The sequence below is a fragment of the Flavobacterium endoglycinae genome (genome assembly GCF_017352115.1).
GTDB lineage: Bacteria > Bacteroidota > Bacteroidia > Flavobacteriales > Flavobacteriaceae > Flavobacterium > Flavobacterium endoglycinae.
Window position 1 is genome coordinate 1555685 of sequence record NZ_CP071448.1, and the last position, 115343, is coordinate 1671027.

Here is a 115343-nt window from a genome sequence, read left to right on the forward strand (position 1 = left end):
TCTTAATTTTATGCTCTTAACGCTCTATTCCTGCTTGTTTCTGTTAGACAAAGCCACTTTTACTTCCTGAAAATTTTTGTTGACTTTCGTAATTACTTTTTCTCTAAACGAAAGTTCTAATTCGCCATCGACCTGATTCAATAAATCGGCCGCATTTATTTTTACTTTGGCTTTTTTAGTTTTGCTTGCATTGTCTGCTATAACTTTATTTTCGGCAGTTTCAAGCAATTGATCTATGTTTTCTTTTTTGGGATTTTCGGCAATTACAGTTTGATTGTTATTCGTTGATTGTTGTTCTTGATTGTTTTTGATGATGACTGAAGACTCCGCGATTTGATTTGATTTATTTTGAAGAAGTATATTCGTTTGCTGATTAGGCTTTTTTTCTTCTTGATAGGTTTCTTTTGAAGGATTCTCTGAAATCGCTATTTCTGTTTTAATGGAATCACCGGTATTTATAAGCGGTTTTTCGACAGAATCTTTTCTGATTCCTTTTTCTACTACAACATTTTTAGGCGATTCGATTGTATTTCCTTTTTGATTGAAAAAGAAAGTCCCAACAAGTATAAATCCAATAAAACTCGCTGCGATATACAGCCATTTTCTGCTTTTCTCCGGTTTCTTTTCTTCGGCTACACTCAACATTGCATCCAATCGATCCCAAGCTTTGCTGCTTGGCTCAATTTTGCGTTGATTTAGTTTTTCACGGAAATCCTCTTCAAAATTATTCGGTTCCATTATCTTGTTTTTTTAAAATAGTAATTTGTGTTTGCAGCATTTTTCTAGCGTGCGATAATTGCGACTTCGATGTTCCTTCATTAATTCCTAACATCTTGGCAATTTCATTGTGTTTGTAACCTTCAATCGCATATAAATTGAAAACCATTTTGTAACCGTCGGGCAAAGCATCAATTAAATATTGAATTTGTTCTACCGTAAATTGGCTATCGATTTCATTGAAACTTTCTTCTGTAAAAAATTCATCTTCGGCAAATTGTACTTTTTTCTGAACTCTTAAATACGAAATGCATTCGTTTACCATTATTCGGCGGATCCAGCCTTCAAAACTTCCTTTGTGTTCAAATTTGTTTAGATTGGTAAACACTTTCATGAAAGCCGTTATCATTACATCTTCTGCCAGCTGAATGTCCTTTATATATTGTCGGCACACGCTTAACATTTTCGAAGAATATTTACCGTAAATCTGCTGCTGAGCCTGACGATTGTTTTCGACAGCCAACTTTATGATTTTGGTTTCTTCTTGATGTAACGAAATAATTTTCATTAATAAGCTTTTTGGTTTTGGTTTTAGAAATAGACTTCTATTAGCATAGACGATTGTCGATTTGAAATGGTTGCATGAGGGTGGGAGAAATTTCAATAAAAAAATTCCAAAATCCAAAATTGCACAAAAAAACAGCTGATTTACAACAATGTAAACCAAATTATTTAGTGGATAAATTTTCTAATTATTTAATCGAAGAAATTACTTCTTCCTTTCAATAACATAATTCACCATCAAAGTGAGTGCTGCTTTGAAATCAGAATCTGGGTAATTTTCTAAAAGAGAAAGTGCTTCTTGTTGGAATTCGACCATTTTGTTTTCGGCGTAAGCCAAACCATTATTATTTTTTACAAAGGCAATTACTTCTTTTACGCGCTTTTTGTCTTTGTTGTGGTTTTTGATAGAGTTTATCAGCCACTTTTTTTCCTGCGGAGTACAGGTATTTAAAACGTGAATTAAAGGCAAAGTCATTTTCTGCTCTTTAATATCGATTCCGGTTGGTTTGCCAATGGCTTCTTCGCTGTAATCAAATAAATCATCTTTGATTTGAAACGCCATTCCAATCAATTCACCAAATTTACGCATGTTTTCAACTTGCGCATCATCTTCAATTACGGCTTTTGCACCAAGCGCACAACAAGCGGCAATAAGCGTTGCTGTTTTCTTTCTGATGATTTCGTAGTAAACGTCTTCGGTAATATCGAGTCGGCGGGCTTTTTCAATTTGAAGTAATTCTCCTTCGCTCATTTCACGAACCGCTACCGAAATGATTCTTAAAAGATCAAAATCGCCATTATCGATTGACAAAAGCAATCCTTTTGAGAGTAAATAATCCCCCACTAAAACGGCAATCTTATTTTTCCAAAGTGCATTGATTGAGAAAAATCCGCGGCGGCGGTTACTATCGTCCACAACATCATCGTGAACCAAAGTGGCCGTATGAATTAACTCAATAACCGAAGCACCACGATACGTTCTTTCGTTTACAGTACCGCCAGAAACCATTTTTGCTGTAAGAAAAACAAACATCGGACGCATTTGTTTTCCTTTTCGGTTTACAATATAATAGGTAATTCTGTTCAGTAGCGCAACCTTCGAAGTCATCGATTCATGGAACTTTTTTTCGAAAAGTTCCATCTCGGTAATGATCGGCTGTTTTATTTGTGAAGTAATATTCATTTCGATTCCAAATATACTATTTTAAATAAAAAAACGTTGTCTATTTTATGTTAGTATATCAACAATTTCAATACTAATTAAAAAAACCAATCCAAAAACATCTCAATCTAATACTAATTTGAATTCACTAATTAAAAGTAAAACCAAAAAAGCTATTTATTATGAAAACAAAATTTTTATTAATGGGAACATGCATCGCTTTATCATTCTTTACAAGCTGTAATTCTGATGAAAGCACAAATGACGGATCTAGTAAAGTAATTACAAATGATGAAATAGCAGCAAACGCTAAAATTGATGCTTCTATAGATGATGTTACAAATATTGCCGAAGACCAATTTAATTCACAATTAAACATAAACAGTAAAGCCAGCGGTCCTGTAAAAAACTTTTTGCCAAGCTGCGCGGTTATCACAACTGTTCTTACGAATAATACTTTTACAAAAACGGTAGATTTTGGCGTTGACGGCTGTACGCTTGACAACGGAAATACTGTAAAAGGAAAAATGGTTATTTCGTTTTCTAATGATTTTTCGGCTTCAACACAAACCATCAGTTATACATTTGAAGGATTTTATCATAATGGTAAAAAACTTCAAGGAAGCAAAAGCATCGTGAGAACTGTTAGATCAACTGATTTACAAGCAGAAGCTCACCCAGTTCTAACCGCTGAAATTGATTTGACCATTACTTTTGATGACGGAAAAGTGTATTCTAGAAAAGGTTCTTTGGTAAAAGAAATGACTGCAGGATACAATACTTGGTTTAACTGGGAAGATAATGTTTTTGTGGTAACAGGAAGCGGCACTACGACATTTCCTAACGGGGATACTTTTTCGGCAGAAATTACAACTCCTTTAGAGTTTAAAGCTTCATGCAGAAAATCATTTGCTGTGAAAGGTGTTGTATCGATAACTAAAAACGGAGCTTCGGCTACTATTAACTACGGTAATGGAGATTGCGATACTCTTGCTGCTGTAACCAAAGATGGTGTTACAGAAGAAATAGATTTGAAAAAATAGAATCCCTTTTTGCCCAGAAAAAAAGCATTAAGAACAAGATTTCACCCTTGTTTTTAATGCTTTTTTATGTTATTAATAATATAGTCGCTACGGGACATCTATACCTAAAATCGTTTTTCAACCCATTTGTAACTCCTAACGGAGTTTTTATAAATGATGGAATCCCGGAGAGATAAAAAAAATTGAAAGCAATAATAATGTTCTATAAGAACTAGTTCTTGTTTTATCCTTCTTTGTTGGCCAATTGTCCGCAGGCCGCATCAATATCTTTTCCTCGACTTCTGCGTACTTTAACCACTACTCCAATATTTTCCAATGCTTTTATATAAGCATTAATCGATTCTTCTGAAGCTTGTTGAAACTCACCATCATCAATTGGGTTGTATTCAATTAAATTGACTTTACATGGCACATATTTACAGAATTTCACCAATGCATCAACCGAAGCTTTATCGTCATTAATTCCTTTCCAAACTACATATTCGTATGAAATTTTGCTTTTGGTTTTTCTGTACCAATATTCTAATGCTTCTCTCAAATCTTTTAAAGGAAAGTTTTTGCTGAAAGGCATAATCTTCGCACGAGTTTCATCAATTGCCGAATGCAGAGAAACCGCCAATTTGAATTTTACTTCATCATCGGCCATTTTTTTAATCATTTTCGGGATTCCCGATGTTGAAAGTGTAATACGTTTTGGAGACATTCCTAAACCTTCAGAAGAAGTAATCATATCTATTGCTTTAATGACATTGTTATAGTTCATTAAAGGTTCTCCCATTCCCATAAATACAATATTCGAAAGCGGATGATTGTAATACAAACGGCTTTCTTTATCGATTGCCATAATCTGATCGTAGATTTCTCCTGGCTCTAGATTTCGCATACGTTTTAACCTTGCTGTAGCACAGAAATTACAATCTAAGCTGCAACCTACCTGACTCGAAACACAGGCAGTTGTTCTGGTTTCTGTTGGAATTAAAACCGATTCTACCACTAAACCATCGTGCAGACGTACGGCATTTTTTACCGTTCCGTCATTACTGCGCTGCATGGTGTCTACCTTAATATGGTTAATTACAAAATTTTCTTCCAGCATAGACCTAGTTGATTTGGCAACATTGGTCATATCATCAAAACTATGCGCTCCTTTATTCCATAGCCATTCATACACTTGATTTCCACGAAATGCTTTGTCGTTATTCGCAACAAAAAAATCACGTAATTGATCTTTTGAAAGGGCTCTTATATCTTTTTTCTCAATTTGCATGGTGCAAAGTTAATCACTTTTGTCATTTTTTCTGTCATTTAGATGTTTTCTTAATTTTTAAGCAGAAATATTTCTTCCAAAAAAGGTAAACTACTCAAACAACTAATAAAAAAACACTTACTGGTTTGTTTCATTCTCTGCAAAACAAAAATCAGGTTTGGTCAACTTCTTTATCCTTTACTATAATAATTTAATAAAATTTCTGCCATGATTTTTATCATTTCTTGTCTTATTGATCTGCAATACATTTGATCCAAGAAATAAGGATAATTTTTAATTCCATCCACTAATCGAATTACGATTTCCTTATTTAAGATTAACCAAAAACATTCCTAAGATGAAAACAATTAAATCTATTGTAATGGCTGTTATTTTTACAACAATATCATTACACACAAACGCACAACAAATGTATACCGTAAATACCAACTCTACTTTTGAAGTAGCCGGAACTTCTACCGTACACGACTGGGTAATGAAATCAACTGAAGGAAACGGGACTGCTGTACTAATCGTTAAAGATTCTAAACTGGCTGGGATAAACAGTTTATCCATTACATTATTAGCAGAAAGTTTAAAAAGTTACAAATCAAGCATGGATCAAGTAGCCTACGAAGCTTTAGACACCGAAACTCATAAAAATATCGAATACGTTTTAAAATCTGCAGAGAGGATAGACGACAACACTTGGACGCTTACAGGAGTTTATACTATTGCTGGCGTAAGTAAAGAATACAAAACTCAGGTAAAAGTAACGGCAAGCAAAGGAACTTTTATTTTACAGGGTTCTAATCAGATTACTTTTGGTGATTTTGAAATGACACCCCCAAAAGCTGCTCTTGGAGTTGTAAAAGCAGGAAAAGATTTAACCGTTATCTTTAATATTATCCTGAGCTAGATTCTAACATAAAACCATTTCTCGGAGGGACTTTTAGTCCCTCTTTTTTTATTCAAGAAAAAACAGTAATACATCAATTTGACAAAAAAACATATTCCTTTTTATCAAATAGATTGATTCCAGCAAAAATGAAAACGTTGTAGTTATTAAATACCTATTTAATAAAATTTTAACAATGACTTTTATCATGTATTATCCTGATTTATAGGCTGACCTTTGACTCAAGTTAAAATAATACTCTTAGTAGTAATAAAAACTTGACCTACTTATTAACTTATTTTTTATACTAAAAACATGACAAAAATGAAAACTAATGTAAAATTCTTCGCGTTTGTAATTACCTTCTTAGGAATGACTTCATTCGCCACAGCACAAAAATCATACACTTTAGACAACAAATCTAATTTTACGGTTGCAGGCACATCCACATTACATGACTGGGAAATGAAATCAACTTCAGGAACTGGAACAGCAAGCTTAACCATTACTAATTCTAAGCTGATTGACATCGAATCATTATCAGTAACACTTTTAGCCGAAAGCATAAAAAGCGAGAAAAAAAGCATGGATAAAGTGGCTTACGAAGCTCTAAAAACAGACAAAAACAAAACTATTAAGTATGTTCTAAAATCTGCTGAAAAAGTAAACGAAAGCACTTGGGAACTTACTGGAACTTACACGATTGCCGGCGTAAGCAAAGTGTACAAAACAACGGTAAAAACAACAGTTACTAAAGACGGCTTAAACCTTCAAGGTTCTAACAAAATCACTTTTACAGAATTTGGAATGAAATCTCCAACAGCAATGCTTGGAACCATCAAAACAGGTCAAGACCTAACTATCAAATTTAATTTAAACTTTAATCTATAACAGCCATGAAGAAAATTTATATTCTATTCGTAACCTTAATCAGTACGTTTGCTGTCAATGCACAAGTTAGCTTTGGGCATATTCAAAATCAAATTCCAAGAAGCCAGAAAGGTATCAATCAGTTTGATGTAAAAAAAGATACTGTTGCTTTTAAAGGACTAAGTGTCGACATGGGTGCTGCATTTGCACTTCAATTTCAGGCAGTAAATTCGTTTAACGATCAAAAAAACTTAGCTACTGCTCCTAATTACAGATTAAATAATCTAACAAATAATTTTAACCTCCCAAATGCCAACTTTACAATTGGCGCTCAGTTATACGATGGTGTACGTGTGAACTTAGATGTGTACTTAGCATCTAGACACCACAACGAAACATGGGTAAAAGGCGGTTATTTACAAATCGACAAGTTAGACTTCATCAAAAAAGATTTCCTTGCTGATTTCATGAAATACACAACCATTAAAATTGGTCAGATGGAAAACAACTATGGTGATGCTCACTTTAGAAGATCTGATAACGGTAATGCGTTTATGAATCCGTTTGTGGGAAACAATATCATGGATGCTTTTATTACGGAAATGGGTGCTGAAATTTACTATAACAGATCAGGTTTTGTAAGTATGATTGGAGTTACTAACTCTAAATTAAACCAAAATGTTCAAGAGGTTGTACCATCAGCGGCTACACCAACAAAACCAGACAATAACACAACAATCAGCCCTTCCATACTTGCAAAATTAGGTTGGGACAAACAAATCAACGACGATTTGAGAATTAGAGTAACAGGTTCTTATTATCATACAGCCAACTCAAGCGGTAATTTATACGCTTCTGATAGAGCAGGAAGCCGTTTTTACGGAGTAATGAGCCACTCAGACTATAACATTATCGATCCAGCAACTGGTGCAACTTTGAGCAGCGTTGCCAATAACTTTGACCCAACTGCAAACAAAGATACAGGAAGATTTAATCCTAATTATGGGAACTGGGCCACATCATACATGGTAAACCCTTTTATCAAATATAGAGGTTTAGAATTCTTTGGAACATTAGAATTTACTTCTGGCGGTGATTATAAAGGAACAGATGATACTCGTAAAGTAAACCAATATGTGGGTGATCTTATATATCGTTTTGGAGAAAATGAAAGATTTTATGTAGGCGGAAAATACAATTTAGTGGATGGAAAATTAGCAAATGCTAACGCTCAAAATATTCAGATCAACAGATTTGAAGCTGCAGCCGGATGGTTCATGACCAGAAACGTTTTAGCAAAACTTGAATATGTAGATCAAAATTATAAAAACTTCGGTCAATTTAATGGAACCACTCCAAACGACCTTTTTGGCGGCAGTTTTAAAGGACTGATGTTTGAAGCAGTAATTTCATTCTAATAAAATGTTTAAAAGATTTCAAATAATAATGATGGGTTTAGCAATGTTCTTTTTACTAGAAAGTGCTAAACCCACTTTTTTAGCAGAAGATACAGCTCTAGTAATAAATAAAATAAAAATAGAAATTACGGGAGCATCTACTGTTGGCAAATACAATTGCTCAAATACCTTTTTTACAACAGATACGCTATACATAAATTCAACTAAAAAGAATGCTTTTAATACCGAAATTAAAATGTCTAACTTTGATTGCGGTAATAAAATTATGACCAAAGATTTACAAGGTACGGTCAAGGTGAAAAAATTCCCCAACAGCACAGTTTGTATTTCTGATGTAAAACCAAGCGGTAAAAATTACAAATGCAGACTCAACTTTTGCATCACAGACAAAACACTCAAATACAAAGATTTCATTTTATACAATTCAGATGATAAAATTCAGGGAACACTTAATCTTAAATTCTCTGATATAGACCTGGAACCACCAGTAAAAATGGCTGGCCTTATTAAAGTTAAAGACGACATTGTTATTAATTTTAGTTTATATAAAAATTAAAAGTCTTTTCTAAAAAATATTTCATTTCATATTTCAAAATTGATTTTTTTGGCATGAGAATTGTCTTACTGTCAGAAGAAAAATAATCTTACAGATCGCGCGTAATTTTAAAAATTTGTATTTTTATTATTCCACTTTATAACCTTTTAAATTTTTGATAACCTAAAAAGACAATTCATTATGAAAAAACAAATTTTAAGCTTAGCTGTGGTTGCTTTATTAGCATTTGGGGTACAATCTTGCGACAAGAAAGAAACAAAACCAGCTGATGAAGAATTAACTCTTGGAAACAAAGTTGACTCGTTGACTACAGATATTCAAGAAGCAAAAGACAGTGCTGTTAGTAAAGCTGAAGGCGCGGCCGCAAAAGCAAAAGCTGCATCAGAAGGAGCAGTTCAAGATGTAAAGGACGCTACTAAAAAAGCAGCTGCTGATGTAAAAGATGCTACTAAAAAAGGAGCAGAAAAAGTAGAAAATGCTGCTAAAGCCGCTAAAGACGGAACTGTAAAAACAGCAAAAGAAGTTAATGAAGCATTGAAAAAATAATTTTCATTTTAATTAAAAAGCAGGAACCATTCGCAAAACGAATGGTTTTTTTATGCCTAAAAACGAGTTTATATTTTTGTATTTTTGCCTTCATAATTACAAGATACTACACCATGCATTTTATATCACAAGAACTAGAAGATTACATCGAACAGCATTCTGAAAACGAACCAGAATTACTCGCAAAACTTAATAAAGAAACCTATCAAAAGATTTTGCTTCCGCGAATGCTCAGCGGACATTTTCAAGGGCGTGTATTAAGCATGTTATCTAAACTTATTCGACCGGTGAATATTCTTGAAATCGGGACTTATACTGGTTATGCCGCTTTATGTTTATGTGAAGGAATGCAGGAAAATGGACAATTACACACCATTGACATAAAAGAAGAATTAGTAGATTTTCAGAGAAAATATTTTGATGCTTCTCCTTGGGGAAATCAAATTTTTCAGCATCTCGGAGAAGCTGTAAACATCATTCCAGATTTAGATTTAAAATTTGATCTGGTTTTTATTGATGCTGATAAAGAAAACTATCTCAATTACTGGGAAATGATTGTTCCGAAAATGAATAAAGGCGGAATTATTTTATCAGATAATGTGTTATGGAGTGGTAAAATTCTGGAACCAGTTCATCCAAATGACGTAAGCACACAAGTACTTCTGGAGTACAATAAACTTTTAAAAGAAGATCCAAGAGTAGAAACGGTCTTATTGCCTATTCGTGATGGGCTTACTGTAAGCAGAGTGCTTTAGTTTTTTAAGATACTAAATTCTAACCTACTTAATTGCTAAGATTTTTCTTTTACTACTTACCTAATTAAAAATGAATTATTCAACCCAGATAGACAGCGAAGGTTTTTCAATACTAAACAATGTTTTTACTGAAAATGAAATTCAAAATATAATTTCATTGATTGAAAATAAAACCGCAGACAATCCAGAAAATAATACTTTCAGAAAATCTCAGGATTTATTCGCTATCAGACAATTTCACAAAGAAATCCCTGAAACTTTACCTTATATTTTTAATCAAAAATTACAGGATATTATTGAAACTAATTTTGGAAAAGGTTATTTCATAACAAAATCAATTTATTTTGACAAACCCGAAAAATCAAATTGGTTTGTAGCTTATCATCAGGATTTGACGATTTCTGTTGAGAAAAAAATTCAAACAGAGAATTTCGAAAACTGGACTGTAAAACAAAATCAATTTGCAGTTCAGCCTCCTACGGAGATTTTACAAAACAATTTCACGATCAGAATTCATATCGACAAAACCACAAAAGAAAACGGAGCTTTAAAAGTGATCAACAATTCTCATTCTAAAGGGATTTTAAGAATTGAAAAACTTAATTTTGAAAGCGAGAAAGAAACAATTTGTGAAGTTGAAAAAGGTGGTATTATGATTATGAAACCGCTGTTATTTCATGCATCCAATAAAACCACGAATAATGAACGAAGACGAGTTATTCATATTGAATTCAGCAGACAAAATCTTCCAAACGGGCTAGAATGGAGTGAAAAAACGATCCTTCAGAATTAAGAAAAAAAACTTAGAACCTAAGCTCCTTAGCACCTTAAAAAAAGAACCTATCCCGGGAAATAAAGTGGTTTCAACTTTCGATACACTAAATAAATAAGGAAACCAAAAAGAGCTCCGAAGAAATATCCAGCAAGAATATCTCCAGGAAAATGCAACCCTAAATAAATTCGGCTGTAAGCGAAGATTAAAGGCCACAAAAATAAGAATCCTAAATATTTGAAATGACGTTTTAAAACCAAGAATAAAAACGTCGCAACCGCCATAGTATTAGCAGCGTGTCCAGAGAAAAAGCTAAACGATTTTCTAACCTGAACCACTCGGATAATGGAATTCAAATTTGGATCATTACATGGTCGTAATCGCTGAAAAGTGTGTTTGAATAAATTACAAGTCTGATCTGTAAATGCGATTAAAACAGCTATAAAAAGCAATAAATACAAGGTCTGCTTTCCTCCTATTTTTTTATAGATAAGGTAGAACAGTAATAAGAAAAACGGAGTCCAATACAACTGATTGGTAATAATCAGCCATACTTTATCATATGTTTCAGAACCCAGACCATTTAGATATACCAGTAAACTAGCATCTAATTCTTGTATTTTTTCAAGCATATTATCTCTGGCGTTTTATAGGTCCTGTAAGAGAATCGATATCTTCTTTTACTTTATCAATTTCAGTTGCAGTATCGCCCAGCAAATTATTAGTGTCACCCAATAAGTTTGATTTTGCACTTTCGATTTCGGCGTTGATATTGCCCGTTAAGCTGTTCAAAGATTTTGTATCAAGACCATTAGCCTCAGCTCCTTTTTGAATTTCGCTTTTAATATCGTTAGTCGCATTTTTTAACTGAGCCATAGCTTTACCCATTGTACGTGCAATCTCCGGCACTTTATCAGAACCAAAAAGCATAAGCACTATAAATAGTATGAAAACTAATTCTCCTCCTCCTATACCGAACATATCTTTTATTTTTGTGTGGTCACAAAGATATTAAATTTTGATGCTTACAGTTTTAAAATTTCCTTAAAAAAAAAAGACTCTTTTCAGAGTCTTTTAGTTTGTTCCTAGTCAAATTTTGATTTTTGTTCAACTTTTGGCCATGAATTATTCGTTACATCAATATCAGCTGTCATCAATTTTGGATCGATCTGAATACTTTTTATAGCTTTTGTAGTAGCGTATACTTTCTTAGCAGATTCGTTTCCTTTTCTCCATATTTGTGCTGGATATTGGTAATTATCTTTTGTACCATCTTCATACGTGATTTCAACTAAAATCGGCATAATCATTCCGCCTGGTTTGTCAAATTCAACTTCGTAGAAATATTTAGGCGATTTTATACTTGCTTTTTCTTCAGCTGTAAAAGTCTGGTCTACATAATCAGCCAACGGCTTAATGTCTTCAACTTTTAATGCTTTTTTCTTAGAAGCATTTACTTCTGGATTATCCCCAGAAACCAAGTAAACAAAAGGTCCTTTTTCAAAACCGAATCTTCCTTTTCTCACTTTAACATCTTTAATATCTGCTGTAGGAGATTCAGAAACATAATATTGTTTTACATCTTTAATTCCAATATCTACAAAATCTGTTGAATAAAACCAACCTCTAAAAAACCAATCTAAATCAACTGCAGAAGCATCTTCCATGGTTCTGAAGAAATCCTCAGGCGTTGGGTGTTTGAATTTCCATCTGTTTGCATACGTTCTAAATGCATAATCAAACAATTCTCTTCCCATTACTACTTCTCTTAAAATATTAAGTCCTGTAGCTGGTTTTCCGTAAGCATTATTACCAAATTGGTGAATGGTTTCAGAGTTGGACATAATTGGCTCTAAGAATTTTTGATCACCACTCATATAAGGAACAATGTTTTTCGCTGGTCCGCGTCTTGATGGAAAAGTTGGATCTAATTCTTGTTCAGCAAGATATTCTAAAAATGAATTCAAACCTTCATCCATCCAAGTCCACTGACGCTCATCAGAGTTTACAATCATTGGGAAGAAAGTATGCCCAACTTCGTGAATAATTACTCCAATCATTCCATTTTTAACTTCTTTGCTAGTTACACCGTTTTCATCTGGGCGACCATAATTCCAGCAAATCATTGGATATTCCATTCCCTGATCTTCAGCAGAAACAGAAACGGCTTTTGGATAAGGATAATCAAAAGTATGTGCGGAATAACTTTTTAAAGTATGCGCTACAACCATAGTAGAAGTTTCTCCCCAAAGCGGATTTGCTTCTTTTGGATATACAGATTCTGCCATAACAGTTCTGTTTCCAATTTTCACAGCCATTGCATCGTAAATGAATTTTCTTGAAGAAGCAATTCCGAAATCACGAACATTTTTAGCACTAAACTTCCATGTTTTTTTCTTTTCAGAAAAACCTTTTTCAGCAGCTTCAGCTTCAGCTTGTGTTACAATTACAACGGGTTTGTCAAATGATTTCTGAGCTTGTTCGTAACGTTTTACCTGTTCTGCTGTAAACACTTCGCTTCTATTCGTTAATTCTCCCGTAGCATCAATAACGTGATCTGCAGGAACTGTAATATTTACATCGAAGTTTCCAAAAGGAAGTGCAAACTCACCGCTTCCCCAGAATTGCATATTCTGCCATCCTTCAACATCGTTATAAACTGCCATTCTTGGATAAAACTGGGCAATTACATATAATTTATTACCGTCTTTTTCGAACAATTCATAACCTGAACGTCCGCCTTCTTTTCTGTAATTATTGATGTTGTACCACCATTTGATAGAAAATGAAATCTTTTCTCCCGGTTTTAAAGGTGAAGCAAGATTAATACGCATCATCGTTTCGTTGATGGTATACGATAATGGATTTCCTTTAGCATCTTTAACCTGCTCAATATTAAATCCTCTTTCTAAATCTTTTTTTAAGTATTTAGTTGAAAAACCTTCAAGAGGCAGTACCTGACTTATTTTTTCTCCTTCAGCAAGAGAAGTCTGTCCATTTGCTCGCGCTTGATTCTGATCTAATTGAACCCATAAATACTCTAAACTATCTGGTGAATTATTAGAATACGTAATCGTTTCAGAACCACTTAATTTTGAATTTTTATCATCTAATTCAACATCAATTTTATAATCTGCTTGTTGTTGATAATATGCTGGTCCTGGTGCTCCAGAAGCAGTACGAAACATGTTTGGAGTTGCCAGCAAATCATACATCTGGCTGAATTTGTTTGTATCGTATTTGCCCTGCTGTCTTGGTGCAGTAGTTTTTTCCTGAGCAATTAGTATTGCAGGAAAAAGTAATAATAATGAAAGTTTTTTCATAAAATATAAATGGTAATTTTAGTCGGGTGTGAAAATAACAATTAAAATATTAATTTGACTTATTAATTAATACTTTAACAATTCTTTCCTTGAAGATTCCGTAAAGAGAACCGTCTTTTTGGTACCGAATGCTGAAATATGTGTAATATTTTGCTGATCATTATTCCAGTCCAAAAGTATCGAATTTGAGATTTCAATGTTCTTGAATTTATCAATATCCTTAATTCGAGAATAACAGATCAGCACATCACCTTCTACTTCTTTAGAAAGAAATGTAATTGGTTTTGCCTGACCGTTTATTTTTATAGAAAAATTTTCTGAAAGGTATTTTTTCAGCAAATCAGCATCGGCCGTAGTTTCTCTTTCTGTACCTACGAAAGTTTTTTTATGATACTTTTTTTCCAGTCCGTTATTCAAATCATCGATAAAAATACGGGAGGTTATCTGAACCATCTTTTTTTCGGCCGCATATTCAACCTGAAAAACTGCAACATAAAACTTATGAAATGCAAAAGCTGAAAGTGACAAAAACAATATCCCTATGAAAGGATAAATCAATATTTTTTTCATTACTGCTGGGCATTCACTAATTTAAATTCTTTGTTTTTATTGATTAAGAAATCAATCAATTCAAACTTCTGATCTGGATTAACATGTCTTTTAGATTCTGGATCATTTGAACAGTACATTAAAAACAAATCAATTTCATCTTCTTTCAAACCAAGAGTTTTGGTATAAAAATCAGTTTTGAAATTTGCTTTTGAATACTCTACAAAAGCCATATCTGTAATCACTTCTTCCTTGACATTATCATTTTTAGAAAGCAGCTTTTTCAAATCTTTAAACAGTCGCACGAAATCAGTTCCATATTTAATGGTTTGATCAGAATACATTACTGTATTTTTAGCTGTAGACTGCTTATCATCTTCAAACTGCATGTCTACATATTTCTGTGTATTTTTATCAAGCGATTTTACTTTCAGGTCTTTTTTAACCAAAACCTCTTTCAGCTCATTGCTAACCAAATCCAAAGTAACTGAGAACAAAATCTGAGAACAGTCCTTCTCTGTTAAAACAATCTTTTTTGATTGAAACGCTAAACCTGTAAACAACAATGTGTCTTTTGGCTTAGCCAATATATCAAACAGTCCGCCGGGACCAATAAAAGTTCTTGATTTGGCATTTATATTCATTACATAACCACTTTCTATCGCAAGTGATTGATTAGTAACCTGACCGTGCAGAGGCTTTCTTAATTCATTTTGTCCGAACATTATTTGACAAAACAGGCAAACAATGAATACTCCTAGTTTATTTTTCATTTTCGAGAATAATTAGATATTTTCTGGCTAAATCTGTGATCAAAAACATACTCATTGTTTTGTTCTTTGTATTCAAAGATACGGCAAATTCGGCATCATCCACACAATATAACTGAAATCCTTTGATATCATCTGCAGGAATTTTCAATCTTTCGGTGTAATAATTCTCATCAAAGAGATATTCAAGTTTCTTAAACAACATCTCTTTTTTCTCTACATTTATTTCTTTTTTCAACATTGATGTTCTGCCGGAAATAGCATTTAAAACCTTATCTACCGATGTAGAAGTAGCGGTATAGACTTTTCGTTCTGCGGGCGTATACGTTTTTTGTCCGCGAGGCACTATTCCTAAGTTTTCGGCTGTAATTCCCATATTATCATTTACAACCACTTCTTTTAATTCAATTTCTTTGGCTGTCATTTTTATCACTAAAACTGTTGTATTAAGATCTTCAACAGAAATTCTGCGTTTAAGAGGCTCTAGATTTACTGCAGAAAACACCAGAACATCTCCTTCATTTGCAGCTATAGTAAATTTACCTTCAGAATCAGAAATCGTAGAAACTTGTGTTGTATTATTAATAATATTTACTCCGTCGACAGAAGTAGATTTTTCATAAATCTGCCCAGTTATCTGCTTGGGAACAGCATTCTGCCCAAAAAACATTTGAACAAAAAACAGGAATAAGATTATATAGAGCGTATTATTTTGCCTCACTTGCTATTATTTCTTTGTATTTTACAGCCAGTTCTCCCAGCAAAAATTCGGTTGAAGTTTTATTTTTAGAATTTAAAATCGTGGTAAATTTATCATTTTCGACTGCATAATACTCAAAGCCTTTTACATATTCCTCAGGAATTTTTAACCGCTCAACAAAATGTTCCCAGCTAAACATTTTTTCCAACAGCTTCATAAAAAACTCTTTTTTCTCTACTTCTACTTCTTTTTTCAACATAGCTGTACGTCCAGAAAAAAAGTTAAAAAGCGGATCTGCAGAAATAGAACCTCCCACCATTCCGTTTGCATTTGCTTCTGCATTTAATGCCGTTGCAGTGTGCAATTTTCTTTCAGCCTCGGTATATGTTTTTTGTCCCGCAGGAACTATTCCTAATGAAACTGCATTTATATTATCATACCTTCTCACCACTACTTCCTGCAACTGATGCATTACAAGATTTAAGCGTACCGTGAAATTCAAATCGGTAAAATTTTCAGATGTCAGCACAATTCGGCTTTCTTTAAACTGGATCGATGAAAAAACCAGTGTATCATTTGGTTTTGCCTGAATAGAAAAAGCTCCGGCAGCATCTGTAGTGACCATAACTTCCGTTTGGGCATTTACCACATAAACTCCTTCGAGATCATTGGTATTTGCTTTTATTTTCCCATTGATAACAGAACGTTCTTGATTTTGCGACCAGGAATTCTGACTGATAACAGCCACCAAAAAAAATACTATATTCTTTGTCAAAATGAAAAAATTAGAAAATTATTGAAAAAGTAAAAATATCCTAATGTGTTCCAAATTTAATATTAAGGAGTTGGTAAAAATATGTTAATTAAACTCTGGCTAAGAGATTTCAAAAGAGAGTTTTTTCATACCTTTAACCCACAGAATATGAGTTAAAAAATTATGAAAAGCATTATCATCGCCAGCACATCTACACTGCATGGCGGCAACTATTTAGAGTATTTACTACCTGTACTTGAAACACATTTTAAAAACCGCAAAAACGTTATATTTATTCCTTATGCACGTCCAGGCGGGATTTCACATGATGAATACACTAAAAAAGCAGCAGAAGCTTTTGATTCTATCAATATTAATCTTCGCGGCCTTCACGAATTCGAAAATCCCGAAGAAGCCATACAAAATGCAGAAGGCTTTTTTACTGGAGGAGGAAACACTTTTTTGCTTGTAACGCAATTATACAAGCATAAAATTATGCAGGCACTTGCCGAAAAAGTAAAAAGCGGAACTCCGTATTTAGGAACCAGCGCGGGAAGCAACATCTGTGGTTTGTCTATGCAGACTACCAACGATATGCCTATTATCTACCCGCCAAGTTTTCAGACTTTAGGATTAATTTCATTTAATTTAAATCCGCATTATTTAGATCCTGACACTAATTCTCAGCACATGGGCGAAACACGCGAAACTAGAATCAAAGAATTTCATGCTTTTAATTCTATTCCGGTTTTAGGCTTAAGAGAAGGAAGCTGGCTTGAGGTAAAGGGCGAAAAAATTACCTTGAAAGGAAATCTGAAAGCTCGTTTGTTCAAACAAAACGAAACGCCGGTTGAATTAGAAAGTGAGAGCGACCTGAGCAATCTAAAGTAATTTTTATCACCATATAAGTAATATAAAGTTCATTTCAAACCAAGTTTAGCTAAAAACTTCCTTACATTACTTATATGATTAAAAAAACAATAAACACAAAAAAGCCTCAAACAATGTTTGAGGCTTTTGAAGAGCGAAAGACGAGGCTCGAACTCGCGACAACCAGCTTGGAAGGCTGGAGCTCTACCAACTGAGCTACTTTCGCATTAACAGGGTGCAAATATAAATATTTTTTTTAAATCTAAAAACAAAAATAAAAAAATATTTAAGTTTGATAAAAAAACCGAAACACTTTAAAGTTCCGGTTTTTTAGAGCGAAAGACGAGGCTCGAACTCGCGACAACCAGCTTGGAAGGCTGGAGCTCTACCAACTGAGCTACTTTCGCATTGCTGGTGCAAATATAAAAAGAAAGTTAAGTTCAAAACAAGCTTTTGGGCAAAAAAAATGAATTAAAAACAACATTATTTTATAACCTATTTAAAATTAAAAAGTTATAAAAGCAATTATTTTTCAAAAATCATGACTATTATCAAAGAAATACCTTCAAAAGAAACTCATATTGTCCGTCATCCTGTTCTTAGAAAAGGAAAACCTATCGAATCTTGCCTCTTTGAAGGTGATGATTTGGACTCTACACACCATTTTGGATTGTACGTTGACAAAAATTTAACAGGAATTATTTCGTTATTCAAACAAACGAACGCTATATTTGCCGAAAAAAATCAAGCTCAGATTCGCGGTATGGCTATTTTAGAGAATAATCAGAAAAAAGGATACGGCGAAGCATTAGTAAGGCATTGTGAAAATTACTGCAAAGAACACTTTACCGATCTTATTTGGTTCAATGCCAGAACAGCAGCAGTTGGATTTTACAAAAAAATGGATTACCAAATTCTAGGAGAACCTTTTGATATCAAAGATGTTGGCGAACATTATTTAATGTATAAAAAATTATAGAATGAAGAAACTTTACTTTTTTTTATTGGTATGCAGTTTAATTGGCTGTAAAAAAGAGGAACCAAAAAAAATCCCTGCTGCCATTGGAAAAGCTCCAGAAATCATACTTACTGATGAAAGAAAAGTAGAGATTGACACTGCAATTTTAAGTACTTTTAAAAGTGAGACATTAAAACAATTCTATGCTTCATCTGATAATAAAACCGTTTGGGGAAATCTCGAAAAGCGCAAGTATGTTTTGTCCCAACTAAAAAACGCAGACAAATTAGGTCTTGAACCTGAGGATTATAAAGCTTCTCAATTATTAAAATTCGAGAGCAGAATAAGCAGTTTAAACGATGCAAATCTGGCCACTTATGACATTCTGCTTACTTATAATTTTGAAAAATTCTTAAATCATTTATACAAAGGAAAATTAAATCCTAAAACCTTATACAGCGATTGGGATCTTGACGAAAAAACTTTTGATGTAAACAATGTCTTGATTAAAGCTTTCAATAAAAATAAGCTAGATAGTATTGTAGATAACATTCAGCCGAAATCATTAACCTATAAGGAATTGATAAAATCATTGGAAATCATCAATTCGTTTCCAGATGAAGACATCAAAACTATTGAAAGTTTAAAAAAAATTACGGTAAAAGACACCAATTCGGCGCTTATAGCAATCAAACAAAAGCTTTTATTCTGGAAAGATATGTCAGGAAAAGACAGTCTTACCAATATATATGACGCAAAAACTTTTGAATCAGTTAAAAAATTTCAGGCGCGACATGGTTTAGCCGATGATGGTGTAATTGGTCCGGGAACAATCAGCGCTTTAAATTATTCTAAAGAAAGAAGAAAACAGCAGATTATTGCCAACTTAGAAAGATGGAGATGGTACCCAAATGAATTGGCCGAAAATTATTTTATTATCAATATTCCTGATTACAGCTTAAATGTAGTGGAAAATCAAGATACGACTCTGGTTAGAAATGTAGTGGTGGGAACTAGTAAAAGAAGAACTCCTGTTATTACTTCTATTCTAAAAACAGTAGTATTTAATCCAACTTGGACAGTTCCGCCTACTATTTTAAAAGAAGATGTAGTTCCAGCCATGAAACGAAACCGAAATTATCTGGCTAAAAAGAATATTACAATTTATGATACCTCAGGCAATGTAGTAGATCCGCAGGCATGGAACGAAAACAAGCCAGGAAATTACCGCTATATACAAAGTCCAGGTTACAACAATTCTTTAGGATTAATGAAAATTTTATTTCCAAACCATCACAGTGTATACCTGCATGACACAAATCACCGAAATTATTTCGTTAGAAGCAATCGTTCTTTAAGTTCTGGATGCGTTCGAGTAGAAAACCCTTTAGAACTGGCCAAACATATATTAAATGATTCTGTACGATTTTCAAAAGACAGAATCGACACGATAATTGCTTCCAAAAAGACAATGAGTTTTAAAATCAACAAAAAATATGCTTTGTATCAATGGTATTGGACAGCATGGTGCAAAAAAAATCAGCTCATTTTCAGAGCTGATATTTATAATTTAGATTCGGATTTGTATAGTAAATTAAGACATTAATTTTTGCTCCATCGTGAAACTTCTTGACGGATGATAGATATACAAACACGATTTATCTTTGATTACTTGAATTATTTCATCTGTTAATTCTACAGGAACTGCAGGACAACCTTGGCTTCTGCCTAATCTTTTGTGATCTCTTATAAAAGATTCTGAAACATAATCCGCTCCATGCATAACCACTCCTCTTCCGCGGGCGTTATCATTAACTCCTCTTTCTAAACCATCTAGGCGTAAAGAAGCTCCGTGTTTTCCTTGATAGATTTCACCAGTGGCATAAAAACCTAAACTACTTTTGAAAGATGAATTGATATTAGAAAAAGCAGCTGCGAATTCCTCTCCGCTGTTTCTTCCGTGCGCCACTAACGAATTAAACAAAATAGTGTTAGTAGTCATATCAATCACCCAAAGACGCTTTGTGTTTGATGAAAGACTAAAGTCAATTAGAGTAAGGATGTTTTTTTGAATAATTCCTCTTTCTTTCAAAAGGTAAAACCCTTTTAAGGCTTCTGAAAAAGTTTTAAGTTCAGGAAGCTTATAATTACTGCTAGAATGCAATGTATTATAAGCGGTTTCAATTTTTGCCTCAACACTTAGGTTTGTTTCAACCTTTGCAATAGATTTTGCTGCTGATACTTTTAAGTCGGTTGTGTTTTTTGAATCTTTACCAAAAGACAATAATAAAAACACCAATAAAGGATAAATTTTGTAAATCATTGAATTTCTTTAGGTTAATAATAAATTTGGGTAAGGCAAAAGTATAAAAATTTCGACCCTTGCAAAATACAAGCCTGAAAATCAGGCATTTTTTGTTGAAAATTTAACATTATTAACATAATTCTGTTATTTATGTAAGATTTTATCTCACGCTAAAAATCATAACGATTTAGTCTTTTTTCTTAAAAAAAGTAAAACAAAATGGGAAATTTGAAACTTAAAGTGTAACAAGTAGAAGAATTTTATGTCTATTATCCTTATATTAAGACTACATTTGCAATCATTTTGTATTAAAAATCCAATGAAAAAACTAGTTTTTTACAGTTTTATTTTACTCAATATCTGGTGTTATGGCCAGAAAAAAGTGTTACAAGCACAGCTTGTTTCGCAAAATATCATTATCGATGGAAAACTAAATGAAACTGCTTGGGAAAGTGCTCCTATAGCTTCAGATTTTATCACTTTAGAACCTGATAATGGAAAACCCGCTCCAGATGGTAAAAAAACAGAAGTCAAAATTTTATATGACAATGACGCTATATATATAGGTGCCAAAATGTATGATGACGAACCTTCAAAGATTTTAAAAGAAATCTCACAGCGTGATAATTTTGGAACTGCAGATCTTTTTGGCGTTTTTATAAATGGTTTCAATGATGGGCAACAGGATTTCATGTTCTATGTTTCGGCAGCAGACGTTCAGGGCGATTGTATTATGACTGATGCAAATGGAGAAGATTATTCTTGGGATGCCGTTTGGATAAGCAAAGCATCATTGACCGAGAACGGCTGGATTGTCGAAATTAAGATTCCGTACTCGGCGCTTCGTTTTTCTGCAGAAAATAAACAAACTTGGGGAATTAATTTCTTTAGAGAAATCAAGAGAACACGTTATAAATACACTTGGAATTTTGTCGACAGAAAAGTGGGAACGTTTACACAGCAGGCTGGAATATTATCTGGAATTGAAAATATCAAACCTCCTACCCGATTGTTCTTTATGCCTTATGCTTCATATTATTTAAATGCTGGAGAAGGTCAGAAAACTTATGGAACCATAAAAGGAGGTATGGATATTAAGTACGGAATCAACGATGCTTTTACTGTAGATGCCATTTTAATTCCTGATTTTGGCCAAACGAAATACGATGATCAGATTTTGAATTTAGGTCCGTTTGAACAGCAGTTCAATGAAAATAGAGCTTTCTTTACCGAAGGAACAGATTTATTCAACAAAGGCAATATGTTCTATTCCAGAAGAATTGGCGGAAAACCTTCTGTTGAACCAGAACTAAATGATAATGAAGAAATAGCAGAAACGGTACAAAACGTAAATCTTATTAATGCTTTAAAACTTTCCGGAAGAACTAAAAATGGTTTGGGAGTTGGAATTTTAAATGCCGTAACCGAAAAAACTTTTGCCACCATAAAAGATACTATAACAGGAGAAACCAGACGCACCATAGTAGAACCGCTTACCAATTATAATGTGATTGTACTTGACCAGCGTTTTAGAAAAAATTCTTCGGTAACTTTCATCAATACTAATGTAATCAGAAACGGTCATTTTAGAGATGCTAACGTAACAGGATTAGTTTGGGATTTAAACACAAAAGCCAATACCTACAATTTATCTGGTAATGTAAAATACAGCACCATTAATGCCAGCGAAGACAAAAGAGGTTTGTTTAGTACTATCAATTTTGCAGAAACCAGTGGAAAATACCGTTACAGCGTTGGCTCTGATTTTGTTACCAAAGATTTTAACCCAAATGATTTGGGAATTAATTTCTACACCAACTATTACAGCTTTTATGGAAATGCCAATTACAGAATCTTAAATCCAACAAAACTTTTCAATAGCTTTAGGCTTAATTATAATATGTATTCGGAATTCAATAAAGATTCTGGAAAAGTTCAAGAATTTAATATTGATGCCAATGTGAATCTTTCTACGGTAAAAAACAATTATTACGGAATGGGAGTAACTATTTTCCCCGTTGAAATGTATGATTATTATGAACCCAGAGCTGATGGCCGATATATTATTACTCCTAAAAAAATAAATTTATGGGGAAGTATATCTACCAATTACAATCACAAATTTGCATTGGATTTAAATCCTACTCTTTCTATTGCAGATGAGCCTGGAAGAGCTGCATTTGGAGTCGATATTGGGCCAAGATATCGATTCAATGACAAACTTTTACTCACTTATACTTTTAGTCTTTTAAAGAAAAACAATAACAAAGGTTATATCGACAGCTATGACGACGATGATAACGAAGCAACTCCTGAAATCATTGTTTTTGCCAACAGAGATGTGATAACATATGCCAATACACTTAGCGGAAAATACGCCATAAACAGCGCCATGACATTTAATTTAGCGGTTCGACAATATTGGTCTTCTGCCGAAAATAAAAATATTCTTCAGCTGGATTCTGATGGACGTTTAGATCCTTATCCTCAATATACTGAAAATAAAAATTCAAGCTTCTACTCTTGGAACGCCGATTTATCATATTCGTGGTGGTTTGCACCTGGAAGCCAGCTTTCGGCATTATACAGAAACAATGCTTCTAATTTCGAACGTGTTATTGACAAAGATTTCAAGCGAAATGTTACAAATCTGCTCACAAACGATGCATTAAAACATATCTTTTCTGTGAGTGTAAAATACTTTATAGACTACAACGCTGTCAAAAATAAGATTAGAAAGAGAGCTTAGCGTGAATTAATTTTAAAAAATAAAGACTTCTATAATTAAATTAATATTTTTTCTCAGACTTCATTTTATTAAATATAAATGTAAACATTGCTTTCTTCTAAACTTTAGAAATGACTTATCTTTGTAGAAAACAAAAAAGAAATGAACAAAAAAGTTATCCTTATGATTTTAGATGGTTGGGGAAAATCTCCTGACCCTAAAGTATCTGCAATAGACAATGCAAATGTTCCATTTATAAATAGTCTTTACAAAAACTACCCAAATGCACAACTTCGTACTGACGGTTTAAACGTTGGTTTACCAGAAGGACAAATGGGAAACAGCGAGGTTGGACACATGAACCTTGGTGCTGGAAGAATTGTATATCAAGATTTAGCAAAAATTAATTTAGCAGTAGCCCACAAAACTCTAGCGAAAGAACAAGTATTAGTTGATGCTTTTACCTATGCGAAAGAAAACAATAAAAAAGTACACTTTTTAGGATTAGTTTCTGACGGAGGTGTTCACTCTCATACTTCTCATTTACGTGGTTTAATCGATGCATCTCAAGAATACGGTTTAGATCAAGTGTATGTTCACGCTTTTACAGACGGGCGTGATGTTGACCCAAAATCGGGTGCAAAATACATTCACGATTTAGAAGATTATATTAAAGATACTCCTGTAAAAATCGCTTCAATCGTGGGGCGTTACTATGCAATGGACCGTGATAAAAGATGGGAACGTGTAAAATTAGCTTATGATTTATTAGTGAACGGAGTTGGAACTCCTTCTAAAAATGCCGTTTCTAGTGTTTTAGCAAGCTATGAAAAAGACGTAACTGACGAATTTATCGAACCGGTTGTTATAGTTGATGAAAACGAAAAACCACTTGCTACGATTATTGAAGGCGACGTTGTGATCTTCTTTAACTTTAGAACAGATAGAGGACGCGAACTTACGGAAGCACTTTCTCAGCATGATTTCCACGAGCAAAACATGCACAAATTAAACTTGTATTATGTAACGCTTACCAACTACGACGAAACATACCAAAATGTAAAAGTAGTTTACAACAAAGATAATATTACAGAAACTCTTGGTGAGGTTTTAGAAAAAGCAGGTAAGAAACAAATCCGTATTGCAGAAACTGAGAAATATCCTCACGTAACTTTCTTCTTCTCAGGAGGAAGAGAAACTCCTTTTGAAGGTGAATCAAGAATTTTAAGAAACTCTCCAAAAGTAGCGACTTACGATTTACAGCCAGAAATGAGCGCTTACGAATTAGCAGATGCCCTTGTTCCTGAATTAAACAAAGGCGAAGTTGATTTCGTATGTTTAAACTTTGCAAATGGCGACATGGTAGGTCATACCGGAATCATGAGTGCTGCAATTAGAGCTTGTGAAGCTGTTGATGCCTGCGCAAAACAAGTTATCGATGCAGCTCTTGCAAACGATTATACAACAATCGTAATTGCTGACCACGGTAACTGCGAAACCATGATTAATCCTGACGGAAGTCCAAATACAGCACACACTACTAATCCGGTGCCGATTATTTTAGTTGACAAACAATTAAAAAGCATCCAAGATGGTGTGTTAGGTGATGTTGCTCCTACTATCTTAGAATTAATGGGAGTACAGCAGCCAAATGCAATGACTTGTCATTCATTGTTATAGAAAATTACCCAATAAATATTTAAAACCATATAAGTGATATAAGTTCATTTATATGGTTTTTATTTTTACAATGATGTCATCTTGAGCGAAGTCGAAGCCTTATGAAACAAAGAAGGCTTCGACTTCGCTCAGCCTGAACTTGTGCTTTTATTTTTTTGCAATCAAAATATAAAATGATACAACTGTTCAACACCATAAATAACCAGTCCAATACAACCTCCTACTAAAGTTCCATTGATGCGAATGTATTGAAGATCTTTTCCTATTTCAAGTTCCAATTTTTCTGAAACTTCTTTTCCGTCCCAACTTTTTACAGTTGAGGAAATCAAATCGCCGATTACCTTTTTATTATTCAAAAGAACCGACAACAAATCATTTTTAATAAAATTATTGATCTTGTCAATCATAATTTGATCTTCTTTAATTCCATTTCCAAAAGTCTGAATTAGTCCAGAAATACTATTCTTAATAGAAGAATCATCACCTTTATTTAAATCATTGGTTATCGAAAGTTTTATCTCATCCCAAATTCCGTTGATATAATCCTGAACTTCTTTTTTCCCAACAAAACCCAAAATCATTTCATTGATTTTCAATCTCATTTCTTCTGAGTTTTTTACTTTATCAAGGAAATTATAAACGTACTCGTCAATTTTAATTCTCACAGCACTTTGAGGATTTTTGGCTTCTTCCAGAAAATCCTGAAGACCATTAAAAATCCCTTCTGAAATGCTTTTATCAGCCAAACCAAAACTCAAAAACGGAGTTGACGCTTTTACTTTTTTTCGAATTAGATCTTTGTTATTTGTCAATTCGGCACTCATTACTTGCAAAAGATTCGTCAATAACTCGTCCTTTACATTTCCTTTTTGCAAAGGTTCTAATGCAAGTGCCACCCAATTCCCAAAATTGATCCCTTCTAATTTTTCTTTAAACTGAACCTGAATAAACCTTCGTACCTCTTCGTCTTTTATGGTTTTTAAAATCCCTGGAATTAAATTTACCGCTACGACATTGGCAATTTTATTCGCATTTTCTTCCTGCGAAAGCCAATCAGAAGCTTTAACAGCAAAATTGAATTCTTCGAGTTTAATCTCCATTTTTTCACGATTCAGAAATTCTTCTGAAACAAAATTTCCAAGATTTTCTCCAATTTCATTTTTCTTGGTCGGAATAATTGCCGTATGCCAAATCGGAATTCCCATAGGATGACGAAATAACGCCACAACTGCAAACCAGTCGGCAATACCTCCTACCATTGCAGCTTCGCTAAAAGCCTGTAACATTGGAATTTTAAAATAAATGGCAATTATAAACAGAAGCACCGCAACACCCAAAAGAGCCAAAGCATTTCGCTTCATTTTTCTGAGCGCTTTTACTTTGGTTATATCGTGATCTAGAGTAGTTTTCATGATTACAAATCTTTTTACTACTAATTTATGGCTTTTTTCTGAGAAACTTTTGTGTTATTAGCCACGAATTCACGAATTTTCTTTTTTAGTCTCTAAAATTGAAATTGGTAAAATTGAATTTCACCAATTTCAATTTGTATAGATTCGAGAATTGCTTCGCCTGTCATTTCGTTCGAGTCTAAGCGAAAAAATTTACATAAAAAAATGAGATAAAAATTGTACTTTTGCCAACTGAAAATCTGAAAAATATGATTATCCAAAAAACCAGAGAGGAAATCGAATTAATGCGCGAAAGTGCTTTGATCGTATCGAAAACATTAGGAATGATTGCTTCTGAAATTAAAGAAGGAGTTACTACATTATATCTAGATAAATTAGCCGAAGAATTCATTCGTGACCACGGTGCCGTTCCTAGCTTTTTAGGATTGTATGGTTTCCCGAATTCACTTTGCATGAGTCCAAATTCTCAAGTCGTTCATGGAATCCCAAATAATACACCTTTACAAAGTGGTGATGTGATATCTGTAGATTGTGGTGCTTTTAAAAACGGTTACCACGGAGATCACGCTTATAGTTTCGAAATTGGAGAAGTAGCACCTGAAGTTAAAAAACTTTTGCAGGTAACGAAAGAATCTCTTTATGTTGGAATTAGAGAATTTAAGGCTGGAAACCGAGTTGAAGATGTTGGAAATGCGATTCAAAAATATACTGAAGCCCACGGTTACGGAGTAGTTCGTGAATTGGTTGGACATGGTGTTGGACAGAAAATGCACGAAGAACCGGAAATGCCAAACTATGGAAAACGCGGCCGCGGAAAACTTTTTGTGGAAGGAATGGTTGTCGCAATCGAGCCAATGATTAACCTTGGAACAAGAAACATCAAACAACACAAAGATGGCTGGACAATTACAACTGCCGACGGAAAAGCCAGCGCTCATTTCGAACACGATGTGGCACTTGTAGACGGTAAACCAGAATTATTATCGACTTTTCAATACATCTACAAAGCTTTAGGAATTGAAAGCAACGAAGAAGATGAATTTAGAAAAGTCCCTTTAGTATTGTAGTTATTAGCCTAGATTCTAAAATTTTAAAAAACATTCGAACTCCTGCAAGGTTTTCAAAACCTTGTAGGTGTCTTTTTTCAAACATAAATACCTACTAGGTTTTGAAAACCTTGCAGGAAAACAAAAATATTTTGGAATAACCCCATGAAAAAACTTTTCAAATTAGTTTTAAATACAATACCTCGCCCATTATTAATTCGTTTGAGTTATGTGGCTCGTCCTATTTTAGCCTTTTCATTAAAAGGAGATAAATTTACAGATCCGATTGATGGAAAAAGCTTTAAATCATTTTTGCCTTACGGATACGGAAAACAACGTAACAATGTGCTTTCGCCAAGTACACTTTCTTTAGAAAGACACCGTTTGCTTTGGTTGTATTTAAATGACCAGACTGATTTTTTTACAGCACCCAAAAAAGTATTGCATTTTGCTCCGGAGCAGGCTTTTTATAAAAGATTCCGCAAGCAGAAAAACTTAGATTATACGACGACGGATTTGCTTTCGCCTTTGGCAGATGTAAAAGCAGATATCTGTAATTTACCTTTCAAAGACAACGAGTACGATGTTATTTTATGCAATCACGTTTTAGAACACATTCCAGACGATACTAAAGCAATGCAGGAATTATATCGTGTTTTAAAACCAGGCGGAATGGCAATTTTACAGATCCCGCAGGATTTATCTCGCGAAGTTACTTTTGCAGATGATTCGATTACAGATCAAAAAGAACGTGCTAAAATCTTCGGACAATACGATCACGTACGTGTTTACGGCCGCGATTATTTCGACAAATTAAGAAGTATTGGTTTTATTGTGATCGAAGAAGATTACACTAACAAAATTGCACCAGAATTGGTTGAAAAATACTGTTTGGCAAAAGGAGAAATTATTCCGCTTTGCTTTAAACAGGAAAACTAATTTTTCATCCTATAAGTGATATAAGTTCATTTAAAAAGAGTTTTCAAATTATTGATATTTTGAAAACTCTTTCTTTTTATAAGCCTCCCAAATCAAAACCAAACAAAAAACCTAAACCTTGGACTTTACAAATTTATTTCAGTTCTGCTTTGACATCAGTTTTGAAAAAAATCTAAACACTTACCTCCCAACAGCCTATATTGTTGAGAATACTGATGACATTAAATATTTAGACAAAAAAGCGAGTAAAGATGTGCTCGAAAGTTTTGGAATCGTTTTTGAAAATTTAGATTCTAATACCAAAAGAATACTAACGGCATGCGAATCGCTAAGACCTGAATACATCTTCAAAAAATTCAGTGCCAAAATCAAATCAGCCAAAACAATTGCAGATCTTCAAAAAGATTCAAAAATTGATTTTGCTATTCGCCAGCATTTAAAACTGTATTTAGGCTCTTTTTACAGTTTGATTGTACAAGAACAATTTCCTTTATCCTTAAACATTGGACCTGAAAAAGACTTTTACCGTTCGAGAGTCAGCATTGATCCGCTGGAGTTTGAACCGCAGATTCAATTCGACAAACATCCGGAAGGTATTACCTATACGCTTTCTTTAAAGGAAAATGAAACTACATTTCTGCCAATGAACAGTACTGTAGATATTCTTTTAGACGAACCAGGCTGGTTAATTATCAATAAAAAACTGGGACAATTAAAAGAGTTGAACTCAAAAAAACTGATGCCTTTTTTAAAGAAACAATCCATTGAAATTCCATCAAAGTTAGTCGATGATTATTTCAAGAGTTTTATTCCTCAGATCGCTAAGAAATTAGATATCGAAGCCACAGGTTTTGAAATCGAGCTTCGCGATACAATTGTTTCCTGCACGATTCAGCCTGTTTTTGATTTCTTTAAAAACTGTTATTATCTCAATCTTTATTTTGATTACAACGGATATTCTTTTGACTCGAGCAAAACTAAAAAAACACATTCCTTCGTTGATTTCAGCGTAGCCAACGAACCTAAAATCATTCAGTTTAAACGAAGTGCTGCTGAAAGTTTATACATTAAAAAACTATCCGAAATTGGTTTAGAAAAAATCAAAAATGAATTGTTTGGATTAAATGCTGATGTTGAAAATTCAGATCCTTACATCAACATTCAATTGATTATTGACCATAAAGAGAAGCTGAAAGATTTAGGTTTTGATATTCAAAATCTAAAACTGGAAAGCAAAGAAATCATTACTGAAAGCCATACTATTTCTGCCTCAAAAGATACAAACGGAGATTGGTTTGATATTAAAATTATCATTACTGTTGGTCATTATAAAATCAATTTCAGCGAAATTATTCCAAACATTAAGAGTAAAGAAAGACTTTTCCCTTTGCCTGACGGGAATTTTTTCCTGATTCCGCTGGAATGGTTCAGTAAATATGGTTCTTTGGCAAAATTAGCCAAAACAGAAAATGGCGCTTTACTTCTTAGAAAAAGCAATTTTACTGCTTTAGACGGAATTTCGGAAATTGACAATGATTTAGACCAAATTCACCAAGCCGAATTTACTGGTTCAGATTTAATAAAAGCGACTTTAAGACCGTATCAAATTGATGGTGTAAAATGGCTTTTAGGTCATTTTAATTCCAATATGGGCGCTTGTTTAGCCGATGATATGGGACTTGGAAAAACGCTGCAGACTTTATCGGTTTTGGTTTCTGTTCAAGAACAATTAGGCTTCACCACCAAAACCACCAATTTTGATTTGTTTGCCAACGAAACAACAATCGAAAGAGAACCTTTAAAAGCTTTGATTGTTCTTCCTTCATCATTGGTTTTTAACTGGTTTAATGAAGCTGGAAAATTCACACCGCACTTTTCGAAAATGCAATATGTGGGTAACGATAGAAAATCATTGGCAAGCAGAATAAATTCTACCGACTTAATTTTTACGAGTTACAGCATTGTACATCGTGATATTTCAATTTTAGAAAAATACGATTTTCGTTATTTGATTTTAGATGAAAGTCAGTACATCAAAAATAAAAATTCTAAGATTTTTAAAGCCATCAATAAAATCAGCACAGGACATAAAATTGCTTTAAGTGGAACGCCGATCGAAAATTCGCTTGACGATTTATGGTCGCAAATGCAGTTTATCAATCCAGATATTTTGGGCAGTTATGCTTTCTTTATGGAGAATTTTAAAAATCCGATTGAGAAAAAGCAGAGCGAAGAAGTTTTAACCGAATTAAAAAACCTCATCCAGCCGTATATTTTAAGAAGAACCAAAGAACAGGTTTTAAAAGATTTACCAGAGTTAACGGAGCAGATTTATTACTGCGATATGGATCCGGAACAGGAAAAATTATACGAGAAAGAAAAATCAAAAGCTCGTAATTTCCTGCTGAAAACAGATTCAAATCCAGATAAAATAAGCATTATCAATACTTTAATGAAGTTGCGACAATTGAGTAATCATCCAAAAATGGTTGACGCAGATTCAGAAATTGATTCGGGAAAATATATTGCAGTGACCAATTATCTGGAAAATTTAGTCAAAGCAAAACAAAAAGTAATCATTTTTAGTTCGTTTGTTACCAATTTAAATTTTTACACTGATTGGTGTAAAGAGAACAAAATAGAGTTTTGCGAAATTACTGGAGAAACGCCTTCAGACAAGAGAGAACAGCAGGTTAAAATGTTTCAGGAAAAAGAAAATCCATTGTTGTTTTTTATTTCGCTAAAAGCTGGAGGTGTTGGATTGAACATTACCAAAGCCTCTTATGTATTGTTTTTAGATCCTTGGTGGAATCCTTTTGCTGAAAAACAAGGAGTGGCGCGAGCTCACCGAATTGGTCAGCTGAATAAAGTAAATGTGATTCGTTTTATTTCTAAAAACACGGTTGAAGAAAAAATTATCAAGCTGCAAGAAAACAAAAAACTATTATCGGATTCGCTTTTAGAGGAAAGCTACATCAATGACGAAATTGAAGCGAATTTAGAATACATTTTAAATTCTTAACAAAACCCAATAATTCGGCATCGCAATACGTTTAATAAAATTCTTATATTTACAATCTTACAACGTAATGCGATGCCGAAATTTTTATATACAAGCTTAATTTTTCTTTTTGTTTTTACTTTAGCAAAAGCGCAGGAAAAAGAAATCGATCCTCCTTACAATATCAAAACTGTCACTTTTGTACAGAATGGCAATAATGTTGTTCCTATATTTGAATTAGGTTCTACAATTGAACTTCAGTTTGATGATTTATTTGGAAATGAAGCCAATTATTATTTTGAATTAGTTCACTGCGATTACAACTGGAAACCTTCTGATATTCCAAAAAATGATTATATCCGTGGTTTCGACGGCCAGAGAATTATGGATTATTCGAATTCTTTCAATACCCTTCAGATCTATTCGCATTACCGTCTTACCTTTCCAAATCAGTTTACAACACAAATCAGATTATCTGGAAATTATATGCTGAAAATCTTAAATGAAGATAAAGAGGTTGTTTTTTCAAGACGGTTTATTGTTTACGAAAATCATTCTACCGTTGCTGTGCAGGTAAAACGAAGCCGAAACCTCAGCAATATTGATCAAAAACAAAATTTGGATTTCACTATTGCTTCAAATGACATTACTTTTCAAACGCCAGCACAAAACGTAAAAGTGCTTTTACTGCAAAACGGAAACTTCAATACTGCTATTAAAAATGTCGTGCCACAATATACAATAGGAAATCAACTCGTTTATAAATACGATGCCGAAACACAGTTTTGGGCTGGAAATGAATTTTTATATTTTGAGAATAAAGACATTCGTGCCGCGAATAATAATGTAGGCCGAATTGGTTCTAACAATGATATTTACAATGCCTATTTGTATACCAATGCCGCAAGAGGAAATCAGATTTACACCAATTATCAGGATGTAAACGGTAATTTTGTGGTAAAAAATATAAATGCTTCCGACAACAGTATCGAAGCCGATTATGCTTGGGTATATTTTACACTTTCGGCTCCCGCTTTCAGACTAAACAAAGACATTTACATTACCGGAATGTTCAATAATTACAGCCTTTCGCCAGAATACAAAATGGATTATAATACGGATAAAGCAGTATTTGAAAAAGCCGTAATGATTAAACAAGGTTTCACCAATTTTCAATATACAGTAGCCGATAAAAAGGGAAATATTGATAATGAAAATGCTATAGATGGAAATTTCTATCAAACAGAAAACGAATATACTATTCTCGTTTATTACAAAGAAAGTACAGATCGTTATCAAAGAGTGATAGGAAAAGGCAATGCAAACTCGATAAATATCGTTAATTAAAACATTGTTAAGGTTTTAGGTTTCCTAATTTTTTTTCGTAGCTTTGTACCTATAACACACAGATTTACTAGGCTAGTATGGTTTCTCAAATTACTCGAGGCATAAAAATATCGGTTTTAACTAGTTTTGAAGGAACTTACTTCAAGAACTACAAGATTCACTTTGCATTCAGCTATGTGGTTACAATCGAAAATCATAGTAAAGATTCTGTTCAATTGACTTCTCGCCACTGGGAAATTTTCGACTCACTAAACGATTTAGATATTGTTGACGGTGAAGGTGTTATTGGTAAAAAACCTGTTTTAAAACCAGGCGAAAACCACACTTACAGCTCTGGCTGTTTATTATCATCTCCTTATGGTGCTATGAAAGGTCATTTCAATATGATCAATTTCACCACAACTAAAACATTCAAAGTAATTGTTCCTACTTTTAGAATGTGTGCTCCTTTTGCATTAAACTAATCAACGTTTTATTTCGATTACCTCATCTTTTGCAAGTACATATACTTTGTCATTTTCTTCGGGAACCAGATAAAAATTGCCTGTGAATTCTCCAAATGCCGGAAAAATCATTTGATCTGGTTTTCTAAAAAAACACGACAAACTCAAAAACTGTCTTCCTAATCCTTTAAGTTTTATTCCGGGATGAATGTGTCCGCATAAATTGAAAAAATTTTCTCGTGTTGACGGATGATGTGTCAGCAGAAAATCATGTATTGTAATTTCTGAATAGATTTCGATATTCAAATCGGTATAATATTTTTTAGAAATAATATCATGATTGCCTTCTACTAAAATAAGCTGCTGTGTCACGGTTTTAGTCCAATCTTCAAAAAAATCCCATTCGTTATTAATTTTACTGTGGAATAAATCTCCTAGAAAAATAATTGTTTCAACATCAAATAATTGCAGAATAGCATTCAACCTATTAAAATTTTCATGAACCGCTTTTTCAGGAATTGCCATTCCGTGTTTCCTGAAATGCGCTATTTTTCCCAGATGCAGATCAGAGATTAAGAGTATTTTCTTTTCTTCCCAAAAAGCCGCACCGCAGGGATGTAATATAAAATTTTGATTGTTGATTGTAATATTCATGTTTTTATTATTTCATGTAACTCGCCGTCATCTTTTTAATTCTTTCTTGTAAAGTTTCGCTCGATAATTTTTCTCTCAGACGGTCGGTAATTATTGGAAAACTAAAAGGTGTTGGTTTTAAACATTGTTTCCAAACGATTTTCTGATTGTTGATTCTTTCCAATGCCTGAATCAAACGTCCTTCTTCGAGCTGATGTTCGAATGTTTCTGTAAAAGCCTGCTGCAATAATAAATTATCAGGTTCGTAATCTCTGAAAACCTCAAAAATCAATTGAGAACCACTTTGCAGATGTTTTGTTTTAACGGGTTTTCCAGGCATTCCGGTAAATACTAAGCCGGCAATAACTGCAATATCGCGAAATTTTCTTCGCGCCATTTCGGTTGAGTTTAAACTTTTCTGTAAATCATAATGTACATATGCAGTTGTAAATAAGTCATTATCAAAAACAGCTTCCATATCAATTTCCTGATCCGAAAGCAGTTCAAATCCATAATCATTATACGCCAGCGAAAAAGTAATTGGCGACAGCAGACTGATTCTGTACGAAATTAAACTGGCCAAAGCTTCGTGTACATAACGACCTTCAAAAGGATAAAAAATAGCATGAAAACCTTCTCTGGTTTTAAAAGTTTCAATTAGAAATTCGTCATTATTAGGAACGATACTTTCTTTGCGCTGTCTGTCAAAAATGGGTTTTAATGCTTTTAATTCCGGAGATAAGTTTTCGGTGTTAGCTGCATATAATTCTTCCCGAAGCAACTTACTCATTTGTGCCGATAATGTCATGCGTCCGCCCATCCAGCTGACGGTTTTTGATGTTTTCTTAGGATCGGCTTTTCGAACTAGAACCTGCATATTTTTAATCTGAAACAATTCCAGTCTTCTTCCTGCAAAAGTAAAAACGTCGCCGCGCTGTAATTTCGAAGCAAACCATTCTTCGATAGTTCCAATAAACCCGCCGCTTAAAAACTTTACATTCAAAACGGCATCACCCACAATAGTTCCAATCTGCATTCGATGATGCATCGCAATAAAACGATTGTTGATTTTAAAACGTCCGTCTTCTTCAATTTCTACTTTTTTAAATTCATCGTAAGCTTGCAAACTCTGGCTTCCGTTTGTAATAAAGTTGAGAATCCAATTCCAGTTTTCTTTAGTTATATTTTGATAACAGAAAGTCGTTTTTACTTCTTCAAAAATTTCATTTGGAAAAAATCCGTCAGAAACCGCCAGTGTATTTAAGTATTGCACCAAAACATCCCAGCTGTTTAAATACGGCATTCGATCTTCGACAACGGTTTTGGCAACTGCTTTTTTTAATGCCGAAGCTTCAATTAATTCCATAGCATGAGTAGCGAGAAAATAAATGACACTTTCTTTTCCCGGCTGGTGTCCGCTTCGTCCTGCTCTCTGCAAAAAACGCGCAACACCTTTTGGTCCGCCAACCTGAATAATAGTTTCTACGGGCGCAAAATCGACGCCGAGATCGAGACTCGAAGTACAAACCACGACTTTTAATTCTTCATGACGAATAGCGCTTTCGACCCATAACCGAATTTCTCTGCTGATACTGCCGTGATGCATGGCCATTTCTCCTGCAAATTCAGGATATTTTTCTAAAATTGCCTGATACCAGATTTCGCAGGCAGAACGAACATTGGTGAAAATTAAAGTAGTTTTGCTTTTTCTGATAATTTTAGCCACCTCATCGATTAAATGTAATCCCATGTGTCCGCGCCACGGGTAACTTTCCATTTTCTCTGGAAGAATCGATTCTATTTTTATTTTTTTGTTGATATGAGCTTTTATTAAAACTGAATTTTGATACGCCTCAGAATCTGGACCTAACAAAACCTGCTGCGCTAATTCGAGATTACCAATGGTTGCCGAAATTCCCCAGATACGCATTTTAGGCGCAATAGTTTTAAGTCGGGAAAGAGCCAATTCCATTTGCACACCGCGCTTCGTTCCTAACAATTCATGCCATTCATCTACTACAATTGAACCGCAATTGGCAAACGTTTTTTCGTATTGTTTTGCCGCCAGCAGAAGTTGTAAACTTTCGGGTGTTGTAATTAACAAATCCGGCATTTTATTTTTCTGCTTCGCCCTTTCGCTTTGTGAAGTATCTCCCGACCGGATTCCGACAGTTAATTGCAAATCCAAATCATCGATAATTCGTTCAGCTGCTTGTTTAATTTCTACCGAAAGTGCACGCAGAGGCGTTATCCAGATTGCTTTTAATCCAGATTTGTGCTTCGTTTTATAATCGGGATTTTTTTTGATGTAATCGAGAACTACCGGAAACCATAAAGCATAGGTTTTTCCGCTCCCTGTTGGTGCATTTAACAACCCGTTTTTGCCCTGCAGAAAAGCAGTCCAAGTCTGGGTTTGAAACGGAAATGCTTTCCAGCCCTGATCTCTAAACCAATTTTCGGCGATTATGTATAGTTCTTCTCGGTTCATTTAAATAATTTATTTTAACACATAGAAACATAGATTTTCTTTGTGGTTAAAGGCGCTTCACTTTCATCAATACGCATAGCTATGTGTGGAAACTTGTTTCTTTTATATTCTTTTACAAACATTTTAGTCTATGTTTCTATGTGTTTAAAAATTACGAAATCATATTTTTTAAATCTTCAATAGAATTGGCGTCTTCTATTTTCTTGTCGTGTCGCCATCTTAAAATCCTTGGAAATCGTGTTGCTACACCGCTTTTGTGTCTTTTAGAAAGTGAAATTCCTTCGAAACCAATTTCAAAAACCAATTGAGGCGTTACACTTCGAACGGGACCAAAACGCTCTAAAGTATTCTTTTTAATGAAATCATCAACACGTCGAAATTCAGCATCGGTTAAACCGGAATACGCTTTTGCGAAAGTTACGAGTTCTTTTTCACCGTTTTCATTTGTCTGCCAGAGTGCAAAAGTATAATCGGTAAAGAGGTTTGATCTTCGTCCGTGTCCGCGCATGGCATAGGTTAAAACGGCATCTATGGTTAAAGGTTCTATTTTCCATTTCCACCAATCACCTTTTTTTCTCCCCACCTGATACGGCGATGTATTTCGTTTTAGCATCAAACCTTCGCTTCTCATTTCTCGGGCACGCATTCTCTCATTGGTAACATCTTCCCAAGTTTTTAACGAAACTCTTTCGGATAACCTAAATGGCGTATTTAAATCTTTAATATCATCATATAAATTTTCCAGTAAAGCTCTTCTTTCGCTGTAAGCCAGATTTCGAACATCTTGACCTTCCCATTCTAAAATATCGTATGCTTTTAAAATAACCGGCACTTTTTCGAGCAGATTGGCCGAAATGGTTTTGCGTCCAATTCTAGCTTGAAGATCATTAAATGTACCTATTTGATTGGATGGAAAAGCTAATATTTCGGCATCAATTACGGTTCCGTTTGGTATCAATCCAATGAAAGCCTGAAATTCTGGATATTTATCGGTTACCAGCTCCTCGCCTCTTGACCAGACATAAATTTCATTGTCGCGAATAATAGTTTGCGAACGAATGCCGTCCCATTTATGTTCTATTGACCAATCTTCTGGACTCCCTAAATCTTCAATTTCTCCTTCAATGGGATAAGCGAGATAAAACGGATAAGGTTTTGAGAGATAATCTGAACTTTTTTCATCCAAAATCAATTCCTGAAAAGTGATTGTATTAGGATTCCAGTTTCCCATTAATTTATAAGCCAAAGCATCTTCATCTACATCTTCTGCTTTTGATAAAGCTCGTGTCATTAATTTTTGGCTTACGCCGATTCTGAAACTTCCGGTTATTAGTTTCGTAAAAACAAAACGTTCATAATAATTCAGAGCTTTCCAGTTTTCATGCAGATATTCTTTTTTCTCCGAATCGGGCTTCTTTTTCAAAGCGATTATTTCCTGTAAAAATTCGGTTAAACTTTTGTCAGAATGTTCGTTTGTAGTGGGAATTATCAATGCGATAGTTTCGGCCAAATCGCCTACAATATGATAACTTTCTTCAAACAGCCACAACGGAATATTCGCTAATTCGTTTGCCCAAAGACGCAGCAAAGTGGTATTAACAGGTCGTGCCGGACGACGATGCGAAAGAATCGCAATGGTCCAGACTTTATCCTCAGGCGATGCATTTTTAAAATACATCGTAAGGGCATCGACTTTTACATTCGTCTTATTGGAGCTGTCCAGCGTTTTTATGAGTTGGGCAAAGTTTTTCATTTTTACATCCTATCGTTGAGCATAATTAGTAAACCCATAGAATCATTGGTTTTCTTTGTCGTTAAAGGCATTTCATTTATTTAAAAAAACATAGCTATGTGTGAAAACTAGTTTTTTTCTTTACCTTCTTTTGATTTCAATTTTAACCTATGTTTCTAAGTGTTTAATTTTTTCGTAATTATTATTTTTCTGAAATAATCGAAGTCTGGACTTGATCTATTTCTACTTCTTTTTCATCTTTTTCCATTTCTGCACTTTCGCCTTCATATTGCGTTTTCTCGGTTCTGGCATCGTAACCTAATTCTCTTAAATATTTAGCAAAAATATCCGTATAACCATGTGTACAGATTACCTTTTCGGCACCGGTTGCTTTTATACTTCCTAATAAAGAATGCCAGTCGCAGTGATCACTTAATACGAAACCTTTATCAATAGCTCTTCTTCTTCTTGCTCCGCGAAAGGCCATCCATCCGCTGGCTGCTCCAGTCACAAAAGGTGTCATTTTTCTAATCCAGATACTTCCGTGTGCGCTTGGCGGCGCCAAAACTATATTTCCTAAAAGAGCTTCTCGTTTGGTTTCTCTTGTTATTAATTCGGTTGGAGGAAAATAAACCATTGGCCGTAAAACATTCGTCATATTTTCGATGGCACCGTGAGTGTAGATTTTGCCAATATCGGTATCAAGATATTTTAAAAGTCTTTGTGCTTTTCCTAAAGAATAACCAAATAGAATTGAAGTTCTGCCTTCGGCTTTATTTTCTGCCCACCAATTATTAATTTCCGAAATTACTTCGGCCTGTGGTGTCCAATTGAAAGCCGGAAGACCAAAAGTACATTCGGTTATAAAAGTGTGGCATTTTATGCTTTCGTAAGGGGTAGAAATTCCATCATCTTCGGTTTTGTAATCGCCTGTAAAAACCCAGACTTCGCCTTTATGTTCTACCCTGATCTGAGAACTTCCAATAATATGTCCGGCAGGATGAAGCGAAAATTTTACATTATTGATTACAAAGGTTTCGCCCCATTCTTTTCCCGTCACATTTATTTCCCCCAATCGATGGCGGATAATAGGAATATTGGTATGATGTGTAATGTAATTTTGATGTCCCCAGCGAGCATGATCTGAATGTCCGTGTGTAATAATGGCATTTTTTACAGGTCTCCACGGATCAAGATAAACATCGGCCTGCTGGCAGTAAATACCTTTGTCGTTAAAAGCTAAAAGCGGTATTTTCATAGTAATCAAATTAAGACATTCTTTTTAGAAGTAACTCAAATTTAAAGCTTTATAAAATGAGTTATTTTACAACTTCACTAGATTAGTTTATTAAATTACAACTTTTTAATATTGTATTGTGATATAATCAAATTATCATTTGTACTTTTGTAAAAAATTAAACAATTCGTAAATTTTAAAATAATTTATCCCATGTTAAAAGGATTCTTTCATGTACCAAAAGCGGTAAACGAGCCTGTAAAAAGCTACGCACCGAACTCACCAGAAAAAGCAGCTGTTCAGGCAGCGTACACCACAATGTGGAATTCTCAAATTGACGTTCCTTTATATATTGGAAGCGAAGAAATCAGAACTGGAAACACAAAAAACATTACAGCTCCTCATGATCACCAGCACGTAGTTGGAAAATATCATTTAGCTGAAAAAAAACATATTGAAAGCGCCATTGCCAACGCTCTTGAAGCAAGAAAAGCATGGGCAAACATGGCATGGGAACAACGTGCTGCTATTTTCTTAAAAGCTGCTGAACTTATTGCTGGACCATACAGAGCTCGTATTAACGCTGCTACTATGATTGGCCAGTCTAAAAATATTCACCAAGCAGAAATCGATTCTTCTTGCGAGTTAATCGACTTCTTACGTTACAATGTTGAGTTTATGACTCAAATCTACAACGATCAGCCAAAATCAGATTCTACTGTTTGGAACCGTGTAGAGTACAGACCATTAGAAGGTTTTGTTTATGCAATTACTCCATTCAACTTTACTGCTATTGCTGCAAATCTTCCTGCAAGTGCCGCTATGATGGGTAACGTTGTGGTTTGGAAACCAAGTGACAGCCAAGTATTTTCTGCAAAAATTATTGTAGACGTTTTCAAAGAAGCTGGAGTTCCAGACGGAGTTATTAATGTAGTTTTCGGAGATGCTTTAATGATTACTGATACTGTTTTAGCCAGCCGTGATTTTGCTGGGATTCACTTTACAGGATCAACTCACGTATTTAAAGATATCTGGGCTAAAATTGGTGCAAACATCAACAACTATAAAACATATCCAAGAATCGTTGGTGAAACTGGAGGTAAAGATTTTATCATTGCTCATCCAAGTGCAAATGTAAAACAAGTAGTTACTGGAATTACTCGTGGAGCATTTGAATTCCAAGGGCAAAAATGTTCTGCAGCTTCTAGAGCTTATATTCCTCAAAGTTTATGGCCAGCTGTAAAAGAGCAGTTAATTGCTGATGTAAAATCTATGAAAATGGGTTCTCCAGAAGATTTTGGAAACTTTATTACGGCAGTTATCCACGAAGGTTCTTTTGACAAATTAGCCAGCTACATTGACCAAGCTAAAAAAGATGCCGATGCAGAAATCATCGTTGGAGGAAATTACGATAAATCTGTTGGATACTTTATTGAGCCAACGGTTATTGTAACTACAAATCCAAAATATACTACAATGGAAACTGAGTTGTTTGGACCAGTTATCACACTTTACGTTTACGAAGATGCTAAATGGGAAGAAACTCTTGAATTAGTTGATACTACTTCTGAGTATGCTTTAACAGGAGCAGTTTTCAGCCAAGATCGTTATGCAATTGAAGTGGCTACCACTAAATTACAAAATGCGGCTGGTAACTTCTATATTAATGACAAACCAACTGGAGCTGTTGTAGGAATGCAGCCATTTGGTGGAGCTAGAGCTTCTGGAACTAACGATAAAGCTGGTTCGGCATTGAACTTATTACGCTGGGCTTCTCCAAGAACTATTAAAGAAACTTTTGTAACGCCAGAAGATTACAGATACCCTTTCTTAGGATAATCTTTTGACTATCAAATATAAAAACCCCGACTCTTTACTGATTCGGGGTTTTGTTTTTATTACAAATTAGTTCGTACAAGTTTATTTTGTAATACTTTTCTTATTATATTGAAATTCAGCGTTTTAAAGCAACGAAAAAACTTATTTTATTATTTTTAAAACGTTTAGCTCCTATTTTAGAAAAACCCTCACCATACTTTTGTCTCATTATTAATACCGCTTTTAAAATAAATTAAAAAAAGAAAATATGAGAAATTTAAACAATGTTCCGAAGGTGATTTTAGAATCAAAAAGTATTGGTCATCCTATAAATTTTAAATGGACAAAAAAGAAAATTGATGAATTACTGGATCCGCTTGAAGGTAATGAAGATTTTGAAAATACTTTAATGCAGATTAATCATAAAGCTTCGGTAGGATTAGCTGCTGCTCTGCTTGAATGGATCTACTGGCGTTTTACAGGTTATACGCAACATTTTTTAGATACACAAAAACGTATTGAAGCGCTTTGGTGTTCTATTAATAACCGCGAACAAACACTTCCGTTATTATTTGATACTGATCTTGATTTACCAGCTACAGGTTCTGTAAACGGTGCCTTATGGATTGCTTTAATGAATGTTAGAATGATTGATGTTCGTTATAGAAAAGGATCTTACTTTTTACAGACTGAACTTATTGGACTTATATTATTAGCACGTCATATTACTCCAAAAAAGAAAAAATTTGACATTTGGTTTAATGAAGTTTTAACGAAATTAATTCTTCAATATCCTTGTCAATATAGAGCGCAAGATTTGGATGAAACCGATGAAGCTGTTTATGATTCATCACATGAGCCAGCAATTTCACGTGAATTCTTCTTTGATGCGGAATTTGTATGCTCAGCAGAAGCTTCTGAAACTGCACTTCATAATTTTATAGACAACCTAGATCTTAAAGCAAATCCGTTTTTAAATTTTTCTAGAAAAGCATCTTAATTTTAATTTGATTCTACACAAAAACAACCCGTTTAGAGTTTTCTAAACGGGTTGTTTCTTTTATATAGAATTTAAGGTTTAAATTTTAAAGGAAGATGAACCACTTTTTTAGTTTCGAAAAATTCATCTTCAAAAAAATCTGCCAGATCATATAAAGTGGCATTTGGAAAATCTTTTAATTCTTCGGCTAAATCCCCTCCTTTTAAATACAGAATTCCATTTTTTAAAAGATGTTTGTGCTGTTTTTTGATTTTATCTTTAATCCAGGAAACAAAATCCGGCATATTCGTAACGGCACGGCTCACAATAAAATCGAAGTCGCCTTTTACTAATTCTGCACGTTTTTGTTCTGCTTTTACATTCTTTAATTCTAATGCATCAACAACGCCTTGAACTACTTTTATTTTTTTGGCGATAACATCAATTAAATAAAAACGTGTTTCAGGAAAAAGAATCGCTAACGGAATTCCTGGAAAACCTCCGCCGGTTCCAACATCTAAAACGGTTGCTCCAGGTTCGAATTTCATAACCTTGGCAATTCCTAATGAATGCAAAATATGTTTAGTATATAATGAATCAATGTCTTTACGTGAAATCACATTAATTTTCTCGTTCCAATCGTGGTATAAAAAGTCTAATTTTTGAAATTGTTCAATTTGAAGTTCGGTCAAATTGGGAAAATATTTCAATATCTCATCCATTGCTCTAAATTTTTAACAAAAGTACTACTTTACGATTGAAATATTTAACTCAATTTTGCAAATTGAAAATTTATAATAATTACCTTTGAAAACTATTTAAAATAATTATGAATAACTCTGCTCCAACTTTTGCAAGGCAAGACAATTTGAAGTTCTTTAGAACGCTTAACTCTCGAGTAAACAATTATTTCAAAGAAAATAATATTAAAAAAACCGGAAATTGGAAACTACATTTAAAAGCTGTTATTCTATTTGCTGTTTTTTTAACACCCTACTTTTTAATCCTTACGCTTAACATGCCTTTCTGGCTTATGTTATTATTATCCATCGTAATGGGCGTTGGAATGGCCGGTGTTGGAATGAACGTAATGCACGATGGTAATCATGGTTCTTATTCGACTAAAAGCTGGATTAATAAATTTATGGGCGGAACTATTTATGTTTTGGCCGGAAATGTTTACAACTGGCAGGTACAACACAATGTGCTTCATCATACTTATACTAATATTCCAGGTCACGACGAGGACTTAGATGCAGGAAGGATTATTCGTTTTACAGAACATGCTGAATGGCATCGTTTTCACCGTTTTCAACATTATTATTCTGTTTTCTTATACGGTTTATTGACATTTAACTGGGCATTAACTACCGATTTTAAGCAGATGAGAAACTACTTAAAAAGAAGATTATCGTATGGAGAACCAAAAAGTCCTAAAATTCTTTGGACAACTTTGATCATCACCAAAATGATTTATGTTTCAATTTGGATTGTTTTACCAATGGTAATTGGAATAACATGGTGGAAAGTTCTTATTGGATTTTTTGCAATGCATTACACTGCAGGGTTAATTCTAAGCATTGTATTTCAATTAGCACACGTTGTAGATCATACAACCAATCCAACTCCAAATGATTTGGGCGAAATGGACAATACTTGGGCCATTCACCAATTGTATACTACAACTAATTTTGCTCCTAAAAACGCCATCGTAAATTGGTATACAGGCGGATTAAACCATCAAATCGAACATCATATTTTTCCAAATATAAGTCATATTCATTATGGTAAAATTGCAAAAATTGTAAAGGAAACTGCAAAAGAATGCAACTTACCATATTACGAATACAAAACTATGCGAAGTGCCGTTATTGCACACTTTAAGCATTTACGTGAATTGGGAATGAAACCAAAATTAGCAGTTTAGAAACTAAAAAAAATCTATTAATAATTAACCTTCCTTAATCAACACAGCAAATTTAAGGACAATCAAAATTTTTATAATGAACCATATTCTTTCGGACAGAATCAACAATCTTGCTACTTCGCAAACATTAGCAATGGCAGCTTTGGCACGCGAATTAAAAGCACAAGGAAAAGACATTATCAGTTTAAGTCTAGGTGAACCTGATTTCAATACACCTGATTTTATTAAAGAAGCTGCTAAAAAAGCAATCGACGATAATTACAGTACCTATTCTCCAGTAGAAGGATACTTAGATCTAAGAGAGGCAATCTGTCGAAAATTTAAAAGAGACAATGATTTAGATTACAAACCATCTCAAATCGTAGTGTCTACAGGAGCAAAACAATCTTTATACAACATTGCGCAGGTAATGTTAAATGATGGCGATGAGGTTATTTTACCTGCACCGTACTGGGTATCTTATTTCGAAATTGTAAAACTTTCTGGCGGAGTTCCTGTTGAAGTTCCAACTTCTGTAGATACAGATTTTAAAATCACTCCAAAACAATTAGAGGCGGCGATTACTCCAAAAACAAAAATGATGTGGTTCTCTTCTCCTTGTAATCCTTCTGGATCTGTTTATAGCAGAGAAGAATTAACAGCTTTGGCTAAAGTGTTGGAAAAACATCCAAATATTTATGTTGTTGCCGACGAAATTTATGAGCACATCAATTTCTCAGGAACTTTCTGCAGTATCGGTTCAATCCCAGGAATGTTAGAAAAAACAATTACTGTAAATGGAGTTGCAAAAGCATTTGCAATGACAGGATACAGAATTGGATATATTGGAGCACCAGAATTTATCGCAAAAGCGTGTACAAAAATTCAAGGTCAAGTAACTTCAGGTGCAAATTCTGTTGCACAAAGAGCTACAATCACAGCTGTAGATGCAGATCCAAGCGTACTTAACGAAATGGTTCAGGCTTTCCACGGACGCAGAGATTTAGTAGTTGGATTATTAAAAGAAATTCCAGGCGTAAAAATCAACGTTCCAGAAGGTGCATTTTATGTATTCCCAGATGTTTCTTCTTTCTTCGGAAAAACTTTAAAAGGACACGAAATTAAAGATGCAAACGATGTTTCGATGTATCTTTTAGCAGAAGCAAACGTAGCTACAGTAACCGGAGACGCTTTTGGAAATCCAAACTGTATTCGTTTCTCTTACGCAACAAGCAACGATATTTTAAAAGAAGCTTTACGCAGAATCAAAGAAGCTTTGACTGCATAAAACCATATAATAAAAATTGTAAAAGGGGTGTTTTCTTTCGAAGCACCCTTTTTTATTTAATCTATTAAAAGAGCTGCAATGTCTTTAGTTATAGATGTGGGTGAGTTGCAATCGCAATTACTTAATCCAATTACATAAATCTGCTGAGAAGGTTCGTAAACTCCCATCGACTTAAAACCGAAAATACTGCCACCGTGATCATGCACCAATTTATCTTTAATTTTTTCAATATGCCATCCATAACCGTAATCTATTTGCTGTCCGTTATTTAATGAATAATTAATGAAGGCTTTTTCAGTAAAAGAAGCGCTTAGCAATTTATGATTACTTATCGCATACTGCCATTTCAGCATATCGTCAACATTAGACATTATCGAGCCCGAAGCATACGGAATAGAAAAACTAATATAATTGGTATTTACATAATTACCTTTCCCGCGATATCCTGAAACTCTATTCTTAACGATTTTCTCATGACTGGCATAAGATGTATTCTGCATACCGGCTTTTTGAAAAATATGCTGGGAAATAAATTCTTCATAAGACTGGCCTGAGATTTTTTCAATAATATATCCCAAAAGCACATAACCAGAATTGCAATATTTGTATTGTTCCCCAGGCTTAAAATCCATGGGTTCGTTCTTAAAAAAGTCGACTAGTTCTTTTGGAGATAAATCTTCTCTGGCAATATTCTTAATAGATTTCATACTAGTAAAATCTTTAATTCCCGAAGTATGCGTAAGCAGATGATGTATCGTAATCACATTTCCCTGCATTGGATAATCTGGAATAAATTTCGTGATCTGATCATCAAGTTTAAGCTTTCCCTGTTCTGCTAATATTAAAATAGAAACTGCTGTAAACTGTTTGGTCATCGATCCTATTTCAAAAATAAATTCGGGTTCCATCTTTACATTCATCTCTAAATCTGCCATTCCAAAAGCTTTTTTGTAAACAACTTTTCCTTTTTTAACAGCAAGAAACACAGCGCCAGGATTTTCAGCTTTAAACGAAGCAGGAATTAAACTGTCTATTTTCGTTTCTAAATTTTGAGCAAATCCAGTCTGAAAAATTAAAAGAAGAATTAAAAATTTGAAAATTGTTTTCATATAGTATGTGATTAATGATTGATTAACACTTTGACGACACAATCCTTATTATGGTTACAAGTTAATTATGAATGAAATTTTCTTTAAACTTTCAAAATTCCCATTTGGAAATATTATAAAAATCAGAATATAATCCTGTAAGACAGAACATCTTATAAGTTGCCATCTTTGTATTATACAAATTCCAAAAAATTATATGTCATGATACATACAGATGAAACTACAAAAGAAACAGTTAAAACTTTAGAAGGATTAATTTCAATTCTTGAAGATGGAAAACTAGGATATACAGATGCTGCTCAACATGTAGAAAATCCGGCTATGAAAACTGATTTTCTTGAATACGCACGCGAAAGAGATTTATTTATTGTAGAATTACAAGATCAGATCAATAAATTAGGAAAATCGACCGATAATTCAGGCGGAGGTCCATTAGGAGCTTTACACCGTACTTGGATTGATATCAAATCAGCTTTTACCGGAGGTGATGCAGAAGCTATTATAAATGCTTGTATTACAGGCGAAGAAGCTGCGATTGAAAAATACAAAAAAGCACTTGAAGAAAACCATTTAGAACAAGATCAGGTATATATTGTTTCTAAACAACTAAATAGTATTCAAAATACTTTATCGCAAATAAAAATGAGAGCAAACTAATCGATTGGTTCATGCTTTTTTTTGAAACTGCTCGGTCTTCGGATCGGGTGGTTTTTTTGTTTTTAATTACTATTAATTCTTACATTCGCTCCCAATTAAATCTAACAACCAAATCCATAACTAATATGAAATTAACTTTAAATCATTTTTTTATTCTTTTTATAATTCTCTTTTCAAGCCAAACACAATCCCAAACAACAGGCAATTCTATAAAAGCCTCTATAGGTTTCGCATCAAGCGCTTCTTATTACATCGAAAATTATGGAAGTCAAGAAGAAGTTGACGTTATGGGAGGCGGACTCTATCTACAAGGCGAATATATTATAGGATCAAAATCATGGTTTAGCGTAAGACCATATGCTGGTGCAATTTTTACCTCTGTTGATAAAAATCAAAATATTCAAAATCAACCTCAATACAAAGTAACCACTAATGCTTTTTTATTGGGAGGGAAAGTACGTTTTTGTGCCCCAATTCCTTGGGTGGCACCATTTATCGAAGGTGGAATTGGAACTTCAATAGGTAAATTTGAAACGTTTACACCCAATGTTAATTTTAATAAAAGTGATGTTTTATTGCATATTCCATTTAGTATTGGATTAGCTGTGGGCAGGCATAATAATTTCGAAATTGGTATTTCTGGCTATTTTCATCCAGCTGCAAAACAGTCAAATGCGGTTTTTGCTTTGGGATACACTTTCCCACTTGATTGATATAAAGAATCATGAAATCAAAATTTAAACTTAGAACCCTACTAATTCCTTTTTTGATCGTAATGTTTACATTTATTTCTATTTTTATCTTGATTAAAAGTTTACCGATAAAAATAGAGGAGCTACGATGGATTGATATTTATATGGCATTATTGGTCGTTTTTACTTGGATTTGGCTTGTATTTGGTGAATTCAGGACTAAGGTAATAGAGGTTTCATTGAACAATACTGAGATTGAAAAGAAAAATTATTTAGGACTTAAGCAAAAGTATAAGTATAAAGATTTTGATGGTTACCAAACTTCAATTTTAACATCAAAAGGGCAAAGTTTTGAATACTTATATCTAATCAAAAACAACCAAAAAATCGTAAAAATTTCTGAATACTATCACAAAAATTACTATGATTTAAAAAATGAAATTTCGATAGATTTAAAAAATTTAGGCGAAATAAAACTCAGTTATTTTGATGAACTAAAAGAAATTTTCAGGTAGATCATTTCTATTCTTTCATTATTTCAAATGATTTTTTTTAAACATTTATATTTTAGCATCATTCCATATAAAGTTAACAATTTCAAAAAAATCGCTTCATCTCTAGCAAACTCAAATAATTTATTAGACCTTTGCACACTTTTTTTCGTGAATACCACAAAAGGCTAAAGTTTTAGAAATGAAGAAGAAAATAGAAATATTAGCTCCAGCAAGAGATTTAATCGGCGGAATGGCAGCTATTAACAGCGGTGCCGATGCTGTATATATTGGTGCACCTCAATTTGGAGCACGTTCTAATGCGCACAACTCTATTGAAGATGTTGCCGCATTAGTAAAATATGCACATTTATTTAATGCTCAAGTTTTTGTGGTAATGAATACCATTTTATACGACAACGAATTAGAAACGTGCCGTGCCATGATTTGGGAATTATACGATATTGGTGTAGATGCCTTGATTATTCAAGATATGGCGATTATGGAAATGGACTTGCCTCCTATCGTACTTCACGCCAGCACACAAGCCAATAATCGTGACGCAGACAAAATCAAATTCTTGAAAGATGCCGGAATCAAACGTGTGGTTTTAGCGCGTGAACTAAACTTGCATCAAATTAAAACAATCTACGATCACGCTGATGTTGAACTAGAATTCTTCGTAACTGGTGCACTTTGTGTATCCTTCAGCGGAAACTGTTATATGAGTGTGGCAAACGGAGAACGTAGCGCTAACCGTGGTTCTTGCGCTCAAAACTGCCGTTTACCTTATAACTTAATCGACGGAAACGGAGATACTTTAATCAGAAACAGTCACTTGCTTTCGATTAAAGATTTAGACGTTTCAGATCAAATTCCGAATTTAATTGAAGCTGGAATTGTTTCTTTCAAAATCGAAGGCCGACTAAAAGATGTAGCGTACGTTAAAAACAACGTTTCTTACTTACGCCAAAAATTAGATAGTTTTTTAGAAGGAAGTGATAAATACATCAAAGCTTCTTCTGGAAAATGCACTTATACTTTTGATTCTTCTTTAAACAGAACTTTCAACCGTGGTTATACCGATTATTTCGTAAACGAAAGACACGCTAGTATTGGTTCTTGGGAAAGTCCAAAATCAAAAGGTCAATATATTGGTAAATTAATCCGAACTATCGGAGATGCTTACGAAATCGAAAACGGAGAATTATTAAATAACGGTGACGGACTTTGTTTCATCAACGAAAACAACGAAGCCGACGGAATTTACGTTAACAAAGCCGAAAACGGAAAAGTGTATCCAAACGTTTTAAAAGAAATCAAAGAAGGGACTTTCATTTATCGTAATAACGATACTGCTTTCATCAAAATTGTTGAAAGAGAAGACAGTGCGATCCGTAAAATCGGAACGACTTTATTGCTTACCGAAAACGAAAATGGTTTCGAATTAATCGCAACCGACGAAGACGGAAACGTAAGCACTGTAAAATTAGAGCACGCAAAAGAACCTACTAAAACTGGCGAATCAATAGAAGAAAATATTAAAGTTCAATTGGCAAAAACGGGTTTCACACCTTACAGCGCCGATGAAATCAATGTAATGTTTTCTCAAAACTGGTTCCTTCCTATTTCAAAAATCAACGAAATGAGAAGAAATGTCTTCGAGCAATTATCAGAAATTCGTTTGGCAAATTACAAACGTGAAGAACACCAATTGGTAAAAACGTCACATCCTTATCCAGAAACTAAACTGGATTTCATGTACAACGTTTCGAACAAAACGGCTCGTAAATTCTACGAACGCCACGGTGTTACCGAAATCGAAAAAGCATTCGAATTACAATGGGATCCAGGAAAATCTCGTGTAATGACCACAAAATATTGCATCAAATACGAATTAAAAAAATGTCCGATACACCAAAAAGATATTGTCGGTGTTAAGGTAAAAGAACCTTTGGTTTTAAAACAGGGGGAGTTAGAATACAAATTAAAATTCAACTGCAAACCCTGCGAAATGGAAATCTGGGAAAAAGATGCTGAATTTGAGATTGAAGAAGATCAATTCCATTAATTTTATTTTAACCGCAAAGAGCGCAAAGAATTACGCAAAGTTCGCAAAGATTAATTTTAAAATCTTTGCGAACTTTTTTCTTTTACTTAAAAACAAAACTTAGCGCTCTTAGCGTAATTCTTTGCGAACTTTGCGGTTAAATTAATCTGCAAAATCAAGAGACAAACTTTGCGGTTAAAAGAAGCTTTTTCTTTACTTTTACTACTCAACAATACACTACTCCAAAATGAAAATATTACTCCTAGGTTCAGGCGAATTAGGCAAAGAATTTGTCATCGCTGCACAACGAATCGGACAAACTATAATCGCAGTTGACAGTTACGAAAATGCACCAGCCATGCAAGTTGCACACAGTTTTGAGGTTATTAATATGCTTGACGGCGAAGCACTTGACCGAATCGTAGCCAAACATAAACCCGATTTCATTGTTCCCGAAATAGAAGCCATTCGCACCGAACGTTTTTACGATTACGAAAAGCAAGGCATTACCGTTGTCCCTTCTGCGAAAGCGGCCAACTTTACCATGAACCGTAAAGCAATCCGCGATTTAGCAGCAAAAGAGCTCGGATTAAGAACTGCAAAATACCAATACGCAACATCAGCACAGGAGCTTCAAAAAGCTGTTCAGGAAGTGGGAATTCCATGTGTGGTAAAGCCCTTAATGTCTTCTTCTGGAAAAGGGCAATCGACAATTAAATCTGAAGGTGATATTAAAAAAGCTTGGCAATACGCCGTTGCAGGCTCACGTGGTGATGTTATCGAAGTAATTGTAGAAGCTTTTGTAGACTTCCATTCAGAAATTACACTTTTAACAATTACTCAAAATAATAACCCAACATTATTCTGCGCTCCAATTGGCCACCGACAAGAAAGAGGCGATTATCAGGAAAGTTGGCAGCCTGCTTTGGTTTCAGAAAAAGACCTGTACGAAGCTCAGGATATGGCCGAAAAAATTACTGAAGCGCTTGGCGGTGCGGGACTTTTTGGCGTGGAGTTTTTCCTGACTAATGAAGGCGTTTATTTTTCTGAACTTTCACCACGTCCACATGATACTGGAATGGTAACTTTAGCAGGAACACAGAATTTCAACGAATTTGAATTGCATTTACGAGCGATTTTAAGCCTTCCAATTTTCGAAATCACTTTAGAAAAAACTGGAGCTAGCGCTGTAATTTTAGCATCAGAAGATTCGACAAATCCAACTTTTACTGGAATCGAAAAAGTAGCTGCTTTACCTAAAACCGATTTCAGGATTTTTGGAAAACCAACTTCAAGACCTTACCGAAGAATGGGAGTCGTTTTAAGTCACGATACGCTTTCTACTCCAATAAATGAAGTAACAGAACGTGCTAAAGAAACCGCAAAATTAATAACTGTAAATTCGTAGAATTAAATTAAAATTTTTCTTTAACACATAGATTTTAATTCTAATAAAAAAAGAGAAAAGAAAAAACAAGTTTTCACACATAGTTATATGCATTAAAACAAGTGAAAAGCCTTTATTTATAAAGCATAACTATGATTCTATGTGTTTAAAATAGTGCACACAACAGATTAATTATAAATTCTTAACCATGAAAAATATAATATTAGCGACTTTCCTTTTTATTGGAATCGCTGTACAAGCGCAAAACAAAAAGAAATTTGACAAACCAACAGTAGTTGAAGCTTCATGCGGAGAATGCCAATTCGGAATGAAAGGCAAAAGCTGTGATTTGGCTGTGCGTATTGATGGAAAAAGCTATTTTGTTGACGGAACAACGATTCACGATCACGGAGATGCTCACGCCGAAAAAGGTTTTTGCAATGCCATCAGCAAAGCCTTGGTTACAGGAGAAATTGTAAACAACAGATTCAAAGCAACATCATTCACTTTAATCGACGATAAAAAATAATGGCATTAATTCTTGAAAATATTGCCAAACACGTTTCTCTGACTCCAGAAGAACAGGCACTTTTTTTATCTAAAGTAGAAACAAATACATACAAAGCCAAAACGCTTTTGTTAAATGCGGGCGAAGTTTGCACGCACTCTTATTTTGTAAATTCAGGTATTTTAAGAAGTTTCAATATCAACGATAATATTGTCGAACATGTTCTTTCATTTGCCTGCGAAGGCTGGTGGATGAGCGATATGTACAGTTATTTTTCGCAGAAACCAGGACAGCTTTTTATTGAGGTTTTAGAAGAAGCAGAAGTAGTTTCATTATCCAAAGAAAATCAAGAGCAATTGTATCTCGAGATTCCGAAATTGGAACGTTTTTTCAGGATTTTAATTGAGAATTCATTAGTTGCAAATCAGCAGCGATTAATGGACAACTTAAGCTTACCTGCCGAAGAACGTTTTGAAAAATTCACTAAAAAATACGGAACATTAGTTCATAAAGTCCCCCAAAAACAAATCGCTTCTTTCATTGGCGTAACACCTGAATTTTTCAGCAAAATGAAAGCAAGACTTTTAAAAAAATAAAGTTTTCCGCCACAAATTCACGAATTATTTTTTGACAATCTTTGAAAATAAAAATTTGTGAATTCGTGGCGGAAAAAAAATTAAAATTGCTCAACCTCAGTAGAATGTTTCATTGCAGTTATGGATGATCTTCCTATCATAACCGTGTTTTGAACCGCATCAAAATAAGAAGTTCCCACAAAAGCTTGATGTTTTACAGCTCTGAATCCGTTTTTCTGTAAAGCGAATTCTCTTTCCTGCAATTCAGAATAGCCCGCCATTCCGCGTTCTTTGTAGGCTTTAGACAATTCGAACATACTTGTATTCAAAGCATGGAATCCTGCCAAAGTAATGAATTGGAAACTATATCCCATTGCCGCCAAATCTTCTCTAAATGTCTCCATTTCGGCAACAGATAATTTCGCTGCCCAATTGAAAGAAGGAGAACAATTGTACGCCAGCATTTTATCTGGAAACTCTTTTTTCATGGCTTTTGCAAATTTTCTAGCATACTCTAAATCAGGATTACTGGTTTCCATCCAAATCAAATCGGCATACGGAGCGTAGCTCAAACCTCTAGCGATTCCCTGATCGATTCCGTTGTTTACATAAAAGAAACCTTCGCTAGTTTTTTCTCCTGTTAAAAATTTGCGATCTCTCGGATCTGCGTCACTAGTCAGCAAATTAGCCGCATCAGCATCTGTTCGGGCTACAATTAAGGTTGAAACTCCCATAACATCTGAGGCTAAACGCGCCGCAATTAGTTTGTTAATCGCTTCTTGTGTCGGAACCAAAACTTTTCCGCCCAAATGCCCACATTTTTTAGCAGAACTTAATTGATCTTCAAAATGAACTCCTGAAGCTCCGGCTTCAATCATAGATTTCATTAATTCGAAAGCATTTAAGTTTCCTCCAAAACCTGCTTCGGCGTCAGCCACAATCGGCACTAAATAATCTTTTTTATCTTCAATATTATTTACAGTCTGAATTTGATCGGCACGTAATAAAGCATTGTTGATCTTTTTTACCACCATCGGAACGCTATTTACAGGATAAAGCGATTGGTCTGGATACATTTCGCCAGCCAGATTTGCATCAGCAGCAACCTGCCATCCACTCAAATAAATTGCTTCTAAACCAGCATCCACTTCCTGAATCGCCTGATTTCCTGTTAAAGCTCCCAAACCCGCTACATAATCCTGACTTTTTAACTTTCTCCATAATTTCTCAGCTCCCATTTTTGCAATAGAATGCTCAATTTTATACGATCCCTGAAGCGTCACTACTTCACTCGCAGTGTAAGGACGCTCCACTCCTTTCCATCTCGGGTTCGTAATCCAATCGTTAATCAATTCTTGAATTCTGTCTTCTGTTGTTTTCATAAATAGTATAGTTAAGTGGTTTGTTAGTAAGTTTTCAGTCGCAGTTTTTAGTGTTCAGTTTCTTCCTGAAACTTGAAATACTGCGCGTTAAGTTTTAACACATAGAATCATAGTTCTGCTTTGTGGTTAAAAGCGTTTCACTTGTTTCAATTCACATAGCTATGTGTGAAAACTAGTTTTTTCTTTTTCCTTTTTACTAGACCTAAATCCTATGTTTCTATGTGTTTAAAAATTAATTTCATCTGCTTGATCTGCAACCCGAGCGAGAGCGAACAGGCGAAGCTAATCTGCGAGAGAAAAGTTTTAGCTCGCAGATTACGCAGATTGAGCGGATTTTTATTTTAGTTATAAATATTTATAACACGGAATCGTTAAGAAATCAACGAAATCTGGATTTACAACTAGTCTTTCCAAAACTTTTTCGGCTAATGGAAATTGCTGTTCTTCGTATTTTTCTTCGCCTAATTCTATTTTGATTTTTTGGAATTCATCCAAAGTCAATTCGTGATAATACGCCAAATCTAATTTTCGTCCATTATCCAAAATCACTTTATTTTGAAGCCACTGCCACAATTGCGATCTTGAAATTTCGGCGGTTGCCGCATCTTCCATTAAATTATGCAAAGCGGCAGCACCTTGTCCGTTCAGCCATGAAGCCAGATATAGAACGGCAACATTGATGTTTTTTCGAACACCATTTTCAGTAATCAGTCCAATTGGCGGTTCAATTAAATCTTCTTCTTTTATTTTGCGATTTTCTCTTTTAATATGAATCTGATTGGCACTCGGCATTCCTTCATCAAAAACGGCTTTTGCCAGCGGAACCAAATCTGGATGCGCTACCCAAGTTCCATCGTGGCCATTTCGAACTTCACGTTCTTTATCGGTTTTTACTTTCGCGAAAGCGATCGCATTGGCTTCATCATTATTTCGAATTGGAATTTGCGCTGCCATTCCGCCGATTGCATGAATTCCGCGTTTATGACATCTCTGAATTACCAGATTTGAATATGCATTCATAAAAGGTGAAGTCATATTTACCTGATCGCGGTCTGGAACGATGAATTTTGGATTTTTTCGAAACTTTTTAATGTAAGAGAAAATATAATCCCAACGTCCGCAGTTTAAGCCAACGATATGTTCTTTCAATTCGTAAATGATTTCATCCAATTGAAAACTTGCTGTAATCGTTTCAATTAAAACCGTCACTTTTATCGTTCCTCTTTTCAGTTTCAAATAATCTTCTGTAAAATCAATTACGCTGTTCCACCATCTTGCTTCCAGATAATGTTCCAATTTCGGAATGTAGAAATACGGTCCAGAATTGTTTTCTAAAAGTCTTTTGTGATTGTGGAAAACATACAAACCAAAATCTACCAATGATCCCGAAACTTCATTTCCTTCAATCAAAACATGTTTTTCAGGAAGATGTAAACCTCTCGGACGTACAATTAATGTTGCAACTTTTTGATTTAAATGATACGATTTCTGCTTCGCCAAATCGGTATACGTAATAGTTTTGTTCACTGCATCGATTAAATTCACTTGTCCGTCCATCAGGTTTTTCCAGGTTGGAGAAGTGCTGTCTTCAAAATCGGCCATAAAAGTCTTCGCACCCGAATTCAAAGCGTTGATAATCATTTTGCGATCAATTGGTCCAGTAATTTCGACTCTTCTGTCTAATAAATCTTTAGGAATTTCTCCAGCTGTCCAATTACTTTCTCTGATGCTTTTTGTCTCTGGAGTAAAAACCGGAATGACGCCTTGATCAAAAGCAACTTGTTTTTGCTCTCTTTGCAAAAGCAATAATTTTCTTTGCGAATCGAATTTTTTGTGCAATTCGATGATAAACGCAGTCGCTTCTTCTGTCCAGATTTTCGGATAAGCAAGCTTTTTGTCGGCTAGAAATTCTATAGCCATTTCAGTAATCTCTAATTGGTTTTTCATAGCTGCAGATTTTAATTTTTATTGGATTAAAAAGTTATTCTTCTCAATCGTTTTTCATTTTATCAAAACCAATAAATCATAACTAACTCATAATTAATTCGTTTCGACAGTACAATGTTATAAAAAAGTTTTTTACAAAACAAGCGAACGTTCGCTAATTTTTAAAAATATTTATTTTGCGATTGTTTTTAGAATTTCTATATTTGACATTATGGATATCGAAAAAGATTATATAAAGCTGATTTTTGGGTTAAAAATGAAACAAGTTCGCACGCAAAAAAACTTGTCTCTTTTTGGTTTGGCCAAACTGACCAATCTTTCAAAATCATATTTAAACGAAATTGAAAAGGGAAAAAAATATCCCAAAGCAGATAAAATTTTGCTTTTATGCAAACATTTGGATGTCACGTATGACCAAATGGTGTCTTTAAAACTCGATAATAACCTCGCTCCAATTGGTGAAATTTTAAAATCAGGTATCTTAAAAGAAATTCCACTGGAGCTTTTCGGAATTCAAGAAGCGGATTTAATTGATATTATTGCCAATGCTCCGGCAAAAGTCAATGCCTTTATCAGTACAATTATTGAAATTGCACAGCATTATAATTTAAGCCGAGAAAGTTTTTTCCTCGCTGCGTTGCGTTCGTATCAGGAAGCACACAGCAATTATTTTGAAGATTTAGAAGATAAGGTAATCGCTTTTTCGAAATCATTTCAGATTAATCTGGATTCGAAAATCAGCGTTGAAGAACTCGAAGCGATTTTAAAAGAAGAATACGAATACACCATAAAAGAAATTGCATTTACAGATCAAGAAGCTTTGGGAGATTTACGTTCGATTTATGTTCCAAAAAGCAAAACTTTATTGCTTTCAACGGAATTAGATGATCCGCAGAAAGCATTTATTTTAGCCAAAGAAATAGCGTACAATTATCTACAGATTTCAGATCGCCTGCTGACTTTCAGCTGGATTAAATTTGAAAATTTCGATCAGGTCTTGAATAATTTTTATGCTTCTTATTTTGCTGGCGCTTTATTATTGCCAAGAAAATTGGTTGTCAATAAAATCAATGCTTTTTTGGAAAACGAAAATCCAAAACCAGAAGAATTTGTGGCTTTGATTGAGAGTTTTCAAGTTTCGCCTGAATCTTTTTATCAGCGATTGACCAATTTATTGCCGAAAGATTTTCAGCTGAAAAATCTTTTCTTCCTAAGATTATCGCACAGAATTGGTTCTGATGTTTATCAAATCAACAAGGAATTACATATTACGCATCAGCAGGAACCACACGCCAATGAGACGAACGAACATTATTGCAGAAGATGGGTTTCGGTAAAAACGATTGACGAAGCGATCAAACAAAATAAACCTCATTTTTTTGATGCACAGATTTCGAGTTATGCGAATAGCGGCAACGAATATTTGGTTTTTTCATCGGCTACAAAAGATCCTTTTGCTGAGAATTATATCCGAAGTATTTCGGTTGGAATCTTAATTAATCCGACAATGAAAAAGAAATTTAAATTCATTGACGGAAAACCTTTGGTAAAACGAATTGTAGGTGTAACTTGCGAAACCTGCGCGGTACAAGATTGTTTAGAAAGAGCTGCTCCGCCGATTGTTTTGGAGAAGAAGAAACGTAATGAGAATACAGATGCCGTGGTACAGCAGTTTATGAATCAATATAGTTAGAATAACATGAAATTTTTCACTTTATTAATAGCACTGATTTCTATTAATTTTAATCAGAAAGCGGACAAACTTAATGGACGTTATAATTATTTAATAGAAGACGAAAATCAATATATCCAAAAAGATAAAATTACTTTTAAGGATAGTGTTTTTATTTTTGACAACAAGTTTATGCCGAAAGGAAAAATTTCTTATGGAAATACCATAGTATTAGATAACTTCATAAATACTGATTTGGTTATAACCATTTCAAAAGATCAAATTCAAAAGGATACTATTGAATTTGATATGCATGATAGGAATGATACTGATTACCTAAATATAGTAACTGGAAAAGGACGATTGATTAAGATAAAATAGTTTATTACGCTCAATATCGTCATTCGCAGAGCGAGAACGAATGGCAAAGCAATCTACATTAGAAACTCGACAAAAATTGGCGATTCCCTTTACCTAGGATGGATTTAAATCCGTCCCTGCAATATCTTTTGTCCCTCCAAAACGTTTGAAACAACCTTTGAACCTTTGTCTCTCTGCACCTTTGCTTCTAAAACCTTAGTCCCTTAGAACCTAAAAAACTCAGCACCTTAAAGAACTTAACCTAGATTAAGTGCTTTTCCTTTACCATGACCGTATCTTTGTACTATAAAAATAACAAAAGGACAAAATCATGGAAAATATAGTATTGCACAAAGCAGACACAAGAGGAAATGCAAATCACGGATGGTTAAACGCTTATCACAGCTTTAGTTTTGCGAGCTGGTACAATCCAGATAGAATTCAGTTTGGGGCGCTTCGCGTTTTGAACGATGATACCATTGCTGCCGGAATGGGTTTTGGAACACACCCTCATGATAATATGGAAATTATTACGATTCCGCTTGAAGGAGATTTGGCTCACAAAGACAGCATGGGAAATACTGAAGTAATCAAAAATGGTGACATTCAGGTCATGAGTGCAGGAACTGGAATTCAGCATAGCGAGTTTAATCCGAATGCTGATCAGCAGACTAAATTATTACAGATTTGGTTGTTTCCAAACAAAAGAAACGTTACGCCACGTTATCAGCAGATTACTTTAAATGTTGCTGATAGACATAATAAATTATCTCAGGTTTTATCTCCAAATGCAGATGATGAAGGTGTTTGGATTCACCAAGATGCTTGGTTCAATATGGGAAATTTTGATGCTGGAATTTCTACAGAATATAAAATCAAAAAAGAAGGAAACGGAGTTTACGCTTTCATTTTAAAAGGAAATGTAACCATCAACGGTCAGGAATTAAATTCTCGTGACGCGGTTGGAATTTCAGGAACTGATACTTTAAATATTAAAGCCAATACAGATGCCGAATTTTTATTGATGGACATTCCGATGAATTATTAATTCAAACAAAAAACAAATAACACATGTACCTTGAAACGATAACAAATCTAAAAATCAGATTGTTATCGTTTCTTTTTTAACCTTTAATTGATAAAAAACAAAATAAGAAAGTTTAACTTTATTATTAATAGAAGTCTTCATAGGTTTAAAAAAGCCTTTTACATATAGCATTTCTTAATCTAGGTTAAGTGCTTCAGGACAACTGTCACCGTAACTTTGTCCTATCAAAATGAAACAAATTAATTATTTAAAAATAAAATTATGGCAACTACAAAATGGTCAATTGACCCAACTCACTCAGAAATTGGTTTTAAAGTAAAACATATGATGTTTACTAATGTTTCAGGAAAATTTGGAACTTACGAAGCTACAATCACTACAGACGGAGACAACTTCGAAAACGCAGCTATCGAATTTTCTGCTGATATCGCTTCTGTTGACACTGCAAATGCAGACAGAGACGGACACTTAAGAAGCGGTGACTTTTTTGATGCTGAAAATCATCCAAAATTGACTTTCAAAGCTACATCTTTCAAAAAAATCAACGAAGGAAGCTATGAAATCACTGGAGATTTAAACATTAAAGGAGTTTCAAAATCAGTAACTTTTCCAGTAGAATACAGCGGAATCTTGACTGATCCTTGGGGAAATACTAAAGTTGGTTTAAGCATAGAAGGAAAAATTAATCGTAAAGATTGGGGATTAAACTGGAACTCAGCTCTTGAAACTGGCGGTGTTTTAGTTGGCGAAGAAGTAAAATTAAACATTGAATTACAATTCGTAAAACAAGCTTAATCTTTTGGTTTAAGATTAGATTTAATTGGTTGGTTAAAAGCTCTGCATATAAATGCAGGGCTTTTTTTTCGCCACAACCCGAGCGATAGCGAATAGACGAAGTAATTCATGAATTATTTTATTTCACGCAGATTTAAATTGATTTAAGCAGATAAGCACAGATTTTATTTTAATCTGCATAAATCTGTAAAATCTGCGTGAAACCAAAATAATAGCCAAAGATTAATAAAATAATTCGTGAATTCGTGGCTATCTAACAGTATTTCTAAATTCTGTTGGTGACATTCCAGTCTGTTTTTTAAAGAATCTGGAGAAGTATGAGTAATCTTCATAACCCACTTTAAAAGCCACTTCGTTTACAGCTAATTGCTTATCAATCAACATTCTTTTGATTTCGAGAATAACGCGATCTATAATTACTTCTGTTGCTGTTTTTTGGAGGATTTCGTTGCAGATTCTGTTTAAATGTTTCAGTGTGATATTTAGTTTTTCTGCATAAAATGAAGGCAGTTTTTCGGTCCTGAAATATTCTTCCAAAAGCGATTCGAATGTATTGATTTTGATATTATAGGAATGCGTTTGATGTGAATACGTTTCGCTGTATTTTCGAGCTACTTCAATATGAATGCAGTCCAAAAGATTCAATAATTTATCCAATTGATATTTGTTGTTTTGACTGTTTTCCTGAATCAATAAATCAAAATAAGGAAGGATTTTTGGGATTTCATTCTCTTCAAAAACCATTTCCGGCCTATTATGAATCGAATGGTAAAAATTATAATCGTTGATCTTTTTTTGTCCGAAATACAGATTGTACAATTCCTGAGAAAAGATAATCACAAAACCTTCAATATCTTCAGATAAATTCCAATGGTGCATTTGTCCAGGCTGCAGCACAAAAAGACTTCCTCTTTTGATTCCGAATTGATCGAAATCGACTTCATGCAATCCTGAGCCTTTGGTAAAAAAAACCATTAAATAGGAATCGTGTCGGTGCGGCTCTTCGACAAAACTGTGGCTTTTTAAATGTTCTGTAAAAGTATTTACATAAAAATCGCGGTGAATATCGTTACAGCTAAAATTCTGAACACTATAAATTGGATACCTTTTCATAAAAAAATATTTATTGTTTTCTGATTACAGAATACTATTGCTCGATTTGAAATTTGGAATTAGATTTTGAAAATTTACCAAAAAATGTCTTTATTGTGCTATAATAAGCGAAGATATAAAAAAGACTTTTACAAACCTCTGAATTACCTTTGTATAAACAAAAATCAATACTATCATGTCAAGTGCATTAACTCATATTTTAAGAAATGAATGTCCGATTTGTCATAAAGGAAAAGTTTTTACAGACAAAAATATTTTTCTGAATTTCAGTTTTCCAAAAATGAATGAATACTGCAGTCATTGTCATTATAAATTTCAAAAAGAACCTGGTTATTTCTTTGGAGCCATGTATGTAAACTACGGATTAACAGTAGCTCAAGGAATTGCAACGTATTGTATTGCACAGTATTTTTTCGAAACCAACTTCGATTTAAGAATCCTTCCTATTATTGCTGTTGTGATTACTTTACTTACTCCTTTTAATCTTAGATTTTCAAGATTAGCATGGATTTATATGTTTAAGGGTTATACGAGCTAAAAAAATAGTACTTTTGCCTTCCAATTGAAACTAATTTTCAATTTTAAAAAAAGTAAAAATTAAATTAGACAAATGAAAGCATACGTATTTCCGGGTCAAGGCGCACAGTTCACAGGAATGGGTAAAGACCTTTATGAAAATTCGGCTTTAGCCAAAGAATTATTCGAAAAAGCTAATGAAATATTAGGTTTCAGAATTACAGATATCATGTTTGAAGGCACTGCCGAAGAACTAAAAGAAACTAAAGTAACGCAGCCAGCTGTATTTTTACACTCGGTTATTTTAGCTAAAACTTTAGAAGATTTCAAACCGGAAATGGTTGCAGGACACTCTTTAGGAGAATTCTCTGCTTTAGTAGCAAACGGAACTTTATCTTTTGAAGACGGACTTAAATTGGTTTCTCAGCGTGCTTTGGCTATGCAAAAAGCCTGCGAAATCACTCCATCTACAATGGCTGCTGTTTTAGGTTTAGCTGATAATGTTGTAGAAGAAGTTTGTGCTTCTATTGATGGTGTTGTGGTCGCAGCAAACTATAACTGCCCAGGTCAATTGGTCATCTCTGGTGAAACTACTGCTGTTGAAAAAGCTTGTGAGGCAATGAAAGCGGCTGGAGCAAAACGTGCTTTAATTTTACCTGTTGGAGGTGCTTTTCACTCGCCAATGATGGAGCCGGCAAGAGAAGAATTAGCCGCTGCAATCGAATCAACTACATTCTCTACTCCAATTTGTCCAGTGTACCAAAATGTTACTGCAAATGCAGTTTCTGATGCAAACGAAATTAAAAAGAACTTAATCATCCAATTGACTGCTCCTGTAAAATGGACTCAGTCTGTTCAGCAAATGATCGCTGACGGTGCAACTTTATTTACTGAAGTTGGCCCAGGAAAAGTATTAACTGGATTGATTAATAAAATCGATAAAGAAGCGGTTACTGCGAATGCTTAATTTTTAGTATTCAACTGCAACTCCTGCAAGGTTTCCAAAACCTTGTAGGCATCTAAGATATAAAAGACAGACCTACAAGGTTTTGAAAACCTTGCAGGAAGGCATAAAAATAAAAATCCTCATCAACTTTAATCAGTGATGAGGATTTTGTTTTTTATTACTTGTTTTCAATTTCTGGAAGCTTTTCCTTCTTTTTGTAGTTAATAATAAAAACTCCTAAAATAATAAGGATTGTTGCAATTATAAAATCAATGGTGATCTTTTCATCCAAAATCAGCCATCCAAAAAATACCGCAATTATAGTATTAATATATGCTAAAATAGAAACCTGAACCGGCGTTACGTGTTTCAATGCATAATTATAACTGAAAAAAGCAATTACAGATCCAAAAATTGACAAATACAATGCTGCGAAAATACTTGTAGCGCTCCATAAGCTCACATCGATAGTAGGCGAAAAAATAAACGCTAAAACGATCTGGATGCAGGAAGCCATTGTAAACTGATAAAATAAATTAAGCACTATATTCTTAGACTTATTCCCATGGATTTTGGTATAAATTGTTCCGGCCGCCCAAGCAGTAATTGCAAACCCCATAAACATCATTCCTATTCTGTAATCGGCATCTAAAAATGATCCCAATCCGTCTTTGAATATAAAAACGACTCCCGAAAATCCTATTATAACTCCAACAAGTCCTTTTAAACTTGGCTTTTGCAATTTAAATAAAATACTGCCCAGAAAAATAAGTATCGGAGACATTGCACTAATTACCGAAGCCAATCCGCTTGGTACAGTTTGTTCAGCAACAGTTGTAAAACCATTAGCCACCACGATCATCAAAATAGAAGGAACGAGCTGATGTTTTAAATTTTCCCAGCCAATCCATTTCAATTCTTTTTTAAACAGCAAGATAATCATCATGATTAATCCCGCAAGTCCTTGACGGATGGAAGTTACAAACCAAGGCGGAATCGTTTCTACCGCCACTCTAATTCCTAAAAATGTTGTGCCCCAGATAATTCCAACTGCTGCAAGGGCAAAAATCAATTTGTAATCTAAATTTTGTTTCATAAAAACTAAATGTCATTAAAAAAAAATCCCAAACTATATTGCTATAATCTGGGACTTTAAAATTTATAATTTTATTAAAAAAACTATTTATTCCTCACTTTTTGTTCCCATTTCCAAGCACTTGCCATTGCTTCGTCTAAGCTTAATTCTGCTTTCCATCCTAAGACATTATTTGCCTTATCTGTATTTGCGTACGCTTCAGTAATATCACCTTCACGGCGTGGCATCATCTTATACGGCAGTTTTTTACCGCTGACTTTTTCAAAACTATGAATTACTTCTAGTACAGAACTTCCTTTTCCTGTTCCTAAATTGAAAGTTTCTACTTTTGCTAAATTCTTTTTATTCAATAAACGCTGCAAAGCAATTACGTGTGCTTTTGCTAAATCGACAACGTGAATATAATCACGAACAGCAGTTCCGTCTGGTGTTGGATAATCATTTCCAAAAACCGATAATTCCTGACGCAGTCCTACTCCCGTTTGTGTAATAAAAGGAACCAGATTTTGAGGAACTCCTAATGGTAATTCTCCAATTTCTGCAGAAGGATGTGCTCCAACTGGGTTAAAATAACGCAGTAAAATTGCGCTTATATTGGTAACTTTTGCCGTATCATTTATAATTTCCTCGCCTATTTGCTTTGTGTTTCCATAAGGCGACATGGCAGCCTGAACTGGCGCATCTTCTGTAATTGGCATTTTTTCGGCTTGACCGTAAACTGTGCAAGACGAACTAAAAATAAAACTAGCTTCAGTTTTTTGCTGTAATCCTTGTAAAAGATATACTAAACTGCTGATATTATTTTCGTAATACAATAATGGATTTTCAACACTTTCACCAACAGCTTTTGAGGCCGCAAAGTGAATAACACCAGTAACATCTTCGTGTTTTTTAAAGAAATTCTGAACGTCTTTCTTTTCTCTTAAATCGATTTTTTCAAAAACAGGCTGTTTTCCTGTAATTTTCTCAATTCCTTTTAAAACATCTTCGGAAGAGTTAGAGAGATCATCAACTACTACTACTTCGAAGCCTTCATTTTGCAATTCTACTACAGTATGAGATCCTATAAATCCTAATCCTCCTGTTACTAGTACTTTCATTATTTGGTTGTTTTGTGGTTTATTTTTTGGCTGATATATAATTTTTATTTCAAAAATTCGATAACACTGTCTGTAATAAATTTAATCTGTTCATCATCAAGTTCTGTATGCATTGGCAATGCAATAACTTCCTGAACTAATTGATTGGTTACCGGAAACTGCTCTTCTTTATAGCGAGGATCTAAATATGCTTTTTGAGAGTGAAGCGGAATTGGATAATAAATTGCACATGGAATTCCTTTATCCAACAAATGCTGCATCAAAGCATTTCTGTCTGCATCAATGATTCGTAACACATATTGATGAAAAACATGATCATTTTCATTTGTATCGAAATCTGGCGTAATAATATGTTTATTTCCAGCAAAAGCTGCATTGTATTTTGTTGCGGCCAAACGACGTGCTTTATTATATTCATCCAGCAAAGGCAATTTTGCATTTAAAACCCCTGCCTGAATACTATCTAAACGTGAATTAACTCCCACAACATCGTGATGGTAACGCTCATACATTCCGTGATTTACAATTCCGCGGATTATATGTGCCAATTTATCATCATTGGTAAAAATCGCTCCTCCGTCTCCGTAGCATCCTAAATTTTTAGAAGGAAAGAAAGAAGTCGCCGCAACGTGGCCAATTGTTCCCACTTTAGCTTTTGAACCTGATTTAGAAATATAATCTGCACCAACTGCTTGCGCGTTATCTTCAATTACATATAAATTATGTTCTGCTGCAATTTCCATAATCGCATCCATATTCGCAGCACGTCCAAATAAATGAACTGGTACGATTGCTTTAGTTTTTGGAGTAATTGCTTTTTTAACAGCATCAATATCGATATTCATATTTACTAAATCAACATCAACTAAAACTGGAGTTAATTGCAATAAAGCAATAACCTCAACAGTTGCTGCAAAAGTAAAATCGGCAGTGATTACTTCGTCTCCTGGCTGAAGACCAAGTCCCATCATGGCAATCTGCAAAGCGTCGGTACCGTTTGCGCATGGAATCACGTGTTTTGCTCCTAAATAATCTTCAAGATTTTTCTGAAACTGATGAACCAAAGGTCCGTTAATGTAAGTATTGTTATCTAAAACTTCTTGAATTGAAGCATCTACAGTAGATTTTATTTTTTCGTATTGACTTTTTAAGTCAACCATTTGAATTTTTTTCATTTTTGAGTGTATTTAAAAAATTAAAGACCCTGTTTTTAAACCAAAATCTCTAAAAGGAGGAACAAAAATAGTTATTAATAGCTTCACACCAATGAAAATAGTCGAAAGAAATGTAATTTAGCTGCAAAAATTACTACATGCTTTTTTTATACAATTTAGTTATTTATATAGCAGGATTTTTCTTAAAAATCATTGCATTATTTAGTCCGAAAATTACCCTTTTTGTGGAAGGCCGAAAAAATGTTTTTAACATATTGCAAGAAAAAATAAAACCAGAAGACAAGACTATTTGGTTTCATTCGGCTTCACTTGGCGAATACGAACAAGGACTTCCTGTTATAGAAAAAATCAAAGAAAAATATCCTTCCCATAAAATTGTGGTTACTTTTTTTTCGCCGTCTGGATACGAAGTGCGTAAAAATAATACAGTAGCAGATGTGACCGTTTATCTTCCATTGGACACCAAAAGCAATGCAAAAAAATTCATCAAACTCGTTCATCCAGAAAAAGCATTTTTTATTAAATATGAATTTTGGCTGAATTACTTAAAAGAACTTGAAAACCATACAACTCCAACTTATTTAATTTCTGGGATTTTCAGAGATAGTCAAATGTTTTTTAAATGGTACGGCGGTTTTTACAGAAAAGCACTCAATGCGTTCACTTATTTTTTTGTACAAAATGAAAGCTCAAAACAAAAAATTGAGGCAATAGGTTTTAAAAATGTAATCGTTTCAGGCGACACTCGTTTTGATCGCGTAAATGCTATTTTAGAAAGAGACAATAAACTTGATTTCATTGCAAATTTCAAGAATAATCAAACCACAATAGTGATTGGAAGTTCATGGCCAAAAGATGAAGGGTTAATTGCGGAATATATTAATCAGGCACCAGATCATGTAAAATTCATTATTGCACCGCACAACATCAAACCAGATCAGATAGCAGAGCTTAAATCGCAAATCACTAAATCTGTCGTTTTATTTTCTGAGAAAGAAAACAAAGATCTAGCCTCATATCAGGTTTTTATAATTGACACGATTGGATTATTGACCAAAATTTACAGCTACGGAACCATTGCTTATGTTGGAGGAGGTTTTGGAAATCCTGGAATACACAACATTTTAGAACCTGCTACCTTCGGAATACCAATAGTAATTGGGCCTAATTATTCGAATTTTGCAGAAGCAGTTTCTTTAACTGCTCTTGGCGGCTGCATTCCAATATCGAACGCAGAAGAACTAAAAGAGATTTTAGATCGTCTTCTTAATGATAAAAGCTTTTTAAAGGAAAAAAGAGAAATCTGCAGTTTATTTATTCAAAACCATAAAGGAGCAACCAATACAATAATGGAAATAGTTTCATAGACCATATGATCTAAAAACCAGATTCTTCCCGCTTTATTTTTCTAAAAAGAGATTTATAATTCGAATTTTAGAACTTTGTAAGAAGATATAATACTCTTAAAAAACAAAATATACCGCAAGTCTAAGAATTAAAATTGGTATTTTTAATATCAATTATGCAACGAAAAATAATTTATGCAAAACATTAAACAATTTAATATATTTTTATTATTTTGGCATATTTTTTGATAACTAAGATAATCGTGAGTAAGGAAAATATTTTAAAAAAAAAGTGAAAAAATATTTTACATATTAAAAAATTTATATCTTTGCCACGAATTAATAATTAACCTTTTATAATAAAGTAAGATGAAAAAAGTATTTTTAAGTTTAGCTGTTGTTGCTGTTTTAACTGTTGTATCTTGTAAAAAAGCTGACGCTGCAGCTACTGAAACTGTAGATTCTACTGCTGTTGCTGTTGATTCTGCTGCTACTGTAGTTGATTCTGCTGCTGCAACTGTTGATTCTGCTGCTGCAAAAGTTGACTCTGCTGCTGCAAAAGTAGAAGATGCTGCTAAAGAAGTAAAAAAATAATTAGAACCTAAGTTCTAAAAATTTTAAAACCATCGAAATCGATGGTTTTTTTTTGCCCAAATCTCAGCATTTGGCTATCAAGCACAAAACAACAAAAAAAAGCGTTCGCAATTGCGAACGCTTTTTTTATATTATTTCTCACCAAAATCAATCCTCAACCTCTTCCTCCTCCAAAACTTCCTCATCTTCAAAAATCAATTCATTCGAAGAAAAATCCAAAATTTCAGACCTAGAAGCATAGGTTACAATTTCTTTTATTCCTTTTTGCAAAAGCAATTCTGTACTGTATTTTCGACTTGTTGCAAAATGAACATCTCCAAGCATCAATTTAAAAAAATACTTTCCTCCAGAGCCTTTAAATTTTAAAAATTTAGCAAGTTCAATATTCGCTTTAAATTTCTCAATATCCTCTTCACACTCAAACCTCAACTCATAACTCAAACTTGTAAAAATCACTTTACCTCTTCGCGAAGTAAAGGTAAATTTATATTCATCATTAAATCGTCTGCTAATTACAAAAGCACCCATTTAGAAATTTTAGTTTTTAGATTATTGATTTTTAGATTCCCTAATAAATTTACTTCGTAAATTTATAATCTGCAAGTTTACAGAATAAAAAAAGCCTCTTCAAAAGAAGAGGCTTTAGTACTCAGAGCGGGACTTGAACCCGCACGAACATTGCTGTTCACTGGATTTTAAGTCCAGCGTGTCTACCAATTTCACCATCCGAGCATTAAGCTTTTAAATGTTTTTTTTTAGCTAATTTTTAAAAAAAATTAATTAAAGAAAACACCATCCGAGCATTATATGGTTTTGAGCGAAAAACGGGGCTCGAACCCGCGACCTCGACCTTGGCAAGGTCGCGCTCTACCAACTGAGCTATTTTCGCATTTCAAATTTTATTTAAGAACCTGCAACACTTGATTTGTTTCGTATTGCGAGTGCAAATTTAGGACATTTATTCAATTAAACAAGTGTTTTTCTAAAAAAAATCCACATATTTTTATAACATTCTGACAACCTAATCTTTAAACTTGAAAATTTTTACAGCTTATTTCTTCACTAACATTCTTTTGATTTCATTCAGCTTCATCAATGCTTCAACCGGAGTAATTGCATTAATATCGAGACCAAGAATTTCTTCTTTTATCTCTTCCAATAATGGATCATCTAAATTAAAGAAACTCATCTGCATTTCATCATTAGCCGATTTTATTCCATTCAAAGCATCACTAGAATGATTCTTTTCTAATTTCTTTAAAAGTTTCTGAGCTTTCGAAATAACCAACTGCGGCATTCCGGCCATTTTTGCCACGTGAATTCCAAAACTGTGTGCGCTTCCTCCTTTTTCCAGTTTTCTAATAAAAAGAACAGTGTCTTTTAATTCTTTGACTGCTACATTGTAATTCTGGATTCTCGGCAGCGATTCGGTCATCTCATTTAACTCATGGTAATGTGTCGCAAACAACGTTTTTGCTTTTGACGGATGTTCGTGTAAAAATTCAGCAATTGCCCAAGCAATCGAGATTCCATCATACGTACTCGTTCCTCTTCCAATTTCATCTAAAAGGACTAAACTTCGGTCTGAAATATTATTCAAAATCGAAGCTGTTTCGTTCATCTCCACCATAAAAGTAGATTCACCCATCGAAATATTATCCGATGCTCCTACTCTTGTAAAAATTTTATCTACCACTCCCATTCTTACGCTGTCAGCAGGAACAAAACTTCCCATTTGAGCCAATAAAACAATTAAAGCTGTCTGTCTTAAAATAGCAGACTTACCCGACATGTTAGGTCCTGTAATCATGATAATCTGCTGTGTTTCTCGATCTAAGAAAACATCATTCGCTATATATGGAGTTCCAACTGGTAATTGTTTTTCGATTACAGGGTGTCTTCCGTTTTTAATCTGCAACTCAAAAGTTTCATCGATTTCAGGACACACATATTGATTTTCATTTGCAAGCTGTGTAAACGAACATAAGCAATCCAATTGCGCTACCAAAAAGGCATTCATTTGAACCGGCTTAATATAAGTTGCAATCCAAGCTACTAACTGCTCGAAAAGTTCGGTTTCTATTTTATAGATTTTTTCTTCGGCACCTAAAATTTTAGTTTCGTATTCCTTTAATTCTTCGGTGATATAACGTTCTGCGTTTACTAAAGTCTGCTTACGAATCCATTCTTCCGGAACTTTATCTTTATGCGTATTTCTTACCTCAATATAATATCCGAAAACATTATTAAATGATATTTTTAAAGATGAAATCCCAGTACGCTCAGATTCTCTTTTTTCAATTCCTTCCAAAAATTCTTTTCCCGAAGTAGAGATAGCACGAAGTTCATCTAATTCTTCATTAACTCCTTTTGCAATCGCATTTCCTTTTGCAATGGCAACCGGCGCATCTTGATTTAAAGTAGTTTGAATTTTTTCTCTTAACAAATCACAAGAATGCAGACTATCTCCAATTACTTTTACTGCTTCCTGCGGACTTTGCAGCGCAAGTGTTTTGATTGGAATAATAGCATCGAGCGATTCTTTTAAATACACAATTTCACGCGGAGAAACTTTTCCCGCTGCGATTTTAGAAATCAAACGCTCTAAATCTGAAATCTGTTTTATTTGATATTGAATGTCCTGCAGAATTTCAGGATTTCCTTTTAAATATAACACAACATCATGGCGTCCTTTGATTTTATTTTTATCTTTTAAAGGAAGCGCCAGCCAGCGTTTTAACAAGCGACCTCCCATTGGCGAAAGCGTTCTGTCGATTACGTCTAAAAGTGTTACCGCATTTGGATTGTAGCTGTGATACAGTTCTAAGTTACGAATGGTAAAACGATCCATCCATACATAAGCATCTTCTGCAATTCTTTGAATTGAGGTAATATGCTGTATTCTATTATGCTGTGTTTCTGACAAATAATACAAAATTGCTCCGGCAGCAACAATTCCTTCTTTCAATTCTTCAACTCCAAATCCTTTTAAGGAGTTGGTCTGGAAATGTTTGGTAAGCGTTTCTAAAGCGTAGTCTTCTTTATAAATCCAATCTTCCAAGAAGAAACTGTGAAAATCTTCTCCAAAAGCATCCTTGAATTCATTTTTACAGTTTTTAGGAACCAGAACCTCGCTCGGACTAAAATTCTGTAATAACTTATCTATATATTCGGCATTTCCTTGTGCTGTTAAAAATTCTCCTGTAGAAACATCCAGAAAAGCAATTCCTACATTTTTATTAGCAAAAGAAACTGATGCCAAAAAGTTGTTTGACTTGGATTGTAAAACCTCATCGTTTAAAGAAACTCCTGGAGTTACCAGTTCTGTTACACCTCTTTTTACGATAGTTTTGGTCATTTTTGGATCTTCAAGCTGATCGCAGATTGCTACACGAAGTCCGGCTTTAACCAATTTAGGCAGATAGGTATTGATAGAATGGTGCGGAAAACCAGCAAGAGCTGTTTCTGTATCAGATCCTGCTCCTCTTTTGGTTAATGTAATACCTAGAATTTTAGAAGATCTGATAGCATCTTCACCAAAGGTTTCATAAAAATCCCCTACTCTGAAAAGCAGACATGCATCAGGATATTTTCTCTTGATTTCGTTGTACTGTTTCATTAAGGGCGTTTCTTTCGCCACTTTTTCTTTAGCTGCCAAATTGATATATTTTAAATGAAAAAATTAAGACAGCGAATTTATGATATTTTGAAAGAATATCGAAGGACTACAAAAATTAAAATATTTTAAGATATTTTTAGGTTCTGATTTGAGAATTTTATATAGCTTTGTTTATCATTTAAAAAAGACCCTATAAAGATGAAAAAAATAATCTTATTCGCTATGTTAGCTGTAGCTGGTATTACAGCTTCTAACGCACAAACAACTAAAAAAGCTAAAGCAGCTAAAGTTGCTAAAGTTGAAGGAGCAGGAATGCTTTTCGAAACTGAAACTATCGATTACGGAACTGTTGCTCACAATGCTGACGGTAAACGTGAATTCGTTTTTGTTAACAATGGTACAAAACCATTAATTATTACAAACACTCAGGGATCTTGCGGATGTACTGTTCCTACTACTCCAAAAGAGCCAATCGCTCCAGGAGCTAAAGGTGTTATTGGTGTAAAATATGCTACTGATAGAGTTGGTGCATTTACAAAAACAGTTACTGTAACTTCTAACGCTGAAGGACAACCAACAAAAGTACTTACAATTAAAGGTACAGTTTTACCAGATCCAGTAAAAAGCTAATCTGAAAAAACAAGTAAATAATCAAAAAGCTTCCTTATCTTTGGAAGCTTTTTTTATGACCAGAAATTACACCAATGAGAAAACTTGAAAACAGCGAACTAGATAGAAAATCTATAGAAGACTTTAAAAAATCAGACAAAACCCCTTTAATATTAGTTTTGGATGACATTCGAAGCCTTCATAATATTGGATCTGTGTTTAGAACAGCCGATGCTTTTTTAATCGAAAAAATAATCCTCTGCGGTATTACTGCTACTCCCCCAAATAAAGAAATTCACAAAACTGCACTTGGAGCAACCGAAACTGTTGCTTGGGAACATCATGAAAATGTGCTGGAAGTAATCGAAAATCTTAAAAAAGAAAACATCTTGACACTTGCTATTGAACAAGTAGAAAGTGCCATTTTCTTGCAAGATTTTAAAGTGGAGAAAAATCAAAAATATGCTTTGGTTTTTGGCAACGAGGTATATGGTGTTGCTCAAGAAGCTGTTGCGATCTGCGATGGTTGTATCGAAATTCCGCAACTTGGAACAAAACACTCCTTGAACATTTCTGTGAGCGCAGGAATTGTGGTTTGGGATTTATTTCAGAAATTAAACTGGCCTAACAATTAAAAACTTTTTCTGCTTTAAAAATGTAGTTTTTACATTAATTTAAAACTTTATTTGACATAAATTCAAATATATTTTTTTATTATTATAAAATTAATATTTTTATAAAATGAAAAATATCTATTTCCTAAAATCATTACGATTATTTTTATTACTATCTCCTTTTGCTGGATTTGCACAAGATACCTCTGTTGTTAATCAGCATTTTGCAAATTCGACAACCAACCAAGACAAGATCTCAAAATATTCAAATGACCGCAGTAAATTTTCTGCAACAACTGCTCCTATTGTTAAAGCAACTGGAGATCAATTATATTGTCCACAAAATACCATAAAAATTGTAACTGATTTTAGTATTACGCATGACCCTGCAGAAACAGGAATTAAAGGTGTTTATATTCAAATCTCATCTGGTTATTCCAGTGGGTTAGATTTACTTTCACTTTCTAATGTAGCAGCACATCCTAATGTAACTACAAACTGGGATGCAACAGCGGGAAAATTAAGCATTACAAGCCCAACAGGTATCAATGTTTTATATTCTGATTTAGTTGCCGCCGTAAAAGATGTCGTTTTTATGAATTCTTCGGCTTCAGCTTCTGGAACCAGAACCTTTTCAATAACAATTGGTAATGCGAATTATTTACCTTCAACACAGCATTATTATTTATTTGTTCCAAATGTTGGTATTACATGGACAAGTGCAAAAGCGGCGGCTGAAACAAGCACTTATTATGGATTAAAAGGTTATCTGGCTACTATTTTATCTCAGGATGAAGCACAATTAATTGGTGAACAAGCTTCTGGAACTGGATGGATTGGCGGAAGCGATGCAGAAACTGAAGGTGTTTGGAAATGGGTTACAGGTCCTGAAGTAGGAACTGTAATGAGTTACACTTTCTGGAATACAGGAGAACCTAATAATCAAGGCGATGAAGATTATGCACATATTACACAGCCGGGAATTGGAATTAGAGGTTCTTGGAACGATCTTTCCAACACAGGTTCTTTAACACCCGGAGATGCTTATCAGCCAAAAGGTTATGTTGTGGAATATGGCGGAATGCCCGGTGAATCTCCCCTTGAAATTGCGGCGAGTACAAAAATTACAATTCCAGTTGTAACACCAGCAGCAAATCCAAGTCCTGTTTGTGATTCTGGAACGTTTACCTTTAATGCAACTGCAACTGCCGGCGCAACCATCAGCTGGTATGATGCCGCTGTTGGAGGAAATCTATTAGGAACGGGAAACAGCTATACTACTCCAATCATAAATTCAACTACAACTTATTATGTAGATGCTGGCTGCGTGTCCAACAGAAAATCGGTTACAGCTACAGTAATTGCAACTCCAACAAATCCAGTTGCAGACCAAACTACTTATACCAACTGCGGTCCGGGATCTGTAACAATTACAGCCAGTTCAAATATTGGAAGTATTAATTGGTTTACATCTGCGGTTGGTGGAACGAGTGTTTTTACCGGAACAAGTTTCACAACTCCAAATCTTTCAGCAAATACCACTTATTATGCTGAAGCTTCGAATGCAGGCTGTACTAATACAAATCGTACTGCGGTAGATATAATCATTTACACTCCACCGGTGGTTACAGATGAAAATGTTGTTTTATGCCAATCACAATCTGTAACGCTTAACGCTGGAGTTCTTGGAATGAATTATTTATGGTCAAATGGCGAAACCACACAAACTATTGTGGTCACTAAAGGCGGAACGTATACGGTTGATGTTACAAGTCCTTCTCCTGAAAACTGCACCAGCCGAAAGACCATTGTTGTTGAGGAACGAGAAACGCCAAAAATTGACCGAATCGACGTAAATGGCACAAGAGCGATTATTTATCTTAAAAAAGAAAGCAATTATTTTGAATACTCTGTTGATGGCGTAAACTTTCAGGATTCTAATATTTTTTATGATGTTCCTGGTGGACTCCAAACTGCTTATGTAAGAGAAAAAAGCGGATGTGGTGGTGTTACCCAAAACTTTGTAATACTTGTTTTTCCTCCATTTTTCACGCCAAACAACGATTCGTATAATGATTTATGGGAAGTAACTGGAATGGAAAATTATCCTCAGGCAGAAGTAACTATTTTTGACCGTTACGGTAAACTAATCACTCAGTTAAACTCATCAAAAATGAGCTGGGACGGAACTTTCGAAAAAATACCGCTTCCGGCTTCTGATTATTGGTATGCTTTAAAAATAGACGATTCGAAACCAATATTAAGAGGGCATTTTTCACTCAAAAGATAGTTTTGAGAATGTGGCAATTTGATAATTAGGCAATGAGATAATTTTAACAAAACCACATAAAATTATCTTATTGACCCATTTTCTAATTATCAAATTATCAACCCAGCTTCTTCTTAATTTCGTTTAAAATAAAGACGTAATCTTCTTGTTTCTTTACAAAATCACGATCGGAAACATCTATAATTAAAACATTCAAATCGGTTTGGGACTTTATGTATTCCAGATAACCATTGTTGATTTTATCCAGATATTCTCCTTCGATATTCTGTTCGTAGTTTCTGCCTCGTTTTTTTATATTTTGAAGCAGCCTTTCAGTATTCTGATACAAGTAAACATAAAGATCTGGTTTTGGCATTTCTTTGTAAATGATATCAAATAAGTTTCGGTACAAACGATATTCATCTTCTTGAAGCGTAATTTTAGCAAAAATCAATGATTTAAAAATATGATAATCAGCCACAATAAAATCCTTAAACAAATCAAATTGTGCCAAATCATCTGATAATTGCTGATAACGATCGGCTAAAAAAGACATTTCTAACGGAAAAGCATATCGGTTTTGATCTTTGTAAAACTTGGGTAAAAACGGATTATCAGCGAAACGTTCCAAAACGGTTTTTGCATTAAAATCAGCTGCAATTTTATGAACCAAAGTCGTTTTTCCTGCGCCAATATTTCCCTCAAAAGCAATATAATTAAACTTATCAAGCTGAATTTCGTTTAACGGACATCTTAAGTCTTGTACAACAGTACAAACGCTGTTGTCAGGAGAAATAGCAATTAGCTCCGAAATAGTTTTATGAAGAATGGGATGTTTCCAGTCTAATTTTAAATCTTGTATCGGAAGTAATACAAAATTTCGGTTCTGCATTAAAGGATGCGGAATCTGTAATTTTTCAGAATCGATAATTTCATCATCAAAAACAATCAAATCAATATCGATAGTACGGCTTTGATATCCTTCTTGATTTGAACGGATTCTGCCTAATTGTTTTTCGACTTTTAAAACCTGATTTAATATTTTGTGTGCCGATGAAGAAGTGTGAAGTAATAAAGCACAATTGTAAAAAGCATCACTTTCAAAACCCCAAGCAGGCGTTTCATAAAGCTTTGAAACCCGAATCACAGTTCCTACTTCCTGATGTATCAAATCGATACAACTTTCGATATTTTCTAACCTGTTTCCCTGATTGCTGCCTATAGATAAAACGACCTGATGCTGTGTTTTCATAATAAATGCAAATTAACTAAAACTATTTTAGAATTAACCAATATATTTGTGAAACGACATAAAGACGTAAATAAAATAATGTGCGAAATTTGTAACATATCAGCCATTCGCGCTACATATTAAAAAAAATATACTTATGAAATTTTTAGGAAATGTAATTGCCACAGTTGTTGGTATTTTTGTATTTATAATGATTTTCTTTTTTGGAGTAATTCTAATCGGAGCTATTTTTGGAGGAGATGATAAAGTTTCGGTTAAAAGCGATTCGGTAATCGAATTAGACCTTAGCCGTATTAACAATGATTATGCAGGAAAATACAAAGATCCATGGGTTACTGTTTTTTCAGATAAAAAAGGAGTTGGTTTAAGCGATGTTATCAATGCTATTGAAGCAGCAAAAACGGACGACAATATTAAAGGAATCTCAATTTTAAACGATCAATCTTCTTTAGGTCTTGCTCAATACAAAGATTTAAGAAATGCTTTGGAAAGCTTCAAAAAATCAGGAAAATTTGTTTGGGCTTATGCTAATACTTTTTCACAAAAAGAATATTATTTAAACTCTGTTGCCAATACTATTTATTTGAATCCGGCGGGAGATTTAGACTTTAAAGGACTTTCATCTGAAATAATGTTTTTCAAAGATTTTCAAGAAAAATCAGGTATTCACATGGAAGTAATTCGTCACGGAAAATACAAAAGCGCTGTTGAACCCTTTTTAGAAAATAAGATGAGCGATGCCAATAGAGAACAAGTTACGGCGCTTTTAAACTCTATTTGGTCAACAGTTTGCGGTGATATTTCAAAAAGCAGAAATATTCCGGTTGACAAACTAAATGAAATCGCGAACGGTTTATTGGCAAGAACGCCACAAATGGCAAAAAACCAGCATTTAGTGGATATTGTAGCGTATGAAGACGTTTATCATGATGCAATTAAAAAAGCACTAAAAGTAAAAGGCGACGACGATTACAACAAAATATCTATTTTAGATTACACCCAAAATAACATGACTACAGCTTTAACCAATATCGCTGACGATCAAATTGCGATTATTTACGCTCAAGGCGAAATTGCAGGCGGCGAAGGTGATGTTAATATGATTGGTGAAGGTTCAATGCGTCGTTCTCTACAAGAAGCTAGAAAAAATGAAGATGTAAAAGCCATTGTTTTAAGAATTGACAGCCCAGGCGGAAGTGCTTTAACTTCTGACTTAATCTGGAGAGAAATCGAAATTACCAAAAAAGTAAAGCCAGTCGTGGTTTCTATGGGGAATTACGCAGCTTCAGGTGGATATTATATTGCTTGCAACGCTAATAAAATTTTCGCTGAAAGCAACACTATTACAGGTTCTATAGGAGTTTTTGGAGTATTGCCAAATTTCACTCCGTTGGCTAATAAATTAGGAATCAACAGCGAACAAGTAAAAACACACGAAAACTCGGCTAATTATAGTCCGTTTGTTCCTGTTGACGAAAAATTCAAAGCATTTACACTTGAAAGTATTGAACAAGTTTACAATACTTTTGTAACTCACGTTGCTGAAGGCCGTAAAATGACTTTCGCACAAGTTGATGCAATTGCTCAGGGAAGAGTTTGGTCAGGATCTGAAGCTTTAAAAATTGGTTTAGTAGATAAAATTGGCGGCTTAAATGATGCGATTGCAGAAGCTGCCAGAATTGCTAAAATTAAAGATTACGGTACTCAGAATTATCCTGAATATGAAAAAACGGTTGGAGACTTATTAGCCAATATGCCATTTTCACGCACAAAAGAAGCTTTTATTAAAGAAGAAATAGGCGAAGAAAATTACATGCTGATTGAACAGGTAAAAAGATTTCAAAGACAAAAAGGAGTTCAGGCTATGATGCCTTTTGGAATAGATATTAAATAATTCCGCTAAAAATGAAAAAGATACTGCTGTTTTTGAGTGTTTTGTTTTTGACCAGTGTTGATGCTCAAAATGCAAAACAAGATACTTTTAAAGAAACTAATGTTACTTTAAAAATCAATGTTGATCAGCTTTTTGGTACGCTGACGGTTCCAGATAATGTAAAAAAATGCCCCGTGGCTTTACTAATTGCAGGATCTGGACCAACAGACCGAAACGGAAATAATCCGATGATGAAAAACAATTCGCTGAAAATGCTGGCAGAAGCGCTGGCCCAAAACGGAATTGCATCATTACGATACGATAAAAGAGGAATTGGTGAAAGCAAACCGGCAGCTACAGCAGAATCAAGTTTGGTTTTTGAAAATTATACGGAAGATGCAAAAAGCTGGATTAACTTTTTAAAACAAGACAAACGTTTTACTCAGCTAATCATTATAGGTCATAGTGAAGGTTCTTTAATTGGAATGATTGCCAGCGCAAAAGCAGCTAAATTTATTTCGATTGCCGGCGCAGGAGAATCAGCAGATAAACTTTTGAAAAATCAAATTTCTTCTAAATCCAATAAACAGATAGAAGACATGACTTTTCCGATTATTGACAGTCTAAAAAGCGGTAATCAGGTTAAAAAAGTTGACCCGATGCTGAATTCACTTTTCAGACCAAGTATTCAGCCTTATTTGATTTCATGGTTTAAGTATGATCCACAAATTGAGATTAAGAAATTGACGATTCCAGTTTTAATCATCCAAGGAAATAACGATTTACAGGTTGATGTTAAAGATGCCGAGAATCTTTCGAAAGCCAGCAAAAACTCTGAATTGGTCATTATCGATAAAATGAATCATATTATGAAAACCATTGAAGGCGACAAACAAGCCAATATGGAAAGTTATAAAAATGAAAATCTGCCAATTTCTGAAACCTTGATTAATAAGATCGTTTCTTTTATAAAAAAATAATAGACAATCCGTTTGAAATTCTCAAACGGATTTTTTTTATTAAACAAGAGTAATTTCTTACATTTTTAAGAAAATTTTATCTTCATACTCAATCAAAAAAAGCTATTTTTGCAAAGAGTCAATTTTCAAAAGTAAACCTCAAATCTATAAATATGCTAAAGAAAATTTTAAAAGTAACCGCCATTGTAATTGTGGTTTTTGTGGCCGCATTATTTGCCATTCCGTTTTTGTTCAAGGATCAGATCAAAGCCAAAATTGCCGATGCAATCAACGAAAGTGTTGATGCCAAAGTAAGCTTTGCCGATGCTGATTTAAGTTTGTTTAAAAACTTCCCAAATGCAGCAGTTGGAATCGAAAAACTGGTTATCATTAACAAAGCGCCTTTTGAAGGAGATACTTTGGTTTCATTGGGAGAATTAAACCTTAAAATGAGTATCAAAGAACTTTTCAAAGGAAAAGACGAACCATTAAACATTGAAGGTATTACTTCTGAAAATGGTTTAATCAATATTATTTTCAATAAAGATGGTGTTGGAAACTTTGATATTGCTTTAAAAGACAAGAAGAGCGAAGATAAAAAAGACGACAAAAGCAGTCCGCTTTCTTTAAAAATTCAAAACTATAAAATAGAGAACTTCACTTTTAGATATATCGATCAGGGTTCTAAAATTAAAATGGTTATTGATAGTCTAAATCATGAAGGAACAGGAGATTTTACCAATTCAGTTCTTGATTTAAATACCAAAACTACTGCAAACGTATCTTTGGATATGGACAAGGTTAATTATATGAAAAACATAAAATTAACTTTGGATGCGATTTTAGGAATTGACTTAGAAAAAAGTAAATACACTTTTAAAGAAAACAAAGCCTTAATCAATCAGCTTCCTTTAGAATTTGATGGATTCATTCAAATGGCTGAAAAAGCACAGATTTACGATTTGAAGTTTAAAACGCCTACTTCTTCATTTACGAATTTCTTAGGACTAATTCCTGCTGCTTACGCTTCAAGTCTTGATGGTGTAAAAACAACGGGAGATTTTACAGTAGTTGGTTTTGCAAAAGGAGAATTAACAGATACAACTGTTCCAAAATTCAACATTGCGATTGCTTCCAATAATGCTTCATTCCAATATCCGAACCTTCCAAAATCAGTTCAGAATATTGTAATCGATACGAAAATTATCAACGAAACCGGAATTCTAAACGATACTTATGTAAACCTAGACAAATTATCTTTTAGAATCGATCAAGATGTTTTTAGCGCAAAAGCGAATATCAAAAACATTACTGTTAATCCTATTGTTGATGCCGCTTTGAAAGGAACGATTAACCTAGCGAATCTTTCAAAAGCATATCCAATTAAAATGGACAAACCTCTGGCTGGTATTTTAAAAGCAGACGTTACGACTAATTTTGATATGGCTTCTGTTGAAAAAAGTCAGTATCAAAACATAAAAAATGCTGGAACAATGAGTTTATCAGGATTTAAATATACTGATGAAAATAACAAGTCAATGAACATCAGCACGGCTTTAGTAGAGTTCAATCCAAGTAAAATCAACTTGAAACAATTTGATGCGACAACAGGAAAAAGTGACATTAGCATTAATGGTGTTTTAGAAAATTTCTACGGTTTCATGTTCAAAAAACAAGAATTGAGAGGAAACTTCAATATGAGTTCAAATCAATTGGCTGTTGATGATTTCATGACTTCGGGAGAACCGGCAAAAGAAGAAACCAAAACTCCAGCAAAACCAGCTGAAGCAATGAAAATTCCGGCTTTCTTAAACTGTACTTTAAATGCAAAAGCAACTACGGTTTTATATGACAATTTAAAACTAAAAGATGTTTCTGGTAAATTGATTATTAAAGATGAAAAAGCACAGCTTGAGAACTTTAGAACCTCAATTTTTGGAGGAACAATTGGCTTAACTGGTGCTGTTTCTACTAAATCAAAAGTACCAACATTCGACATGAATTTAGGTTTCAATCAAGTGGATATTGCGCAGACTTTTACGCAATTAGACATGATGAAAAAAATTGCTCCAATTGCTGGAATCATTAATGGTAAATTAAATTCGACGATCAAATTAAACGGAAATTTAGATGCGAAAGAATTAACTCCAGATTTAAAATCTTTATCAGGGGATTTGTTAGGACAATTACTTTCGACTACTGTAAACGCTAAAAATTCTACTGTATTAAATTCATTGACTTCAAACATCAAATTCCTTGATGCAAACAAATTGAATTTAAACGACTTGAAAATGGCATTGACATTTGATGATGGAAAAGTAAATGTAAAACCATTTGACATTAAATATCAAGACATTAAAATTACAGTTGGCGGTACGCATGGTTTTGACCAAAACATGAACTACAATTTAAAATTAGATGTTCCGGCTAAATATTTGGGTACTGAAGCTAATGCTTTGATTGCAAAATTATCTCCTTCTGATGCCGCGAAATTAGACAACATTCCAATAACAGCTATGTTAACTGGTAATTTTTCTAATCCGAAAATCAGTACTGATATGAAAACAGCAGTTAATAATTTAACTACTCAGCTGGTGAATCAACAAAAAGAAAAGCTGACTCAAAAAGGTACTTCTGCGCTTACGGATTTAATCAATAAAAATACAAAAGCGAAAGACACTACTCAGGCGGCGAAAACTGAAAAAGAACAAAAGACACAAGAAGCTACAAAAAAAGCAAGTGACTTAATTAATGGTCTTTTCAAAAAGAAAAACTAATAAAAGTTTATTTCAAATAAAAACGGCTCCGAAATTTCGGAGCCGTTTCTTTTTATACAGATCCTGAATTAAGCGTTCAGGATTTTGTTTATTGCTTTTATGTAATCTGGAATTCCAAGTGTATTCGTATCAATTCCTACGCTGTTGTTTCCGTAAGGCTCATATTTCTTTAAATTTGAAATAGAAAACAATCCAACGGTCGATGTTTTGGAAGCACTTGATAAGTGCATAATACCGCTGTCAGCTCCCACAAAAACATCAACATTCGCTAAAACAGATCCAATTTCGCGGACGTCTTTGCTGTAAAAAGAAGGCGCTTGAAAGTTAATCTGCGAAACATTTTCAACTGGAAGCACTTCGAAAATATTATGATCTGGATATTCTTTTTTTAATGCCGAATAAAATTCTTCCCACCATTCAACCGAAAAACATTTTGCGCCTGTAGCAAAAGTAAAAATCGCAATTGTTTTTTTCTGATTGTCGATAATTCCGTCTAAAATATTTTTACCCTTGTTAATTTCATCCTGCGTTAATTTTAAATCAATAAGTTCTACAGGTTTTTTGTGGTCTTCAATACCAAACTGGCTCAAAAAATATCTGAAATTATAAACCGGATATTTTGCAATATGATCGTAATCGTCAAAGTTTAAGTTTACATTTTCTGGAAGATCGCCAAAAAATTTATATTTCGCAGTTGAAAACTGCACGGCAAGTCTGCCAGAGGAAGAGTTTTGATCAACATTTACTACTAAGTCGTAATTCTGTTTTCTGATCAATGTCCACACTTTTAAGTAGCGGATTAATTCTTTAAAAGGTTTTTTAGGAAGATCGATTATTTTATCGACATTCTCATATTTTTCAAATACAATGGGAGCAAGCGTTCCTTTTACAAATACATCAATTGTGCATCCAGGAAAGGTATTAGAAACTTCCTGAATAAGCGGCGTAATTAAAAGCAGGTTTCCTAATCTGCCGTTTGGTCTACAGATTAAGACCTTTTTTATTTTGCTTTTATCAATCGTTCCACTTTTTGAAGCGTTTGAAGCCCCGATGTTTTTAGTTAGAACACGCATTAAACCGCGCCTGACTACGTTAACTTTGTTTAAGTTACCCATTCAATTAAAATTGTTTTTAGAATTAAGTTTGTTTGTAAATTTGGTGGTCGTTTCTTAGAACTTACCAAATATAAGTTAAATTTTTCCTAAAATTAAATTCTTTGAATAAGCAAACATTACAAAATTGTAAAAAAATTTACCAAAACTCACATCTTTTATTTCAGAAAGCCCCTAAAATATAAAGTTAATTACATTTATTCGAGACTATTCTACAAATGCCTCAAAGTAATAGACGGAGAGTCGATACTACTAGACGTTTATATTTACAACATAGCCCTCTGAACCACGAATATTAAAAACAGTCCCGTTTTCGAAAATCAGGTACTGCCCTTTAATCCCTACTAATTTTCCTTGAAAAGTTGGGGTTTTATCTAGATTCAAGCTTGCCACTTTTGCGGGATAAGTTAGAATTGGATATTTCAATTCGTAAATATCATTTTTCTGACTGTAGAAATAGTCCTTCACTTCAAATGGAATCAAGCTTTCCACTTTTGATTTTTCTAAAACCAAATCACATGATTCTGCTGTACATTGCAGCATTTTTCGCCAATTGGTTTTATCTGCATAATGGTTTTTCAAAGCGACCTCGGTAATTCCGGCCAAATAGCGATTGGGCACCTCAACAATAGCAATGGCCTGTGTTGCACCTTGATCGATCCATCGTGTTGGAACTTGTGTTTTACGAGTTACCCCTACTTTTATTTCACTTGACAAAGCCAGATAAACAATATGAGGCTGTAATTGTGCTTTCTGCTCGTATTCTAAATCACGATCGGCAATTCCTAAATGGGCGGTGCTTAGTTCTGGTTTCATAATCCAGTCGCCAACTGCCGGGCTTGAATAAAAACACTCGTAACAGAATCCTTGTCTGTAGATTTTTTTCTTTTTCTGGCAGTTTAAACACTGAAATCCTGCAAAGCTAATTTCAATTTCTTTATCTAATAACTGATTAACATTCAAAAAGCTGTCTTCAAAAACTAGGTAATATTGAATTGGATTTCCTAATTCAGTCTGCATTTTGGTAAGTACTCCTTGATATGTCATTTTAATTTAAAATTGAAAGTTTTAGTATTGGATATAAAATCTGCTTAAAAAGCATGGCCTCTAATTCGTGAAATCTTTTTCTATTGAGTTAAATCTTTAGCTTAATCAGCGTGTTTTTTATTACAAAAAACACTATTTTTGATATGACAGCAAAGTTAAGATTTGTCTATTGATATTCAAATTTTAAGTTTCTGGATTTTACATCCAAACGTAAAAGCTAACATCAAAAACCACTTTTTTCATGCCTTTATCTATAATAAACTCTTTTGCATCTTGGGTCCTTAAGCAAAGGATACATCAAATAGAACTTTTTTTAAAATATCCAAATGAAGTTCAGGAAGAACTATTGCATAATTTATTAACGGCATCAGAAAATACGGTTATTGGAAAAAAATATGATTTTGAGTCTATCAACTCTTATAAAACTTTTGCAGAAAGAGTTCCTATTGCTACTTACGAAGAATTACAGCCTTTAATCGAACGTACTCGTCAGGGAGAACAAAATGTTTTTTGGGAATCTCCTATAAAATGGTTTGCCAAATCAAGCGGAACAACCAATGCTAAAAGTAAATTTATTCCGGTAAGTACAGAAGCTCTTGAAGATTGTCATTATAAAGGAAGCAAAGATTTATTGTGCTTGTATTTGAACAACAATGAAGATTCTGAATTGTTTTTAGGAAAAAGTCTTCGCTTAGGCGGAAGTTCCCAGATTTATGAAAACAATAATACTTTTTTTGGAGACTTATCGGCAATTTTAATTGAAAACATGCCCATTTGGGCTGAATTCAGCAGTACACCAAGCAGTAAAACATCGTTAATGAGCGAATGGGAAGCCAAAATTGCTGCTATTATTAACGAAACTAAAAACGAAAATGTGACGAGTTTCGCAGGGGTTCCTTCCTGGATGCTGGTTTTAATGAATAAGGTTTTGGAAAATACCGGCAAACAAAGTCTGCTGGAATTGTGGCCAAATCTTGAAGTATATTTTCACGGCGGAGTAAGTTTTTCTCCTTACAAAGAACAATATAAAAAATTACTGCCAAGCAACGATTTTAGATATTACGAAATTTACAACGCATCTGAAGGTTTTTTTGCTATTCAAGATTTGAATAATTCAAGTGATTTACTGTTGATGCTGGATTACGGGATATTCTATGAATTTATCCCGATGGATACTTTTGGGTCGACAAATCAAAAAGTAATTCCTCTTTCTGAAGTCGAATTGAATAAAAACTACGCCATTGTGATTACTACGAATTCTGGTTTGTGGCGTTATTTAATTGGCGATACAGTTCGTTTTACTTCTCTAAATCCGTACAGAATACGCGTTACTGGAAGAACCAAACATCATATTAATGTTTTTGGTGAAGAATTAATGGTTGAAAACACCGATCAAGCTATTGCAAAAGCCTGTCAAATTACACAAACTGAAGTTATCGATTATACGGTTGCTCCTATTTTTATGCAGGACAAAGAAAAAGGCGCTCACGAATGGATGATTGAATTCAAGAAAAAACCAGCCGACGTGGGTCTTTTCCAAAAAGTATTAGACGAAACGCTTCAAACCCTAAATTCTGATTACGAAGCAAAACGTTATAACAATATGACCTTAAATCCTTTGGTGATTAATGTGGCGCGTGAAAATCTGTTTTACGACTGGTTGAAAGAGCGCGACAAATTGGGCGGACAAAATAAAATCCCAAGACTTTCGAATCAAAGAGATTATCTCGAACAATTAAAAGAAATGTGTGTAAAAGATAATTCTATTTAAAAATGGCCGATAAAAAGAAATACAGTGCAATGACTAATGAGGAATTAGTTAAAAACCACAAGACTTTAAAAACGCTGACTTATACTTTTGGAGTTGTGCTCTTTTTTTCGCTCATTTCTAATTTGTTCATTGTTTTTATTAAAGGTTTCAGCGTTGCCAATGTGGTTCCTATTGCTTTGCTTCCCATACTTATTTTAAATCTTAAAAATTTGAAAGAAATCACAAAAGAAATAGAATCTCGTAAATAATACAGACCTTTTCTAAATAAAAAAACCTCAGCTTATTGAAAACTGAGGTTTTGTTTTTTATGAAATGAAAAATATGTTGATTTTTGTTTGTCAGGCTGATCGAAGTTGAAGCCTTTTTTGAAGGCAAATCCATTTTACTTCGTTCAGAATGACAACTACATCATATCAATATATCTGTCGTGGTATCCTAATAAGTATAAAACTCCGTCAAGACCGAGACTCGAAATTGAAGTTGAAGCACTTTCTTTTACTTTTGGTTTAGCATGAAAAGCGATGCCAAGACCTGCTAAGTTCAGCATTGGCAAATCGTTTGCTCCGTCGCCAACTGCAATGGTCTGGTTAATGTGAATTCCCTCTTTTTCGGCAATAGCCTTAAGATGTTCTGCTTTCTTTTGTCCGTCAACAATATCACCTAAGTATTTACCCGTTAACTTACCATCTTTAATTTCTAGTTGATTCGCGTGAACGTAATCGATTCCTAATTCTTTTTGAAGGTATTCTCCAAAATAGGTAAATCCTCCAGATAGGATGGCAGTTTTATATCCGTAATATTTTAAGGCTTTCATCAAACGATGCGCACCTTGTGTAATGGGTAAATTTACGGCTACTTTCTGCAATACTTCTTCGCTTAAACCTTCAAGCAAAGCCATACGTTTTTTAAAACTTTCGTTGAAATCAATTTCACCATTCATGGCTGATTCGGTAATGGCACGAACTTGATCTCCTACTCCATTTAATTCTGCCAGTTCGTCAATAACTTCTGTCTGGATCAAAGTAGAATCCATATCGAAGCATACTAAACGACGATTTCTTCTGTAAATATTATCTTCTTGGAAAGAAATATCAACGTTTAAAGTTCTTGAAATTTCCATAAAACTTGCCGTCATGACAATTTTATTTACAATTTCACCTGTTACAGATAATTGAATACAAGAACGAGGATATTGTTCTTTTTCAACAATTGAAGTTCTTCCTGTAAGTCTTATGATAGAGTCAATATTGAGATTTTGATCTGACATTATTTTGGTTACTGCGGCTAATTGAGAAGCGGCTAGTTTTTCTCCCAAAATATTAATGATGTAGCGTTGTTTAGATTGAGATTTTACCCATTTCTCGTAATCATCTATAGAAATCGGAATAAATTTCACTTTGATTTCCAGCTCATACGCTTTGAATAGTAAATCTTTTAAAACGGGAGCAGAAGAAGAACCTGCTGCAATTTCGAATAAAATTCCCAAAGAAAGAGTATCGTGAATATCGGCTTGGCCAATATCTAAAATATTAGCATCGTACGCTGCCAGTACAGCTGTTAAACCTGCTGTAACCCCTATTTTATCGTGTCCAGAAACTTTTAATAAAATTATTTCTTTATTATCCTCTACTGCCATTGTATCGTATTGATTTTGAAAGCGACAAAAATCGGCAATCTCTTGGTTATAAAAAAGAATAATCCTTGTTTTTTTGCAAAGAAAAAGCGCATATTCATGCGCTTTTTCAAGTAATTTAACAATTCTGTTTTATTATTAAAATAACGTAACTTTTTAGTTATTTATTTCCTTCATTTTCATCGAAATTTACCATCCAGTTAACGCCGAATTTGTCTTTGAACATTCCAAAATAGGCTCCCCAAAATGTTTTATTCATTGGCATTTCCACTTTTCCTCCAGCTGAAAGTCCATTAAAAATGCGATCTGCTTCTTCAGTGCTTTCTGTATTGATAGAAATGGAGAAGTTATCGCCAAAACCTACATCTCCATATCTTGGATGTGAATCGCTTCCCATTAAAATGGTATTTCCAATTGGAAGTGATACGTGCATGATTCGATTCAATGCTTCTTCAGAAAGTACTTCTCCTTCTTCTGCTGGAGCATCTTTATATTTTCCAATATATGGAAATTCGCCGCCAAAAACTGATTTATAAAATAGAAACGCCTCTTCGCACGTTCCATTAAAGATTAAGTATGGGTTTATTGCTGCCATGATATTTTTTTAATTGTTAATTGTAAATTATGAATTGTGAATGCTAAAATTCGTCTAATTTTCCTCGGATAATTGCTTTACTACTTCAAGACCTTTAGGAAAGACATCTTTAAAATAATCAACAAATTTCTCGCCAGCATCGACCTTAGCTACTAAATCTGTAAATTCTCCATTTGGAATTAACCGATAAGTTTCCATTGCGCCGCTCCACTTTTTTGTTTCTTCATCAAGAGGCTGCTCCTTAAAATCTTTTATTTCACCTATATGCTTAAAAGCCATATATTCGTTTGGAATTTTCTTTTCAATAATACTATTCATTCCTTCTCCGTTTGGCGACATAAAATGTATTTTGTCACCTTCGTTCCAATCGCTTACTGTATATGAACCTTCGCAAAATACACTTGTCCATTTTTTATACGTTTCATCTTCCCATAAAACTTTCCAGACTTTGTCTGGGTTAGTTTTGATTTTTACTGTAAATTCTAATGTTTCCATAATTAAGAAAGTTTACTGAAATCCATGAATAAAACATTCCAACGATGACCGTCTAAATCGGCAAAACCAAAACCATACATCCAGCCCTGACTTTCGGCAGGCTGAGCAAAAAGAGTTCCACCGGCTTCTTCAACTTTTTTGGCCAGTTCATCTACTTCTTCTTTGCTCTCGGCATCAATAGAAATCAATATTTCTGAACTTGATTTTGTATCAGTAATAGCATTTTGAGAAAAACCAGAAAAAAGAATTTCCTCAAAGAGCATTACTACAAAATGATTTTCTCCAACAACCATACAGGTCGAATTTGGTGTGTCGTGCTGTTCATTGAATGAGAAACCTATTTTCCAGAAAAAATCTTTTGCTCTTGCCACGTTTTTGACTGGCAGATTTAACCAAATTTGTTTTGTCATTGTTTTTTGTTTTTTTTTGTTAGATAATTATTTTTTTTTTAAACCATATAGTAATGTAAGTTATTTTGAGTTTATTTATAACCTTTAAGCCTTGTGAATCTATACTTTGAACGTTAATTTGCTTCAATATAATTTTTAAAATTATCCAAAATAGCCTGCCATCCGGCACGCTGCATTTCTTCTGAATTTTGTGTTTCAGGTTCGAAACTTTCAATAATTTCAACACCTTCCGGAGTCTGCGTAAACGTAATTTCAACTTTTCGGCCATCCCCCATCACATACGAAAGTGCTTCATTTGGTTTAACTAAAGTAAATTCACCTTCAAAATGGAAACTCATACTGCCGTCTTTCGCTGCCATTGTCGATTTAAATTTTCCGCCTTCTCTTAAATCGGCTTCAGCATAAGGCGTGTGCCAGTCTGGCGAAGCAAAACTCCATTTTGTAATGTGTTCAGGAGTATTCCAGAAATTCCAAACTTTATCAAGCGATGCGTTAACAGTGTTTTTTATTGTTATCATAATGCATTATATTTTAGATTTTTATTGTTTTAAATACTTTCAACGTATTTTTTAAAGTTATCAATTACGTTTTGACACCATTGTTTCTGCATACTTTCAGAATCTTCTTTTGTAGGTTCAAATACTTCTGTAAGTTTGACTTTGCTGCCAATTTCTTCAAAATAAATAGCTCCTGTTCTGTTATCCAATAGCTTATATTCTATCAATCGAAATTTTTCTAGTTTCGTATATATCCCTTCAAAATCAAATCCTTCACTTTTATCCTTTGTGCCCATTTCATATTTAAATTTACCATTTACCTGCAAATCATTTTCGGCGTAAGGCGTATACCATTCTTCAAAAGCATAATTCCATTTTTGAATATGTTCAGGAGACGTCCACAAATTCCAGACTTTCTCTATTGATGAATCGATTGTATTTTGAACTTTAATCATACCTTACATTTGATTCGGAATCTGGCTTTCATCCATAAAGAAAACTTCCCAATGATGTCCGTCTACATCCAGAAAAGTTCTTTGGTACATCCATCCATAATCTTTTGCAGGAATATAATCTGTTCCGCCGGCTTTAACCGCTTTTTCCAGCATTTCATCTACTTTTTCGCGAGAATCCAATGAAATCGAAATAAGCACTTCGCTCGCTTTAGCGGCATCACAAATTTGCTTCTTGGTAAAAGTTAAATAAAACTCTTCAACCAAAATCATTACATTGATATTTTCACTAATAACGATACAAGCTCCTTGTTCATTTGTAAATTTTGGATTGGTTGGAAAACCAAGATCATTAAAAAAGGATATCGCTCGATTTAAATCTTTTACGGGAAGATTTAAGAAAATTTTTGTGTCCATATTATATAAAATTACAAATTATTTATAGCAAATTTAAAATATTAAGAATTGTCTGATGTGCTAATAAAAGTCAACTTTAGGGGCATTTAAGACAATTTTACCTACTTTTGTGTTTGAAGTTAATTTCCAAAAAACCACAAATTATGAGCACTAAGTTAGGATTAATCATACCTCACGACTATAAATTACTGAGTGTTGCCGCCATTTTAGAAGTATTTGAAACAGCTAATAAATTGAGTTCTAAAGCCGAAAAAACATTTGATATCATGATTTTTCAGCTAACTGAACAAATTACTCAGGAAACTTCTTTTGGTTATAAATCCAACGCAATTGAAGATTCTGATATTGCCTTAGATCTTATTTTGATTCCAGCTTTTACTACAGATAATATGAGCGAAATGATTGCTAAGAATAAAAAATTTATTCCGTGGCTGAAGAAACAACATCAAAATGGCGCCGAACTGGCCAGTTTTTGTACAGGAGCTTTTTTATTTGCTGCATCAGGATTATTAAATGAAAAACTGGCAACCACTCATGTTGATGCTTGCAGTGCTTTTACGAAAGCTTTTCCTCTTGTGAAGTTAAAACCTGAAGAAACATTAACTGCTGATGGAAGTTTATATACGAGCGGAGGTTCGACTTCAACTTTTCATTTACTAATTTTATTGGTTCAAAAATATTGTGGTAATGAAATTGCCGTGCAGATTGCGAAGATTTTTTCAATTGATTTAAATCGTTATAAACAGAGTTATTTCAGTACTTTTAGACCGAATCATTTGCACAATGATACTTTGGTGGCAATGCTGCAGCAAAAAATCGAAAGCCAATATCATTCTATAGAGAAATTGGAAGAAATCACAAAAGATATTCCAACCAGCACTCGAAACATGACTCGCCGATTTAAACAAGTTACGGGAATTCCGCCCATTGAATATCTGCAAAATATTCGAGTTGAAAGTTCTAAGAAATATTTGGAACAAACCCAGCTTTCTATTTCAGAAATTATCGAAAAAACGGGTTACAACGATCCAAAAGCTTTTAGAAAAGTGTTTTATAAAATGGTTGGTATGAAGCCTATTGAGTATCGAGAGAAGTTTAGGGTTCAATAGTAAAATTCATTTTTGTATAGATGACAGCAAGCAGTGCGTCTTTACTATAAAAAATGCATAAAAAAACCTGTTCGAAATGAACAGGTTTTAGAGCAATATCTTTTAAAAAATTAAGAAGCAATTTCCATACGCTTCAAAAGATTTTTACTTAAAGTATGTTCTGCATAATCTTTATCGATTGACAGTACTTTGTCATCAGAACTTGGCAGTTCGTACATAGCGTCTGTTAAGATGGCTTCACATAACGAACGTAATCCACGAGCTCCTAATTTGTATTCTAAAGCTTTATCGACAATAAAATCCAAAGCTTCATCAGTAATGCTAAATTCAACCTCATCCATTAAGAATAATTTTTGGTATTGTTTTACCAATGCATTTTTAGGTTGTGTTAGAATAGCACGAAGCGTTTCTTTATCTAAAGGATCCATGTGGGTTAATACCGGAAGACGACCAATAATTTCAGGGATCAAACCAAAGTCTTTGATATCTTTAGGAACAATATATTGCAATAAATTATTTTTGTCAATATTATCTACATTTTTAGAAGTTGAATACCCTACTGCCTGACGGTTTAAACGTTTAGAAATAATACGTTCTACTCCATCAAAAGCTCCTCCTGCAATAAACAGGATGTTTTGTGTGTTAACTTCAACAAACTTCTGGTCTGGGTGTTTACGTCCGCCTTTTGGAGGTACGTTTACCACAGTTCCTTCTAATAATTTAAGAAGTGCCTGCTGTACTCCTTCACCAGAAACGTCACGTGTAATTGATGGATTATCGCTCTTACGGGCAATTTTATCAATTTCATCAATAAATACGATTCCTCTTTCAGCTTTGGTTACATCGTAATCTGCTGCTTGTAATAAACGGGTTAGGATGCTTTCTACATCTTCTCCCACGTAACCTGCTTCTGTTAATACAGTTGCATCAACAATAGCCAAAGGAACGTCTAACATTTTAGCGATTGTTTTCGCAACCAATGTTTTTCCTGTTCCGGTCTGACCAACCATAATGATGTTGCTTTTTTCAATTTCTACTTCATCATCTAATTGCTGCTGCATTAAACGTTTGTAGTGATTGTAAACCGCAACTGACATTACTTTTTTGGTCTGGTCTTGACCAATAACGTATTGATCCAAGAAAGATCTGATTTCTTTTGGTTTCTTTAAAATTAAATCACCAACCAATTTCGCACTTCCGCTGGACTTTAATTCTTCTAGTACAATTCCGTGCGCCTGCTCAATACACTTATCACAGATATGTGCATTAATGCCGGCAATTAATAAATTAGTTTCTGGCTTTTTTCTTCCACAAAACGAACATTCTAATACTACTTTTGCCATTCTTTATTTAAGTTACTAAGCTGCAAAGATACTAAGTTTCTAAGCTTTTCTAAACTAAAACTTTAAAACTTAACTCTTTACAGCTTAATATTTTTTATTTTTTTGTTTCAAGTTTCAGGTTTCAAGTTAATTAAACAACTTTAAATCTGAAACAAACTTTATGTTTAAGAATTATCCTCTTCTTAATACTTCATCGATCATACCATATTCTTTTGCTTCATCAGCAATCATCCAGTAGTCACGCTCACTGTCTTTATGAACTCTTTCGAAAGATTGTCCTGAATGCTGAGAAATAATATGGTACAATTCGTCTTTTAGTTTCAACATTTCACGTAGGTTGATTTCCATATCTGTAGCAACACCTTGTGCTCCTCCTGATGGCTGGTGAATCATTACACGTGAATGTGGTAATGCAGAACGTTTTCCTGCTGCTCCTGCACATAATAATACTGCTCCCATAGAAGCTGCCATTCCTGTACAGATTGTCGCTACGTCTGGTTTGATGAATTGCATGGTATCATAAATTCCTAAACCTGCATAAACGCTTCCTCCTGGAGAGTTTAAATAAATCTGGATATCTTTTGATGCATCTGCACTTTCTAAGAATAATAACTGCGCTTGTACAACATTTGCAATCTGGTCATCGATACCAGTTCCTAAAAAAATGATTCTGTCCATCATTAATCTTGAGAAAACGTCAAGGATAGAAACATTTAACTGGCGTTCTTCAATAATATTTGGAGTTAAATTCGTCGGCGTCATAGCGCTGATGATTTTGTCATAATACATGGCATTTACTCCGTGGTGCTTTGTAGCATAATTTTTAAATTCTTTACCGTAGTTCATATGTATTTGTTTTACGTTTTATTGGTGTATAATTTTTTATCTCCACAAAGGTCATACCTTTTTATGAAGAGTGTCATTATGTCTTATTTTAAGGCTCAAAGTTTTTAAAACTTTGGAATATTACATTCTACAAAAATTTAAACAAAAAAAGCGTCGGCAGAAAACTGCCGACGCTCAAATATAATTATTTTTCAGAAATTATTCTCCGTAAGAAGCAGCAATAAATTCATCGTAAGTAACCTCTTTTGTTGTTGGGTTTGCTTTTTCTTTGAAGATATCTAATAATTTAGCTGCTACAACTTGCTCAGAAAGTCTTTTTACTTCATCTTGGTTAGATAATACTCTAGCCACAATTCCTTGAACTTCTTCGTCAGTTGGATTTGTTTGACCAAATTGAGCCATTTGTTGTCTGATAGCGTTTGATGTAAACTCTTTCAAATCTTCAAATGTAATTTGGATATTGCTTTGAGCTAAAGCTTTTCCTTCGATTAATTGGAAACGTAGACCTTTTTCAGATCTTGCGTATTCAACTTCAGCTTCTTCTGCTGTTAATTTTTTCTCACCAACAGTTTGTAACCATTTTTTTAAGAATTCAGCTGGTAAATCGAATTTTGTATTTTCGATTAAGAAATCTTGAACATCTAATAATAATTTTTGGTCAGCTTGCTGTGCAAATTGAGCTTCAGCATCTTCTTTAATTTTAGCTTTTAAATCTTCTAAAGAAGCTACTTTTCCTTCACCAAAAAGTTTGTCGAATAACTCTTGATTTAATTCAGCTGGTTCAGAACCGTTAATTGCTTCGATAGTAAAGTTTACTTCAACATCTAAACCGTGAACGCCTTCGTGACCTACTTTTAAGTAATCCATTAATTGGTGATCGTCATTAAATAAACCTTTTGTACTTACTGTAACCACATCTCCAACTTTTTTACCTACAAATTGTTTTCCAGCTTTTTTACTGAAAGCTCCAACTGAAATTGTAGTAGTATTGTTGATTCCGTTTGCTTCGCTTGAGAAAGTTCCAGTTAAGTCAGAGTTTGCATCAGATACTTCTTGAGGAATAGCTTTTCCAAATTGTTTTTGAATACGCTCAACTTGTCCGTCGATTAATTTATCATCAGCCGTAACGATATATTTTACGATATTGTTTTTTGCTTCTAAATCAATTTCGAAGTTTGGCACTAAACCAATTTCATATTCAAAAGTTAATTCTTCGGCATCCCAGTTAAAATCTTCATTTACTTTTGGAAGCGGAGTTCCTAAAAGATTTAATCTTTCAGATTGAATATAACGCTCTAAAGCCAAATCAACTACTTTTTTGATCTCTTCTTGCTTAATAGCTTTTCCGTATTGTTTTTCAACAAGATCTTTAGGCACTTGCCCTTTTCTAAATCCTTTTACTTGCGCCAAAGGCATTTTTTCGTTAATTCTTTTTGCTACTTGACCTTTATAATCCATATGAACAACGTTCATAACAATCGTCTCGTTTACAGCGTCTATTGCTACTCTTTTAATATCCATCTTCTTCTTTAATTTACATAATAAAATTGGGTTGCAAAATTATAAAATTTTTGCAACCCAGCCAAGTTTTTAATTTATTGTATTTGAAGCAGTTTTAATCTGCTTTCAAATTTAATTATTTATCGTCTCCTAATATTTTATAGGTAATAGACTGCAGTATAGATAAAATAATACTGAATATTAATGCTGTCCAGAACGAATCGACTGCAAAACCGCCCACAATGTTTGTACACAATAAAATAATCACAGCGTTAATGATGAGTAAAAACAACCCAAGTGTTATAACTGTTACGGGAAGTGTTAATACGACCAGAATAGGTTTTATAAAAACATTCAGTAATCCTAAAACTACTGCAACAATTACAGCTGTACCAAAACTTGCAACGTGAACCCCCGTTAGCAGATTGGACAATAACAAAACCAAAGCGGCAGTAACAAGAAGTCTAAGTAATAATTTCATAGTTTCTCAGGGTTTAAATTTATTTAAAAGTACTTTTTTTTTACCACAGATTACAAGATTAACACCCATTAAAATTTAAACATTTAAAAAAATCGCATTAAACTTTATAATCAGAGCTATAAAATTTATTATTACTCTTTTAAAAATGCCGCTGTTAGTTCAAAAAACATTTTAGGATTTTCGGCATGAAGCCAATGTCCTGCATTTGGAATGGTCTCTAACTGTAATTTTGGAAAGTGCTGGCGAATTGCATCAACATCGGCATCTTGAATGTATCCTGAGTTTCCTCCTCTTATAAATAATGTTGGTTTATCAAACACTAATCCATCTGCTAAAGGTTTTCCAATTGCATCAAGATTATTATTAAAAGCTTTCAGATTAAATCTAAACGCCAATTGTCCCGGTTCTTTCCAATATAGATTTTTCAACAGAAACTGACGTGTTCCAAAATCAGAAACATATTGCGATACGATTTCTTCTACGTCATTTCGGCTTGGTTTTACCGAAAAGTCAACTGCATTTAATCCCGCCAAAATATCCTGATGATGTTGTTTGTAGAATTTCGGACCAATATCTGCCACAATTAATTTATCGACAATTTCAGGATGCGTTGTCGCAAAAAGCATGGCCACTTTTCCACCCATTGAATGCCCAAGAATATCAACTCGGGTTAAATTATTAGCTTGGCAGTATTCAAACACATCTTGAACCATTGCTTCGTAACTCCATTCATCTGAATGAAAACTGCGTCCGTGGTTTCTTAAATCTAAAATATGAACTTGAAATCCGGCTTCTACATATTGTCCGGCAAGCGTTTTCCAGTTATCTGACATTCCCAGAAACCCATGCATGATTATAAATGGTTTTCCTTCGCCTTCTATTTTTGAGTAAAGCATATTTTTTTGTTTTTTACTTTAAAGAATTACTTTAATTTATTAAGATACATATTTACCGTATTATCCAAACCAAGATAAAGCGCTTCTGAAATTAAAGCATGGCCGATAGAAACTTCTAATAACCCTGGAATATTATCTTTAAAAAATTTGATATTATCTAAACTCAAATCATGTCCTGCATTGATTCCCAAACCTAATTCGTTTGCCAATTTAGCTGCTTCGACATACGGATCAATTCCTCTTTCGTTTCCTAAACTATATTGATGTGCAAAAGATTCTGTATACAATTCGATTCTATCTGTTCCTGTTTTTTTAGCACCTTCGATCATTTCTAGAATCGGATCAACAAAAATTGAAGTTCTGATTCCGTTTTTTTGAAATTCCTGAATTACTTCGGTTAAGTATTCTTGATTTTTAATGGTATCCCAGCCCGCAGAAGAAGTAATGGCACCAATGGCATCTGGAACCAATGTAACTTGATCTGGTTTACATTCTAAAACCAAATCAATAAAATTATGCTGCGGATTTCCTTCAATATTATATTCAGTTGTTACAATTGCTTTTAAATCACGTGCATCCTGATAGCGGATATGACGCTCGTCTGGGCGTGGGTGAATCGTGATTCCTTGCCCGCCAAATCGCTGAATATCGACAGCTACTTTTAATAAATCAGGTACATTTCCGCCTCGGGCATTTCGAAGCGTTGCAATTTTATTGATATTTACACTTAACTTTGTCATATAAATAGATAATTAATTCTAGTAACACTATATTTGTTACAGCAAAAATACAAAGTAAAACAGAGCAGTTTTTGGTATTTTTTGATTATTTTGCATCAAATATCTTCAATTGATTTATGACAGAAATTACAAACTATATCACAAATGATTTCAGAGCGATTGATAGTCAGGAAACGATAGCCTCGATTCAAGACTTTTTTATCGATGTAAATTTTTCTCATTTCCCTATTTTAGAAGACGGGGTTTTCATTGGAAGTATCTCTTCTGATGATATCGACACTTTTGACAGTGACAAAAAAGCGATTGATTACAAATATACTTTAGAACGTTTTTTTGCCAGAAAATCAATGATCTGGCTGGATGTTTTAGAAATCTTCGCCAAAAATCACACAAACGTAATCCCTATTCTTGACGAAAATAATACCTACATAGGGTATTATGAAATGGAAGACATCATGAATTTCTTTCAGGAAACGCCATTTTTAAAAGAACAAGGCGGTATTATTATCGTTCAAAAAGGTCTTTTGGATTATTCAATGAGTGAAATTACACAGATTGTAGAGAGCAATAATGGAAAAGTGTTAGGCTGTTTTATTTCTGAAGCTGATTTGGAAAATGTCCAGATTACGGTAAAAATTGGTTTGGGAGCCATCAACGAAATCATTCAAACGTTCCGACGATATGGTTACGAAATTATCTCAGAGCATCAGGAAGACACTTATATTAACAGTTTAAAAGAAAGGTCTGATTATTTAGACAAATACCTCAATATATAAATTATGAATGTGCCAATGAGAAAATTAGTTAATTAGATAATTTCGCATTTCCCAATTATCTAATTGACACATTGACAAATTCTCTAATTTAGCAAAGAATGAAAATAGCCATTTACGGACAATATTATCAAAACAGTACAGAGCCGATCATTAAAGATATTTTTTCTTTTTTCAACGCCAACAATGTTGAAATTATAATAGAAGAAAATTTTCTGAAAATGCTCTACGAAAAACAGCTTATAAAAAAAGAATATAAGACGTTTTCACCATGTACCATTTTAGATAATAGCTTTGAGATGGTAATTAGTATTGGCGGCGACGGAACAATATTAAGAGCCGCAGCTTTAGTCCGTAATTCAGGCGTTCCATTATTAGGAATTAATGCTGGAAGATTGGGATTTCTGGCCAAAGTACAAAAAGAAAACATTGATAGTTTACTTCAGTATGTAATTGATCAAAATTATACCACTTCGGAAAGAACTTTACTGGGATTGACTTCTGAACCAGATAATGAAGCTTTTAAAGAACTTAATTTTGCCATGAACGAGGTCACCGTGAGCCGTAAAGACACAACCTCGATGATTACTGTTGAAACCTATTTAAACAATGAATATTTAAATTCATATTGGGCCGACGGCCTTATTATTTCTACGCCTACTGGTTCTACTGGTTACTCTCTAAGCTGTGGCGGACCGATTTTAACTCCGGATGTAAAAAGCTTAGTAATCACTCCAATTGCACCGCATAACTTAACCGCCAGACCACTGGTTATCCCTGACGACACCGAAATTACTCTTCGTGTCACAGGACGAGAAGACCAGTATTTAGTTTCTTTAGATTCAAGGATTTCTTCTGTAAAGAATGAATCTATTCTCAAAATCAAAAAAACCGACTATAAAATTAAAATGGTTGAAATTCCAGGCGAAACTTTTTTGAAAACACTGAGAAATAAACTGCTTTGGGGAGAAGACAAAAGAAATTAAGCGCATTTATTGTTTCCTACTATACGATAATACCACATTTTCTCGTTCTGCTTGTATTGAATCATCATTAAATGTCTCTAAATCACATCATAAATTGAAAAAAAAGCACATTTAATCAAAGGAACGTTGATTCGTATCGATAATTATTATATTTGCACGCAATTTTGAATTAAATGAAGAAAATTTTTAATTTATTGTTATGTTTTTTCCCTTTTATTACACTAAATGCTCAAATAAATGAGCTTGGTGTTTTTATTGGTGGAAGCAACTTTGTTGGAGACGTTGGAAGCACAACTTACATTAATCCTCAAAAGCTTACTTTAGGCGTTTTGTATAAGTGGAATAAAAGTCCGAGACATTCTTACCGTTTATCCTACATGCAGTCAACCATTACAGGAAACGATTTAGATTCTGATGAAACAGGCAGAAGCCAAAGAGGATATCGCTTTGACAATGATGTAAAAGAATTTTCTGCAGGTTTAGAATTCAATTTTTTCGATTTCAATCTTCATGATTATCATACAAAAGTTACACCTTATATATATTCAGGTGTAAGCTTTTTTATTTATGACGGTTTATACCGTTATATTGATACCCCAAATGTCACGCATAAAATTAATTCGAATTCCTTTGCGATACCTATGACACTGGGTGTAAAATCTAATGTATTCCCTAACCTGGTTTTAGGAGCCGAAGTTGGAGCAAGATATACTTTTACAGACAATATTGACGGAAGTAATCCCAGCACCAGCAATACAAGCATCAAAAAATTTGGAAATTTAAACAATAATGACTGGTATGTCTTTTCAGGTATTACAGTAACGTATACCTTTGGACAAAAACCCTGCTATTGCGCACAATAATAAAAATGAATTTAATAGACTCGATAGACCACTCAAACTTACCTAAACATCTGGCCATAATTATGGACGGAAATGGACGATGGGCCAAACAACAAGGCTTTTTAAGAGCCTTTGGACATGAAAACGGAACAAAATCTGTAAAAAAAACAATCACAACTTGTGCTAAATTAGGTATTGAGTACCTAACTCTTTACGCTTTTTCAACAGAGAACTGGAACCGCCCTAAAATGGAAGTCGAGGCCTTAATGAAAATCTTAATCAATTCCTTAAAAAAAGAACTGGTAACCTTGCAGGAAAACAATATCAGACTCAATGCAATTGGGAATCTTGACAAATTACCAAAAAACGCGCAAAAGGAACTTTTAGACGTAATTGACAAAACTAAAAACAATACCAGACTTACGTTAACTCTCGCTTTAAGCTACGGATCAAGAGAGGAATTAGTAAATGCTGTCAGACAGATTAGTGATAAAGTTAAAAATAATATAATTTCAATAGACACTATTGACGATTCAATTATAAATGAGCATCTTTACACGCAAAATTTACCTGACGTAGATTTATTAATACGAACAAGTGGAGAACATAGAATAAGTAATTTTCTGCTGTGGCAAATCGCCTATGCTGAATTGTATTTTACGAATGTCTTGTGGCCAGACTTTAAAGACGAAGATTTATATGAGGCTATTATTAGTTATCAAAAAAGAGAACGTAGATTTGGAAAAACCAGTGAACAAATTAAATAAACTTTTAGTGTTACAAAAAAGAATACCGCAAATAATCTGTACCCTATTATTATTGGGTAGTTTTTCACAAGTTAAAGCTCAGGAAAGAGTTCCTTTTGATCAAGGAAAAAGATACATTCTGGCTAAAGTTTCTGTTGTTGGTAAAATAAGCTTCAATGAACAAACTGTCGTTACCTTTTCTGGTCTTCAAAAAGGACAGGAAATAACCGTTCCGGGCGAAGAAATCAGTGGTGCAATTAAAAAATTAGGAAAGCTTGGTCTTTTCGACGAGATTGCTTTCTATATAAATAAGGTAGAAAATGATAGTATTTATTTAGATTTAAATATTGTCGAACTTCCAAAATTAAACGACGTTAAAATAACGGGCGTTAAGAAGAGTAAAATCGAAGGACTTATTAAGGATAACAACCTGACTAAAAACAAAATTGTCAACGAAAACTTAATTACAACGACTAAAAATTACATCGAAAACAAATATAAAAAAGACGGTTTTTACAATACCAAAGTAACTATTACAACCACTCCTGACAGCACATCTGGGCATCAGGTAAACATGCTTGTACGAGTTGATAAAGGCGATAAAGTAAAAATCAGTAAAATTGACTTTACAGGAAACGAACAACTCAGCGACAGTCAGTTAAGATCTGCCATGAAAGACACGAAGCAGAAAAATATTTTACGTGTATTTAAATCTTCTAAATTCATTCCAGAAAAGTATAAAACTGACTTAGAAAAAGTTATCGCAGCTTATAAAGAAAAAGGATATCGCGATGCACGTATCATCTATGACTCTGTTACTTACAACAAACAGAAGAACATGCTTGCTATTAAAATTAATGTAGAAGAAGGAAACAAATACTACTTTGGAAATATTAAATTTTTAGGAAATACAGTATATTCAGACCAACAGTTAAACCGTTATTTAGGAATCAAAAAAGGAGAAACTTATAATGGCGTTTTACTTGAAAAAAGAATCGCTGATAACTCAAAACCTGATGGTGAAGACATCACGAACTTATACCAAAACAACGGTTATTTATTCTCTAAAATTAACGCTGTAGAGGTAAAAACGGTAAACGATACAATCGATTTTGAAATTAGAATCACAGAAGGTCCTATTGCCTATTTCAACAAAATCTATGTTACTGGAAACGACAAAACAAATGACCATGTAATTTACCGTGAGTTAAGAACTAAACCAGGAAACAAATACAGTAAAGAAGAATTAGTAAGAACTATTCGTGAGATTGGACAATTAGGTTTCTTCGATCCTGAATCTATTAAACCTGAGTTTAGAAACGTTGATCCTGCTGCAGGAACAGTTGACATTGAATATCAATTAGTAGAAAAAGGATCAAGCCAAGTTGAGTTACAAGGTGGTTACGGCGGTGGAGGTTTCATCGGTACGTTGGGACTTTCTTTCAACAACTTTTCGGCAAGAAAATTATTTGATAAAGAAGCCTATAAACCGCTTCCGATGGGAGATGGACAAAAAGTAGCACTTCGTTTACAAGGAAGTACATATTTCCAAACCTACAGTTTATCATTCTCAGAACCATGGTTTGGAGGCAAAAAACCAGTACAATTTAGTTCTTCAATATCATATAGCAAACAATTTAACAACAATTATATTACAAGAACTGTTGATAGAAGCCAAAGTTTTAATATTTTTACAGTCCAAGTTGGTTTAGCAAAACGTTTAACTGTACCTGATGATTATTTCGTTCTTTCACAATCTGTTAGTTATCAGCATTATGATTTGAATAATTATTACACAGGATTGTTTACCTTTGGTAATGGAGCTTCACGAAACCTTGCGTATACAATAGGAATTTCAAGAAGTAATAAAGGGGTTAACCCAATATTCCCAACTTATGGTTCGGAGTTCAGTTTATCAGCAAAAGTAACACCTCCGTACTCTTTATTTAATGGTATTAATTATGGTGATTTACAAAATCAGAAAGAATACAAAACACAATATACAGGTACAACAACCACTACAGGTGCAGATGGTCAGGCTATAAATCCTGGTGATTATACAAAAACTGAAACCATCAACGGAACATCTGGAACTGTAAGTGTTGGATCAGACTATAAAAGTGCTGATACTGATGTTGCAAAAGTCGATCAGAAAAAATACAATTGGTTAGAATATTATAAAGTTAAATTTAAAGCAGACTGGTATACTAAGATTTATGGTAAATTAGTTTTAAGAACCTTAACTGAATTTGGTTTCTTAGGAGCTTATGATCAATCAAGAGGAGTTGTTCCATTTGAGCGTTTCTACTTAGGAGGAGACGGTATGGCAAACTACTCTATGGATGGTCGAGAAACAATACAATTAAGAGGATATCCTAATAACTCGTTAACCCCAATTATCGAAGACAGAACTAGTTCTAGATACGGACAACAGATTGGAGCAACGATTTATAATAAATTCTCAATGGAATTACGTTATCCAATTACATTAAAGTCATCAGCATCTATATACGCCTTAACATTTTTAGAAGCAGGTTCTTCTTATCCGACATTTAGAGATTATAATCCGTTTGACTTGAATCGTTCTGCTGGTCTTGGTTTACGTGTTTTCATGCCTGCATTTGGATTATTAGGTATTGATTTTGGTTACGGTTTCGACGCATTGCCAGGATCTGTTACTAATAAAGCAAATGGCTGGGAAACTCACTTTATTATTGGACAACAATTTTAAAGAAATAACGTTTGGTTAAAAATCATCGAATAAAGTAATGTTATGAGAAAACAATTTTTATTTATATTTTTAGCCTTGATTGTAGCAAATACAAGTCAGGCACAGAGTAGAACGACTAGAATTGGCTACATTGATATGGAATACATTTTAGAGAATGTATCCGATTATAAAGAAGCTAAGTCCCAATTAGAGTTAAAAGCTCAAAAATGGAAACAGGAAATAGAGGCTAAAAAATTAAATATAAATAAACTCAAAGAAAATTTAAATACTGAAAAAGCATTACTTACCAAAGAATTAATTGAAGAAAGAGAAACTGAAATTAAATTTCTTGAAACTGAAATGCTGGATTACCAAGAAAAACAGTTTGGCGCTGATGGTAATTTAATGAGACAAAAATCTGCATTGGCAAAACCTATTCAAGATCAGGTTTTCACAGCAGTTCAAGATATAGCCGAAGCAAAAAATTACGATTTTGTTTTCGATAAGTCAGCAGACTTAACAATGCTTTTCAGCAACAAAAGATATGACATAAGCGATCAGGTTTTACGTATTTTAAACAGAACCGAAAAACGCGAACAATTGACTAAAAAACAATTGAAAGAACAGGAAGCAAAAGAAAATCGTGAAAACGAAATCGATGAAAATCCTACTTTAGCGAATCGCCAGAAAGCACTGGACGATAAAAAAGCGGCGAGAGAAAAGCTTATTGAAGACAGACGTTTAGAGCAAGAAGCGAAGAAAAAAGAATACGAAGACAGAAGAAAAGCAATTCAAGCTGAAAGAGAGGCTAAAAAAAATGGCACGGTTTCTGAACCAGCTAAAACAACCGAAACAGCTAAACCTGCGGAAACAGCAAAAACAAGTACGAGTACAACAAATACGAATACAACTGAAACCGCTAAACCCGCTGTAACAGGCGAAACCACAACAGAACCTGCAGTAAATAAAGCTGAAGAAAGACAAAAGCTTTATGAGCAGCGTAAGAAAGAATTAGAGGAAAGAAGGAAAAAAATACTCGAAGAGCGAGAAGCGGCCAAAAAAGCAAAAGAGGCCGAAACACAAAAAACAAATACGACCAATAATTAATTAATATTTTAAAAATGATGAAACAAATCAAAACTTTACTAATTGCTGCAATTCTAGTTTTAGGAGCAAGTAACACAATGAACGCACAGGCGAAGGTTGCCCATGTTGATGTTAGCGAGATTATGTCGAAAATGCCTGCGATGCTTGATGCTCAAAATCAACTGCAAAAATTAAGTGGGACATATGATGCTGAATACAAAAAAATGGTTGATGAATATCAAACTAAAATCAAAAAGTATGAGGCAGAAGCTGCAACAGTAACTGAAGCTGTTAACGGTGACCGTTCTAAAGAAGTTCAAGATATGCAAAAAAGAATTGTTGATTACAGAGACAATGCTCAAAAAGAATTGCAACAAAAAGAAACTGACATCGTAAAACCATTAATGGAAAAAGTAAGAGCTTCAATCCAAAAAATTGGAAAAGCTAAAGGTTACCAATACGTTTTAGATGGTTCTACTTTATTATTAGCTGATGGTCCAAACATCACTGCTGATGTGAAAAAAGACTTAGGTTTCTAAGAAAAACTTTAATTACATAAAAACGGCTCAAGCTTAAAAGTTTGAGCCGTTTTTTTTTAGACCATATAAACTCAAAAAAAGGGAACTGATACAAGCCCCCTCTTCTTCAATACACAAAAGTGCATTAAGTTCTTGGAGGACATTTAGTTCCTGATGGAAAACATTCCCAGATAGGCTTTCTGACTTCATCAAATCCAACGATACAAGCAATGCCATAGCATTCTGGTGCATTTCCTCCATTAATTTTTTTCATCTCTTCTTTAGTCAGCTTTTCAGATGACAATTTTTCAATAATTTTCATAGTGTTATTGTTTTTTGGGTGAAGCATAAATATAGTATTTTATTTACAATAAAATATCTTTTTATTTAAAAAACCAAATTGCAGAGAAAGTAAAAAATACTAATTTTGTAGTATGACAAACAATAATCCTATAGGCATTTTTGACTCAGGAATTGGAGGAACTTCAATCTGGAGCGAAATCCATGCACTACTTCCGCACGAAAAAACTATATATTTAGCCGACAGTAAAAATGCTCCTTACGGGCAAAGAACAAAAGATGAAATTGTTGCGCTAAGCAAAAAAAATGTCGAATTTTTACTAGAAAATAACTGTAAATTAATTGTTGTAGCGTGTAATACTGCTACCACAAATGCTATTACAGAACTTCGTAGTGATTATAACGTTCCTTTTATTGGTATTGAGCCAGCAATTAAACCTGCAGCTAATAATTCGCAGACACAAGTTATTGGGATTTTAGCAACACAAGGAACACTAAACAGTGAGCTTTTTAACAAAACGGCCGAGATGTTTCAACACACTACCATTATCGAACAGGTAGGTCACGGATTAGTGCAGTTAATTGAAGATGGAAATTTATATTCTCCTGAAATGACTCAATTATTAGAATCTTATCTACAGCCTATGATCGAAGCCAATATCGATTACCTTGTTTTAGGCTGCAGCCACTACCCTTACCTGATTCCACAAATTAAAAAAATACTTCCGGAGCATATTAAAATTATAGACTCAGGCGAAGCAGTAGCAAGACAAACACAAAATATTTTACGTGATAAAGTTGGCTTTACAGATGCTCAGCACAACGATCCTGTATTTTATGTAAATTCAAACCCAGCGGTTTTGAGCTCTATTTTAGACAACAAATATCCCGTTATAGAAAAAGAGTTTTAAACGATTTAATCGAATTTTCGTTTCACAAACCAAATTCCGTCCAAAGACAAATTAATAGACAGTTTATGATAATTCTCTTTAATCAAATTATCAGAGATACGTCCTTTTTGTCCATATGAATATGAAATATTGATTGCCGAAAAAGTATTTTCAATGGGCAGGTTCACACCAAAAGAAATCGCGGCATTGTTCACCCTTTTCCCGTCTACTTCTAAGTAACCCGTATCAAAATTAGCACCGGCCGAATATTGAACACGATCCCAATATTTCCGTATATTTTTCTTGGGATTAAAATAAGTAAATCCCAAAGCAAATCGGTCTTGATTTACAAATGTGCCATATAACTCCGATTGATTAGTATCTTTCCAAAGGCTCTTTTCGTAATCTAGAGTCATATTCAAAACATTTTTAAATCGCTTGCTTATACCAATTCCAATTTCTAGAGGCATGTAATAATCATCAACATTTGAAGATGCCTCAGATTCTAAAGAACTTACAACTTCATTAGAAATAGTTTCTACAGATTGCACTTTAGAACCTTTTATTTGTGCTGGAAGTTTGAAAGTGGTTCCTATTGTAAGTGTTGAATCGATAACATACTGCGTTCCTAAAGTCGCCCTAAAACCATTATAATCTGTCTTTTTATGAACAGTAGTAAGTGAACTTGCAATTAAAAATGAGCGATCATCAACAACATTCCCAAACAATAAAGCTGCTGATGCACCTACAGTCAATTTTTTACCAAAACGATATCCGTAAGAGAAATCGAAATTATTTAATCCTCCAGAGCCTTCTGCTGTTAAAGTATAGGTTTCCTGACTATCAGCAATAGGCAGAACAAGGTTTGAAATTTTAAAGGTTGAACTTGAGTAAGGCCTTAATGCTACACTAAAAGCCGAATTTTTAGTAACCGGAAAAGCAAATGCTAAATGCGAAAACTGAAAATTATTTCTCTTTTCGGTTCTTGATCCGCTTTCGTATGTTGTTCCGATTGCCTTCCCTCCTATGTCAAACATAAAATGATTTAGAGGCATGAAACCTAATGAAGCAGGATTTAAATTATTGATAAAACTAGTTGAAGGCAATGCAATACCTGAAGATCCAATTGAAGGTATTGAACCAAAATCTGAATCGTATACACTCCCTACTCCATACAATGAATAAGGCGAACTTGAAATACTTTGCGAAAATGAAGTCAGCGACATTAAAATGAAGCAGCTTAAAAAAACTATTTTATTTTTCATCTAATATGAGAGATAATAAATTTTGAGTTGAATTTTATTGTCCTGATGTTTTTGATCTCCTAAAACAAGTCGGTTAACCGATTTAGAAATTCCTGGCAGAGTCAAAATCAAAGAAGATCTGGAATCAGCCGAACGCAGCATTTCCTTTTGAAGAAAATTCCCTAACGGAATGGTATAACCCACATTCTCATTAAACTCGTCGCTTTTCTTGTTTAGGATTCCGAATACTGCCGCTCCTGATGAACTCTGTAGAGAACCGCTGATTCTGTTGAGATTATCTCCCACATACACCTTAAGAGAATCTGCCAGCGGGTATTTATCTGAATACGAATTATTGACGGGTTTCAGAATTAATTTAGCATCAACGATAGCTCCGTTATCCGAAATGTATTTGAGCTTTTTTATGTTCGGAAAATCGATTCTGCAGGCCACTCCGGTTCCAGACTGAATAAATCCTTGTTTGTTGGTTGCCGCACTGGAAAGTTTACTGCTGGATATGGGCAGATTTTGAATAAGTGTTCCTGTTTTATCTAGCGAAATAGAATTAAACTGTTTATCAGTATTTAAAACCGTAAAATCAAGATAATACGATTCGTCTTCGGTATCGGCTTGGTATTTTGAATAATACAAACGCACTTTGCTGGTCGAAGTACTAAACCCAATTACACTAGAAGAGTTGGAAGTGGAAGGAACAAGAACAAGTCCTTTTAGATATTCTGTAAAAGAATCAAAATTGGTAATTTCCCTGCTTTTTATTTTTTGGAAAAGAGCGGCTCCTAAAGCATCATTCATTCTAATGTTGATTGAGTCTTTCTCTGTTGGACGTGGTTTATATGAAATCGTTCCTAAACTTTCATCGCTATAAGTCAGAGTTGAATTATTGTAAAAACTATCATCATCTGTATTTGGTTTTACTTTTTGTGTAAGACGATGAATATCAAATTTCTGAACCTGCGTCGTATCTCCGTAATAATAATTATCATACTTTAAAATCATTGAAATAGAATCGAAGACAAAATTTACAGCTTCTGTATCTGAACCCGAATTGTTCAGCGCATAGGAACTGCCCGAAAGCTGGAAATAACTGTTTGATTTTACTTTCCCGAAAATAGGATCATCATAATTTCCAATTAAAATACGGCTTTGACTTGAAGTTACCAGCGAATCAAAATTGATGGTAGACATTTCGACTGTTACTGTATCGATCATAACTACTTTATTGCTTAAAGCTAAATAATCAGATCCTACAACAAATTCTCCCGCATCTGTATCTGTGCCACATGAAAACATCGTCAAAGCAAAAAACAACAGTAATAAAAACTTACGCATAACTAATTTTTTGGACAAATATAAATTGCCCTCTTCTGCACTGCATCATAACATATACTACTGCGTGTTTTTGGTCTATTAATGCTCTTAAATCATCTATGACAGTGTTACGCTCATTAATATTTCATTCGGCATTAAAAACAGCTGTTTTGTCTATCAAAACGAGCCGTATATATATATTCTTTTTTTAAGCCCAGGCGTCAGCCTACTTTTGAGCCAATAAATTAGGTAATGAAAGTAAGATTTATAATTTGTTTGTTTTTTGTAATGCTGTTTTTAAACATGAATGCACAGGAAAACTTTTCGGCCGCATTGAATTTTAAAACAGAGCCAGTCGATAAAATTGATTTTAATGAAACTAGTTTTTCATTGTTCTTCAACGAAAATCTGACTCAAAAAAGCACTATCAAAAACACATTGAATTATTCGAATCTAAATGTAAACTATGATTTAGGAGATTTTGAATCATTTCAAAACATCGACAAATTCCAAAAAATAGAAGACAAAATTGAATTCTCACAGGAAATTTCAAACTCAACAAAACTTCATTTTTCGGTTACGCCAATGTTTAGTTTCCAGCAGGATTTAGATTTTACTGATTTTACGCTTTTAGGAAGTTTTGAAATAAGCCAGCAATTAAATCCGAAAACAACTTTAAGTATTGGAGCAGCCCGAACAACAGTTTTTGGAAATCCAAAATTCCTGCCAACTGCATCCATACGCTATACGCCAAATGATAAAACGAATGTATGGATTGGTTTTCCGGAGTCCAGCATTTCTTATTCAAACAATACCAGAAATAAGTTCATGCTGAATAATAGTTTCAACGGAAGCTTTTACAATTTAGATGCTCAGAGTAATTTAAACAATACAGCAAAAGCATCTTTATCGCAAATGACTACTTCATTGGAATATGAAAGAAACGTTGATAGAAACTGGTTTTTGAATTTTAAAGCTGGATATAATTTTAATAAACAATACAAATTGACTGACAGCGATAATCATACAACTTATGATTTTAATACCGGAAATGGATATATGTTAGGAATAGGGATCAAATACAAACACTAAATAAATTTTAACACTATGAGTAATTTTAAAAAAGGATTATTATTCGCGACACTGCTTACCAGTCTCTTTTTTGTAAGCTGCAGCAACGACGATGACGATGATGATTTAATGGGAAACTGGGTCAAAAAATCAGCATTTGACGGACCTGCAAGATCTAGTGCAACAAGTTTTGTTATTGGAGATTATGCTTATGTAGCAACTGGTTATACGGGAGATGTTTACCTAAAAGATTTATGGGCTTATAATTCAACTGGAGATTATTGGGAACAAAAAGCTGATTTTATTGGGGTGGGAAGAAGTTCTGCATCTAGTTTTGCTTTAAACTCTAAGGGATATGTTGGTCTTGGATACGATGGAACGAACAGACTGAAAGATTTCTATCAGTACGATCCAACAAGCAACAGCTGGACCCAAAAAACTGATTTTGGCGGAACTGCACGTTATGCAGCAGTAGGTTTTCAAGCTGGCGGAAAAGCATATTTCGGAACTGGATATGATGGAAATTATTTGAAAGATTTTTATCAATACGACGATCAAGCCAATACATGGACTCTTGTAAACGGATTCAGCGGTAACAAAAGACGTAATGCCACTGTATTTGTAATTTCAGATAAAGCGTATTTGGTAACTGGAGTTAACAACGGTGTTTATCAAGAAGATTTTTGGGAATTTGATCCCGCAACAGATGTATGGACCAGAAAAAGAGATGTGGATAAAGATACTGACGACGATTACTCATACAATGATGATTATGCGATCGTAAGAGCCAATGCTTCTAGTTTCTCTATGAATGGACTTGGATATATTGTAGGTGGTGAAAACATTAAAACCGTTTGGGAATACAATCCATCGACTGATCTTTGGGTAGAAAGAACTCCGATGGAAGGTGCAACAAGAACTGATGCTGTAGGTTTTACTATAAACAACCGTGGTTTTTACATGTTAGGAAGAGTAGGTTCAACTTATTTTGACGACGCATGGGAGTTTAAACCTCTAGACGAACAGAGCGACGATGACAATTAATCATAACAAATTCTTCTGGTGCAAAATCCAGAAGAATTTACTGTTTTTATTCCTTGTTTTACTAATCGCATCCTGCAACAAAAAAGAAGTTCTAAAAACAGAATCGTTTCAAACCAACACTGGCTGGGGATATTCAATTGCCTATAAAGATCAAATTATTATAAGGCAGTCCATTATTCCCGCTATAAGTGAAAATAAAAGTTTTTCGACCGAAGAAGATGCTTTAAAAACTGCCGATTTAGTAGTCGAGAAACTCAAAGAACATACATCGCCAACGGTAACCAAAAATGAATTAATTTTATTAAAAATAAAATTATAATGAAAATAGATACCATTAGAAATACAAATTCAAACAAAATCTTATTCCACTGCATGATTTGGGTTTTCTTTATTCTGACATCATTAATTCAGTTCTACGAAAGTCCTTTTAGGATCAATAATGATTTCTATGTACAATGGATAACTGGAATTGTTTTGTTCTATTTGAATTATTTCTATTTGGTACCGGCTTTGCTTCTGCAGAAAAAATATTGGAAATACTTTCTTTTTGTTTTTGCAATTGTTGCCATTTTTATGATTATCAGGATTAATTATTTTATTCCTGAATTCAGACATTTACGCCCTGCGAATGTTGTTCCTGCCAGAATGATGCCTCCCGATCCTAATTTTATACCCAGAGGCAGACATCTTAGAGTAGAAATGAGACAGCCGCTTTTCTTTAAAATCGGTCCTTCTTTCTTTTATATTTTAATTATTACGATAAGCGCGGTTATAAGAACCCTGACGGAGTTTTATAACAACCAGCAAAACAAATTAATTGCCGAAACACACCGAACAAATACTGAATTAATTTATCTGCGTAAGCAAACCAATCCACATTTTTTATTCAATTCTTTAAACAGTATTTATTCTTTGGCACATAAGAAATCTGATTTGGTTCCTGATGCCATCGTCACCTTGTCTGAACTCATGCGCTATATGTTGTATGAGACCGATAATAAAACGGTGGCTTTAGAAAAAGAGATCAATTACATTCAGAATTACATTGAATTGCAAAAACTAAGACTCAACAATATTGAAGATATTGTAATAAATGTGCATGGCGATACCAAAAACAAATTTATTGAACCGTTACTGCTGATCTCTTTTGTTGAAAATGCTTTTAAGTACGGAACTGATTACAAGGGTGCTGCACATGTAAAAATTAAAATTTTCATCTCAGAAAACAATCTGGATTTCTGGATCGAAAACACTATCGAAAACTATGAAAAAGACCCTGATAATTCAGGCATTGGACTTGTAAACATTCAAAACCGATTGGATCTGCTTTATCCAAATGCACACGAACTAACAATTAATCAAGATGATCAATATTACCGAGTTCATTTAAATCTAAAATTAGACGAAATTAAAACCACTGTAAATTAAATCTTGTGATTATGGACAGAAAAAAATTCATTCGAAACGGTCTTTTAGGCATTACAGCATTAGCAGGAGCTACTAAACTTTTAGAATCATGTTCGAAAAGCGATAACGATGACTCAGAAACCAATTCGTCAGATGGCAGTTGTGTTGTTTCTCCTTCAGAAACCAAAGGTCCATTTCCAATAAAAACGCCAAGTCAGCTTGTGTTGGAAAATATTACATCAGACCGTGTTGGAATTGCGCTTTTGATTAATTTAAAAATTAAAAACAAAAACAATGACTGTGCGCCTCTTGCAAATGTTTTAGTAGACATATGGCATTGCGATAAAGATGGGAATTACTCTGAATATGGAGGAACCCAAATGCAGCAGACCGATTATACTTCTGTTCATTTTTTAAGAGGAAGACAAACTACAAATTCAAGCGGAGAAGTTTCATTTATCTCCATTTATCCAGGCTGGTATCAAGGGCGTGCGCCGCATGTACATGTTGAAGTATTAACCAGCAGCGGCTCATCTTTATTAGTAACTCAAATTGCATTTCCTGAAACCATATCGAGTACCGTATATTCTAGTGCCAATTATGCTGCTCATGGACAGGCCGATACTAAAAATGCAAACGATAATGTGTTCTCAGACAGTCTTTCTCAAGAATTAGCTACCCTTACAGGAAATCTGACAGATGGATATACTTTAAGCAAAACCATTACGGTAAATGCCTAACTTTAAACTCAAACCAGTATTTTATGATAATTTTAAAACTTAATATACTGGTTTAAAACTACTTTTGAGCGGTGAAAACAACTTTAAAATAAATCCCCAGCAAATGAAATGTGTAATTATAGATGATGAACCGTTAGCAGTTGAATTACTGGAAGATTTTGTCAAAAAAGTAGATTCACTCGAATTAGTCAATACTTTTAACAATGCTATCGACGCCGTTTCGTTTATCAATCAAAATAATATTGATTTGATATTTCTAGACATTCAAATGCCTCATTTTTCAGGAATAGATTTTTTAAATACTATTGAAAAAAAACCTTTAGTAATCTTTACGACTGCTTATTCTGATTATGCTGTTGAAGGTTTTAATCTTGGAGCAGTAGATTATTTGGTAAAACCAATTCCGTTTCATCGTTTTCTAAAATCAGTAGTAAGAGCGCAGCAGATCAATGCTCCGGCGGCGGCAGTTCAGCCTGTTTCAGAAACCAGTTCAGTTACTGAAGTCGAACAAGATTTCATGTTTGTAAGAGCCGAGTATGAAAACGTTAAACTTAATTTCTCTGATATTTTGTTTATTGAAGGTCTCAAGGATTATGTAAAAATCTACACTACAGACAACAAATTCACTTTAACTTTAATCAGCTTAATAAAACTGGAAAATCTGCTGTCAAACAAAGGTTTTTCAAGAATTCACAGGTCGTATATCATCAATATAAAACATGTAAAATCAATCCAGAAAAATAAGGTTTTGATTAGCGACAAACGAATTCCAATAAGCGAAAGCTACAAAAATGCTTTTTTCGAGAAGATCAATCTTTAATATAGTAAATCCCAAAATAAAAATTCCAAACTCCAATCATTGTCAAAGATTGGAATTTGGAATTTCTTTTTACTGGAATTTTTTAAATCTATTCTTCTTTAAACCAGCTCGAATACATAACGTAATTATTTGAAATACGTCCAATTTCGCCAGCAAAATCAGATTGGTCAATATCTTTTACTTTTTTGGCAGGAACGCCCGCAAAAATACTTCCAGAAGGAATTACTGTATTTTGAGTTACAACCGCTCCGGCTGCGATTATCGAATTGCTTTCTACCACACAATTATCCATTACAATAGCTCCCATTCCAATTAAAACATTATCATGAATCGTACAGCCATGAACAATTGCATTATGGCCAATTGAGACATTGTTTCCTATAATCGTAGGGTGTTTTTGGTACGTACAATGAATAATAGCACCATCCTGAATATTTACTTTGTTTCCTATTTTAATAAAATGCACATCGCCTCTCACAACGGCATTAAACCAAACACTGCAGGATTCTCCAAAAGAAACATCTCCCACAATAGTTGCATTTTCAGCTACATAACAATCTTCTGGTATAGAAGGTGATTTTCCGTTTACAGATTTAATCAGCATAATAAAATTTTAATTAATCGCAGGACAATTACAATCGTAACGTTCCTTTCTACAAAATAAATCAATTCCCAGTGTGATCTGGTGATATCCGCCAGTATCAAATTTTACATTTCCTGTAACTTGGGTATAGGTGTATGCGAACATAAATCTATTGAAATTCAATCCCACAATTGGCGTAAAATATTGTAGTTTTTGATTTGAAACTGTATTGTTTCCTGCAAGATATCTTGCACCATCAAAACTTCTTCTATACGATAATGCAGCCCAAAGACTTCCAAAATCCATGTTCTTATAGGCTTTTAAATTCAAGTCAATAGATTTTTCTTTTGTCTTATCAAATAACTGAAATAAAACAGACGGTTCCCAAGTGATACTATTTCGTTTACCAAATACGTAACCTACGCTCAAAAGGTATTTTCTTAAATTATCGCTTTCATAATCTGTATACAAATCTCTTCTAGTTTCAAGAACACCTTGAACCGTTGCATGAGCATAAAAATCAAGATAATTATACGATGCTCCAATATCTAAATTGAAATAAGAATCCTTCTGAATCGCACCAAAAACAATAGGATCAAAAGTTCCGCCAAAATTAGTTTCGTCTAACTGGCTTTGAATTAATCCTCCGCTAATACCAAAAGATAGCTGATTCAAATCCAGTTCATCTCTCGAAAACATAATATGATGGGCGTAGGTCAGTTTTACACCTTTTTGCGAATGATAACCGTTTTTGTCATTAAAAACAATAATTCCGGCACCAGAACGATCTGATACTCTTCCGTTAAAACTTAAAGTCTGCAATGTTGGCGCTTCTTCCTGGCCAAACCATTGTTTTCTGGCAGTTAATCGTATTTTAGCGCAATTGGCAGCACCTGCCATTGAGGGGTGAATCAAATAGTAATTAT

General features: G+C 33.9%; 108 protein-coding genes and 4 tRNA genes (1 of these 112 cut by a window edge). 60 read left to right on the forward strand and 52 right to left on the reverse strand.

Features of this window, described 5'->3' with window-relative positions; translation table 11 throughout:
• Positions 1-24: 24 nt before the first annotated feature.
• The 3 genes from J0383_RS06645 to J0383_RS06655 all read right to left on the reverse strand — a co-directional run bounded on the left by J0383_RS06645 (position 25) and on the right by J0383_RS06655 (position 2464).
• Positions 25-738: a hypothetical protein gene (locus J0383_RS06645; protein WP_207297638.1), complete on the reverse strand. Its 714-nt coding sequence runs from the start codon at positions 736-738 to the stop codon at positions 25-27.
• Complete coding sequence (locus J0383_RS06650; protein ID WP_207297639.1) at positions 725-1285, reverse strand: RNA polymerase sigma factor; 561 nt, start codon at positions 1283-1285, stop codon at positions 725-727. Before J0383_RS06650 ends, J0383_RS06645 begins: the two co-directional genes overlap by 14 nt.
• Before the next feature lie 201 nt (positions 1286-1486).
• Positions 1487-2464 (reverse strand): polyprenyl synthetase family protein, encoded by a 978-nt coding sequence (locus tag J0383_RS06655; RefSeq protein WP_207297640.1) that lies wholly within the window; start codon positions 2462-2464, stop codon positions 1487-1489.
• Positions 2465-2625: 161 nt separating this feature from the next.
• Here J0383_RS06655 and J0383_RS06660 point away from each other — a divergent pair, with 161 nt between their 5' ends.
• The gene (locus J0383_RS06660) at positions 2626-3486 is read left to right on the forward strand and encodes a hypothetical protein (RefSeq protein ID WP_207297641.1); all 861 of its coding nucleotides are present in this window, start codon (positions 2626-2628) and stop codon (positions 3484-3486) included.
• Between the two features lie 223 nt (positions 3487-3709).
• Here J0383_RS06660 and rlmN read toward each other — a convergent pair whose 3' ends face one another.
• Positions 3710-4753 carry a 23S rRNA (adenine(2503)-C(2))-methyltransferase RlmN gene (rlmN, locus tag J0383_RS06665; RefSeq protein ID WP_207297642.1) on the reverse strand — a complete coding sequence of 348 codons (1044 nt, stop codon included), beginning with the start codon at positions 4751-4753 and terminating at the stop codon, positions 3710-3712.
• A 337-nt stretch (positions 4754-5090) separates the two neighbouring features.
• Here rlmN and J0383_RS06670 point away from each other — a divergent pair, with 337 nt between their 5' ends.
• The 7 genes from J0383_RS06670 to J0383_RS06700 all read left to right on the forward strand — a co-directional run bounded on the left by J0383_RS06670 (position 5091) and on the right by J0383_RS06700 (position 10568).
• Positions 5091-5651: a YceI family protein gene (locus J0383_RS06670; RefSeq protein ID WP_207297643.1), complete on the forward strand. Its 561-nt coding sequence runs from the start codon at positions 5091-5093 to the stop codon at positions 5649-5651.
• Positions 5652-5954: 303 nt separating this feature from the next.
• Positions 5955-6521: a YceI family protein gene (locus J0383_RS06675; RefSeq protein ID WP_239023267.1), complete on the forward strand. Its 567-nt coding sequence runs from the start codon at positions 5955-5957 to the stop codon at positions 6519-6521.
• 5 nt (positions 6522-6526) lie between these two features.
• Entirely contained in the window at positions 6527-7918 is a 1392-nt protein-coding gene (locus tag J0383_RS06680) for a hypothetical protein (protein WP_207297645.1), read from the forward strand.
• A 4-nt stretch (positions 7919-7922) separates the two neighbouring features.
• Complete coding sequence (locus tag J0383_RS06685; RefSeq protein ID WP_207297646.1) at positions 7923-8474, forward strand: hypothetical protein; 552 nt, start codon at positions 7923-7925, stop codon at positions 8472-8474.
• Between the two features lie 180 nt (positions 8475-8654).
• The gene (locus tag J0383_RS06690) at positions 8655-9020 is read left to right on the forward strand and encodes a hypothetical protein (protein WP_207297647.1); all 366 of its coding nucleotides are present in this window, start codon (positions 8655-8657) and stop codon (positions 9018-9020) included.
• Positions 9021-9133: 113 nt separating this feature from the next.
• Positions 9134-9775: an O-methyltransferase gene (locus tag J0383_RS06695; protein WP_207297648.1), complete on the forward strand. Its 642-nt coding sequence runs from the start codon at positions 9134-9136 to the stop codon at positions 9773-9775.
• Positions 9776-9845: 70 nt separating this feature from the next.
• A complete protein-coding gene (locus J0383_RS06700; RefSeq protein WP_207297649.1) occupies positions 9846-10568 on the forward strand; it encodes a phytanoyl-CoA dioxygenase family protein in 723 nt (240 codons plus the stop codon).
• Positions 10569-10615: 47 nt separating this feature from the next.
• Here the strand turns inward: J0383_RS06700 and J0383_RS06705 are convergent, their stop codons facing one another.
• From J0383_RS06705 to J0383_RS06735, 7 genes are all read right to left on the reverse strand, one after another.
• Positions 10616-11179, reverse strand: coding sequence for a phosphatase PAP2 family protein (locus tag J0383_RS06705; RefSeq protein ID WP_207297650.1), 564 nt, complete (start codon positions 11177-11179; stop codon positions 10616-10618).
• Position 11180: 1 nt separating this feature from the next.
• Positions 11181-11528 (reverse strand): Sec-independent protein translocase subunit TatA/TatB, encoded by a 348-nt coding sequence (locus J0383_RS06710; protein WP_207297651.1) that lies wholly within the window; start codon positions 11526-11528, stop codon positions 11181-11183.
• A gap of 104 nt (positions 11529-11632) precedes the next feature.
• Positions 11633-13870 carry a M1 family metallopeptidase gene (locus J0383_RS06715; RefSeq protein ID WP_207297652.1) on the reverse strand — a complete coding sequence of 746 codons (2238 nt, stop codon included), beginning with the start codon at positions 13868-13870 and terminating at the stop codon, positions 11633-11635.
• Between the two features lie 66 nt (positions 13871-13936).
• On the reverse strand, positions 13937-14440 hold the full coding sequence (locus J0383_RS06720) for a DUF6702 family protein (RefSeq protein WP_207297653.1): 504 nt from the start codon (positions 14438-14440) through the stop codon (positions 13937-13939).
• Complete coding sequence (locus J0383_RS06725; RefSeq protein ID WP_207297654.1) at positions 14440-15192, reverse strand: hypothetical protein; 753 nt, start codon at positions 15190-15192, stop codon at positions 14440-14442. Before J0383_RS06725 ends, J0383_RS06720 begins: the two co-directional genes overlap by 1 nt.
• Positions 15182-15859 carry a carboxypeptidase-like regulatory domain-containing protein gene (locus tag J0383_RS06730; protein WP_207297655.1) on the reverse strand — a complete coding sequence of 226 codons (678 nt, stop codon included), beginning with the start codon at positions 15857-15859 and terminating at the stop codon, positions 15182-15184. The genes J0383_RS06725 and J0383_RS06730 overlap by 11 nt, the downstream gene beginning before the upstream one ends.
• A 37-nt stretch (positions 15860-15896) precedes the next feature.
• The gene (locus J0383_RS06735) at positions 15897-16664 is read right to left on the reverse strand and encodes a carboxypeptidase-like regulatory domain-containing protein (RefSeq protein WP_207297656.1); all 768 of its coding nucleotides are present in this window, start codon (positions 16662-16664) and stop codon (positions 15897-15899) included.
• A 162-nt stretch (positions 16665-16826) separates the two neighbouring features.
• Here J0383_RS06735 and pepE point away from each other — a divergent pair, with 162 nt between their 5' ends.
• Entirely contained in the window at positions 16827-17534 is a 708-nt protein-coding gene (pepE, locus tag J0383_RS06740; RefSeq protein ID WP_207297657.1) for a dipeptidase PepE, read from the forward strand.
• Between the two features lie 132 nt (positions 17535-17666).
• Here pepE and J0383_RS06745 read toward each other — a convergent pair.
• Together J0383_RS06745 and J0383_RS06750 are read right to left on the reverse strand one after the other, a co-directional pair.
• A tRNA-Gly gene (locus J0383_RS06745) sits at positions 17667-17739 on the reverse strand.
• Positions 17740-17847: 108 nt separating this feature from the next.
• Positions 17848-17920: transfer RNA gene (locus tag J0383_RS06750), tRNA-Gly, on the reverse strand.
• A 134-nt stretch (positions 17921-18054) separates the two neighbouring features.
• Here J0383_RS06750 and J0383_RS06755 point away from each other — a divergent pair.
• Both J0383_RS06755 and J0383_RS06760 read left to right on the forward strand, forming a co-directional pair.
• Positions 18055-18492: a GNAT family N-acetyltransferase gene (locus J0383_RS06755; protein ID WP_207297658.1), complete on the forward strand. Its 438-nt coding sequence runs from the start codon at positions 18055-18057 to the stop codon at positions 18490-18492.
• Between the two features lies 1 nt (position 18493).
• On the forward strand, positions 18494-20077 hold the full coding sequence (locus tag J0383_RS06760; RefSeq protein WP_207297659.1) for a L,D-transpeptidase family protein: 1584 nt from the start codon (positions 18494-18496) through the stop codon (positions 20075-20077).
• On the opposite strand, the gene J0383_RS06765 is transcribed toward J0383_RS06760, so the two are convergent.
• Positions 20066-20794, reverse strand: coding sequence for a murein L,D-transpeptidase catalytic domain family protein (locus tag J0383_RS06765; RefSeq protein WP_207297660.1), 729 nt, complete (start codon positions 20792-20794; stop codon positions 20066-20068). The two genes, J0383_RS06760 and J0383_RS06765, sit on opposite strands and share 12 nt — an antisense overlap.
• Positions 20795-21095: 301 nt before the next feature.
• Here J0383_RS06765 and J0383_RS06770 point away from each other — a divergent pair, with 301 nt between their 5' ends.
• Complete coding sequence (locus tag J0383_RS06770; RefSeq protein ID WP_207297661.1) at positions 21096-23525, forward strand: DUF5916 domain-containing protein; 2430 nt, start codon at positions 21096-21098, stop codon at positions 23523-23525.
• 141 nt (positions 23526-23666) lie between these two features.
• Entirely contained in the window at positions 23667-25184 is a 1518-nt protein-coding gene (gene gpmI, locus J0383_RS06775; protein ID WP_207297662.1) for a 2,3-bisphosphoglycerate-independent phosphoglycerate mutase, read from the forward strand.
• A gap of 161 nt (positions 25185-25345) precedes the next feature.
• Here gpmI and J0383_RS06780 read toward each other — a convergent pair whose 3' ends face one another.
• Complete coding sequence (locus J0383_RS06780) at positions 25346-26596, reverse strand: DUF445 domain-containing protein (RefSeq protein ID WP_207297663.1); 1251 nt, start codon at positions 26594-26596, stop codon at positions 25346-25348.
• A gap of 248 nt (positions 26597-26844) precedes the next feature.
• Between J0383_RS06780 and map the strand changes: the two genes are divergently transcribed.
• From map to apaG, 5 genes are all read left to right on the forward strand, one after another.
• On the forward strand, positions 26845-27663 hold the full coding sequence (gene map / locus J0383_RS06785; protein WP_207297664.1) for a type I methionyl aminopeptidase: 819 nt from the start codon (positions 26845-26847) through the stop codon (positions 27661-27663).
• 144 nt (positions 27664-27807) lie between these two features.
• Positions 27808-28581: a class I SAM-dependent methyltransferase gene (locus J0383_RS06790; protein WP_008467221.1), complete on the forward strand. Its 774-nt coding sequence runs from the start codon at positions 27808-27810 to the stop codon at positions 28579-28581.
• Positions 28582-28699: 118 nt separating this feature from the next.
• A complete protein-coding gene (locus J0383_RS06795; RefSeq protein WP_207297665.1) occupies positions 28700-31603 on the forward strand; it encodes a DEAD/DEAH box helicase in 2904 nt (967 codons plus the stop codon).
• A gap of 72 nt (positions 31604-31675) precedes the next feature.
• Positions 31676-32929 carry a type IX secretion system plug protein gene (locus J0383_RS06800; RefSeq protein WP_207297666.1) on the forward strand — a complete coding sequence of 418 codons (1254 nt, stop codon included), beginning with the start codon at positions 31676-31678 and terminating at the stop codon, positions 32927-32929.
• A 77-nt stretch (positions 32930-33006) separates the two neighbouring features.
• The gene (gene apaG / locus J0383_RS06805) at positions 33007-33393 is read left to right on the forward strand and encodes a Co2+/Mg2+ efflux protein ApaG (RefSeq protein ID WP_012023834.1); all 387 of its coding nucleotides are present in this window, start codon (positions 33007-33009) and stop codon (positions 33391-33393) included.
• On the opposite strand, the gene pdeM is transcribed toward apaG, so the two are convergent.
• The 4 genes from pdeM to J0383_RS06825 all read right to left on the reverse strand — a co-directional run bounded on the left by pdeM (position 33394) and on the right by J0383_RS06825 (position 39483).
• Positions 33394-34026: a ligase-associated DNA damage response endonuclease PdeM gene (gene pdeM / locus J0383_RS06810; RefSeq protein WP_207297667.1), complete on the reverse strand. Its 633-nt coding sequence runs from the start codon at positions 34024-34026 to the stop codon at positions 33394-33396.
• Positions 34027-34033: 7 nt separating this feature from the next.
• Positions 34034-36493 (reverse strand): ligase-associated DNA damage response DEXH box helicase, encoded by a 2460-nt coding sequence (locus J0383_RS06815; RefSeq protein WP_207297668.1) that lies wholly within the window; start codon positions 36491-36493, stop codon positions 34034-34036.
• Between the two features lie 151 nt (positions 36494-36644).
• On the reverse strand, positions 36645-38246 hold the full coding sequence (locus J0383_RS06820) for an ATP-dependent DNA ligase (protein WP_207297669.1): 1602 nt from the start codon (positions 38244-38246) through the stop codon (positions 36645-36647).
• A 181-nt stretch (positions 38247-38427) separates the two neighbouring features.
• Positions 38428-39483: a ligase-associated DNA damage response exonuclease gene (locus J0383_RS06825; protein WP_207297670.1), complete on the reverse strand. Its 1056-nt coding sequence runs from the start codon at positions 39481-39483 to the stop codon at positions 38428-38430.
• Between the two features lie 192 nt (positions 39484-39675).
• Here J0383_RS06825 and pruA point away from each other — a divergent pair, with 192 nt between their 5' ends.
• Positions 39676-41301, forward strand: a complete 1626-nt coding sequence (pruA, locus tag J0383_RS06830; RefSeq protein ID WP_207297671.1) for an L-glutamate gamma-semialdehyde dehydrogenase — start codon at positions 39676-39678, stop codon at positions 41299-41301.
• Positions 41302-41548: 247 nt separating this feature from the next.
• A complete protein-coding gene (locus J0383_RS06835) occupies positions 41549-42280 on the forward strand; it encodes a hypothetical protein (RefSeq protein ID WP_207297672.1) in 732 nt (243 codons plus the stop codon).
• Between the two features lie 71 nt (positions 42281-42351).
• On the opposite strand, the gene rsmG is transcribed toward J0383_RS06835, so the two are convergent.
• Positions 42352-42981, reverse strand: coding sequence for a 16S rRNA (guanine(527)-N(7))-methyltransferase RsmG (gene rsmG / locus J0383_RS06840; RefSeq protein ID WP_207297673.1), 630 nt, complete (start codon positions 42979-42981; stop codon positions 42352-42354).
• Positions 42982-43088: 107 nt separating this feature from the next.
• On the opposite strand from rsmG, the gene J0383_RS06845 reads away from it, so the two are divergent.
• Both J0383_RS06845 and J0383_RS06850 read left to right on the forward strand, forming a co-directional pair.
• The gene (locus tag J0383_RS06845; RefSeq protein ID WP_207297674.1) at positions 43089-44186 is read left to right on the forward strand and encodes a fatty acid desaturase family protein; all 1098 of its coding nucleotides are present in this window, start codon (positions 43089-43091) and stop codon (positions 44184-44186) included.
• Positions 44187-44262: 76 nt separating this feature from the next.
• Positions 44263-45453, forward strand: coding sequence for a pyridoxal phosphate-dependent aminotransferase (locus tag J0383_RS06850; RefSeq protein ID WP_207297675.1), 1191 nt, complete (start codon positions 44263-44265; stop codon positions 45451-45453).
• A 56-nt stretch (positions 45454-45509) separates the two neighbouring features.
• Here the strand turns inward: J0383_RS06850 and J0383_RS06855 are convergent, their stop codons facing one another.
• Positions 45510-46562, reverse strand: a complete 1053-nt coding sequence (locus J0383_RS06855; protein ID WP_207297676.1) for a serine hydrolase domain-containing protein — start codon at positions 46560-46562, stop codon at positions 45510-45512.
• A 201-nt stretch (positions 46563-46763) separates the two neighbouring features.
• Between J0383_RS06855 and J0383_RS06860 the strand changes: the two genes are divergently transcribed.
• The 7 genes from J0383_RS06860 to J0383_RS06890 all read left to right on the forward strand — a co-directional run bounded on the left by J0383_RS06860 (position 46764) and on the right by J0383_RS06890 (position 52943).
• On the forward strand, positions 46764-47219 hold the full coding sequence (locus J0383_RS06860) for a ferritin-like domain-containing protein (RefSeq protein WP_207297677.1): 456 nt from the start codon (positions 46764-46766) through the stop codon (positions 47217-47219).
• A gap of 125 nt (positions 47220-47344) precedes the next feature.
• Complete coding sequence (locus J0383_RS06865; protein ID WP_207297678.1) at positions 47345-47932, forward strand: hypothetical protein; 588 nt, start codon at positions 47345-47347, stop codon at positions 47930-47932.
• An 11-nt stretch (positions 47933-47943) separates the two neighbouring features.
• Positions 47944-48426, forward strand: coding sequence for a hypothetical protein (locus J0383_RS06870; protein WP_207297679.1), 483 nt, complete (start codon positions 47944-47946; stop codon positions 48424-48426).
• 178 nt (positions 48427-48604) lie between these two features.
• On the forward strand, positions 48605-50473 hold the full coding sequence (locus J0383_RS06875) for a peptidase U32 family protein (RefSeq protein WP_207297680.1): 1869 nt from the start codon (positions 48605-48607) through the stop codon (positions 50471-50473).
• 226 nt (positions 50474-50699) lie between these two features.
• The gene (gene purT / locus J0383_RS06880) at positions 50700-51860 is read left to right on the forward strand and encodes a formate-dependent phosphoribosylglycinamide formyltransferase (RefSeq protein ID WP_207297681.1); all 1161 of its coding nucleotides are present in this window, start codon (positions 50700-50702) and stop codon (positions 51858-51860) included.
• Positions 51861-52047: 187 nt separating this feature from the next.
• The gene (locus J0383_RS06885; RefSeq protein WP_207297682.1) at positions 52048-52368 is read left to right on the forward strand and encodes a DUF6370 family protein; all 321 of its coding nucleotides are present in this window, start codon (positions 52048-52050) and stop codon (positions 52366-52368) included.
• Positions 52368-52943 (forward strand): Crp/Fnr family transcriptional regulator, encoded by a 576-nt coding sequence (locus tag J0383_RS06890; RefSeq protein ID WP_207297683.1) that lies wholly within the window; start codon positions 52368-52370, stop codon positions 52941-52943. The genes J0383_RS06885 and J0383_RS06890 overlap by 1 nt, the downstream gene beginning before the upstream one ends.
• 80 nt (positions 52944-53023) lie before the next feature.
• On the opposite strand, the gene aceA is transcribed toward J0383_RS06890, so the two are convergent.
• Positions 53024-54304 carry an isocitrate lyase gene (gene aceA, locus J0383_RS06895; RefSeq protein ID WP_207297684.1) on the reverse strand — a complete coding sequence of 427 codons (1281 nt, stop codon included), beginning with the start codon at positions 54302-54304 and terminating at the stop codon, positions 53024-53026.
• 345 nt (positions 54305-54649) lie between these two features.
• A complete protein-coding gene (aceB, locus tag J0383_RS06900) occupies positions 54650-56251 on the reverse strand; it encodes a malate synthase A (protein ID WP_207297685.1) in 1602 nt (533 codons plus the stop codon).
• A gap of 211 nt (positions 56252-56462) precedes the next feature.
• Between aceB and J0383_RS06905 the strand changes: the two genes are divergently transcribed.
• From J0383_RS06905 to J0383_RS06920, 4 genes are all read left to right on the forward strand, one after another.
• Entirely contained in the window at positions 56463-57944 is a 1482-nt protein-coding gene (locus tag J0383_RS06905) for a helix-turn-helix domain-containing protein (RefSeq protein WP_207297686.1), read from the forward strand.
• Between the two features lie 6 nt (positions 57945-57950).
• Positions 57951-58304, forward strand: a complete 354-nt coding sequence (locus tag J0383_RS06910; protein ID WP_207297687.1) for a hypothetical protein — start codon at positions 57951-57953, stop codon at positions 58302-58304.
• A gap of 310 nt (positions 58305-58614) precedes the next feature.
• Positions 58615-59331 (forward strand): pirin family protein, encoded by a 717-nt coding sequence (locus J0383_RS06915; protein WP_207297688.1) that lies wholly within the window; start codon positions 58615-58617, stop codon positions 59329-59331.
• A gap of 261 nt (positions 59332-59592) precedes the next feature.
• On the forward strand, positions 59593-60126 hold the full coding sequence (locus J0383_RS06920; RefSeq protein WP_207297689.1) for a YceI family protein: 534 nt from the start codon (positions 59593-59595) through the stop codon (positions 60124-60126).
• A 249-nt stretch (positions 60127-60375) separates the two neighbouring features.
• Here the strand turns inward: J0383_RS06920 and J0383_RS06925 are convergent, their stop codons facing one another.
• A complete protein-coding gene (locus tag J0383_RS06925) occupies positions 60376-61239 on the reverse strand; it encodes a helix-turn-helix domain-containing protein (RefSeq protein ID WP_207297690.1) in 864 nt (287 codons plus the stop codon).
• A 175-nt stretch (positions 61240-61414) separates the two neighbouring features.
• Here J0383_RS06925 and J0383_RS06930 point away from each other — a divergent pair, with 175 nt between their 5' ends.
• Positions 61415-61777 carry a DUF983 domain-containing protein gene (locus J0383_RS06930; protein ID WP_207297691.1) on the forward strand — a complete coding sequence of 121 codons (363 nt, stop codon included), beginning with the start codon at positions 61415-61417 and terminating at the stop codon, positions 61775-61777.
• Positions 61778-61849: 72 nt separating this feature from the next.
• Positions 61850-62722: an ACP S-malonyltransferase gene (fabD, locus tag J0383_RS06935; protein ID WP_207297692.1), complete on the forward strand. Its 873-nt coding sequence runs from the start codon at positions 61850-61852 to the stop codon at positions 62720-62722.
• 157 nt (positions 62723-62879) lie between these two features.
• Here fabD and J0383_RS06940 read toward each other — a convergent pair whose 3' ends face one another.
• From J0383_RS06940 to J0383_RS06950, 3 genes are all read right to left on the reverse strand, one after another.
• Positions 62880-63797, reverse strand: coding sequence for a DMT family transporter (locus tag J0383_RS06940; RefSeq protein ID WP_207297693.1), 918 nt, complete (start codon positions 63795-63797; stop codon positions 62880-62882).
• An 83-nt stretch (positions 63798-63880) separates the two neighbouring features.
• Complete coding sequence (gene galE / locus J0383_RS06945; protein ID WP_207297694.1) at positions 63881-64897, reverse strand: UDP-glucose 4-epimerase GalE; 1017 nt, start codon at positions 64895-64897, stop codon at positions 63881-63883.
• A gap of 44 nt (positions 64898-64941) precedes the next feature.
• Positions 64942-66072 carry a DegT/DnrJ/EryC1/StrS family aminotransferase gene (locus J0383_RS06950; RefSeq protein WP_207297695.1) on the reverse strand — a complete coding sequence of 377 codons (1131 nt, stop codon included), beginning with the start codon at positions 66070-66072 and terminating at the stop codon, positions 64942-64944.
• Between the two features lie 137 nt (positions 66073-66209).
• On the opposite strand from J0383_RS06950, the gene J0383_RS06955 reads away from it, so the two are divergent.
• Together J0383_RS06955 and J0383_RS06960 are read left to right on the forward strand one after the other, a co-directional pair.
• On the forward strand, positions 66210-67439 hold the full coding sequence (locus tag J0383_RS06955; protein WP_207297696.1) for a 3-deoxy-D-manno-octulosonic acid transferase: 1230 nt from the start codon (positions 66210-66212) through the stop codon (positions 67437-67439).
• A 348-nt stretch (positions 67440-67787) separates the two neighbouring features.
• Positions 67788-68012 carry a PG1828 family lipoprotein gene (locus J0383_RS06960; protein WP_012023801.1) on the forward strand — a complete coding sequence of 75 codons (225 nt, stop codon included), beginning with the start codon at positions 67788-67790 and terminating at the stop codon, positions 68010-68012.
• 147 nt (positions 68013-68159) lie between these two features.
• On the opposite strand, the gene J0383_RS06965 is transcribed toward J0383_RS06960, so the two are convergent.
• The 4 genes from J0383_RS06965 to mutS all read right to left on the reverse strand — a co-directional run bounded on the left by J0383_RS06965 (position 68160) and on the right by mutS (position 71670).
• Complete coding sequence (locus tag J0383_RS06965) at positions 68160-68540, reverse strand: DUF1508 domain-containing protein (RefSeq protein WP_207297697.1); 381 nt, start codon at positions 68538-68540, stop codon at positions 68160-68162.
• 118 nt (positions 68541-68658) lie between these two features.
• Positions 68659-68744: transfer RNA gene (locus J0383_RS06970), tRNA-Leu, on the reverse strand.
• A gap of 84 nt (positions 68745-68828) precedes the next feature.
• Positions 68829-68901: transfer RNA gene (locus J0383_RS06975), tRNA-Gly, on the reverse strand.
• Between the two features lie 162 nt (positions 68902-69063).
• Positions 69064-71670, reverse strand: coding sequence for a DNA mismatch repair protein MutS (gene mutS, locus J0383_RS06980; RefSeq protein WP_207297698.1), 2607 nt, complete (start codon positions 71668-71670; stop codon positions 69064-69066).
• Positions 71671-71829: 159 nt separating this feature from the next.
• Here mutS and J0383_RS06985 point away from each other — a divergent pair, with 159 nt between their 5' ends.
• From J0383_RS06985 to J0383_RS06995, 3 genes are all read left to right on the forward strand, one after another.
• Complete coding sequence (locus J0383_RS06985; RefSeq protein ID WP_194138804.1) at positions 71830-72261, forward strand: DUF1573 domain-containing protein; 432 nt, start codon at positions 71830-71832, stop codon at positions 72259-72261.
• A gap of 74 nt (positions 72262-72335) precedes the next feature.
• Entirely contained in the window at positions 72336-72875 is a 540-nt protein-coding gene (locus J0383_RS06990; protein WP_207297699.1) for an RNA methyltransferase, read from the forward strand.
• A 106-nt stretch (positions 72876-72981) separates the two neighbouring features.
• Positions 72982-75144 (forward strand): Ig-like domain-containing protein, encoded by a 2163-nt coding sequence (locus J0383_RS06995; RefSeq protein WP_207297700.1) that lies wholly within the window; start codon positions 72982-72984, stop codon positions 75142-75144.
• A gap of 97 nt (positions 75145-75241) precedes the next feature.
• Here J0383_RS06995 and folK read toward each other — a convergent pair whose 3' ends face one another.
• Complete coding sequence (folK, locus tag J0383_RS07000; protein ID WP_207297701.1) at positions 75242-76375, reverse strand: 2-amino-4-hydroxy-6-hydroxymethyldihydropteridine diphosphokinase; 1134 nt, start codon at positions 76373-76375, stop codon at positions 75242-75244.
• 136 nt (positions 76376-76511) lie between these two features.
• On the opposite strand from folK, the gene sppA reads away from it, so the two are divergent.
• The 3 genes from sppA (at position 76512) to J0383_RS07015 (ending at position 81984) form a co-directional block, all read left to right on the forward strand.
• On the forward strand, positions 76512-78269 hold the full coding sequence (gene sppA / locus J0383_RS07005; RefSeq protein ID WP_207297702.1) for a signal peptide peptidase SppA: 1758 nt from the start codon (positions 76512-76514) through the stop codon (positions 78267-78269).
• A gap of 11 nt (positions 78270-78280) precedes the next feature.
• Positions 78281-79228, forward strand: a complete 948-nt coding sequence (locus J0383_RS07010; protein ID WP_207297703.1) for an alpha/beta hydrolase — start codon at positions 78281-78283, stop codon at positions 79226-79228.
• Positions 79229-79380: 152 nt separating this feature from the next.
• Positions 79381-81984, forward strand: a complete 2604-nt coding sequence (locus tag J0383_RS07015; protein WP_207297704.1) for an AsmA-like C-terminal region-containing protein — start codon at positions 79381-79383, stop codon at positions 81982-81984.
• Positions 81985-82052: 68 nt separating this feature from the next.
• Here J0383_RS07015 and J0383_RS07020 read toward each other — a convergent pair whose 3' ends face one another.
• Both J0383_RS07020 and J0383_RS07025 read right to left on the reverse strand, forming a co-directional pair.
• A complete protein-coding gene (locus J0383_RS07020; RefSeq protein ID WP_207297705.1) occupies positions 82053-83099 on the reverse strand; it encodes a glycosyltransferase family 9 protein in 1047 nt (348 codons plus the stop codon).
• A gap of 249 nt (positions 83100-83348) precedes the next feature.
• The gene (locus tag J0383_RS07025) at positions 83349-84143 is read right to left on the reverse strand and encodes a DUF2797 domain-containing protein (RefSeq protein WP_207297706.1); all 795 of its coding nucleotides are present in this window, start codon (positions 84141-84143) and stop codon (positions 83349-83351) included.
• A 241-nt stretch (positions 84144-84384) separates the two neighbouring features.
• On the opposite strand from J0383_RS07025, the gene J0383_RS07030 reads away from it, so the two are divergent.
• A complete protein-coding gene (locus tag J0383_RS07030) occupies positions 84385-85914 on the forward strand; it encodes a GH3 auxin-responsive promoter family protein (RefSeq protein WP_207297707.1) in 1530 nt (509 codons plus the stop codon).
• Between the two features lie 2 nt (positions 85915-85916).
• A complete protein-coding gene (locus J0383_RS07035) occupies positions 85917-86162 on the forward strand; it encodes a redox-active disulfide protein 2 (protein WP_207297708.1) in 246 nt (81 codons plus the stop codon).
• 155 nt (positions 86163-86317) lie between these two features.
• On the opposite strand, the gene serB is transcribed toward J0383_RS07035, so the two are convergent.
• The 7 genes from serB to J0383_RS07070 all read right to left on the reverse strand — a co-directional run bounded on the left by serB (position 86318) and on the right by J0383_RS07070 (position 90413).
• Positions 86318-87550 (reverse strand): phosphoserine phosphatase SerB, encoded by a 1233-nt coding sequence (gene serB / locus J0383_RS07040; protein WP_207297709.1) that lies wholly within the window; start codon positions 87548-87550, stop codon positions 86318-86320.
• Between the two features lie 157 nt (positions 87551-87707).
• A complete protein-coding gene (locus J0383_RS07045) occupies positions 87708-88142 on the reverse strand; it encodes a VOC family protein (protein WP_207297710.1) in 435 nt (144 codons plus the stop codon).
• 54 nt (positions 88143-88196) lie between these two features.
• A complete protein-coding gene (locus J0383_RS07050; protein WP_207297711.1) occupies positions 88197-88637 on the reverse strand; it encodes an SRPBCC family protein in 441 nt (146 codons plus the stop codon).
• 2 nt (positions 88638-88639) lie between these two features.
• The gene (locus J0383_RS07055) at positions 88640-89047 is read right to left on the reverse strand and encodes a VOC family protein (protein WP_207297712.1); all 408 of its coding nucleotides are present in this window, start codon (positions 89045-89047) and stop codon (positions 88640-88642) included.
• Positions 89048-89160: 113 nt separating this feature from the next.
• Positions 89161-89565 (reverse strand): SRPBCC family protein, encoded by a 405-nt coding sequence (locus tag J0383_RS07060; RefSeq protein ID WP_207297713.1) that lies wholly within the window; start codon positions 89563-89565, stop codon positions 89161-89163.
• Between the two features lie 29 nt (positions 89566-89594).
• Positions 89595-89999, reverse strand: coding sequence for an SRPBCC domain-containing protein (locus J0383_RS07065; protein WP_207297714.1), 405 nt, complete (start codon positions 89997-89999; stop codon positions 89595-89597).
• A gap of 3 nt (positions 90000-90002) precedes the next feature.
• On the reverse strand, positions 90003-90413 hold the full coding sequence (locus J0383_RS07070) for a VOC family protein (protein ID WP_207297715.1): 411 nt from the start codon (positions 90411-90413) through the stop codon (positions 90003-90005).
• Positions 90414-90556: 143 nt separating this feature from the next.
• On the opposite strand from J0383_RS07070, the gene J0383_RS07075 reads away from it, so the two are divergent.
• A complete protein-coding gene (locus J0383_RS07075) occupies positions 90557-91522 on the forward strand; it encodes a GlxA family transcriptional regulator (RefSeq protein ID WP_207297716.1) in 966 nt (321 codons plus the stop codon).
• Positions 91523-91632: 110 nt separating this feature from the next.
• Here the strand turns inward: J0383_RS07075 and clpX are convergent, their stop codons facing one another.
• From clpX to J0383_RS07105, 6 genes are all read right to left on the reverse strand, one after another.
• Positions 91633-92865, reverse strand: a complete 1233-nt coding sequence (gene clpX / locus J0383_RS07080; RefSeq protein WP_207297717.1) for an ATP-dependent Clp protease ATP-binding subunit ClpX — start codon at positions 92863-92865, stop codon at positions 91633-91635.
• A gap of 171 nt (positions 92866-93036) precedes the next feature.
• A complete protein-coding gene (clpP, locus tag J0383_RS07085) occupies positions 93037-93711 on the reverse strand; it encodes an ATP-dependent Clp endopeptidase proteolytic subunit ClpP (RefSeq protein WP_207297718.1) in 675 nt (224 codons plus the stop codon).
• Positions 93712-93909: 198 nt separating this feature from the next.
• Positions 93910-95232 (reverse strand): trigger factor, encoded by a 1323-nt coding sequence (locus tag J0383_RS07090; RefSeq protein WP_207297719.1) that lies wholly within the window; start codon positions 95230-95232, stop codon positions 93910-93912.
• Positions 95233-95347: 115 nt separating this feature from the next.
• A complete protein-coding gene (locus J0383_RS07095; RefSeq protein ID WP_207297720.1) occupies positions 95348-95692 on the reverse strand; it encodes a phage holin family protein in 345 nt (114 codons plus the stop codon).
• 131 nt (positions 95693-95823) lie between these two features.
• Complete coding sequence (locus J0383_RS07100; RefSeq protein WP_207297721.1) at positions 95824-96588, reverse strand: alpha/beta fold hydrolase; 765 nt, start codon at positions 96586-96588, stop codon at positions 95824-95826.
• A gap of 26 nt (positions 96589-96614) precedes the next feature.
• A complete protein-coding gene (locus J0383_RS07105) occupies positions 96615-97328 on the reverse strand; it encodes a pyridoxine 5'-phosphate synthase (protein ID WP_207297722.1) in 714 nt (237 codons plus the stop codon).
• A gap of 116 nt (positions 97329-97444) precedes the next feature.
• Here J0383_RS07105 and J0383_RS07110 point away from each other — a divergent pair, with 116 nt between their 5' ends.
• From J0383_RS07110 to J0383_RS07140, 7 genes are all read left to right on the forward strand, one after another.
• Entirely contained in the window at positions 97445-98104 is a 660-nt protein-coding gene (locus J0383_RS07110; RefSeq protein WP_207297723.1) for a CBS domain-containing protein, read from the forward strand.
• Between the two features lie 98 nt (positions 98105-98202).
• Positions 98203-99087: an NAD kinase gene (locus tag J0383_RS07115; RefSeq protein WP_207297724.1), complete on the forward strand. Its 885-nt coding sequence runs from the start codon at positions 98203-98205 to the stop codon at positions 99085-99087.
• Positions 99088-99260: 173 nt separating this feature from the next.
• A complete protein-coding gene (gene porG, locus J0383_RS07120; RefSeq protein WP_207297725.1) occupies positions 99261-99950 on the forward strand; it encodes a type IX secretion system protein PorG in 690 nt (229 codons plus the stop codon).
• Positions 99951-99955: 5 nt separating this feature from the next.
• On the forward strand, positions 99956-100696 hold the full coding sequence (locus tag J0383_RS07125) for an isoprenyl transferase (protein ID WP_207297726.1): 741 nt from the start codon (positions 99956-99958) through the stop codon (positions 100694-100696).
• On the forward strand, positions 100629-103406 hold the full coding sequence (locus tag J0383_RS07130) for a BamA/OMP85 family outer membrane protein (protein WP_207297727.1): 2778 nt from the start codon (positions 100629-100631) through the stop codon (positions 103404-103406). The genes J0383_RS07125 and J0383_RS07130 overlap by 68 nt, the downstream gene beginning before the upstream one ends.
• Before the next feature lie 42 nt (positions 103407-103448).
• On the forward strand, positions 103449-104492 hold the full coding sequence (locus J0383_RS07135) for an OmpH family outer membrane protein (protein ID WP_207297728.1): 1044 nt from the start codon (positions 103449-103451) through the stop codon (positions 104490-104492).
• A gap of 14 nt (positions 104493-104506) precedes the next feature.
• A complete protein-coding gene (locus tag J0383_RS07140; RefSeq protein ID WP_207297729.1) occupies positions 104507-105010 on the forward strand; it encodes an OmpH family outer membrane protein in 504 nt (167 codons plus the stop codon).
• A 124-nt stretch (positions 105011-105134) separates the two neighbouring features.
• Here J0383_RS07140 and J0383_RS07145 read toward each other — a convergent pair whose 3' ends face one another.
• Positions 105135-105338 carry a hypothetical protein gene (locus J0383_RS07145; RefSeq protein ID WP_207297730.1) on the reverse strand — a complete coding sequence of 68 codons (204 nt, stop codon included), beginning with the start codon at positions 105336-105338 and terminating at the stop codon, positions 105135-105137.
• An 85-nt stretch (positions 105339-105423) separates the two neighbouring features.
• Between J0383_RS07145 and murI the strand changes: the two genes are divergently transcribed.
• Complete coding sequence (murI, locus tag J0383_RS07150; protein WP_207297731.1) at positions 105424-106200, forward strand: glutamate racemase; 777 nt, start codon at positions 105424-105426, stop codon at positions 106198-106200.
• Between the two features lie 5 nt (positions 106201-106205).
• Here murI and J0383_RS07155 read toward each other — a convergent pair whose 3' ends face one another.
• Both J0383_RS07155 and J0383_RS07160 read right to left on the reverse strand, forming a co-directional pair.
• Positions 106206-107444 (reverse strand): aromatic hydrocarbon degradation protein, encoded by a 1239-nt coding sequence (locus J0383_RS07155; RefSeq protein WP_207297732.1) that lies wholly within the window; start codon positions 107442-107444, stop codon positions 106206-106208.
• Entirely contained in the window at positions 107445-108773 is a 1329-nt protein-coding gene (locus J0383_RS07160) for a DUF4270 family protein (protein WP_207297733.1), read from the reverse strand.
• A 231-nt stretch (positions 108774-109004) separates the two neighbouring features.
• Between J0383_RS07160 and J0383_RS07165 the strand changes: the two genes are divergently transcribed.
• The 6 genes from J0383_RS07165 (at position 109005) to J0383_RS07190 (ending at position 113834) form a co-directional block, all read left to right on the forward strand.
• Positions 109005-109844, forward strand: coding sequence for a DUF6268 family outer membrane beta-barrel protein (locus tag J0383_RS07165; RefSeq protein WP_207297734.1), 840 nt, complete (start codon positions 109005-109007; stop codon positions 109842-109844).
• Between the two features lie 15 nt (positions 109845-109859).
• Entirely contained in the window at positions 109860-110867 is a 1008-nt protein-coding gene (locus tag J0383_RS07170; protein WP_207297735.1) for a Kelch repeat-containing protein, read from the forward strand.
• Positions 110857-111186: a DUF4907 domain-containing protein gene (locus J0383_RS07175; RefSeq protein ID WP_207297736.1), complete on the forward strand. Its 330-nt coding sequence runs from the start codon at positions 110857-110859 to the stop codon at positions 111184-111186. The genes J0383_RS07170 and J0383_RS07175 overlap by 11 nt, the downstream gene beginning before the upstream one ends.
• Positions 111186-112295 (forward strand): sensor histidine kinase, encoded by a 1110-nt coding sequence (locus J0383_RS07180; protein WP_207297737.1) that lies wholly within the window; start codon positions 111186-111188, stop codon positions 112293-112295. Before J0383_RS07175 ends, J0383_RS07180 begins: the two co-directional genes overlap by 1 nt.
• A gap of 11 nt (positions 112296-112306) precedes the next feature.
• Positions 112307-113014, forward strand: a complete 708-nt coding sequence (locus J0383_RS07185) for a dioxygenase family protein (protein ID WP_207297738.1) — start codon at positions 112307-112309, stop codon at positions 113012-113014.
• A gap of 103 nt (positions 113015-113117) precedes the next feature.
• On the forward strand, positions 113118-113834 hold the full coding sequence (locus J0383_RS07190; RefSeq protein WP_207297739.1) for a LytR/AlgR family response regulator transcription factor: 717 nt from the start codon (positions 113118-113120) through the stop codon (positions 113832-113834).
• Positions 113835-113922: 88 nt separating this feature from the next.
• Here the strand turns inward: J0383_RS07190 and J0383_RS07195 are convergent, their stop codons facing one another.
• Both J0383_RS07195 and J0383_RS07200 read right to left on the reverse strand, forming a co-directional pair.
• Positions 113923-114438, reverse strand: a complete 516-nt coding sequence (locus J0383_RS07195) for a gamma carbonic anhydrase family protein (RefSeq protein ID WP_207297740.1) — start codon at positions 114436-114438, stop codon at positions 113923-113925.
• 9 nt (positions 114439-114447) lie between these two features.
• On the reverse strand, positions 114448-115343 hold the 3' portion of the coding sequence (locus tag J0383_RS07200; protein ID WP_207297741.1) for a PorP/SprF family type IX secretion system membrane protein. 97 nt of this gene lie beyond the right edge of the window; only the last 896 of its 993 coding nucleotides appear in the window; the start codon falls outside the window, past its right edge; its stop codon occupies positions 114448-114450.

What these genes read in the sequence shown, in the direction of transcription:
- J0383_RS07095 (WP_207297720.1), bottom strand. Translation starts at nt 95,692, where the DNA reads ATGAAATTATTACTTAGACTTCTTGTTACTGCCGCTTTGGTTTTGTTA.
- rsmG (WP_207297673.1), bottom strand. Translation starts at nt 42,981, where the DNA reads ATGGATGAGATATTGAAATATTTTCCCAATTTGACCGAACTTCAAATT.
- J0383_RS07110 (WP_207297723.1), top strand. Translation starts at nt 97,445, where the DNA reads ATGACAGAAATTACAAACTATATCACAAATGATTTCAGAGCGATTGAT.
- J0383_RS07010 (WP_207297703.1), top strand. Translation starts at nt 78,281, where the DNA reads ATGAAAAAGATACTGCTGTTTTTGAGTGTTTTGTTTTTGACCAGTGTT.
- J0383_RS06910 (WP_207297687.1), top strand. Translation starts at nt 57,951, where the DNA reads ATGAAATTTTTCACTTTATTAATAGCACTGATTTCTATTAATTTTAAT.
- J0383_RS07070 (WP_207297715.1), bottom strand. Translation starts at nt 90,413, where the DNA reads ATGGACACAAAAATTTTCTTAAATCTTCCCGTAAAAGATTTAAATCGA.
- J0383_RS06925 (WP_207297690.1), bottom strand. Translation starts at nt 61,239, where the DNA reads ATGAAAAGGTATCCAATTTATAGTGTTCAGAATTTTAGCTGTAACGAT.
- J0383_RS07055 (WP_207297712.1), bottom strand. Translation starts at nt 89,047, where the DNA reads ATGACAAAACAAATTTGGTTAAATCTGCCAGTCAAAAACGTGGCAAGA.
- J0383_RS06825 (WP_207297670.1), bottom strand. Translation starts at nt 39,483, where the DNA reads ATGAAAATACCGCTTTTAGCTTTTAACGACAAAGGTATTTACTGCCAG.
- J0383_RS07180 (WP_207297737.1), top strand. Translation starts at nt 111,186, where the DNA reads ATGAAAATAGATACCATTAGAAATACAAATTCAAACAAAATCTTATTC.
- J0383_RS06715 (WP_207297652.1), bottom strand. Translation starts at nt 13,870, where the DNA reads ATGAAAAAACTTTCATTATTATTACTTTTTCCTGCAATACTAATTGCT.
- J0383_RS06680 (WP_207297645.1), top strand. Translation starts at nt 6,527, where the DNA reads ATGAAGAAAATTTATATTCTATTCGTAACCTTAATCAGTACGTTTGCT.
- J0383_RS07025 (WP_207297706.1), bottom strand. Translation starts at nt 84,143, where the DNA reads ATGACATATCAAGGAGTACTTACCAAAATGCAGACTGAATTAGGAAAT.
- J0383_RS06800 (WP_207297666.1), top strand. Translation starts at nt 31,676, where the DNA reads ATGCCGAAATTTTTATATACAAGCTTAATTTTTCTTTTTGTTTTTACT.
- J0383_RS07050 (WP_207297711.1), bottom strand. Translation starts at nt 88,637, where the DNA reads ATGGAAACATTAGAATTTACAGTAAAAATCAAAACTAACCCAGACAAA.
- clpX (WP_207297717.1), bottom strand. Translation starts at nt 92,865, where the DNA reads ATGGCAAAAGTAGTATTAGAATGTTCGTTTTGTGGAAGAAAAAAGCCA.
- J0383_RS07105 (WP_207297722.1), bottom strand. Translation starts at nt 97,328, where the DNA reads ATGACAAAGTTAAGTGTAAATATCAATAAAATTGCAACGCTTCGAAAT.
- J0383_RS06720 (WP_207297653.1), bottom strand. Translation starts at nt 14,440, where the DNA reads ATGAAAAAAATATTGATTTATCCTTTCATAGGGATATTGTTTTTGTCA.
- J0383_RS07115 (WP_207297724.1), top strand. Translation starts at nt 98,203, where the DNA reads ATGAAAATAGCCATTTACGGACAATATTATCAAAACAGTACAGAGCCG.
- fabD (WP_207297692.1), top strand. Translation starts at nt 61,850, where the DNA reads ATGAAAGCATACGTATTTCCGGGTCAAGGCGCACAGTTCACAGGAATG.
- J0383_RS07135 (WP_207297728.1), top strand. Translation starts at nt 103,449, where the DNA reads ATGAGAAAACAATTTTTATTTATATTTTTAGCCTTGATTGTAGCAAAT.
- J0383_RS07185 (WP_207297738.1), top strand. Translation starts at nt 112,307, where the DNA reads ATGGACAGAAAAAAATTCATTCGAAACGGTCTTTTAGGCATTACAGCA.
- J0383_RS06955 (WP_207297696.1), top strand. Translation starts at nt 66,210, where the DNA reads ATGCTTTTTTTATACAATTTAGTTATTTATATAGCAGGATTTTTCTTA.
- J0383_RS07100 (WP_207297721.1), bottom strand. Translation starts at nt 96,588, where the DNA reads ATGCTTTACTCAAAAATAGAAGGCGAAGGAAAACCATTTATAATCATG.
- J0383_RS06915 (WP_207297688.1), top strand. Translation starts at nt 58,615, where the DNA reads ATGGAAAATATAGTATTGCACAAAGCAGACACAAGAGGAAATGCAAAT.
- J0383_RS06770 (WP_207297661.1), top strand. Translation starts at nt 21,096, where the DNA reads ATGAAAAAACTAGTTTTTTACAGTTTTATTTTACTCAATATCTGGTGT.
- J0383_RS07165 (WP_207297734.1), top strand. Translation starts at nt 109,005, where the DNA reads ATGAAAGTAAGATTTATAATTTGTTTGTTTTTTGTAATGCTGTTTTTA.
- J0383_RS06940 (WP_207297693.1), bottom strand. Translation starts at nt 63,797, where the DNA reads ATGAAACAAAATTTAGATTACAAATTGATTTTTGCCCTTGCAGCAGTT.
- pdeM (WP_207297667.1), bottom strand. Translation starts at nt 34,026, where the DNA reads ATGAATATTACAATCAACAATCAAAATTTTATATTACATCCCTGCGGT.
- J0383_RS07035 (WP_207297708.1), top strand. Translation starts at nt 85,917, where the DNA reads ATGGCCGATAAAAAGAAATACAGTGCAATGACTAATGAGGAATTAGTT.
- J0383_RS06700 (WP_207297649.1), top strand. Translation starts at nt 9,846, where the DNA reads ATGAATTATTCAACCCAGATAGACAGCGAAGGTTTTTCAATACTAAAC.
- J0383_RS07090 (WP_207297719.1), bottom strand. Translation starts at nt 95,232, where the DNA reads ATGGATATTAAAAGAGTAGCAATAGACGCTGTAAACGAGACGATTGTT.
- J0383_RS07160 (WP_207297733.1), bottom strand. Translation starts at nt 108,773, where the DNA reads ATGCGTAAGTTTTTATTACTGTTGTTTTTTGCTTTGACGATGTTTTCA.
- J0383_RS06645 (WP_207297638.1), bottom strand. Translation starts at nt 738, where the DNA reads ATGGAACCGAATAATTTTGAAGAGGATTTCCGTGAAAAACTAAATCAA.
- J0383_RS06990 (WP_207297699.1), top strand. Translation starts at nt 72,336, where the DNA reads ATGAGAAAACTTGAAAACAGCGAACTAGATAGAAAATCTATAGAAGAC.
- J0383_RS06930 (WP_207297691.1), top strand. Translation starts at nt 61,415, where the DNA reads ATGTCAAGTGCATTAACTCATATTTTAAGAAATGAATGTCCGATTTGT.
- J0383_RS06655 (WP_207297640.1), bottom strand. Translation starts at nt 2,464, where the DNA reads ATGAATATTACTTCACAAATAAAACAGCCGATCATTACCGAGATGGAA.
- aceB (WP_207297685.1), bottom strand. Translation starts at nt 56,251, where the DNA reads ATGAAAAACCAATTAGAGATTACTGAAATGGCTATAGAATTTCTAGCC.
- J0383_RS07175 (WP_207297736.1), top strand. Translation starts at nt 110,857, where the DNA reads ATGACAATTAATCATAACAAATTCTTCTGGTGCAAAATCCAGAAGAAT.
- J0383_RS06815 (WP_207297668.1), bottom strand. Translation starts at nt 36,493, where the DNA reads ATGAACCGAGAAGAACTATACATAATCGCCGAAAATTGGTTTAGAGAT.
- J0383_RS07190 (WP_207297739.1), top strand. Translation starts at nt 113,118, where the DNA reads ATGAAATGTGTAATTATAGATGATGAACCGTTAGCAGTTGAATTACTG.
- serB (WP_207297709.1), bottom strand. Translation starts at nt 87,550, where the DNA reads ATGGCAGTAGAGGATAATAAAGAAATAATTTTATTAAAAGTTTCTGGA.
- J0383_RS07125 (WP_207297726.1), top strand. Translation starts at nt 99,956, where the DNA reads ATGAATTTAATAGACTCGATAGACCACTCAAACTTACCTAAACATCTG.
- J0383_RS06870 (WP_207297679.1), top strand. Translation starts at nt 47,944, where the DNA reads ATGAAATCAAAATTTAAACTTAGAACCCTACTAATTCCTTTTTTGATC.
- J0383_RS06695 (WP_207297648.1), top strand. Translation starts at nt 9,134, where the DNA reads ATGCATTTTATATCACAAGAACTAGAAGATTACATCGAACAGCATTCT.
- J0383_RS07015 (WP_207297704.1), top strand. Translation starts at nt 79,381, where the DNA reads ATGCTAAAGAAAATTTTAAAAGTAACCGCCATTGTAATTGTGGTTTTT.
- J0383_RS06725 (WP_207297654.1), bottom strand. Translation starts at nt 15,192, where the DNA reads ATGAAAAATAAACTAGGAGTATTCATTGTTTGCCTGTTTTGTCAAATA.
- J0383_RS07030 (WP_207297707.1), top strand. Translation starts at nt 84,385, where the DNA reads ATGCCTTTATCTATAATAAACTCTTTTGCATCTTGGGTCCTTAAGCAA.
- sppA (WP_207297702.1), top strand. Translation starts at nt 76,512, where the DNA reads ATGAAATTTTTAGGAAATGTAATTGCCACAGTTGTTGGTATTTTTGTA.
- J0383_RS06865 (WP_207297678.1), top strand. Translation starts at nt 47,345, where the DNA reads ATGAAATTAACTTTAAATCATTTTTTTATTCTTTTTATAATTCTCTTT.
- J0383_RS06905 (WP_207297686.1), top strand. Translation starts at nt 56,463, where the DNA reads ATGGATATCGAAAAAGATTATATAAAGCTGATTTTTGGGTTAAAAATG.
- J0383_RS06845 (WP_207297674.1), top strand. Translation starts at nt 43,089, where the DNA reads ATGAATAACTCTGCTCCAACTTTTGCAAGGCAAGACAATTTGAAGTTC.
- J0383_RS06690 (WP_207297647.1), top strand. Translation starts at nt 8,655, where the DNA reads ATGAAAAAACAAATTTTAAGCTTAGCTGTGGTTGCTTTATTAGCATTT.
- J0383_RS07170 (WP_207297735.1), top strand. Translation starts at nt 109,860, where the DNA reads ATGAGTAATTTTAAAAAAGGATTATTATTCGCGACACTGCTTACCAGT.
- J0383_RS07145 (WP_207297730.1), bottom strand. Translation starts at nt 105,338, where the DNA reads ATGCTTCACCCAAAAAACAATAACACTATGAAAATTATTGAAAAATTG.
- J0383_RS06890 (WP_207297683.1), top strand. Translation starts at nt 52,368, where the DNA reads ATGGCATTAATTCTTGAAAATATTGCCAAACACGTTTCTCTGACTCCA.
- J0383_RS06860 (WP_207297677.1), top strand. Translation starts at nt 46,764, where the DNA reads ATGATACATACAGATGAAACTACAAAAGAAACAGTTAAAACTTTAGAA.
- rlmN (WP_207297642.1), bottom strand. Translation starts at nt 4,753, where the DNA reads ATGCAAATTGAGAAAAAAGATATAAGAGCCCTTTCAAAAGATCAATTA.
- clpP (WP_207297718.1), bottom strand. Translation starts at nt 93,711, where the DNA reads ATGAACTACGGTAAAGAATTTAAAAATTATGCTACAAAGCACCACGGA.
- J0383_RS07140 (WP_207297729.1), top strand. Translation starts at nt 104,507, where the DNA reads ATGATGAAACAAATCAAAACTTTACTAATTGCTGCAATTCTAGTTTTA.
- J0383_RS06820 (WP_207297669.1), bottom strand. Translation starts at nt 38,246, where the DNA reads ATGAAAAACTTTGCCCAACTCATAAAAACGCTGGACAGCTCCAATAAG.
- folK (WP_207297701.1), bottom strand. Translation starts at nt 76,375, where the DNA reads ATGAAAACACAGCATCAGGTCGTTTTATCTATAGGCAGCAATCAGGGA.
- map (WP_207297664.1), top strand. Translation starts at nt 26,845, where the DNA reads ATGATTATCCAAAAAACCAGAGAGGAAATCGAATTAATGCGCGAAAGT.
- J0383_RS06875 (WP_207297680.1), top strand. Translation starts at nt 48,605, where the DNA reads ATGAAGAAGAAAATAGAAATATTAGCTCCAGCAAGAGATTTAATCGGC.
- apaG (WP_012023834.1), top strand. Translation starts at nt 33,007, where the DNA reads ATGGTTTCTCAAATTACTCGAGGCATAAAAATATCGGTTTTAACTAGT.
- aceA (WP_207297684.1), bottom strand. Translation starts at nt 54,304, where the DNA reads ATGAAAACAACAGAAGACAGAATTCAAGAATTGATTAACGATTGGATT.
- J0383_RS07130 (WP_207297727.1), top strand. Translation starts at nt 100,629, where the DNA reads ATGAGGCTATTATTAGTTATCAAAAAAGAGAACGTAGATTTGGAAAAA.
- J0383_RS06760 (WP_207297659.1), top strand. Translation starts at nt 18,494, where the DNA reads ATGAAGAAACTTTACTTTTTTTTATTGGTATGCAGTTTAATTGGCTGT.
- J0383_RS07155 (WP_207297732.1), bottom strand. Translation starts at nt 107,444, where the DNA reads ATGAAAAATAAAATAGTTTTTTTAAGCTGCTTCATTTTAATGTCGCTG.
- purT (WP_207297681.1), top strand. Translation starts at nt 50,700, where the DNA reads ATGAAAATATTACTCCTAGGTTCAGGCGAATTAGGCAAAGAATTTGTC.
- J0383_RS06650 (WP_207297639.1), bottom strand. Translation starts at nt 1,285, where the DNA reads ATGAAAATTATTTCGTTACATCAAGAAGAAACCAAAATCATAAAGTTG.
- J0383_RS07065 (WP_207297714.1), bottom strand. Translation starts at nt 89,999, where the DNA reads ATGATTAAAGTTCAAAATACAATCGATTCATCAATAGAGAAAGTCTGG.
- J0383_RS06685 (WP_207297646.1), top strand. Translation starts at nt 7,923, where the DNA reads ATGTTTAAAAGATTTCAAATAATAATGATGGGTTTAGCAATGTTCTTT.
- J0383_RS07020 (WP_207297705.1), bottom strand. Translation starts at nt 83,099, where the DNA reads ATGGGTAACTTAAACAAAGTTAACGTAGTCAGGCGCGGTTTAATGCGT.
- J0383_RS06855 (WP_207297676.1), bottom strand. Translation starts at nt 46,562, where the DNA reads ATGAAAACAATTTTCAAATTTTTAATTCTTCTTTTAATTTTTCAGACT.
- J0383_RS06965 (WP_207297697.1), bottom strand. Translation starts at nt 68,540, where the DNA reads ATGGGTGCTTTTGTAATTAGCAGACGATTTAATGATGAATATAAATTT.
- J0383_RS06790 (WP_008467221.1), top strand. Translation starts at nt 27,808, where the DNA reads ATGAAAAAACTTTTCAAATTAGTTTTAAATACAATACCTCGCCCATTA.
- galE (WP_207297694.1), bottom strand. Translation starts at nt 64,897, where the DNA reads ATGAAAGTACTAGTAACAGGAGGATTAGGATTTATAGGATCTCATACT.
- J0383_RS06835 (WP_207297672.1), top strand. Translation starts at nt 41,549, where the DNA reads ATGAGAAATTTAAACAATGTTCCGAAGGTGATTTTAGAATCAAAAAGT.
- J0383_RS06950 (WP_207297695.1), bottom strand. Translation starts at nt 66,072, where the DNA reads ATGAAAAAAATTCAAATGGTTGACTTAAAAAGTCAATACGAAAAAATA.
- J0383_RS07195 (WP_207297740.1), bottom strand. Translation starts at nt 114,438, where the DNA reads ATGCTGATTAAATCTGTAAACGGAAAATCACCTTCTATACCAGAAGAT.
- J0383_RS06920 (WP_207297689.1), top strand. Translation starts at nt 59,593, where the DNA reads ATGGCAACTACAAAATGGTCAATTGACCCAACTCACTCAGAAATTGGT.
- J0383_RS06995 (WP_207297700.1), top strand. Translation starts at nt 72,982, where the DNA reads ATGAAAAATATCTATTTCCTAAAATCATTACGATTATTTTTATTACTA.
- J0383_RS06730 (WP_207297655.1), bottom strand. Translation starts at nt 15,859, where the DNA reads ATGTTTTTTGGGCAGAATGCTGTTCCCAAGCAGATAACTGGGCAGATT.
- J0383_RS06960 (WP_012023801.1), top strand. Translation starts at nt 67,788, where the DNA reads ATGAAAAAAGTATTTTTAAGTTTAGCTGTTGTTGCTGTTTTAACTGTT.
- J0383_RS07075 (WP_207297716.1), top strand. Translation starts at nt 90,557, where the DNA reads ATGAGCACTAAGTTAGGATTAATCATACCTCACGACTATAAATTACTG.
- J0383_RS06755 (WP_207297658.1), top strand. Translation starts at nt 18,055, where the DNA reads ATGACTATTATCAAAGAAATACCTTCAAAAGAAACTCATATTGTCCGT.
- J0383_RS06710 (WP_207297651.1), bottom strand. Translation starts at nt 11,528, where the DNA reads ATGTTCGGTATAGGAGGAGGAGAATTAGTTTTCATACTATTTATAGTG.
- J0383_RS06985 (WP_194138804.1), top strand. Translation starts at nt 71,830, where the DNA reads ATGAAAAAAATAATCTTATTCGCTATGTTAGCTGTAGCTGGTATTACA.
- J0383_RS07045 (WP_207297710.1), bottom strand. Translation starts at nt 88,142, where the DNA reads ATGGCAGCAATAAACCCATACTTAATCTTTAATGGAACGTGCGAAGAG.
- J0383_RS06670 (WP_207297643.1), top strand. Translation starts at nt 5,091, where the DNA reads ATGAAAACAATTAAATCTATTGTAATGGCTGTTATTTTTACAACAATA.
- J0383_RS06705 (WP_207297650.1), bottom strand. Translation starts at nt 11,179, where the DNA reads ATGCTTGAAAAAATACAAGAATTAGATGCTAGTTTACTGGTATATCTA.
- J0383_RS07060 (WP_207297713.1), bottom strand. Translation starts at nt 89,565, where the DNA reads ATGATAACAATAAAAAACACTGTTAACGCATCGCTTGATAAAGTTTGG.
- porG (WP_207297725.1), top strand. Translation starts at nt 99,261, where the DNA reads ATGAAGAAAATTTTTAATTTATTGTTATGTTTTTTCCCTTTTATTACA.
- J0383_RS06675 (WP_239023267.1), top strand. Translation starts at nt 5,955, where the DNA reads ATGAAAACTAATGTAAAATTCTTCGCGTTTGTAATTACCTTCTTAGGA.
- J0383_RS06885 (WP_207297682.1), top strand. Translation starts at nt 52,048, where the DNA reads ATGAAAAATATAATATTAGCGACTTTCCTTTTTATTGGAATCGCTGTA.
- murI (WP_207297731.1), top strand. Translation starts at nt 105,424, where the DNA reads ATGACAAACAATAATCCTATAGGCATTTTTGACTCAGGAATTGGAGGA.
- J0383_RS06765 (WP_207297660.1), bottom strand. Translation starts at nt 20,794, where the DNA reads ATGATTTACAAAATTTATCCTTTATTGGTGTTTTTATTATTGTCTTTT.
- pruA (WP_207297671.1), top strand. Translation starts at nt 39,676, where the DNA reads ATGTTAAAAGGATTCTTTCATGTACCAAAAGCGGTAAACGAGCCTGTA.
- J0383_RS06850 (WP_207297675.1), top strand. Translation starts at nt 44,263, where the DNA reads ATGAACCATATTCTTTCGGACAGAATCAACAATCTTGCTACTTCGCAA.
- pepE (WP_207297657.1), top strand. Translation starts at nt 16,827, where the DNA reads ATGAAAAGCATTATCATCGCCAGCACATCTACACTGCATGGCGGCAAC.
- gpmI (WP_207297662.1), top strand. Translation starts at nt 23,667, where the DNA reads ATGAACAAAAAAGTTATCCTTATGATTTTAGATGGTTGGGGAAAATCT.
- J0383_RS06780 (WP_207297663.1), bottom strand. Translation starts at nt 26,596, where the DNA reads ATGAAAACTACTCTAGATCACGATATAACCAAAGTAAAAGCGCTCAGA.
- J0383_RS06660 (WP_207297641.1), top strand. Translation starts at nt 2,626, where the DNA reads ATGAAAACAAAATTTTTATTAATGGGAACATGCATCGCTTTATCATTC.